General features: G+C 40.2%; 95 protein-coding genes and 1 tRNA gene (2 of these 96 only partly in view). 28 read left to right on the top strand and 68 right to left on the bottom strand.

What is annotated here, in order from left to right; genetic code table 11:
* Positions 1-2,543 carry the 3' portion of a carboxylesterase family protein gene (locus tag LV92_RS16810; RefSeq protein ID WP_245946418.1) on the top strand. It extends 37 nt beyond the left edge of the window, so 2,543 of the gene's 2,580 nt are visible here — the last part of the coding sequence; its start codon lies off the left edge, out of view; the stop codon is at positions 2,541-2,543.
* Positions 2,544-2,622: 79 nt separating this feature from the next.
* Here LV92_RS16810 and LV92_RS16805 read toward each other — a convergent pair whose 3' ends face one another.
* The 5 genes from LV92_RS16805 to LV92_RS16785 form a co-directional block, all read right to left on the bottom strand.
* Positions 2,623-4,128, bottom strand: a complete 1,506-nt coding sequence (locus LV92_RS16805; protein WP_111624759.1) for a S10 family peptidase — start codon at positions 4,126-4,128, stop codon at positions 2,623-2,625.
* Between the two features lie 112 nt (positions 4,129-4,240).
* Positions 4,241-5,860, bottom strand: a complete 1,620-nt coding sequence (locus tag LV92_RS16800) for a family 20 glycosylhydrolase (RefSeq protein WP_111624758.1) — start codon at positions 5,858-5,860, stop codon at positions 4,241-4,243.
* 46 nt (positions 5,861-5,906) lie between these two features.
* The gene (locus tag LV92_RS16795; protein ID WP_111624757.1) at positions 5,907-6,551 is read right to left on the bottom strand and encodes a GDSL-type esterase/lipase family protein; all 645 of its coding nucleotides are present in this window, start codon (positions 6,549-6,551) and stop codon (positions 5,907-5,909) included.
* A 113-nt stretch (positions 6,552-6,664) separates the two neighbouring features.
* Positions 6,665-7,552 carry an alpha/beta hydrolase gene (locus LV92_RS16790; RefSeq protein WP_111624756.1) on the bottom strand — a complete coding sequence of 296 codons (888 nt, stop codon included), beginning with the start codon at positions 7,550-7,552 and terminating at the stop codon, positions 6,665-6,667.
* Between the two features lie 11 nt (positions 7,553-7,563).
* Positions 7,564-8,814, bottom strand: coding sequence for a serine hydrolase domain-containing protein (locus tag LV92_RS16785; RefSeq protein ID WP_245946417.1), 1,251 nt, complete (start codon positions 8,812-8,814; stop codon positions 7,564-7,566).
* 114 nt (positions 8,815-8,928) lie between these two features.
* Between LV92_RS16785 and LV92_RS16780 the strand changes: the two genes are divergently transcribed.
* Entirely contained in the window at positions 8,929-11,139 is a 2,211-nt protein-coding gene (locus tag LV92_RS16780) for a DUF5916 domain-containing protein (protein ID WP_245946416.1), read from the top strand.
* Between the two features lie 22 nt (positions 11,140-11,161).
* On the opposite strand, the gene LV92_RS16775 is transcribed toward LV92_RS16780, so the two are convergent.
* From LV92_RS16775 to LV92_RS16760, 4 genes are all read right to left on the bottom strand, one after another.
* Positions 11,162-11,485 carry an EthD family reductase gene (locus tag LV92_RS16775; RefSeq protein ID WP_245946415.1) on the bottom strand — a complete coding sequence of 108 codons (324 nt, stop codon included), beginning with the start codon at positions 11,483-11,485 and terminating at the stop codon, positions 11,162-11,164.
* A gap of 127 nt (positions 11,486-11,612) precedes the next feature.
* Positions 11,613-12,509, bottom strand: a complete 897-nt coding sequence (locus LV92_RS16770) for an SMP-30/gluconolactonase/LRE family protein (RefSeq protein ID WP_111624754.1) — start codon at positions 12,507-12,509, stop codon at positions 11,613-11,615.
* A gap of 68 nt (positions 12,510-12,577) precedes the next feature.
* Positions 12,578-13,624, bottom strand: a complete 1,047-nt coding sequence (locus tag LV92_RS16765; protein WP_111624753.1) for a DUF3500 domain-containing protein — start codon at positions 13,622-13,624, stop codon at positions 12,578-12,580.
* Positions 13,625-13,665: 41 nt separating this feature from the next.
* Entirely contained in the window at positions 13,666-15,156 is a 1,491-nt protein-coding gene (locus LV92_RS16760) for a TolB family protein (protein WP_111624752.1), read from the bottom strand.
* Between the two features lie 105 nt (positions 15,157-15,261).
* On the opposite strand from LV92_RS16760, the gene mazG reads away from it, so the two are divergent.
* On the top strand, positions 15,262-16,035 hold the full coding sequence (gene mazG / locus LV92_RS16755) for a nucleoside triphosphate pyrophosphohydrolase (RefSeq protein ID WP_111624751.1): 774 nt from the start codon (positions 15,262-15,264) through the stop codon (positions 16,033-16,035).
* A gap of 91 nt (positions 16,036-16,126) precedes the next feature.
* On the opposite strand, the gene LV92_RS16750 is transcribed toward mazG, so the two are convergent.
* Positions 16,127-18,733, bottom strand: a complete 2,607-nt coding sequence (locus tag LV92_RS16750) for a PAS domain S-box protein (protein ID WP_111624750.1) — start codon at positions 18,731-18,733, stop codon at positions 16,127-16,129.
* A 206-nt stretch (positions 18,734-18,939) separates the two neighbouring features.
* The gene (locus LV92_RS16745) at positions 18,940-19,173 is read right to left on the bottom strand and encodes a hypothetical protein (RefSeq protein ID WP_111624749.1); all 234 of its coding nucleotides are present in this window, start codon (positions 19,171-19,173) and stop codon (positions 18,940-18,942) included.
* Positions 19,174-19,248: 75 nt separating this feature from the next.
* Between LV92_RS16745 and LV92_RS16740 the strand changes: the two genes are divergently transcribed.
* The 3 genes from LV92_RS16740 to LV92_RS16730 all read left to right on the top strand — a co-directional run bounded on the left by LV92_RS16740 (position 19,249) and on the right by LV92_RS16730 (position 21,511).
* The gene (locus LV92_RS16740; protein ID WP_111624848.1) at positions 19,249-20,637 is read left to right on the top strand and encodes an MATE family efflux transporter; all 1,389 of its coding nucleotides are present in this window, start codon (positions 19,249-19,251) and stop codon (positions 20,635-20,637) included.
* Between the two features lie 73 nt (positions 20,638-20,710).
* Positions 20,711-20,938, top strand: a complete 228-nt coding sequence (locus LV92_RS16735; RefSeq protein ID WP_111624748.1) for a hypothetical protein — start codon at positions 20,711-20,713, stop codon at positions 20,936-20,938.
* Between the two features lie 3 nt (positions 20,939-20,941).
* Entirely contained in the window at positions 20,942-21,511 is a 570-nt protein-coding gene (locus LV92_RS16730) for a phosphatase PAP2 family protein (protein ID WP_111624747.1), read from the top strand.
* A 45-nt stretch (positions 21,512-21,556) separates the two neighbouring features.
* Here LV92_RS16730 and LV92_RS16725 read toward each other — a convergent pair whose 3' ends face one another.
* The 7 genes from LV92_RS16725 to LV92_RS16695 form a co-directional block, all read right to left on the bottom strand.
* Positions 21,557-22,237, bottom strand: coding sequence for a hypothetical protein (locus LV92_RS16725; RefSeq protein WP_245946414.1), 681 nt, complete (start codon positions 22,235-22,237; stop codon positions 21,557-21,559).
* Complete coding sequence (locus tag LV92_RS16720; RefSeq protein WP_245946413.1) at positions 22,234-23,877, bottom strand: ArnT family glycosyltransferase; 1,644 nt, start codon at positions 23,875-23,877, stop codon at positions 22,234-22,236. Before LV92_RS16720 ends, LV92_RS16725 begins: the two co-directional genes overlap by 4 nt.
* Complete coding sequence (locus LV92_RS16715) at positions 23,858-24,496, bottom strand: lipid-A-disaccharide synthase N-terminal domain-containing protein (RefSeq protein ID WP_111624745.1); 639 nt, start codon at positions 24,494-24,496, stop codon at positions 23,858-23,860. Before LV92_RS16715 ends, LV92_RS16720 begins: the two co-directional genes overlap by 20 nt.
* Positions 24,497-25,210, bottom strand: a complete 714-nt coding sequence (locus tag LV92_RS16710; RefSeq protein WP_111624744.1) for a glycosyltransferase — start codon at positions 25,208-25,210, stop codon at positions 24,497-24,499.
* A 194-nt stretch (positions 25,211-25,404) separates the two neighbouring features.
* A complete protein-coding gene (gene meaB / locus LV92_RS16705; protein WP_111624743.1) occupies positions 25,405-26,445 on the bottom strand; it encodes a methylmalonyl Co-A mutase-associated GTPase MeaB in 1,041 nt (346 codons plus the stop codon).
* Positions 26,446-26,447: 2 nt separating this feature from the next.
* Entirely contained in the window at positions 26,448-27,008 is a 561-nt protein-coding gene (locus LV92_RS16700; protein ID WP_111624742.1) for a DUF2911 domain-containing protein, read from the bottom strand.
* Positions 27,009-27,037: 29 nt separating this feature from the next.
* Positions 27,038-27,946: an aldose epimerase family protein gene (locus LV92_RS16695; protein WP_111624741.1), complete on the bottom strand. Its 909-nt coding sequence runs from the start codon at positions 27,944-27,946 to the stop codon at positions 27,038-27,040.
* Positions 27,947-28,088: 142 nt separating this feature from the next.
* On the opposite strand from LV92_RS16695, the gene LV92_RS16690 reads away from it, so the two are divergent.
* From LV92_RS16690 to LV92_RS16680, 3 genes are read left to right on the top strand one after another with little or no spacing between them, the layout of a single operon-like run.
* Entirely contained in the window at positions 28,089-28,631 is a 543-nt protein-coding gene (locus tag LV92_RS16690; RefSeq protein ID WP_111624846.1) for an RNA polymerase sigma factor, read from the top strand.
* Positions 28,615-29,211: a hypothetical protein gene (locus LV92_RS16685; RefSeq protein ID WP_111624740.1), complete on the top strand. Its 597-nt coding sequence runs from the start codon at positions 28,615-28,617 to the stop codon at positions 29,209-29,211. The genes LV92_RS16690 and LV92_RS16685 overlap by 17 nt, the downstream gene beginning before the upstream one ends.
* 38 nt (positions 29,212-29,249) lie before the next feature.
* Positions 29,250-30,764 (top strand): BAR domain-containing protein, encoded by a 1,515-nt coding sequence (locus tag LV92_RS16680; RefSeq protein ID WP_111624739.1) that lies wholly within the window; start codon positions 29,250-29,252, stop codon positions 30,762-30,764.
* Positions 30,765-30,840: 76 nt separating this feature from the next.
* Here the strand turns inward: LV92_RS16680 and LV92_RS16675 are convergent, their stop codons facing one another.
* From LV92_RS16675 to msrA, 3 genes are all read right to left on the bottom strand, one after another.
* Positions 30,841-32,169, bottom strand: a complete 1,329-nt coding sequence (locus LV92_RS16675; RefSeq protein ID WP_111624738.1) for a Gfo/Idh/MocA family oxidoreductase — start codon at positions 32,167-32,169, stop codon at positions 30,841-30,843.
* Complete coding sequence (locus LV92_RS16670) at positions 32,170-33,561, bottom strand: 3-keto-disaccharide hydrolase (RefSeq protein ID WP_111624737.1); 1,392 nt, start codon at positions 33,559-33,561, stop codon at positions 32,170-32,172.
* Between the two features lie 225 nt (positions 33,562-33,786).
* Entirely contained in the window at positions 33,787-34,452 is a 666-nt protein-coding gene (gene msrA / locus LV92_RS16665) for a peptide-methionine (S)-S-oxide reductase MsrA (RefSeq protein WP_111624736.1), read from the bottom strand.
* 721 nt (positions 34,453-35,173) lie between these two features.
* Here msrA and LV92_RS16660 point away from each other — a divergent pair.
* Entirely contained in the window at positions 35,174-35,410 is a 237-nt protein-coding gene (locus LV92_RS16660) for a hypothetical protein (RefSeq protein WP_111624735.1), read from the top strand.
* 62 nt (positions 35,411-35,472) lie between these two features.
* Here LV92_RS16660 and LV92_RS16655 read toward each other — a convergent pair whose 3' ends face one another.
* The 13 genes from LV92_RS16655 to LV92_RS16595 all read right to left on the bottom strand — a co-directional run bounded on the left by LV92_RS16655 (position 35,473) and on the right by LV92_RS16595 (position 53,408).
* Complete coding sequence (locus LV92_RS16655; protein ID WP_111624734.1) at positions 35,473-36,774, bottom strand: APC family permease; 1,302 nt, start codon at positions 36,772-36,774, stop codon at positions 35,473-35,475.
* A gap of 237 nt (positions 36,775-37,011) precedes the next feature.
* The gene (locus LV92_RS16650; protein WP_111624733.1) at positions 37,012-37,395 is read right to left on the bottom strand and encodes a DUF3037 domain-containing protein; all 384 of its coding nucleotides are present in this window, start codon (positions 37,393-37,395) and stop codon (positions 37,012-37,014) included.
* Positions 37,385-38,164, bottom strand: a complete 780-nt coding sequence (locus LV92_RS16645) for a HipA family kinase (protein ID WP_111624732.1) — start codon at positions 38,162-38,164, stop codon at positions 37,385-37,387. The genes LV92_RS16650 and LV92_RS16645 overlap by 11 nt, the downstream gene beginning before the upstream one ends.
* Positions 38,165-38,589: 425 nt before the next feature.
* Positions 38,590-40,497 carry an acetate--CoA ligase gene (gene acs, locus LV92_RS16640; RefSeq protein ID WP_111624731.1) on the bottom strand — a complete coding sequence of 636 codons (1,908 nt, stop codon included), beginning with the start codon at positions 40,495-40,497 and terminating at the stop codon, positions 38,590-38,592.
* A gap of 215 nt (positions 40,498-40,712) precedes the next feature.
* Positions 40,713-42,410 (bottom strand): sodium:solute symporter family protein, encoded by a 1,698-nt coding sequence (locus tag LV92_RS16635; protein WP_111624730.1) that lies wholly within the window; start codon positions 42,408-42,410, stop codon positions 40,713-40,715.
* Positions 42,411-42,516: 106 nt separating this feature from the next.
* Positions 42,517-42,777 carry a DUF4212 domain-containing protein gene (locus tag LV92_RS16630; protein ID WP_111624729.1) on the bottom strand — a complete coding sequence of 87 codons (261 nt, stop codon included), beginning with the start codon at positions 42,775-42,777 and terminating at the stop codon, positions 42,517-42,519.
* Between the two features lie 78 nt (positions 42,778-42,855).
* Positions 42,856-43,932 (bottom strand): anhydro-N-acetylmuramic acid kinase, encoded by a 1,077-nt coding sequence (locus LV92_RS16625; RefSeq protein ID WP_111624728.1) that lies wholly within the window; start codon positions 43,930-43,932, stop codon positions 42,856-42,858.
* 44 nt (positions 43,933-43,976) lie between these two features.
* Positions 43,977-44,639 (bottom strand): class I SAM-dependent methyltransferase, encoded by a 663-nt coding sequence (locus LV92_RS16620; protein WP_111624727.1) that lies wholly within the window; start codon positions 44,637-44,639, stop codon positions 43,977-43,979.
* Positions 44,640-44,644: 5 nt separating this feature from the next.
* A complete protein-coding gene (locus LV92_RS16615) occupies positions 44,645-46,210 on the bottom strand; it encodes a glycoside hydrolase family 3 protein (RefSeq protein WP_245946412.1) in 1,566 nt (521 codons plus the stop codon).
* Positions 46,200-47,474, bottom strand: coding sequence for an MFS transporter (locus LV92_RS16610; RefSeq protein WP_111624725.1), 1,275 nt, complete (start codon positions 47,472-47,474; stop codon positions 46,200-46,202). The genes LV92_RS16615 and LV92_RS16610 overlap by 11 nt, the downstream gene beginning before the upstream one ends.
* A 72-nt stretch (positions 47,475-47,546) precedes the next feature.
* Positions 47,547-49,058 carry a glycoside hydrolase family 10 protein gene (locus tag LV92_RS16605; protein WP_111624724.1) on the bottom strand — a complete coding sequence of 504 codons (1,512 nt, stop codon included), beginning with the start codon at positions 49,056-49,058 and terminating at the stop codon, positions 47,547-47,549.
* A gap of 79 nt (positions 49,059-49,137) precedes the next feature.
* Positions 49,138-50,481, bottom strand: coding sequence for a RagB/SusD family nutrient uptake outer membrane protein (locus tag LV92_RS16600; RefSeq protein WP_111624723.1), 1,344 nt, complete (start codon positions 50,479-50,481; stop codon positions 49,138-49,140).
* Positions 50,482-50,498: 17 nt separating this feature from the next.
* Positions 50,499-53,408, bottom strand: a complete 2,910-nt coding sequence (locus LV92_RS16595; RefSeq protein ID WP_245946411.1) for a SusC/RagA family TonB-linked outer membrane protein — start codon at positions 53,406-53,408, stop codon at positions 50,499-50,501.
* Positions 53,409-53,666: 258 nt separating this feature from the next.
* Here LV92_RS16595 and LV92_RS16590 point away from each other — a divergent pair, with 258 nt between their 5' ends.
* Positions 53,667-54,416 (top strand): DeoR/GlpR family DNA-binding transcription regulator, encoded by a 750-nt coding sequence (locus LV92_RS16590; RefSeq protein ID WP_111624721.1) that lies wholly within the window; start codon positions 53,667-53,669, stop codon positions 54,414-54,416.
* A 292-nt stretch (positions 54,417-54,708) separates the two neighbouring features.
* The gene (locus LV92_RS16585; protein ID WP_111624720.1) at positions 54,709-55,524 is read left to right on the top strand and encodes an N-acetylmuramic acid 6-phosphate etherase; all 816 of its coding nucleotides are present in this window, start codon (positions 54,709-54,711) and stop codon (positions 55,522-55,524) included.
* A gap of 1 nt (position 55,525) precedes the next feature.
* On the opposite strand, the gene LV92_RS16580 is transcribed toward LV92_RS16585, so the two are convergent.
* Entirely contained in the window at positions 55,526-55,930 is a 405-nt protein-coding gene (locus LV92_RS16580; protein WP_111624719.1) for a c-type cytochrome, read from the bottom strand.
* 40 nt (positions 55,931-55,970) lie between these two features.
* A complete protein-coding gene (locus LV92_RS16575; protein ID WP_111624718.1) occupies positions 55,971-57,092 on the bottom strand; it encodes a PQQ-dependent sugar dehydrogenase in 1,122 nt (373 codons plus the stop codon).
* Positions 57,093-57,226: 134 nt separating this feature from the next.
* Between LV92_RS16575 and LV92_RS16570 the strand changes: the two genes are divergently transcribed.
* The 4 genes from LV92_RS16570 (at position 57,227) to LV92_RS16550 (ending at position 67,527) form a co-directional block, all read left to right on the top strand.
* Complete coding sequence (locus tag LV92_RS16570) at positions 57,227-65,668, top strand: T9SS type B sorting domain-containing protein (RefSeq protein ID WP_111624717.1); 8,442 nt, start codon at positions 57,227-57,229, stop codon at positions 65,666-65,668.
* 376 nt (positions 65,669-66,044) lie between these two features.
* A complete protein-coding gene (locus LV92_RS16565; RefSeq protein ID WP_111624716.1) occupies positions 66,045-66,284 on the top strand; it encodes a GIY-YIG nuclease family protein in 240 nt (79 codons plus the stop codon).
* A tRNA-Pro gene (locus tag LV92_RS16560) sits at positions 66,275-66,352 on the top strand. The genes LV92_RS16565 and LV92_RS16560 overlap by 10 nt, the downstream gene beginning before the upstream one ends.
* 818 nt (positions 66,353-67,170) lie before the next feature.
* Complete coding sequence (locus tag LV92_RS16550; RefSeq protein ID WP_111624714.1) at positions 67,171-67,527, top strand: hypothetical protein; 357 nt, start codon at positions 67,171-67,173, stop codon at positions 67,525-67,527.
* Positions 67,528-67,619: 92 nt separating this feature from the next.
* On the opposite strand, the gene LV92_RS16545 is transcribed toward LV92_RS16550, so the two are convergent.
* From LV92_RS16545 to LV92_RS16530, 4 genes are all read right to left on the bottom strand, one after another.
* Entirely contained in the window at positions 67,620-68,771 is a 1,152-nt protein-coding gene (locus LV92_RS16545; protein WP_111624713.1) for an AEC family transporter, read from the bottom strand.
* A 125-nt stretch (positions 68,772-68,896) separates the two neighbouring features.
* On the bottom strand, positions 68,897-70,090 hold the full coding sequence (locus LV92_RS16540; RefSeq protein WP_111624712.1) for a pyridoxal phosphate-dependent aminotransferase: 1,194 nt from the start codon (positions 70,088-70,090) through the stop codon (positions 68,897-68,899).
* 34 nt (positions 70,091-70,124) lie between these two features.
* A complete protein-coding gene (locus tag LV92_RS16535) occupies positions 70,125-70,625 on the bottom strand; it encodes a hypothetical protein (RefSeq protein ID WP_111624711.1) in 501 nt (166 codons plus the stop codon).
* Positions 70,626-70,653: 28 nt separating this feature from the next.
* A complete protein-coding gene (locus LV92_RS16530) occupies positions 70,654-73,590 on the bottom strand; it encodes a TonB-dependent receptor (RefSeq protein ID WP_170126348.1) in 2,937 nt (978 codons plus the stop codon).
* Between the two features lie 1,605 nt (positions 73,591-75,195).
* On the opposite strand from LV92_RS16530, the gene LV92_RS16525 reads away from it, so the two are divergent.
* Positions 75,196-75,654, top strand: a complete 459-nt coding sequence (locus tag LV92_RS16525; RefSeq protein ID WP_031443526.1) for an Lrp/AsnC family transcriptional regulator — start codon at positions 75,196-75,198, stop codon at positions 75,652-75,654.
* Between the two features lie 256 nt (positions 75,655-75,910).
* Here the strand turns inward: LV92_RS16525 and LV92_RS16520 are convergent, their stop codons facing one another.
* From LV92_RS16520 to LV92_RS16485, 8 genes are all read right to left on the bottom strand, one after another.
* Positions 75,911-77,293, bottom strand: coding sequence for an NAD(P)(+) transhydrogenase (Re/Si-specific) subunit beta (locus LV92_RS16520; RefSeq protein WP_111624709.1), 1,383 nt, complete (start codon positions 77,291-77,293; stop codon positions 75,911-75,913).
* Positions 77,293-77,601 carry an NAD(P) transhydrogenase subunit alpha gene (locus tag LV92_RS16515; RefSeq protein ID WP_111624708.1) on the bottom strand — a complete coding sequence of 103 codons (309 nt, stop codon included), beginning with the start codon at positions 77,599-77,601 and terminating at the stop codon, positions 77,293-77,295. Before LV92_RS16515 ends, LV92_RS16520 begins: the two co-directional genes overlap by 1 nt.
* 11 nt (positions 77,602-77,612) lie before the next feature.
* A complete protein-coding gene (locus LV92_RS16510; RefSeq protein WP_111624707.1) occupies positions 77,613-78,713 on the bottom strand; it encodes a Re/Si-specific NAD(P)(+) transhydrogenase subunit alpha in 1,101 nt (366 codons plus the stop codon).
* A 463-nt stretch (positions 78,714-79,176) separates the two neighbouring features.
* Positions 79,177-81,063, bottom strand: coding sequence for a monovalent cation:proton antiporter-2 (CPA2) family protein (locus LV92_RS16505; protein WP_111624706.1), 1,887 nt, complete (start codon positions 81,061-81,063; stop codon positions 79,177-79,179).
* Positions 81,060-81,665: a glutathione-regulated potassium-efflux system oxidoreductase KefF gene (kefF, locus tag LV92_RS16500; protein WP_111624705.1), complete on the bottom strand. Its 606-nt coding sequence runs from the start codon at positions 81,663-81,665 to the stop codon at positions 81,060-81,062. The genes LV92_RS16505 and kefF overlap by 4 nt, the downstream gene beginning before the upstream one ends.
* Positions 81,666-81,714: 49 nt before the next feature.
* A complete protein-coding gene (locus LV92_RS16495) occupies positions 81,715-83,013 on the bottom strand; it encodes a mechanosensitive ion channel family protein (RefSeq protein WP_111624704.1) in 1,299 nt (432 codons plus the stop codon).
* 343 nt (positions 83,014-83,356) lie between these two features.
* Positions 83,357-84,250 (bottom strand): sugar phosphate isomerase/epimerase family protein, encoded by an 894-nt coding sequence (locus tag LV92_RS16490; RefSeq protein ID WP_170126347.1) that lies wholly within the window; start codon positions 84,248-84,250, stop codon positions 83,357-83,359.
* 63 nt (positions 84,251-84,313) lie between these two features.
* Positions 84,314-85,726, bottom strand: coding sequence for an alkaline phosphatase D family protein (locus LV92_RS16485; protein ID WP_245946410.1), 1,413 nt, complete (start codon positions 85,724-85,726; stop codon positions 84,314-84,316).
* 261 nt (positions 85,727-85,987) lie between these two features.
* Between LV92_RS16485 and LV92_RS16480 the strand changes: the two genes are divergently transcribed.
* From LV92_RS16480 to cls, 3 genes are all read left to right on the top strand, one after another.
* Positions 85,988-86,542 (top strand): hypothetical protein, encoded by a 555-nt coding sequence (locus tag LV92_RS16480; protein WP_111624703.1) that lies wholly within the window; start codon positions 85,988-85,990, stop codon positions 86,540-86,542.
* 440 nt (positions 86,543-86,982) lie between these two features.
* Entirely contained in the window at positions 86,983-87,534 is a 552-nt protein-coding gene (locus tag LV92_RS16475) for a hypothetical protein (protein WP_111624702.1), read from the top strand.
* Between the two features lie 261 nt (positions 87,535-87,795).
* Positions 87,796-89,208, top strand: a complete 1,413-nt coding sequence (gene cls / locus LV92_RS16470; RefSeq protein ID WP_111624701.1) for a cardiolipin synthase — start codon at positions 87,796-87,798, stop codon at positions 89,206-89,208.
* Here the strand turns inward: cls and LV92_RS16465 are convergent.
* From LV92_RS16465 to LV92_RS16420, 10 genes are all read right to left on the bottom strand, one after another.
* On the bottom strand, positions 89,203-90,210 hold the full coding sequence (locus LV92_RS16465) for a 2-hydroxyacid dehydrogenase (RefSeq protein ID WP_111624700.1): 1,008 nt from the start codon (positions 90,208-90,210) through the stop codon (positions 89,203-89,205). The two genes, cls and LV92_RS16465, sit on opposite strands and share 6 nt — an antisense overlap.
* Positions 90,191-90,847 carry a hypothetical protein gene (locus LV92_RS16460; protein WP_111624699.1) on the bottom strand — a complete coding sequence of 219 codons (657 nt, stop codon included), beginning with the start codon at positions 90,845-90,847 and terminating at the stop codon, positions 90,191-90,193. Before LV92_RS16460 ends, LV92_RS16465 begins: the two co-directional genes overlap by 20 nt.
* 101 nt (positions 90,848-90,948) lie before the next feature.
* Positions 90,949-91,377, bottom strand: coding sequence for a hypothetical protein (locus LV92_RS16455; RefSeq protein ID WP_111624698.1), 429 nt, complete (start codon positions 91,375-91,377; stop codon positions 90,949-90,951).
* 68 nt (positions 91,378-91,445) lie between these two features.
* Positions 91,446-92,816 (bottom strand): MBL fold metallo-hydrolase RNA specificity domain-containing protein, encoded by a 1,371-nt coding sequence (locus tag LV92_RS16450; protein ID WP_111624697.1) that lies wholly within the window; start codon positions 92,814-92,816, stop codon positions 91,446-91,448.
* A gap of 3 nt (positions 92,817-92,819) precedes the next feature.
* A complete protein-coding gene (locus LV92_RS16445) occupies positions 92,820-93,665 on the bottom strand; it encodes an ATP cone domain-containing protein (protein ID WP_111624696.1) in 846 nt (281 codons plus the stop codon).
* A gap of 1 nt (position 93,666) precedes the next feature.
* Entirely contained in the window at positions 93,667-94,566 is a 900-nt protein-coding gene (locus LV92_RS16440; protein ID WP_111624695.1) for a mechanosensitive ion channel family protein, read from the bottom strand.
* A gap of 71 nt (positions 94,567-94,637) precedes the next feature.
* On the bottom strand, positions 94,638-95,051 hold the full coding sequence (locus LV92_RS16435) for a hypothetical protein (RefSeq protein ID WP_072861906.1): 414 nt from the start codon (positions 95,049-95,051) through the stop codon (positions 94,638-94,640).
* A 12-nt stretch (positions 95,052-95,063) separates the two neighbouring features.
* Positions 95,064-95,909: a universal stress protein gene (locus LV92_RS16430; RefSeq protein WP_111624694.1), complete on the bottom strand. Its 846-nt coding sequence runs from the start codon at positions 95,907-95,909 to the stop codon at positions 95,064-95,066.
* Positions 95,910-95,971: 62 nt separating this feature from the next.
* Entirely contained in the window at positions 95,972-96,817 is an 846-nt protein-coding gene (locus LV92_RS16425) for a universal stress protein (protein ID WP_111624693.1), read from the bottom strand.
* A gap of 10 nt (positions 96,818-96,827) precedes the next feature.
* Positions 96,828-97,664 carry a universal stress protein gene (locus LV92_RS16420; RefSeq protein WP_111624692.1) on the bottom strand — a complete coding sequence of 279 codons (837 nt, stop codon included), beginning with the start codon at positions 97,662-97,664 and terminating at the stop codon, positions 96,828-96,830.
* A gap of 114 nt (positions 97,665-97,778) precedes the next feature.
* Between LV92_RS16420 and trxA the strand changes: the two genes are divergently transcribed.
* Entirely contained in the window at positions 97,779-98,078 is a 300-nt protein-coding gene (gene trxA / locus LV92_RS16415; protein ID WP_111624691.1) for a thioredoxin, read from the top strand.
* 44 nt (positions 98,079-98,122) lie between these two features.
* On the opposite strand, the gene LV92_RS16410 is transcribed toward trxA, so the two are convergent.
* The 8 genes from LV92_RS16410 to LV92_RS16375 form a co-directional block, all read right to left on the bottom strand.
* The gene (locus LV92_RS16410) at positions 98,123-98,962 is read right to left on the bottom strand and encodes a universal stress protein (protein ID WP_111624690.1); all 840 of its coding nucleotides are present in this window, start codon (positions 98,960-98,962) and stop codon (positions 98,123-98,125) included.
* 134 nt (positions 98,963-99,096) lie between these two features.
* Positions 99,097-99,957, bottom strand: coding sequence for a universal stress protein (locus LV92_RS16405; RefSeq protein WP_111624689.1), 861 nt, complete (start codon positions 99,955-99,957; stop codon positions 99,097-99,099).
* 161 nt (positions 99,958-100,118) lie between these two features.
* Positions 100,119-100,970, bottom strand: coding sequence for a universal stress protein (locus tag LV92_RS16400; protein ID WP_245946409.1), 852 nt, complete (start codon positions 100,968-100,970; stop codon positions 100,119-100,121).
* The gene (locus tag LV92_RS16395; RefSeq protein ID WP_111624687.1) at positions 100,970-101,833 is read right to left on the bottom strand and encodes a universal stress protein; all 864 of its coding nucleotides are present in this window, start codon (positions 101,831-101,833) and stop codon (positions 100,970-100,972) included. Before LV92_RS16395 ends, LV92_RS16400 begins: the two co-directional genes overlap by 1 nt.
* Positions 101,834-101,851: 18 nt before the next feature.
* Positions 101,852-102,697 carry a universal stress protein gene (locus tag LV92_RS16390; RefSeq protein ID WP_111624686.1) on the bottom strand — a complete coding sequence of 282 codons (846 nt, stop codon included), beginning with the start codon at positions 102,695-102,697 and terminating at the stop codon, positions 101,852-101,854.
* 95 nt (positions 102,698-102,792) lie between these two features.
* On the bottom strand, positions 102,793-103,629 hold the full coding sequence (locus LV92_RS16385; RefSeq protein ID WP_111624685.1) for a universal stress protein: 837 nt from the start codon (positions 103,627-103,629) through the stop codon (positions 102,793-102,795).
* 99 nt (positions 103,630-103,728) lie between these two features.
* A complete protein-coding gene (locus tag LV92_RS16380; protein ID WP_111624684.1) occupies positions 103,729-104,781 on the bottom strand; it encodes a response regulator in 1,053 nt (350 codons plus the stop codon).
* 7 nt (positions 104,782-104,788) lie between these two features.
* On the bottom strand, positions 104,789-106,300 hold the full coding sequence (locus tag LV92_RS16375; RefSeq protein WP_111624683.1) for a sensor histidine kinase: 1,512 nt from the start codon (positions 106,298-106,300) through the stop codon (positions 104,789-104,791).
* Positions 106,301-106,392: 92 nt separating this feature from the next.
* Here LV92_RS16375 and LV92_RS16370 point away from each other — a divergent pair, with 92 nt between their 5' ends.
* Entirely contained in the window at positions 106,393-106,797 is a 405-nt protein-coding gene (locus LV92_RS16370) for a hypothetical protein (protein ID WP_111624682.1), read from the top strand.
* A gap of 32 nt (positions 106,798-106,829) precedes the next feature.
* Here the strand turns inward: LV92_RS16370 and LV92_RS16365 are convergent, their stop codons facing one another.
* A complete protein-coding gene (locus LV92_RS16365) occupies positions 106,830-107,654 on the bottom strand; it encodes a universal stress protein (RefSeq protein WP_111624681.1) in 825 nt (274 codons plus the stop codon).
* A gap of 394 nt (positions 107,655-108,048) precedes the next feature.
* Here LV92_RS16365 and LV92_RS16360 point away from each other — a divergent pair, with 394 nt between their 5' ends.
* The 6 genes from LV92_RS16360 to upp all read left to right on the top strand — a co-directional run bounded on the left by LV92_RS16360 (position 108,049) and on the right by upp (position 114,765).
* A complete protein-coding gene (locus LV92_RS16360; protein ID WP_111624680.1) occupies positions 108,049-108,687 on the top strand; it encodes a WG repeat-containing protein in 639 nt (212 codons plus the stop codon).
* 1 nt (position 108,688) lies between these two features.
* Positions 108,689-109,450 (top strand): SDR family NAD(P)-dependent oxidoreductase, encoded by a 762-nt coding sequence (locus tag LV92_RS16355; protein WP_111624679.1) that lies wholly within the window; start codon positions 108,689-108,691, stop codon positions 109,448-109,450.
* 3 nt (positions 109,451-109,453) lie between these two features.
* Positions 109,454-109,969 carry a hypothetical protein gene (locus tag LV92_RS16350; protein ID WP_111624678.1) on the top strand — a complete coding sequence of 172 codons (516 nt, stop codon included), beginning with the start codon at positions 109,454-109,456 and terminating at the stop codon, positions 109,967-109,969.
* Between the two features lie 199 nt (positions 109,970-110,168).
* Entirely contained in the window at positions 110,169-111,251 is a 1,083-nt protein-coding gene (locus LV92_RS16345; RefSeq protein ID WP_111624677.1) for a site-2 protease family protein, read from the top strand.
* A 206-nt stretch (positions 111,252-111,457) separates the two neighbouring features.
* The gene (gene glgP / locus LV92_RS16340) at positions 111,458-114,013 is read left to right on the top strand and encodes an alpha-glucan family phosphorylase (RefSeq protein ID WP_111624676.1); all 2,556 of its coding nucleotides are present in this window, start codon (positions 111,458-111,460) and stop codon (positions 114,011-114,013) included.
* Positions 114,014-114,111: 98 nt separating this feature from the next.
* Complete coding sequence (gene upp / locus LV92_RS16335) at positions 114,112-114,765, top strand: uracil phosphoribosyltransferase (protein ID WP_111624675.1); 654 nt, start codon at positions 114,112-114,114, stop codon at positions 114,763-114,765.
* Between the two features lie 28 nt (positions 114,766-114,793).
* On the opposite strand, the gene LV92_RS16330 is transcribed toward upp, so the two are convergent.
* On the bottom strand, positions 114,794-115,343 hold the final stretch of the coding sequence (locus LV92_RS16330) for a cation-translocating P-type ATPase (protein ID WP_111624843.1). 1,961 nt of this gene lie beyond the right edge of the window; only the last 550 of its 2,511 coding nucleotides appear in the window; its start codon lies beyond the right edge, outside the window — the gene reads right to left on this strand; it ends in the stop codon at positions 114,794-114,796.

Genomic DNA, 115,343 nt, shown 5'->3' with positions numbered 1-115,343 from the left:
TAATGCTCCTTGTCCTTCCCTTTGTCTTTATCGGGCAACAGCGTACAGGAAATATAGTGGAATATTTCGGGAAGGAAAAAGTGGAGGGTATTCACGAAGGAAAAGTGATCCATGTTTTTAATAAGGCCTTGGCTTTAGCAATTCCAAGTTTCGGGTTTGAATCCTCATCATTTCCCGCAGATCCTGTTTTTGAAAAGTTCCTAATGGAACCCGGTATCCTGGTCAGGGAAGGTGAAGTTTTTGATATAGATTCATTTGGAAAGGAATTAAAATGGAACGCCATAACGGTAGATAGTACCAATAGCTTTTCCGGCCGGGACCTTAGGTCGGGCTATGTATATCTCAATTACAATTCAGGATCGGAAAAAACGGTTTTGTTCGAAGCTTCCGGACATTCTTTGGCTTCCATTAATGGTTATCCTTATGAAGGTGACCATTATGATTTTGGTTGGAACCTTATCCCTATGAAGTTAAAAAAAGGGAATAATATTTTTGTTTTGAAGGTAGGCCGTTTTCCTAGGATTCGAGCACGGATATTGGAACCCAAGGCCGAGGTACAATTTACTACACGAGATGTAATGGTTCCCGATCTTTTATTGGAGGAAGACATGGAATATAAGGCTGCCATAAGAGTAATAAACGCTTCGGATAAATGGATCAGGAAGTATGCTATTGTGGCCAAGGTAAACGGACAGGAACTTACCACAAAAATAAATGATATACCACCTTATACGGTCTATAAAATTCCTTTTTCCATTCCCTCGTCTACCTTGGATACCTCTCTTGCAAAGGTGAATGTAGATTTAAGTTTGATACAAAGTAACGGACAGCAGGTTTCTTCCGAAATTTTGGCTTTAAATGTGAAATCGAAAAATAAACATCACAAGAGAACCTTTATTAGCGATATAGATAAAAGTGTACAATATTACAGCGTGGCACCGGATAAAAATGGCCATACCGATGGCGCGGCACTTTTCCTTTCGGTACACGGCGCTTCGGTAGAGGCCGTAAATCAGGCAAACGCCTATAAGCAAAAAGATTGGGGGAATCTTATTGCTCCAACGAATAGGAGACCGTACGGGTTTGCCTGGGAAGATTGGGGAAGATTGGATGCCTTGGAAGTGCTGGCGGATAGCAAGAGGATTTTTAAACCGGACAATAGCAAAATTTATCTGACAGGGCATTCCATGGGAGGGCATGGAACATGGTATTTGGGGGCAACATACCCAGACCATTTTGCGGCGATTGCACCATGTGCCGGATACCCGGATTTGTTGTTGTACCGTGGAAGTAGATCTGAAAGACTTTTGGAAATGACCGAGGAGCAGAGAACACGGTATGGCATTAGCCCTAAAATGTTCGAACGCCTTACCCAGGAATATGTCCCCACCGCAATTGAAGACATTGTGGAAAGAGCGGGAACTCCGAGCAGAACCCTAAAATTGATTCGAAATTATCTACATCACGGGGTATATGTGTTGCATGGCGAGAAGGATAATGTAGTTCCTACTAATTTAGCCCGTGATATGAGGGAGCGATTAGGGAAATTTCATCCAGATTTCACCTATTATGAGTATCCAGGCGGTACACATTGGTATGGGGACCATAGTGTGGATTGGGAACCGATTTTCAACTTGTTTAAACAACGAACAATTCCCGAGATAAAGGATATAAAAAAATTGGAGTTTAGTACGGGTTCTCCTGGGGTTTCTGCATCCTCGCATTTTATTACCATCCATCAACAACAAATACCTTTTGAGGTTAGTTCGTTTGATTTTTCATGGGATAGCATTATTAAAATAGAGACCAAAAATGTGTCCTTATTGGAGGTGGATTTTTCACAATTGCCCGGGGATATCAATAGTATTGAGCTTAACGGAAAGGAGATTGGGCTTCCATCAAAGGACAATACCTTTTTTAAGGAAAATGATGGGGAATGGAAAATTGTAGCCAAACCGTCCTCGGAAGAAAAAGGACCACATAGGAATGGAGGGTTCAAGGATGCATTTCGAAATGATGTAGTATTTGTATACGCTACAAGAGGGTCCAAAGCAGAGAATGATTGGTATTACAATAAAGCAAGGTTTGATGCCGATACCTTCTGGTACAAGGCCAATGGAAACATAGAATTGGTTGCGGACACCAACTTTTCCCCCAAAGATTATCCCAATCGCAATGTTGTTGTTTATGGTAATAAATCCAACAATGCCGCATGGGACAAATTATTAAAAAATAGTCCTGTCCAAGTATCCAACAATATATTAAATTTTGGAAATAGAAGTCTGTCCGGAAGCAATTGGGGGCTATATTTTATAGTTCCTAGGACGGATAGTGATTTGGCCAGTATAGGTGTTGTAACTGCCACAGGAGTAGTGGGAATGAAAGCGGCCTATGCCAACCATTATTTGGTAAACGGAACCACATTTCCAGATTTAATGCTCTTTGATGAAACTGTTTTGGAGCAAGGTACTTCAGCTGTAAAATGCGCTGGATTCTTTGGAAATGATTGGACTATTGAAAATGGTGATTTTGAATGGAAATAGGGTAGTATCGTCCAAATAATGAATACCATAATTCGTTTTTAAATGGAATTGGTTTAAAATTTGGACGATCGTCTACTTCTTATTTTGACGCGTTAAGGATAAAACTGGAAACATCTTTCTTGAATTTTTCCATGGAGGGTTGATGGATGTACATCATATGCCCAGCCTCATAATATTCCATAGTGATATTATCCCTGATCTCCTTTTTTAGGCCCAAATGATTGATGCTGTGTTCTACTCCATAAAAAACAGTGGCAAGGTCATAGATGCCATTCAGGATCAACACCTTCATGTTTGGATCTCTGGATAATGCCGTGGCCATGTCAATACCAGTGTTGTTGGCGGCAGTGGCGCCCCATCGCTTATTGCCCTTGTGGGTCCAATCCCATTTAAAACCGCCCCTTCTGCCTGCAGTGATGGTGTATAATAAGTTTTTGTTTACTTTGAGGTCGCCGTAAAAATAATCCAAAAACCCGCTAATGTAGGCAGGGGAAATGGCCAGGCTTTGCGGATCATGACTTCCTTCTTGGGCAAGGAGATCTTCATTGATTCCGGTAAAGCGAGAATCCAGTCGGCCAACTATTTCACCTTCGTCCCTCAAGAATTCCGCAAAAAATTCACTTGCTGTTACCCTTAGATCGGCCTTTAGCCAATACTCGGTATCTGTGCCAGTGTAATAGGCCAGTTTTGATGCAATATTACTTTTTTCATTTTCAGAAAGTCGATCTCCTTTAAAGAGGGCAGGAGTGTATTCGTTTTCGGTAAAGGATCTAACCGTCTCTAGGAATTCATACACATTTTCCGGTTTATCCGATATTTTATTGTGATACCAGGCTGTTGCAGCGTAGGTTGGAAAATGTACTATATAAGGCAGGTCATCATTAGGAGGGAACAATAAGGTACGAAAGTCAAAAACTGCGGATACCATAATAACACCGTTCATGGCCACGCCTTGGTTTAATAGGGTGTTCATTAAACCTGCGTTTCTAAAGGTCCCATAGCTTTCCCCCAATAGAAATTTGGGACTGTTCATACGATCGTTATGTATCAGAAACTGGGTGATGAACAAGGAAAGGCTGCGGATATCTTGGTCCACGCCCCAAAAGTCCTTAAACTTGGCCTTTCCAATAGGGATGCTTAGGCCAGTACCTACTGGATCTATCATTACCAGATCGGCTATATCCAGAATAGAGTAGTTGTTGTTGATAATTTTGTAGGGTGCGGCGGGGGTTGATTTCGGGTCGTCCACTACAATTCTTTTTGGTCCCAAAATTCCCATATGCAACCAAAAAGAGGATGATCCGGGTCCTCCGTTAAAGGCAAAAACAATTGGTCGTCTTTGTGTTGACAATCCTCTTTTGGAATCTCTGGTGTAATAGGTAAAGCCCATTAACGCAATTGGCTTGTTGAATTCATCCTTCACCTCAAAAGTTCCCGCCTTTGCCGTTAAATAAATGGTGTTGCCATTAATGGTAACACTTTGCATAGTGGTAGCCACCTCGGCTTTGGGTATAGAATCGTTTTCCTTATTGGGATAGCACAATTGTCCCAATAGCAGGGTAATAACTAGAATAAGGGCCTTCATTTGTTCAGTATTTAAATTGGGTTAAACAGCCAAACAGGTAAAGTCTGATAGTTAGGGGTTTACAATATATTAAATATATAGGTTATAGCCGATAGTATTGCTTAATGAATATTTAGTCCTTATCAATAGTTTTATAGGTATACTTGCTTTTTTTCCACTCTATGAGTTTGGATGGATAGTATTTTACATTCATCTTATCCAAATATGGAGCTTGGTTGCCCAACCTCACTTTGTAATTATCCCAAACTCTATTTTCTTCAGTGCTCCAGCTAAGCTCGGAATAACCGATCATCCTTGGAAAGGCCAAATATTCCACTTCATCCATATTGCTAACGGTCTCGGACCAAAGTGGTGCTTCAATGCCCAAAATGTTCTCCTTGTTTATTCCTTGAACATATCTCTCCGGGGTCCACACATATCCGGTATCTACAGGAATTAAACCAGCCCAATTAAGTCCGTATTTTGAAAGGGTATCATATTTCATGTCCAAATAGGCCTTTTTTCCTGGAGACAAAATAACTTTTAGCCCCTTTTCCACAGCCAGTTTGGCATTTTCTTCGTTGGCCCAGAATTGGGCAATGGCACTTGTATCTACATCGGCGTGCACAATTTCATCCCAACCAATCATTTTTTTTCCGTATTTCTTTACAATTTTGTCCACTTTGGAAACAAAAAGAATAAAATCCTTCTTCTTGGTAACGTGACTTTCATCGCCTCCGGCATGAAAATATGGACCGGGAGTAATGGCCGATATTTCCCTTACAACATCATCTATAAAGGCATATACGGTATCCTTATTGGCGTCAAAAGTGCTGAACCCTACTTCGGTTCCAGTATAGATTTTAGGCGTTTTGCCATTCCCATTTAGGATAGGATATGCCACGGATGCGGCATTGGTATGCCCGGGCATATCCACTTCAGGAACTATGGTAATAAAATGTTTGGCGGCATAGGCCACAATGTCCTTATATTCTTCTTGGGTGTAAAAACCACCAGGGCCACCTCCAACTTCAGAACTTCCACCTATTTCGGTAAGCTTTGGCCAAGATTTAATTTCTATGCGCCAGCCCTGATCATCGGTAAGATGCAAATGCAATGTGTTAAGCTTATAATAGGCCAATATGTCGATATACTTTTTTACGTCCTCTACGCTAAAGAAATGTCGGGCCACATCCAACATAGATCCTCTATATCCAAAATTGGGATTGTCTATGATCTTACCAGTGGGAATCAACCACATTTTATTTTCGGTCAGGGTGTCATTACTGGTCTCCGGAATAATTTGCCTTATGGTCTGTACTCCCCTAAAGGCACCCTCGGCCGTTTTTGCATTAAGGATGATAGAATCTTGGGTTATGTAAAGGTCGTAACCTTCCTTGGATGAAAATTCGGTGCTATCGGACTGATTGATAAAAATAATTCGTTGAGAAGTGGCATTGGTTGTTGAATTTACCGCCAAGTCCAAATCGGTCTGCCATTTTATCTTTTCCGATAAGAACTCACCAACTTCAGGAAAACCTGCAGCATTTTGAGAAGTATAAATAATGGTGTTTTTATCTAATCCAAAGGCACTATTGGTAGGGATTATCTTCAGCGGTTTGGGAATCAAGTTTTCCGTCGATAGATCTGTCATTGGAAAGTTGATTGCTTTCTTTTTTTCCTGTTGGCAGGCAACAAAGGCAGTAAAAACTATCAGTACTACTAGCGATTTAAAAAGGATTGAATTTTTCATTTATATGGAATGTATTAGTGTTATTGGAATATTCCTTCTCTTAGGATCAGTTCATATAGGGTTTGATGACTGAAAACCACAGGTCGTAACCTTTATTGTTCATATGCAGTCCGTCACCTATAAATATATCCTGCTTCACTTGTTTTCCATCCATCATCACATCCCAAACATTGGCGAACTTCAAGGCACTGTCTTCTTCACATAACTTTTCGAACGCCTTGTTCAATCTAATGTATTTTCTTTTTAGGTTCCATCTGGCTATACTTGGTTTTGCGGCTATGATCACCACCTGGGTTGCATTATTTCGTTCTCTGATCTTTTGTATTATTTCGCGGGTGGTAGCTATAATATCTTTGGTTTTTTTCTTGGAAGCAATATCATTATCCCCCTCGTAGATGAATACCTTTTTAGGATTGTATTGTAATATGAGTTCGTTGTAATACAGGAAGAGATCGGAAGATTGGGATCCACCAAAGCCCGAGTTGATAATTTGGTGATCAGGAAACATGGATTCCAGATTTTTCCACATTCTGATGCTGGAACTACCTGTAAAGACTATGGTTTCCTTGGAGGAGTCCCACTGGGATTCATATTTTTTCTGTATGGCCTTCACCTCATTTTGAAAGGCTGGGGCTTTTTGGCCATAACCAAGGAAAGCGAAAGAAAGGAATAAAAAAGTGAGCTTTTTCAATGCAAATAAATTAAAGGTTTAAATTATAATATTTATAGTTCCCGTCAAATAATTTTCGACCGGGAACATTGGTTGTTCGCTAATGGTAAAATCCAGCATTAGTTGGTCATCGATTAAGGTTGATGGCGTGGTACTACAAATTTCTCTGCCACTGACCACTCGTAGAACCTTGCTATCCAATTGTCCGAGGGCAAGTGCTGGGTTTTCATTCCAAATCCATGACCACCCTTGGAATACATGTGCATTGCGGCGTTCATTCCTGATTTTGACCACGCCGAGTATAAATCTACACTCTCATGAGCTAGGTCATATTGGTCGTCCGAAGCGCAGATAATCAACATGGGCGGGGCGTCCTGGGGAACACTGTAGGGGCCTAAAATTGTCATCCATGGATAAACAGGAACTATAAAATCTGGCTTATTGGTTTTAACATAATTAAAAGTAACGCCCATTGTTACGGCACCACCAGCAGAAAAGCCCATAAACCCTATTTTGTTGGGGTCGATTCCCAATGACTTTGCATTGCTCCTTACGTAGGCCATTGCATTTAAACCATCTGATGTTGCTAGATCAAGGACCATGGCCACTTTTTTTGTCATTGCCGAAGAAGTATTCTGATTATCCCCATTTTCATTGGGGAGGGCACTTTCATTTTCTGGCAATAGCCTGTATTTAAGTACAAAGGCCGTAATTCCTTTGGCGTTTAACCATTTTGCCACATCTACGCCTTCGCTATTGATACTCAATACCCTAAGTCCACCACCTGGTGCAATAACAACCGAGGTTCCATTATTTAGGGAAGGCATTGGTCTAAATATTTGAAGGGTCGGTGTAGAAACATTGGAAATCAATTCGGTTTGCCACTGTTCGGAATAAGTTGTTTTTTCACCCCCTTGCCAAACTAATTCAGTATTGTTTTCGTGAGGAAGTAAAACAATTTCCTGCGAAATCATCATTTGGGGCAATTGTATGGCAATAAGAAGAAGTATAACGCTTTTCATTGATGTGTTGATTAGTATTTTGTGATGAGCGATTGGTAAACTAGCTGTCTCATTTTCTCCCCATAATAATTGTTGTAAGGTTGCAGTTGACTCATTAGGATTACTATGAGTTCTTCTTTGGGGTCTATAAAGAAATAGGTGCAATAGGCGCCGCTCCAATAATATTGACCTACTGAGCCTAAAGCTTTGCTGTCGGCTACATTAGTGGTAACACCAAAACCCAGACCGAAACCTTGTCCTGCGGCCTCGTATAGATCGCCTACTTGGTTCATGGTCATGATATCTACAGTTTTGGGACTTAGTAGATGTTTATCTTTATATTGGCCTTTGTTTAGAAGCATTTGGCAAAATTTCATATAGTCGGAGGCACTTGAAAAAAGGCCATGGGTGCCACCATAAATGGTATTGCCCTCTGTGGGCAGTTGGGTTTTGGAATTCATCAAGTTCCCTTGTTTGTCCATGTTGTGAACCGGCATCCATCTACCCATATTATCTTTGGATATATTATAACCAGTATCTTTCATTTCCAAGGGATCAAATATTCTTACTTTTAAAAATTCGGTAGTGCTCATACCTGAAAAATGTTCTATGAGCAAGGCTAGAACATCGGGGGATGCACTGTAGTACCATTGTTCACCTGGTTGGCCTATTAAGGGCAATTTTATCATGGCATTTACCCTACTTTCTATATCCTTGTGTGGTTCTGAGTAAAGTGCTTTAGCAATCTCGTTGTCCAATTTTGTACCTCCCAGACCATGTGAAAATCCCGCAGTGTGGGTTAATAGGTGCGTAATGGTAATTTCATTATTGGTCGGTTCGGTTTCTCCATTTGTCCCTTGATCCAAATCCTTGGCCACTCTTAGATTCTTGAATTGCGGTAAATATTTGGAGACCGGATCGGTAAGGGAGAAATATCCTTCCTCATATAGCATCATAAACGCTGTGGTTACAATGGGCTTTGTCATGGACATGATATGGAACAACTGATCTTGTCGAATAGGGGTTTTATCTGCCAAACTACTATATCCGTAAGCCGCTTCGTGAACAATTTCTCCCCTTCTCATAATATAGGAAACGGCCCCTGGAATTCGTCTTTCGTTTATTTCTTTTTTAAGAAAATCGTCATATCGGTTTATCCTTTCCTTATCTATTCCCGATATGTTTACACTTGGAAGAGCATTGGAACCAGTTTGCCCATTGGCAGGCATCACCAGTATTAATAGTAGGAACGATAGTGTTATTAGCGACTTTTTATTTTTCATGATTTTCATGGATTAATCTTTTAAAGATAAGATTAAAAAATTGTTCCATTAACTCCTTAATTGTTATTATATTAGAGTATTAGGCCAAACCAATACCAACAAACCAAAAAAACCATGTCCATCCAGAAATTTATTTTTGTTCTTTTCGTCGTTTTGTGCTTTTCTACAATCGGATATTCCCAAACTCCTGTTTTCGATAATGATACCCAAACACGACCAACCGCTGTTGCAGTTCCCATTGAAACCGATCCTATGATCGATGGGAATATTTTAAAAGATGAGGTTTGGCAAAAGATAAAACCCTTTGGGGGCTTATTACAAAGTCAACCTAATTATGGGCAAATGGCCAGCGAACGCACGGAAATAAGGATTGCCTACACGGAACACACTTTTTATTTGGCTGTTGTATGTTATGATTCGGACCCCGATGGGCTCGTAGTTTCCGATGCCAGAAGGGATGCTTTGTTGGACAATACCGATGCCTTTCTTTTTATAGTGGATACATATAAGGATAATCAGAACGGTTTTATTTTTGGAACCAATTCCCTTGGAGTGGAATATGATGCCCAGGTAGATAATGAAGGCCAGGGTAACCAGAATACTAATAGGCAACAAGGCGGTACCATAGGTGGCTTTAATTTAAACTGGGATGGTTCGTGGAAGGTCAGGACTTCAGTGCACGACGAAGGTTGGAGTGCAGAATTTGCCATTCCTTTGCGTACCATAAGATTTCAGCCTGGCAAGGATTGGGGCATTAATTTTCGCAGAAATATAAGGAAGACCAATGAAATTGTTTATTGGTCGCCAATGCCTATAGGTTTTAACTTAAATAGACTTTCCTTGGCCGGCACCCTTACGGGCCTAAATCTTAAAACCCCAAGAAACTTAAAGGTTATTCCCTATGTGCTGGGGCAGTTGGCCAAAGATTTTGAAGCCGAGGACCCTAAGGCCAAATTTACGCCCGAGGTGGGTGGGGATATAAAATTTAGTATAACCCCTAGTCTTACCTTGGACCTTACCTATAACACCGATTTTGCCCAAGTGGAGGTAGATGAGCAACAGGTAAACTTAGATCGTTTTAATTTATTTTTTCCTGAGAAACGACCGTTTTTTTTAGAGAATGCAGGCTTGTTCAGCGTGGGGAGTCCAGGGGAGGTAGACCTGTTTTTTAGTAGACGTATAGGGATAGGGGATGATGGAAACATAGTTCCCATAATTGGAGGGGCCAGATTATCTGGAAAATTGGACCGAACCAATGTCGGACTTTTAACCATGTTTACCGATGAGGTTGAGGATGCGGGAATTCAGAAGAATAATTTTACGGTAGCGCGCGTTAATCATGAATTCAAAGGGCGTTCCGCCTTGGGCGCGGCGTTTATTAATCGTTCAGGGATAGGTGTCGATGATGACTTTAACAGTACCATAGCCCTCGATGGAAAATTGGGTTTGGGACGTAAGGCAAGAATGACCGGATTTTATGCCCGTACCAATGGGCCAATGGATACCATAAATGAACATTCTTTCCGGCTTAAAACCGACTATATATGGAACAGTTGGGAAATAGGAGGGGGGTATACGGAAGTTGGGGAAGGCTTTAATCCTGAAGTCGGATTTTTACAGCGATCTGCCTTCAGAAAGCCGGAAGCACGGGTTTTATATCACTACAGGCCAAAAAATGAAAACTCGGTCATCTTGGAATTAAGGCCTCACATATCCTACAACAGTTTTTGGAATTTTGACGGTTTTCAGGAAACTAGCTATACGCATATTGACAACCACTGGGAGTTTAAAAGCGGGATGGAAATCCATACCGGTCTAAATCTTACCACAGAGGGGGTTTTAGATCCTTTTGAAATTTCAGATGGGGTAACCGTACTGCCCGGTACCTATAGGCATTCGGAATCCCAATTGGTTTTCTTTACCAATAAGAGTAATCCAGTCTCTGTAAATATTCGTTCAGTGATCGGTGGTTCTTTTGGGGGTAAAAGATACCAACAAAGTGCCACCTTGAGTGTGCGATTGGGAGATAAGTTCAATTCTGATTTTATTTATCTCTACAACAACTATCAATTGCCGGTCGGCGATTTTACGGCTAATATTTTCCGCAGTCAAATGACTTATTCCTTTAGGCCCAATTTATATGTACAGAGTTTGGTGCAGAACAACTCGGCCAATGAACTATGGGCCGTGAATTTGCGGTTGGGCTGGTTGCAACGTGCCAATACAGGGCTATTTGTGGTCTATAATTATAATGTAAGGGAAGGCGATCCCTTAAACAATAGCATTATTATTAAATATAGCCGTATGTTCGATTTGGTAAACTAGAGCGGTTTACGATCCTAATTTTTCATATCATTACTTCACTAATCTGAACAACTGGTTCAATGTTTGTAAAATTGGGAAGATCACCAATAATTTTTTCCGCATTCGGGCCGAAGGAATTCTGAAAAGAATCCATAGATGCAAAATATAAATTGCCCATAGCTGCATAAGTTGCAGGTGATCCAGGAATGGCTCCTCCAAGTCCTTTCTCTACAGTTGCAGCCTTTACAGAATCTCCTAATAATTCCCCAACCAGTTGTAAATGTTGGTTGCAATAATAATCCATATCAAAATTTTTGCCTTCTCCGTTAGGATACAAAACGCTTACTTTAATCATTCCTTTTTTCATAATAGTTTATCTTAATTATTTTATTATTGCGAATCTCATGAGATTTTTTACTTTATAGTTGATGACTAAAAGTGCCTAATGAGTAGAGCTTATAACCTTGCTCTAAACACTTAAATTAAATATTGTTCTATCTAATTCCTTTCACATTCATCTCCAAGGTATACAAAGAATTAGAGGCCGTAATAAATAAGGTTTGTTGGTTTTTCCCTCCAAACGTGACATTGGCCGTCCATTTCTGATCTATAGGTATATGAAGAATTTGTTCCCCTTTGGGGTTAAAAACGGTAACCCCGTTCCCGGTGAGGTAAACGTTCCCTTGGTTGTCCATGGTCATTCCGTCCGATCCCATATTGGCAAACAAGGTCTTATTGCCAAGACTGGCATCAGGATTTATGGTATAGGAATAGGTTTTTTTATCGCCAATGTCCGCAATGTATAAGAGTTTACCATCTTTACTACCAACAATGCCATTGGGCCTAACGAAGTCGTCAGCTACGATAATTAGGTTTTTTTGAACTGGTGCCAAATAGTAAACCCTTTCTTTCTCTATCTCTTTGCTAGAGCGAGTCCAATAGGGACGTTTATAAAAAGGGTCCGTAAAAAAAATACCTCCTTTGGGGTCGACCCATAGATCATTGGGTCCGTTTAATTTCTTCCCTTCAAAATCATCGATTAAGACAGTAACATTCTTTTTGGAATCAATGCGCCAAAGTTGATTTTTATCATCTGCACAGGCTAAAAGATTTCCTTGGTGGTCAAAATAGAGTCCGTTGGACCTTCCTGATGGTTCCATATATACAGATACGGCTTTATCCTTTGCAGACCACTTAATGATTCGGTCATTGGGTTGGTCCGTAAAAAACACATCCCCGTTGGGAGCCACAGCGGGTCCTTCGGTAAAGGAATAATCAGATGATACCAATTGTACTTTGGCATCCTTGGCAATGAGAGAGGTTTGCAAGGATTTGCAGGACAGAGAGAACAAAATCGGTATAGTTAAAAATACATTTAATACTTTTTTCATTTACTTATTTAAAGTCTTAAACTGTTTGTTATAATTGCTTGTATGGGATAAGGCCTACATTTTATGTGTTAATGTTGGTGTTCTTTTTCATAATGGACCTTTAGTACATCTTCCCCGTAATCATTGGTCAGATCCCTTACAACGGTATGTACATGGTTGGCATCGTTTTGGGTGTTATCGTATTCTATGAGTAGGCTAGGGCCCTGAATCCTGAAGTAATGCCCTTTACCAGGTTGTAGACTTCCGGCCCAGGCAAATTTTAAGTTGTCTATTCCCGCCTTGTTTATTTTGTCCCTAAATCCGGCGGCAAATTCCTGTTCGTAATTATTCATGTACAGGTCCAGAATCTCCATAAATATCTTCTTTTGCTTTTGGGACAGGTCCGGATATGAGATTCCAAAGGACTCTAGTTGCTCCACCTTTCTTTTGGTTGTGGTGATGATATCGTGTGGGGCAACATCTGTAAATACTACTGTTTTTAATTGTTCCTGGGTCATGGAGTGAAGAAGGGAAAAACCTAATTGGGCTTCTTTTTTCAATACTTCCTTGCCCTTGTATTCCGTACTTCGTACAATACCAGGGTTGGTTCCGAAAAAAGTAGGGGTGGATGAGCTTATGATCCCTTCGGTGGAAGTGAAATTTAAGGAAAGGTGGTGGCCTTCAAATCGCCATCCCCATGGTTGGTCTTTGGATGGATTGCCAAAAATACAAAAGTGATAATTTAGAGGGTCGCGCCTGGGCCTACCGTCAGGCATTTTATCGTTATCATCATTTTCAATAATTCTTAGTACTTTTTCCAGTTCCATAATTTCCTGGGACTTGCGAAAACCTTCTTCACTCAAGGAAGCCCTTAATAGGTCGAGAGCTGCCTTTTTTTGTAGCTCGTTAAAATCATGGAATGTGGCCCCTTCCCTTGGAATGGGTACATAATTCATATTAAAGCGTTCGGAATCCTCTAAAGTAAATAGGGTTTTTGCTTTTATCTCGTCGGACAAACTATTTAAAAACGTATTGGCCTTTTCCAATACGTGCTGAGCAGGTAGCAGACCAACAAACATGAGGAGCAGGGACGATGAGATTACTTTTTTCAGGGACATTTTAATTTTTACACACATTTTTCGGTTTTTTGATTATTTCTGTTTCAACTGTATTAATATTATTTTAGACGATAGCTAACGAATGCCAAACGACTACTATCGGGTGACCAAGAAGGCACATTAATTGACCCCTGTCCACCAAATAACTTGGCAATTATTCTTGTTTCGTTGGTTTCCAGATTAAGTAATCGGAGCATGACGTTTTTGTTGGTGGGGTGCAAATTTGCGGGAACCTCGGGACCAAAGGAGATATAGGCTAACCATTTGCCGTCCGGTGAGGGGTGGGCAAACCAGTCGTTGTAATTATCCGTGGTGATTTGTTCCTGTTCGCTTCCATCGGGCTTCATACGCCAGATCTGCATTGTCCCGCTACGGTCAGAATTAAAGTAAATGTATTTCCCGTCAGGTGAGTAATCGGGTCCGTCATCCAGGCCAGTTGCAGAAGTCAATCTGGTTTCCTCCCCTCCGGTAACGGGAATGGAGTAAACGTCATAATTACCATTTCGTAATGCGCAATAGGCCAAAGTTTTGCCATCTGGAGACCATCCATGCCAATAGGAGGGGCCATTGGGAGTTATTTGTTTTGGTACCCCACCTTCTATGGGTAAGGTATAGATCAATGACTTTCCTGTTTCGGTCTGGTCACTTATAACCAGCATCTTACCATTAGGTGAAATGCCATGGTCATTGTTTATTTTTTTTGCAAAGTCTGTCGGAATTAAACTGGGTTCACCTCCTTCAACTGGTATTTGGTAAAGTAGTCCCATACTGTTATAGATCAGGTTTTTTCCATCGGTAGACCAATTGGGCGCATCTAAACGTTTTTGGGATTGCAGGATTACTTTTCTGTCCAGAGTGGCTATAGGAATAATTTCTAGAGTACTTTCCAATGCTTTAATGGAATCAGGGATGGTTTGCAGTTTTTCTATATGTACATTAGAGAATTTTGCGGTTTCCACGACTTCGTTGTTATGCGAGCAAACGCCAAGGCCAATATAAAAAGGAGCCTTAAACGGCACTTTTATGGCTCCCCCCGATGATTCTAATTCTCCATCCCCTTTGCTGAGGGACATATAGAGATAGTCGCCCACCTTGTCTATACGGGCTCTTTTGGGAAATTTGATATTGGATTGAAGCTCCCGGGTTATATCCCCGTCCACTTCCCTGTACTGTATGGCAGCCATACCATCGCCATGAACCGCCACATCGGCATAGGCTGAACCGGGTTCCAGACTTTGACGGATAATTAGACAGGCTTTTCGATGTGGATCCACACCTTTGCCCAACAACTCAATATCCGCTTCAATGGCAACATCTCCATACATCTTTCTCCAAACGTAATGCAGTTGGTCATTGTTAAACCACATATTGGTTCCACTTGCCGAAATAGTATAAGTGCTGTCCAAGGGGTCGAATTTTATAGAACCTTTATATTTTACCGCACCTATATCACCATGGCCTTGAAATACTCCCAAATCCATTTGGATGCTCCATGCAAGGAGAACTAAGCCAATCACGGCTATAGGAAAAACAATTGTTTTATTGGTCATAAAAATTTGGTAAGATATGCAAGGAACTAAAGTTAGCTAAAAAACTCTAAACATACGACAGTTGAAACCACATGGTCTTTGTATTTTTGTTGAAAAGTAAACTTTATGAATTCTAGGGAATCCCAATTACAAGCCTTTGATCGTCTTCTCACTATAATGGATGAATTAAGGGCACAATGTCCATGGGACAAAAAGCAAACCATGCAAACACTACGACATTTGACCATTGAGGAAACCTATGAATTGGGAGACGCCATTTTGGACAATGATTTGGAGGAAATAAAAAAGGAATTGGGCGATGTTCTGTTGCATATAGTTTTTTACGCTAAAATTGGAAGTGAAACCAAGCATTTTGATATAGCGGACGTTGCCAATGATATATGTGAAAAGCTCATTAATAGGCACCCACATATTTATGGGGATGTAGTGGTAGAAAATGAAGAGGAGGTGAAGCAGAATTGGGAAAAAATAAAGTTGAAGGAGGGTAAAAAAAGTGTTTTGGAAGGCGTACCCAATGGGTTACCTTCCCTTGTTAAGGCCAACCGTATACAGGATAAGGTAGCAGGAGTAGGGTTCGACTGGGAAAAACCCGAACAGGTATGGGAAAAAGTTCAGGAAGAACTGGAAGAATTCCAAGATGAGGTTAAACAAGGAAATACGGACGCTATGGAGTCTGAGTTTGGGGATGTTCTATTTTCCATGGTAAATTATGCGCGTTTTTTGAATATTAATCCAGAAAACGCCCTAGAGCGTACCAATAAGAAGTTCATTAAGCGCTTTCAATATTTGGAAAACAAGGCCAAGGAACAGGGAAAGGCCTTGAAGGACATGACCTTGACCGAAATGGATGTTTTTTGGGAAGAGGCCAAGAGTATTTAATTTTTAAGCAGGCAGGGTGCTATACCGAAAAGCATCAATATACCATATAAATATATTGGATTACAAGATTTTAAATTGGCCCCCCAATAAATTAAAAAACCACGGTAAAGGTAGATCCCACGTCAATTTTACTAGTGGCGGAAATGGAACCTCCCATAGCCTCGATCTGTACTTTGGTCATATAAAGTCCAACCCCCTTTGCTTCTGGATGGCTGTGAAATACCTTGTTCAGGCCAAATAATTTATGACCGTGTTTGTCCATATTTATACCTAGACCGTTATCGGTCACCATTAATATTGTTTTACCACCTTCCATTTTGGATTCGACAATTATTTCCGGGATTCGATCTTCGGATTTGTATTTAATGGCATTGGAAATCAAATTTAGAAAAATGCTATCAAGATATATGTCGTTGTAAACAACCATAGGTGCTTTTGAGAAATCACTTTTAATTATAGCACCAGATTGTTCTATCTGACTAGAGATGATTTCTTGGGTCTTGATTAGTGTTTTTTCAAAGGATAATTCCTTGGTAGCCTTGGTACTGTCGTCTGTGGTCTGGATTACTTCAACCATGGTATTTAAGGTAGAGGAAAGGTGGTCTATTACAATTTCAAATTTCTCAAATAAATCGCTACGCTCCTCCTCGCTTTCAGAATCTTTATAGAAACTGGATAGAGTTTGTAGGTTGGCTACAGGTGATCGTAAATTATGCGAGGTTATATGAGCGAAATCTGCCAATTGGCGGTTTTGGTTTGTAAGTTTTTTAGTGAGGACTTCAAGGTTTTCTTTAGCTTCAATTAACTTTTTTCGGTTATTGACCGTTTCGGAAATGTCTGTGGCCACCCCTAAAAATCCATTTATATCTCCATTCGGCCCCTTAATAGCAGTTGTAATTAATTGTACAGGGAAATGTGTACCATCTTTACGCACGTAGGTCCACTCCATGGATTCAAAACTATCTCGTCTTGCATGTTCCACAAAAACATCGAAGCCGCTAATAGTTTGGCCAAATAATTTTGACAACTCTTTGCCATGTTGTTCTACCTCTTCGGGCAGATGTATAACCTCTGGGGTCATTTTTCCAATCATCTCTGCAGCTGAATATTGCAATAAATTTTCGGCACCTTTATTAAAATGGGTAATTAATCCATTCATGTCCGTTCCGATAATGGAGATTGGGCCAACATTAAAAATGGCGCTTAGTTCCTCATTGGCCTTATTTAAGGCATTTTCCGTAACCTTAATATCGTTGATGTTATGGAATACCCCATATAATCTTACACACTGCCCGTCTACCATTTCCGCCTGGCCTATGGCCCTTGCCCAACGGCTATTCCCTTTTGCGGTAATCAGCTCAACTTCTACATCATAGGAGATTCCTTTTTCGATAGCATTGTTTACCACCGTTTGAATTTTGTCCCTGCTTTCCCCTTCTTTAAAAAAATTAATGGCTGTTTCAAGTTCTGGCACATAATCATATGGCACTTCATGTATTTCACAAGTTACCTTGCTCCATTGGATTTTGTTTTTAATGAGATCAACTTCCCACGTTCCAATACGGGCTACTTGGTTGGTTTTGTCCAGGATTTCCTCAATGCGGAGTTTTTCATGTTCATTTTCCTTAATGTTGGTGATGTCCAAGGTATAAATTAATAGTCCTCCTATTTTATCAGGGGAAATATACCAGGGTCTAATGTCATAACTTAACCATTGGATCCTGCCGTCCGGCCAATTATAAGCAATTTCATCATCGTGGTGATGGGACCCTGAAAGGCACTCTTGGTGAATTTTTTTCCAATCTTCATCTATTCCTGGAAATACCTCATAAAGGGATTTTCCGATAATAGCTTGGTCGCCAAGATCGTAATCGCTCAGCCATCGTTCCGATGCTGCAAGGAACTTCATGTCACTGTCGAACATGGCCATGGCGTTGGGTGCTTGGTCTATAAATATTTTATTGTACTCTTCCCTTAGCTGTAAATCGGCTTGTAAGGCCTTTACTTCTTCCATTTTTTCTTGTAGAGCCTTATTGGAATTGGCTAATTCCTCATTGGCAAGGTGTAGCGATTGTGATTTTTTTCTAAGATTTTTAATCAGAGGCAACAAAAGAAAGCTAAATTGACCAATGATCACCAGCGCAACAATGATTGCGATAACGTAAGTGACCCTGTAAAGGTTGTTCAGGTTCTTCCCTGCTATGTTTTGGTATTCCGATACAATGTTATCAGTAATGGTCAGAACAGAAGATTCTACCTCTTTTATGATTTCGATATTGGTATTTATTACTTCTGGATTACTGGGGTCCTTCAGGATTTGAAAGGCAGCGTTTAATAATTCTGTGGTCTTTGGCTGCGCTGCAGCGAATAGGGAATCTAGTCTTTCAGAATTCCCAACCTGTTTATTGGCCAAAATAAGGAAGTTCTGATTTTTCTGCCATTCATTCGTTAAAGCGCTTAAACTATCCAGATAAATTTTATTGGCTTTGTCGCTCTTGTCCAGATTTAAAGAAAATACATGTTTGGAGATACGCTGGCTTAGCATGCGTTGTTTTCCTGCAATGTTGATTAAGCTCACGTCCGATGTCAGCACGTTGATCTTATTCTGGTAGAATATGACCGCGGCAATTATTATTAGAACAATGGTGGCAATAAAAAGGAGGTATCTTTTTTTTATAGATTTTTCAAGTTTTTCCATTTGGGGGATTTTCGCACACCTTCTTATTGGTTCAACCGTGAAATGGCCCGAAGGAGTAGTAAAACTCTTTCATAAGTCGTATTAATAACCTGGCAATATGCCTTTTCAGTACCTATTTTGATATATTTTTTAAATATAGAGTATTTATTTTGCATTTTAAAATACTTTTCATGCACTCATTGTAATGAAATTTAGGGTTTGGAAAGCTAATAATATAAAATGGAAGAAATGGTGATAAATGTCATTTCAAGTATATTTTGGGTGTACCACCAATTTACCAAGGTGTTGGGATTTGAATGCTCCGAAACTTGCTTGACTGAACGGAACATGCGTTCTGTTGGGACGGGTGTTGAATCATAGCCCATAGATTCCTTAAGAAGTCTTATGGCGCTGCCCTGCAATAATTTACTGTGGGCCCAATCCAAGTCGGTTTTGAACACTATGGTTTAAATTGAAAAATCATTAATCTAAAACCAAAGCTAACCCTTATATTTGCCCCTTCAAATTAAGGTGTGTTGTTACATAAATATACAAAGGAGTTTCGTTATAACCTATCCCTTTCATTTCCCGTAATTCTTGGAATGCTGGGCCATTCGTTCGTACAGTTTGCGGACAATATTATGGTGGGGCAATTGGGTACGGCAGAGTTGGCTGCGGTTTCTTTGGGGAACAGTTTTGTGTTTATAGCCATGTCCTTGGGTATAGGATTTTCTACAGCCATTACGCCTCTGGTAGCCGAGGCCGATGGTGCCGGTAATGTTGGTGCGGGAAAAAGTGCTCTTAAACATGGTCTATTGTTGTGCACACTAATGGGAATTTCACTCTTTGGGATAATACTATTGGCCAAGCCACTCATGTACCTTATGAAGCAACCTCCGGAAGTGGTGGAATTGGCTATGCCATATCTGGATTTAGTGGCATTTTCCTTGGTTCCGTTAATCATATTCCAAGCTTTTAAGCAGTTCTCCGAGGGATTGTCCCAGACAAAATACCCTATGTATGCTACTGTAATTGCCAATTTTGTAAATATTCTATTGAATTATCTGCTAATTTTCGGTTCCTGGGGCTTTCCTAAAATGGGAATTGTTGGGGCGGCTTGGGGTACGTTGATTTCCCGTATCATTATGGTCGTTTTTCTTTGGGTACTACTCAAGAATAAAAAGAAATTTCACGATTATGTTACAGGATTCAATTTTGCAATTATAGAGAAAAAGGTCATGAAGAAAATCATTGACCTCGGATTTCCCTCTGCCTTACAGATGTTTTTTGAGGTAGCCATTTTTACAGCGGCAGTATGGTTAAGTGGTGTTTTGGGCAAGAATTCCCAAGCGGCCAACCAGATTGCGTTAAACCTGAGCAGTATGACCTTTATGGTAGGTATGGGGCTGGGAGTCGCTGCAATGATCCGTGTGGGAAATCAAAAAGGATTGATGGATTTTAAAGAATTAAGACGTATATCCCAATCTATTTTTCTGCTCACTTTGCTATTGGAAGTTGTTTTTGCCGCGTCCTTTGTTGCTTTAAATGATTTTCTGCCAACAATTTATCTGGATCTGGGTGATACTACCAATTTGGCAGATAACATGGAAGTGATCAAGATAGCGGCCGAACTAATTTTGGTTGCGGCCGTATTCCAGATTTCGGATGGTATACAGGTTGTGGTATTGGGGGCGCTAAGGGGACTTCAGGATGTTAGGATACCCACTATGATTACCTTTGTCGCCTATTGGATAATAGGCTTTCCCATTAGTTTTTATCTAGGACTTTATACCTCCTTGGAGAGTACCGGGATATGGATCGGCTTGTTGTCCGGACTAACGGCATCTGCCATAATGTTGTATATTCGATTTAATTATTTGACCAAGAAACTAATTGCCCAAAGGGCCTTGCAAGAGATTGATTGATATTAAAGCAAGTCGTTATCTACTAAGATGTAACAGTTTTGGGGATATCGATAATTAAATAAAAAGTTATTTTATGGAATTCCCAAAATTTTTATTAGGCGACAATACGGATTATCCTACGGCGATTTTTGTGGTACATACCGAATACCCTAGATTTATTATAAATCTGGAGAACGATGAGGTAGAGTGGTTGGAGGATTTTACCCAGGAGGATGAAAAGGAACTAGAGGCTGAAGCTGAGAATTTAATTGAACAAGCTACGGCGTTCTATGACCGTGAAATTTCTCGTTACGAAGAATAGCCTATGTTGGACCAGTTGGTACATTTCGACAAGGAATTATTTCTGTTCCTTAATAACTTGGGCAGTGACAGGTGGGACGGTTTTTGGCTTTTCATGACCAATAAATGGAGTTCTATTCCACTTTATGCCCTTTTGGCATTTTTAACCTATAAGGCATTTGGTCTAAAGCGTCTTTTAATGACACTGGTGGCCATTGCATTGCTTATTTTGGTTACGGACCAGTTGGCCAATTTTTTTAAGTATGGCGTGCAGCGGTTGAGGCCCTGCCATGACAACGAGATAAACGGGTTAATGCGTTTGGTGAAAAGTTCCTGTGGTGGAAAATTTGGCTATTTCTCCGCCCATGCTGCCAATTCTTTTGCCGTGGCCGTTTTCTTTACCTCCTTATTACGGACAAAGTATAAATATATCGGACTGTTTCTAATAGCGTGGGCCTCGGTGGTAGCCTATAGCCGGATATATATAGGGGTACATTTTCCGTTGGATGTGCTGACGGGAACAATTATCGGAACTTTTTTGGGAGGATTATTTCTGCAGCTTTTTCTAAAGGCAATTGACAAGTACGACCACTAACCTAAGATCCCATCTCAGGATTGTTTTGACACTGAAGCCTTAAATTTATTTGGGTTGTTCCTTTTCAAAGATTTCCTTGTTCAGGGGTCCTAAAAAAATCAAGAAAAAGATTGCACCAAAAGCCAATTCGTATACTTCCCATTTTCGGCTGGCCGGATTCAGGGCAACTAAAACGGTAGCCACTAAAAAGGCGATGGTATGATGCCATTTTACAATGGGCACGGCAAAATTGTTGGCCAAATCCTTAAACCAATTAAATTTTCTGAAGAGGATAGGGGTAATTAATAGGTATAGAAACATTATTAGGAATAATAACTGGCTAAAGATAATTTTGTTTATTTTCTTTTCACCTACCACCAGATTATGCAAGTTGGTTTCGCCCTGGGCGTTGTTTTCTATAAAAAAGTCGCTGGATTCCACTCCGAAGATTCGCTGTCCCCATGAGATTTCTTCACCTGCGGCAAAAAGGAATAAGACCACAAAAAGGAAGGTCCCCAGTTTCCACAGTATTTTTTTGGTGCTCCATAAAGTTAATAGGTGGTATAGGGAAAGTACAAAAATACCGAATAGCATTATGGCCGTACCCCATTCTACCGGTCCATCTTCCTGGGCATAATTCACATCAAAATAAATGTCGTCCCTGAGGCCTAAAAAAAGACCAAACAAAACAATTGCCAATAAAATACTGTATCCTATTTTTTCAATTTTGGAAAAGATATTCATCATCGTTTTTGAACTATATATAAATTACTTATCAAACGGTTCTTATGTCCTTTGGTTCCTGGGTCGGCATTATAGTTTAAATCGTACACGGTATTTAGCGTATAGCTATATTCGGGGTCAAAGATACGTTTAAATTCATTTTCATCTGTTGGAATTACCAGCACTGCAAATTTTTCCCCGTCGGGAATTGTAATTTCCTCTTCCCCTTTTAGCACTGGAATTGCGGAGCCATAATCCCAAATCATTTCCGGGGCAATTTCACCAAAGCAATAGGTTTTTAATCCTTCTGCCTGCATGGCTTGCCTTAAATGTGATATACTTTTGTACTCAGCATTTTTTTCCATAGATCCAGAGAGCGGCATTGCCAATAATTTTATAGCACCTACCAAGGCTATAGTTAGTAAAAAGCAGTCAAAAAGCTGTTGCTTTTTAAGTTGTATAAAAAGTAATACTCCAATAGCAAAGAGTGCAAGGGATGATAATACATAGTAAATCCATAGGCCGCTCAAACCATCCTTAAGTATAAAATAGGCAATAAAGGGATAAGCTATACCAATAATTCCTATTAAGGAAAAATGAAAATATACCGGTATTTTTTCTTTTGGGTTTAGGGAACCTTTAAAATTGTTAATGACATATTCCAAATAAAAGCCCGTGTTGAGAGCGAGGGGAATTAAAACGGGCACAAGATATCTCGCTTTTTTTTCAGGGATGATAGAAAGCAGAATTACCGAAAAAATAGTCCATAGAAAGGTAAGTCGGTACGCCTTTTTATCACTTACCTTATTTTTAAGATAGGGATATATTAGACTAATTAAGGCTGGTATGGTCCATATTCCACTTTGTATAAAAAAGCTCCAATAATAATAGAAGGGGCGCACATTGTAGCTGGACCAATTGGCTGTTTCTTTTTTGGTTATTGCCAAAAAGGCATTGGGATCGGCAAGGCGAACATAAAGGAACCACCATACGCCAATAACCATGGCCAAGAGGATCAAAACAGCCAAGGGGATATATTTCCTGTAAACTCCAAAGCCCTTATATTTATATACGAAGCCATAGGCCAAGAGAAAAGGCAAGAGGAGTGCATATAGGGAAACAGGTCCCTTGCTCATAAAGGATAGACCTATAAAGAGACCGGCAAGTAGACTGTTCTTCCATTTATTGTCTGGATGGTCAAAAAAACTATATAAAAAGTAAATGGCTGCCAACATAAATCCGTGGGTGTATATATCCCAAGGTGCTTCTACAGTAATTACAATTATATAGAATGAACTTAATAAAATGAGGGCATTTATGAGTGCTTGTAATTTATTGTCAAGTAGTTTTAAGGAGAACAGATACCCTATAAATCCCAAGAATATGCCCATCAACATAGTCGGTAGTCTAAGAGTGGCTACATTTTCCGAACCAAAAATAAATCCAAAGATTGCTGTAATCCAACTTGGTAAGGGGGGTTTTTCATATCTTGGAAGGTCGTTCATTGTGGTCAACAACCAATTGCCATCCGTTATCATTTCCCTTGCAGTTATGAAATTCCTGGCTTCCATGATAGTAACGGGAATAACATTCAGATGAAATAGAAAAATGGAGATTCCCGCTAACAAGATCAGTGCAATAGGATTATTTTTCAACCACATCATGCTCTTCATTTTTAAGGATAAACAGATTTCTTAAATAAACAATCATACCCAGGGAATGGCCGGCAAATAGGACCGGGTCTTTCCTAAAAATGGCGTAGGTAAGAATTAAGGAGGCCCCGATTAAACTTAGTAACCAAAATCCGAAGGGAAGACTGGAGGTTTTCTTTTTCTCGGAATATATCCATTGGTATAAGAATCGAAAGGTAAAAATAACCTGTGCTATACTGCCCAATAAAAGCAACCAGATAGGAATGTTTTCGTTGTTGAAGAATTGCCTTAGGTCATAGGCGTTGTTATTGTATCCATAAATTATAATGATCACAGGGAAAACCCATAGAAAAATTCTAAAGGCCCGGGGTAATTTAGTCCATTCACCTTGTAACTGGATGTTGCGGATATAAATAAAATAGGTAATGGCCTGTCCCAACATAATGGCAAAATCGTCACGTAACCACCCATATACAAATAATAGAAATGAAGCCAATAAACTTAGTTGCCAGAAAAGTCTGGGGGTAAGGACTTTTTTGTTCTTTTCTGATATCACCCATTGCACCACCATTCTACTGGAAAATAGAATTTGGGCAATAAAGCCAATTGCATAAACCATCCAATCTGCCATTTACCCTATTTTATCTACTTGGTAGTTAATATATTTTTTCTTCATCCATAAATAAGCAAAACAATCCATAAGTGGTCCCAATAACCTGTTCCAAAGACCAAACTTTGCAGTTCCGGCCATTCGTGGAAAATGACGAATTGGAATTTGCACAATACTTCCATTTTGCAGAAGGATCATGGCGGGTAAAAATCTATGCAGGCCTTTGAACATTGGTATTCTTTTGGCAAAATCCGCTTTAATAACCTTCAACGGACAGCCTGTATCGTCCATCCCGTCGTGCGTAAAAGCACGGCGTATACCGTTGGCGATAGTGGAAGAAGCATTCTTAACAAAGGAATCTTTTCTGTCTGCCCTTACTCCGGTTACCAGATCATATTGGTCTATATGCTCCAAGAGAAGGTTGAAATCTTCAGGGGAGGTCTGTAGGTCAGAATCTATATAACCTACCAAAGGGGTGTCCGTATAGTCGAAACCTGCTTTGATGGCTGCACTCAAGCCTTTGTTTTGGGCAAATTTTACAAAACTAAAGTTCTCGTTTCTCTGACAAATAGCCTCTATCAGCTGCTGGCTCTTATCTTTTGAACCGTCATTTACGAATAATACTTTGGCCTTTTTTGTGCAAATGGTCAAGTAGTCCCTAAGCTCCTTTTCAACACGTTCCAAATTATCTTCTTCATTGTAGACAGGTATAATTATGGTGAATTCGTAATTCATTTTATGCTAGGATAAGTGCTTTTGTATCTAAAATTTAGGGCCAAAGATAATCAACTTTGTCAACCTATGTGGCATTGGGCCGCACATCTTATTGTGGAGGTATAATAGGAATGGGTTCATTATATCTATAAGGCTGGAATAGTCTATTCCTTTTGTTCCTGCTCTACAAGAAACCTATCGTAAAAATCTTGGGTTTAAGTTTCCTTGGCCAGGTTCAATAGCTTTTCAGCGGCGTTAAACGGGGAAATTTTACCATCTACAACCAATGTTATCATTTGTTCCAGATGGCTTTTTATGTTTTTATTTTCATAAAACTGTTGCTTTAGCTGGTCTTCAATGGTCTGTAGTAGCCAGAATTTGTTTTGTGTTCTCCTCTTTGCGATTATTCCATCCAAGCCTGGATTATCATCTATGTAGGTTTTAATAACTTCCCATATTTCCGATATTCCCGTTTTTTGAATAGCAGAACAGCTAAGGATTTTAGGGGTCCAGCCATTTTCTTTTGGGGAAAAGAGGTGTACTGCTTTAGTAAATTCAACCTTGGCCAAGTTTGCCCGTCCAATGTTGTTGCCATCCGCTTTATTGATGACAATAGCATCCGCCATTTCCATAATGCCTCTTTTAATGCCCTGAAGTTCATCGCCGGCCCCGGCCAATTTCAATAGTAAAAAGAAATCTACCATTCCATGTACTGCAGTTTCGCTTTGACCCACCCCGACTGTTTCTACTAAAATGGTGTCGAAGCCAGCCGCTTCGCAGAGGATTATGGTTTCACGGGTTTTTCTGGCAACCCCTCCCAGGGAATGACCGGTAGGGGAGGGACGGATATAGGCATTCTTATCCTTCACCAATTCCTGCATACGCGTCTTGTCTCCCAGAATACTTCCCTTGCTAATGGTGCTGGATGGATCTACCGCCAGAACGGCCACTTTTTTTCCCAAGGCAGTAAGGAAGGAACCAAAAGTTTCAATAAAGGTACTTTTGCCTACTCCGGGAACTCCGGTTATTCCAATTCGTATGCTCTTGCCGCTATGCGGTAGGCATTGGTTTATAATATCATTGGATTTTTGAAAATGTTCACTTTTGGTACTTTCAATCAATGTAATTGCCCTAGCCAAGGTGGCTATGTCACCATTTAAAATACCTTGTATTAGTTCTGTTGTGGATGGACTCTTTTTCCTAAAAGCTTTGGTTTTAGAATTAGCATTTCCGTCCGTGTTTTTATTGGTGGCCAAATTTATTTATTAATGGAAAGGCTTACTTTAGTTTTGTCCCAGGCGAGACTAAGGTAAAGCTGTTCGTTTTCCTCGAAGTCTATGGATAGACTTTCAATGGTTTGAGATAATTGCTGTACCGGGACACTTATTTGAAAGACATCTGCTTCGACATTCCTGGTTGTTTTTTTACCACCACTAAAGATAGTAACTCCCCAATCTGGGATTTCGCTATTGAAAATAAAGGTCCAAGTATCCTTGCTGGGTATGGTCCATAAGGAATAAGTGCCGGCGGGTAGGCTTTTGCCACCAATGTTAATGTTGTTGCCTGTAGTAAAGGTGGTAGGCTCATTGGCGCCGGTTCTCCAAACCACATCATAGGGCACCAATTCTCCAAAAATAACACGACCTTTTTTAAAGGGGCTACTGTAATTTACAGTTAGGTCCATTCCATTTTTACCATAAGTGGCTGTTTTTTCTGGACTAATCTTTTTTGTCTGTTCCTTTAGATAGGATTTTCCAAACAAAAAGAAGGCCAGTACCAATACTACGATAACAACCAGTAACCATTTAAGAAATTTCATATCCTTGGATTTTACTTAGGTTAATTGTTCTAATTTACGAAACTAAACCTAAACTCGCTTTCATTGTGATAGGTTTCTCCAGGTTGCAAAATGCTGTTTGGAAAATGGGGCTGATTGGGAGCATCAGGGAAATTTTGCGTTTCAAAACAGATGGCGGCAAAAGCAGCAGGAGTATAGACCACTACTCCAGGTTGATTGGTTAATACTTCCATGGATAAACCTGATTTATCGGAAGCCAATGCGGTACCCTTTTTAAGACTGGAATCAATTACAAACGGTGTATCCAAACGCACTTGGCCAATCTTTTTCATCTCCAAGAAATCGTATTTGGAATTTTTTACTGAAACTATTTTTCCTGTAGGCAGTAGTTTGGCATCCGTTTCCAAATATTCCGGGCAAGATAACCTTAGGTCCCATTGATCTATGGTTTCCGCACCATCCAGGTTGAAATAGGAATGGTTGGTCAGGTTTACCGGTGTGGCCTTATCTGTGTTAGCCTTATGAATAATAAATAAGGATGGCCCTAGCAGTTTATAGGTCACCGTAGTTTTTAGGTTTCCTGGGTAGCCCTCTTCCATATCCTTACTTAGGTAGCTTAGTTTTACAAAGGGATTCTCCCCATCGTGTACCTGCTCTATGGTCCAAAACCGTTTTCCAAAGCCCTTTTGCCCACCGTGAAGATGTACCCCGTCCTTCGAAAAAATGGGATAGTGTACGTTGTTGATATGAAAACCGCTATTGGAAATTCTACCGGCATAACGTCCTATACAAGCTCCTAACGCCTTGTTATCCGTTAAATATTTTTCAGGTTCTTCATAACCTACCACCACGTTGGTGTCCACTCCGTCCTTATTCTTTAAGAACATCTTTTGGATGATGGCCCCATAGTCCAATACGGTCAGGGTAATGAAATTATTTTTTATAGTAACTTGATTCAAGATAGTTGTATTTAAGATTTAAGATAAAAATACTATTTTTTGCAACATTTCAATCATTCTATCGTCCTTTAGGTAATTGGGATTTATCGGGAATGCTTTAAATGTTACCAAACCCTCCCGTCAACAACAGAAACTGGCCAAAATGTTTCAGATTGATATTGTAGAACAATGTAAACGTAACGATCGCAAAGCGCAATTACAACTGTACAATCAGTATTGTCAGGGCATGTTCTGTGTTGCTATGAGATTCTTAAAAAATGAAGATGATGCTGAAGATGTAGTACAGGAATCGTTCATCAAGGCATTTTTAAGAATAGGCCAATATAAGGGAGAGGTGACTTTTGGAGCTTGGTTAAAAAAGATAGTGGTAAACAAGAGTATCGATTTTTTAAAATCCAAGCAACTTAAGACTGTGGAATTAGATGAAGTGTATATGCATGTTGCCGAAGATGAAGATTGGTCCGTAGAGGACACGGTCACGATAAATGAGGTTATGCATGCCATAATAGGATTGCCCGAGAAATATAGATATGTGGTGCAATTGTTTTTAGTGGAGGGCTACGATCACAACGAAATATCCGAAATACTGGATATTAGTTATACCGCTTGCAGGACAAGGTTATTAAGGGGTAAAGGACAATTAAAGGAAATATTAAAATCGAGTAAGTATGTCGCAAGATCTTAGAGAAATGTTCAAGAATTCCGAGACGGAAATAGTTCAGATGATGAAAGATGGACATGAACAGCGTTTTATGAAAAGAATAGAAATGGAGCTACCGGTTACCAAGGGACCATCTTTCCCATGGTTCAAAATTGCTGCTTCCCTAATAATTCTGATTGGCTTAGGAACCTATATTTTCATGAATTGGAATAATCCAGAGCCTGTGAATACAACCATAGTTGAAAAGAATAATCATGTCCCAGAGGAAAAGGGGATTTCCTTAGGTGATCTTTCCCCGGATTTAAAAAAGGTGGAAGATTATTATATGGTGAGTATAAATCTGGAGTTGTCCCAATTGGAAATTTCCGATAGGAACAAAACGCTTATCGATAGTTTTATGGAGCGTTTGGAGGAATTGAATGTGGAGTATAAAAAGTTAAATACCGAGTTAAACGAAATTGGTCCCAATGACCAGACTATCTCCGCCCTGATCAAGAACTTACAACTACGGTTACAGCTGCTTCACAAACTAAGGGACAAGTTAAAGGAATTGCAAACGAGGGGCAGGGAGGCGGATAACAATAACTTGATTACGAGTGTCTGAGAAGACAAAATTTTAAATTAAGAAAATAAATAGTAAAGATGAAAACAATATTGAATAAGATAGGCTTCATTACGGGTGTAATATTATTGACGAGCACAAGTGTTATATGGGGGCAGAAAAGGACCAAGACCTTTCATGAGAACTTTAATGTATCCGGGGATGTGGTTTTGGAAGTAAACACCAGTTACGCCGATATAGAATTTGAAACTTGGAACAAGAATCAAGTCGATATTGTAGCAGTGGTGGAATTGGAGGACGTTTCAGAGGAGGAGGCTAACAACTACTTTAAAAAGGAACCTGTAAAAATTGTAGGAAACAGTAAGAGTATAAGTATCAGCACGGTATTGGGACACCGGGGGTTTACCACTTACAATACCCAAGATGTTGATATCGATTTTTTGGCGCAATTTAATGGGGTAGGGGAAGCCTATAATATAGCACCATTGGTTGAGCTGCCTGAACTTCCGGAAATGATGGAAATGCCCCCAATTCCTCCAATGAATATACAGCCATTTGATTATGAAGCTTATAAAAAAGATGGGGAAGCATATTTAAAGGAATGGAAGAAAGAATTTGATAAGGGTTTTGGAAAGGATTATGAAAGTAAAATGGAAGAATGGAGCAAACGAATGGACTTAAAACGGGCCGAGATCGATAAAAGAAGAGTTGAAATGGATAAAAATAGGGAGCAGGCCCATCAAGACCGATTGGAGAAGTTGCAGGAAATACAAAGTCAAAGAATAGAAGTCCATGAAAAAGCACAAGAGCAATTGGCCAAATCCATAACTTCCAGTAAACAAGGGCGGGAAATGGCAAAAGACAATAAGACCATTACCCTAGAGGTAGATACGGTAGGTGGGATGGACAAAGAATTTATCTTTTTGGCGGAACGGCATCCTACCGCACCCAATGTTTTCTATTCAATAAAGAAAGGAAGGGATAAAAATTTAAAGGTCAAGAAGACCATTAAGGTTAAATTGCCAAAATCAACCAAGATTAAGATGAACGTAAGACATGGGGAAGTTATTTTGGCTGAAAACACTAAAAACTTGAGTGCCACTTTATCCTATTCCAGTTTGTTGGCAACCACCATAGATGGAGACAAGACCTATATAGATGCTTCCTATACGCCAGTCAGTGTGCAAAAATGGAACTACGGTCAGCTTAAGGCCGATTATTCGGAGAAGGTAAATATCAAAGAAGTTGAAAACCTGACCTTAAATGCCACTTTTTCGGATGTTACCATTGATAATTTATTGCAGAAGGCGTTTATAAAAAACAATTTCGGACCATTGTCCATTAATTCTATATCCAAAGATTTTACCGATTTGGATATCAATCTTCAAAATGCAGAATTTAGGTGTGTATTGCCAAAAACAGCATTTAATATAGCCGTTAATGGAAGTAATTCAGAATTGATACACCCAAAGGAACTACAAATGGTAAAAACAAAGAACGGTTATAATACTTTGAACAAGGGATATTATATAAACAAGACAAGTGGGAAGTCGATCATAATTAATTCCAAGTTTACAGAAGTTGTTCTTCAGTAATGGGAATTGTTATTAAAAATAAAGCGGGGGATTTTCGATAGAAAATCCCCCGCTTTATATATTTGAATTCCAGGAACTATAATTTTGGTTCCCAGCCATCTTGGTATTCCCTTTTCCAGTAAGACATGGCTTCATCATCATCTTTAACCTTACCTGTGGTAGGGTTGATATTGATGGTCCTTCCTACATTTTGTGCAATATTTCCTAAATGACAGAGCATAGTGGAAATGCTGGCATCATTGATATCGGAATTCAGGGAAGTGTCCTGACGAATGGCACTGAAGAAATTATGGATGTGGTTTACATCCAGTCCGCCCATACCCACGGTATTGGTGGTTTCACTTTCAACCCCTTCTTCCACTTTTTTGATAAGGCTGCCATCCAAATTATAAAGATTATAATCGTTTCGGCTAAGGGTTATCATTCCATTGCTACCATAAATGGTAATTCCCCTGCCAGGTTGATCCGGTTTAATAAGTCCACGGCTATGACCTGTCCAGGTAATAAATTTATCATCTGCATATTTATAGGTCACTTGCTGGTTGTCCACAAACTCCCAATCATCCTTAAAGGTATATTTACCGCCAAATGAGGTTACACTTTCAGGAAGGTCAACCCCTAATGCCCAACGGCATATATCAATTTCATGGGTACCATTGTTGTGTATTTCTCCTGTTCCCCAGGTACGGAACCAGTGCCAGTTATAGGGATGAATATTGTCTCGGTAATCTTCCCTAGGGGCCGGTCCCTGCCATAGATCCCAGTCCAATGTGTTTGGAACCTCTATTTTATTCCCAATTCCAATTGAACCTCTATTGCTGGAATAATAGGCCTCACCTTTGTAGACTTCCCCAATAATTCCTTCACGGATCTCTTTAACGGCCAATGCGGAACTTTGGGCGGAACGCTGTTGGTTTCCCATTTGTACCTTTAGGCCATATTTCTTTTGGGCGGCAACCAAGAGCTCATTTTCGTGCGGATTGTGGCTACAAGGTTTTTCTACATAAACATGTTTCCCTGCTTGTAAGGCCATGATGGCCATAGGGGCATGCCAATGTTCTGGTGTAGCTATGAAAACGGCATCCACATTTTTATCTTCCAAAATTTTTCTAAAGTCTTTTTCTACTTTTGGGATATAACCAATATTTTTCTTACACCAAACATTGTGTTCCTCCAGGATTTTGTCATCCACATCGCAACTGTAAAGTACTTTGGCATTGGGGTCTTGGTTTATGGCAACGAAATGGGCCTTGGCCCTGCTTCTAACCCCGATTACTGCAACATTAATTTTGTCGTTGGCTCCTAAAATATTACTGTACCCCATACTTGGCATTATTAGGCCCCCCAAGCTAAGAGCAGCACTGCCCGCCGCCGTTTTTTTAATAAAATCTCTTCTAGTTTTCATTTATTCGCTTTTGTTTATTCTTTTAATTTTGATGTTTTTGAAACTTACCAGATCCCCGTGATCTTGAAGAAGGATGTGTCCTTCATCTCCCTCACCGAAATTGGGCCACTTTACGTATTTACTCTCGGATACCAATTTGCGATAGTCATCGCTTTTTCTTTCATATTCCAAAACTTTGGTTCCATTTAACCAATGTTCAACGTGGTTGTTGATCGATTTGATATGGGCAGTATTCCATTCCCCGATAGGATTGATGGGTTTGTTCGGGTCTGCCTGTATAAGATCGTATAACGAAGCTACCGTTCTACTGCCATCATGATTGCCCAATTTGGCATCCGGGTGGCGGGCATCGTCCAGGATTTGATATTCCAGACCTATGGAAGACCCTGGTCCTTTGTTAAGATCTGTATTTACATAATACTTTATTCCGCTGTTGCCACCCTCGGTTAGTTTAAAGTCGACCTTTAATTCAAAATCGCCGTATAGATCGGTTGTTACTATATCTCCTCCAGCGGCAGATTCTTCCCCACCTGAAGGCAGAACGGTAAGTATGCCGTCCTTAATTTCCCATCCGGATTCGGGAAAATCGTCCAAACGGGCACCTCTCCAGCCTTTTGTGGTTTCTCCGTCCCAGAGAAGTTTCCAGTTATCCTTTTCTTCACCCACGGTAAGCTTGTTTTTGGTAATTATAGGTGTCAAAGGGGATTTTTTGGAATAGGCTTCAAGGCTATCCGTAAGTATTTTAACGTTTTTCCAAACAATTTGTGTTCCTTCAGTTTTGTCTTTTCCTATCCCATGCACCTGTAGGGCAATAAAGCCACTAGCTGTTTTATCATCTATCAGAAAGGCCGCAGGTACGTCATTGATCCAGGTCTTTATAGTGTCTCCAATGGCTTCGATCCTATAGTGGTTCCAATCATTTTGTTTAAATGCCTGTTGTGCATTAGGGTTATTGTCCAATGGATTTAACCAGCCTCTTCTGGCTTCATCATAAATACCCGCACTCCAAGCTCTTTCCGATGGGTCTATTTCAACCTGATATCCGTGTACTCGGCCGTCCATGTATGTTGGAATACTGTTACTTCTGATCTGTATACCGGAATTCATGGATGGATCTACTTTGTAGTCCAATTCCAAAATGAAATCACTGTACATTTCGTTGGTAGTCATAAAGGAGTTGGGAGTGTTGTGAACCGTGGTGCCAACAATAGTGCCATCAACGACTTCATATTTGGCTTCTCCACCTTTTTGGTTCCATCCTTTCAAGGTTTTGCCATCAAAAAGATTTATCCAGGGGGTGTTGTCCTTTTCTGTCCCTGCGCAAGCCATTAATAAGGAAGCCAGCAGTACAGTGGAGAATAAGATAGAAGGGAGTTTTGATCGTAATTTCATTTTTTTAATCTTATTTTTTTAAATGTGAGCTTGAAAGGTATAAAAAAGTGATTAAATATTGCCTTATTACACTAAAATTGGCCCGATTGTTATATTGAAAATACACATAAAAAAATGGCCGACAGCATTAATTGTGTCGGCCAAATTATAAATTTTATATATTCTTCCTGTTATGGTAGGTAGTAACTTCCAAGGATTGATTCCATAATATATAGTGTGTATAAATTAATGGGACTGATCTTTTAACAATTCCGGAAATTTGGCTTGAAATCGTTTTAACCGTGGTACCGATACGTTTAAGATATAGGAATTATTGGGATTGTTTTTTTCATAATCTTGGTGATAATCCTCGGCATCGTAAAAGACAGTAAAAGGTTTTACTTCTGTTACTATAGGTGAGGAATAAACCTTTTCCTTCTCTAATTTGGAAATATAATCGGTTATAATTTTCTTTTCGGAGTCGCTTTTATAGAAGGCGATAGATCTATATGGAGGACCTTTGTCCGGACCTTGGCGGTTTAAAGTAGTAGGATCATGGGAGCCGAAAAAGACCTTTACCAAGGTTTCAAAAGAAATAACTTTTGGGTCATAATAGACTTCTACCGCCTCGGCATGTGTAGTGCGCCCATAACCTACGTCCTCGTAAGTCGGGTTTTTTTCCTTGCCGCCAGAATAACCGGAAACAACTTCCTTAACTCCTTTTACACTTTCAAAAATAGCTTCAACGCACCAAAAACAACCACTGGCAAAATAGGCAGTTTCATATTGTTGAAGTTCATTCGGAGTGAGTCCTGCAGTTATTTCATGCTTTTGTTCCGATTTGGTTTTGGATTGACAGCTGATTGTGGTGAATCCTAAAATTGCAAATAGGGTAATCTGTAAAAGTCTCATAGATAAATTTCTTAACGTTATTATGTTCTATTTTTTTTGGTCGCACCAACTTAGGTGATGCCACAATTATACGACTACAAAAATCCTGCCTTTATAAAGGTAAGACAGTTTTACCAAAAGTATGTTTAACAAATACTTTATCCTTTAGTGTTTGTATATCGAAAATACTTACGGATTTCCTGCTTAAAAGTTTTAAAATAGTTTTTTATTCGTGAGGCACATATTTCAAAGGCTCAGGCTCATTGAAATGCAATAGTAGAACGAACCCCGCCTTTTTGGTTAATACCCTGACTTGCACTTGAGGGGATTCCTTAAATAGGAACAAGCCTTACCCCGGGGTTTAGTGCTATTTATTATTCATTTGAAAAAGGGTACAGCTCTATTGGTGTAATATTAGTTAATTAATCTACCAAAGGTATGTACGGATAATCCAAGAAAGACTTTGATCAGAATTGCTAGTCCAGACGTGCTTATAATTTATTAAGGATTATTACTACAAATATTGAATGAATCCTGTTTTTATTTTCAAATTTCCGTAAGAATTACCGATTAAATACCATTAACATCGATTAAGGTTTTCCAGTCCCGTTTTCACTCACCGAGCATTTCCTGCACTTTATCGGAAGATTTGTCAGATACCGAAAAATAAGGAGGTTTAAACGATTTGTGACCTATACAGGGGTACATGTGGCGTTAAATTTACATAACAAAACAACGCATCATGAAAACGCTTTTAACTTTAATCTTTGTTCTTTTTATCGGAGTAGCTGCACAAGCAAACACTGTTGACCAAGAAGTGAAAGTTGCAACTGTTGCCATGAGTATTGTTACTTCTACTAAATATGAAGTTTCTGTAAAAAACGAAAACAAAGTAGCTCGTTTGTACATGTTCAAAAATTCTAGGGTTAAAAAAGAATTGTCTTTCTCAACTAAATTGAACAAAGCTAAATTAGCTTAATCCAATCACTTACTATCAAACACCTTCTTTATTTAAAATGGAATCCAATGACATTGGGAAGATTATTTTTTTTTCCAAAATATGCCCTTTAGGAAATAGATGAAGGTTAGGATCGTTAAAGAGATTCCAAACCCGATAAACTCCTGGCGTTCCATGTTGGATAGTAGCCAAACAATAATTATGACCGATAGCATCGGAACCAGATAGCCTCCGGGTATCCTAAATTCATTTTTGGTCCGTATCAACTTTTTTCTTCTCTGCTTGATTACCGCAAGTGTTACTCCCAAATAGACCAATAAAATGGATGCACTGGAGATAATGGCCATTTGTTGAAATCCGCCAAAGGTGGCAAGTAAAAATCCCGAGCTGGCATAGCCGATTATTGCAATGTAGGGAGTGGAAAATCTGTCGTGAACTTTAGAGAGTGTACTAAGGGGCAGTACCTTATCTTTTGAAGCCCTAAACAAGACTCTGGGAATGCTCAAAATTTCACTGCTTAAATTTCCGAGCATGGAAACTGCTGCACCAACGGTTATAATAGTAAAGCCTATGGGGCCAAAAACCTGATCGGCGACATAGCTAAGGGGATTTTCCTTAAAGGTGGCCAATGATGCCCCAAGTACCCCTAAGGAAACCGTTTGGATAAGGATATAGAGGATTAAAACGCCAACAACACTTATAAATATGGCCTTAGGTATATTTTTGTTTGGATCTTTAACCTCCCCACTAATGGATAGACCCGACTCTGCACCTTGAAATGCAAAAAATAGAATAAGCGATATTTTACCAATATCTTCAATGCTAGCAACCGAATTTATGGCGAGATGATCCAAGGATACCTCTCCCCATGAAAAAATAACCAACAGTAATAGTGGGATTAGTTTGATAATGGTTATGGTCTTTACCACAGACATTCCTTCTTTTATTCCCCTAACGTTGACATACCCCAATGTGCCAAAAAGAATAAAAAAAATCAATATTCTGAGGGTGTTCGATTTAAATACGGGAAACATAGTTCCAATGATATCCACAAGGGCATTGGATACTGCTGCATCTGCCGATGTTGCGGAAAGAACGAATAAGATAACGGTAAGAAAGCCAAAATAAGGCCCGAACGAGGTTTCTATATAGGTATAGGCCCCACCAGAAGTAGTTACTTTGCTGCCAACTTCTGCAAAGCAGAGCATTACCAGCGCAATTAGCAGGCCACAGAATAGATAAGCGAAAATACTGGAGGAACCTAATCCGGCCGCAACAATGGCAGGGAGGGCAAAGATACCGGCCCCTATCATAATATTTACCAGATTGGCGCTAAGGCCCATAACACCGACCTCCCTCTTTAAGTGTTCGTTGGTTTCTTTCATTGGTGGATTGGTTAGGTGGTTTTTTTAACTTGAGCCTGGTAAGCTCCAATGATCTAATGTAAAACTTTTAGGCTTATAATCAATTGATTGTGAGTGTTGTGTTTGCTTAAGGTTCCTTTCTAAAGGAAGAAGGTGGGGTTTAATAAAATGAACCTGTTGGTTTGTCCAATACTCGATTAGGGCAGGAGTTTTACTGGCATGGCCCAAGTTTTTAAATTATATCAATACAGCTTTACCCTATAAAACGCATTGGCTGAATATGTCTTCCAGTTCTTTTTGTGGGTCCAGACATAGGCCAGAGTGGGTTTCGGAACTTTGTATAATAGTACTTCTGGACGCTGTTAACCACCTGAACCTATCCGATAATTCCAATTCACCTATGGCGCCTCCTTTTGGAGATCCAATACAGATGTCTTCCCAGGCGTTTAAATAGTTCTTCAAGGTATCGAAGTCGACTTCACATGAAAAGGTGGCCAACTTATTTTTACAGATATGAAATTTTACACCAAGAAATTTTTTCCTTTTTGAGAAAAGTATAACGCCCACATTAAAGAATTCTTCGCGCTCCACTTTGGGAACAATTCTAATTATGGCATATTCATATTTAACCCTATCTTGCATCTTCAGACTCTTTTACCAACAATTGAATCATAGAAAGTTTGGTGTTTATATATTCTATATAGGCCGATCTCATTTCTTCAGGAGTCAAGGAATCTGATTCGTTCTGTAGCCAGTCCTCTGGAATTGTTGCAATAATTTCGGCAATCTTGTTACTATCTATGGTTTGTGTTATTACCTGAGCGGCTTCAGCTAATTTAGAGGCCCTGGATAGAAGTACGTGGTCTTTTATAAGGGGAAAAGTTCTGGTAAGATGATTTTTCCATGTATCCCAGTTATGGTGAAAATAAAAACTTGCGCCATGGTCTATGACCCATAATTCCTTGTTCCAATGCAATAGGTTGGTGTTTTTGGCAGTACGGTCTATATTGCTGATAAGGCTATCCAATAATACCACTTTTGAAGCAGTCATTTCATCAATTTGGGATACTAGGGGATCATAGGTAATGGCACTGGATAAAAAATGCAGCCCTAGATTTAGGCCAACGCTGAATTTTAGAAGATCCTGAATTTCCTCATCCGGCTCTGTCTTGCTAAAAGAATCATCCAGGTTCATGAACACCATTTCAGGAACCTTTAGTCCTATGGCCCTGGCAAATTCTCCGCCGATAAGCTCTGCGATCAATGCTTTTTTACCCTGACCGGCACCCCTGAACTTTAAAACGTAAAGGAATCCGTCATCGGCCTTTACAATTGCAGGGAGGGAGCCTCCTTCGCGCAAGGGCTTTATATATTGAACGACATCCACTGTCCTGATATCTATTTTACTCATATAGGAAAAGTTGCTCACTAAGTGAGATTTAAATGCTCTGCCGCCTGCCCGTTCTATTCAGGCGGGCCTACCGTGATTTAATTGACTTAAAATTAATTGCTGGAGCCTGTAAAGAATTCATTTTTACCCAATGAATTTCAATTATTTGGAATCTCCAGGGTATTGGAATTAAATAAAAAGCATCTTGCTTGTAACACATGCCAATTTACTATTATTACATAAACCAGCGTTTAAACATTTTACGGAAATCCGTTCGCCCTTGAGGCAATGGTTGTTCTCCGCATTAGTGATTGCAGCGGCATCCTTTTTTATGTCATTTGGATTTTAAATATATAATGGCAAAATATCCGGGGCATAAAAAAGACATAGCGGAAAGCACGGCCACTTTATGTTTTTCAATAAAGTGGCAATGCCCCACCATTTAATTATAGGACGTTGTCCTTAATTTCTTCTACTACTTCTGGATTTAGCAGTGTACTAGTATCTCCCAAATTGTTCATGTCCCTACTGGCAATCTTGCGCAGGATACGTCTCATGATCTTGCCGGAACGTGTCTTTGGCAGGCCGGAGGTAAACTGTATCTTATCCAATTTGGCTATAGGGCCAATGTGCTCCGTGATAATCTGGTTAATTTCGATCCTTAAATTATCGTGGTTACGGGATTCCCCTGTTTCCTTAAGGATTACATAACCGTAAAGTGCATTTCCCTTAATATCGTGTGGGAAGCCTACTATGGCCGATTCCGATACTGCTGGGTGTTCGTTTATGGCATCCTCTATTGGGGCCGTACCCAAGTTGTGGCCAGATACGATGATTACATCGTCTACACGGCCGGTAATTCTATAATATCCTACCTCGTCCCTTAAGGCGCCATCCCCTGAAAAATATTTGTTGGGGTAGGCAGAGAAATAGGTGTCCTTATAACGTTCATGATTGCCCCAGATAGTCCTTGCCATTCCTGGCCAAGGGAATTTTATACATAGGCGACCTTCTACCTGGTTGCCTTTGAGTTCCTTGCCCTGCTCGTCCATCAATGCTGGTTGTATGCCTATAAAAGGCAATGTGGCATAAGTGGGTTTGGTTGGGGTTACATAAGGAATGGGCGTTATCATTATGCCTCCTGTTTCTGTTTGCCACCAAGTATCCACAATGGGACTATTCTTTTTTCCAATGACATCATTGTACCAGTGCCAAGCTTCTTCGTTAATGGGTTCCCCAACGGAGCCCAATACTTTTAAGGACGACAGGTCGTGTTTTTCGGCAAAGGAAATATTTTGTTTGGCCAAGGCCCTAATGGCTGTAGGGGCCGTGTAAAACTGGTTTACCTTATGTTTTTCTATGATCTCCCAAAACCTGCCAAAATCAGGATAGCTGGGAACCCCTTCGAACATTAGTGTAGTGGCACCATTTGCCAAGGGTCCATAAACAATATAACTATGTCCGGTAACCCAGCCTATATCCGCGGTACACCAATAAACATCGTTTTCGGTGTATTGAAAAACATTCTTGAAGGTATAAGCGGTATACACCAAATAACCTGCGGTGGTATGTACCATGCCCTTAGGCTTACCAGTAGATCCAGAGGTGTACAATATGAATAAAGGATCCTCGGCGTCCATGATTTCGGGGACACAATCCAAATATGCATTTTCCAGCAAGTTTTGTAACCATTCATCGCGACCTTCTTTCATTTTTATTTCGGCATTGGTGCGCTTCACTACCAAAACAGATTTAACACCGGGACAATCTTCTAAGGCTTCGTCTACAATTCCCTTCAGGTCTATAGATTTAGAACCTCTATAAGATCCATCTGAGGTAATTACCAATTTACAGTCACTGTCATTGATTCTTGTAGATAAGGCGGTGGATGAAAAACCGGCAAAAACCACCGAGTGGATTGCTCCTATCCGGGCACAGGCCAAGAGGGCAATGGACAATTCCGGGATCATGGGTAGGTAAATACAAACCCGATCTCCCTTTTTAACACCCTTGTCCTTTAATACATTGGCCAGCTGGCATACGCGTTCGTGTAACTGGTGATAGGTAATGTGCTGGGCTTCCTCTTCCGGATTATTGGGCTCAAAAATAATGGCCGTTTTTTCTCCCCTAGTAAGTAAATGCCTATCTATACAATTTTCGGTAATATTTAATTGTGCCCCTTCAAACCATTTTATTTCAGGTTTTTCAAAATCCCAACTTAAAACGTTGTCCCATTTTTTTCTCCATAAAAAATGTTCTTCGGCCACTTCTCCCCAGAAATTTTCTGGTTCGCGAACCGATTTTCGATAAACCTGATAATACTCTTCTAAATGCTTAATGTGATAATTGCTCATCGTGTTTCTAAAATTTCTATAAATTTATATAAATCATCCATAAAAGGAAGGTTTCCTGATATGAATTTAATAATGAAATGCCAATTTTATTAGAATGTATTAAAACCTTAACAAGAAGATAAGAGGTTTGTTCCCTTCCATGCACAAAATGGGCAATTGCTGTTATTTGATTTGCATTTTATTTAAATCGCCAACATTTTGGTTCAATTCTTTAATTAGTGGTCTACCGCCTCTCCTGCACCACTGGGAATCCTAATGTTCTCAACTATTTCCTGGACGTACTCTGGGGGTTCAGGAGTAAATCTATTGATTACCAATGCAACAATAAAGTTGACGATCATGGCCACGGTTCCAAAGCCTTCTGGGGATATTCCAAACCACCACTCCGACTTATCGGGAATTTCTCCCAACCAACCCAACTTGAATTTGGCCATGTAGAACATCATTAGACTGATCCCAACGACCATACCGCCAATGGCTCCTTCCTTGTTCATTTTTTTGTAAAAAATACCCAAGACAATGGCCGGGAAGAAAGATGCTGCCGCTAGTCCAAAGGCCAGTGCAACCACTGCCGCCACAAATCCAGGTGGGTGAATTCCAAAATACCCTGCAATAACTACAGCAACGGTTGCTGCACCCCTTGCAGCCCATAGCTCCCCTTTTTCTGAGATATTGGGCTTGAAAACTTTTTTTATCAGGTCATGGGAAACAGAGGCAGAGATGACCAGTAACAATCCTGCTGCTGTACTGAGCGCAGCTGCCAAACCTCCAGCGGCCACTAGGGCAATTACCCAGGCAGGAAGGTTGGCAATTTCCGGATTGGCCAGCACCATAATGTCATTATCAACAGTTAATTCGTTTTTATCCTTGTCGGCCACATATTGTATAATTCCATCCTTATTTTTATCGTCGAAGGTCAATAAGCCGGTTTCCTCCCAGTTTTTAAACCAAACGGGCATAAGGCTATACTCATTGTTGCTTACCGTATTGATCAAATTTATTTTCGCGAAAACGGAAACCGCGGGAGCGGTAGTATAAAGGATAGCGATAAGCAACAAGGCCAATCCAGCTGATTTCCTCGCATCCTTGACCCTCTTTACTGTAAAGAATCTTACAATAACGTGAGGTAATCCTGCCGTACCCACCATGAGGGCCAAGGTAATGGCAAAGACATCTATGACCGATTTGGTGCCATCCGTATATTCGGCAAAGCCCAACTCTGTGGAGAGTCCGTTCAACCGATCCATTAAAAAGGTTCCAGAACCATCATTGAGGGTAGATCCCATTCCCAGTTGTGGTATGGGGTTACCTGTCATTTGAAAGGAAATAAAAATGGCAGGGACCATAAAGGCGAATATGAGCACACAGTATTGTGCCACTTGGGTATAGGTAATTCCTTTCATACCACCTAAGACGGCATAAAATAGCACTATTACCATTCCAATGATCACCCCTGTATTTATATCTACTTGTAAAAACCTGGAGAAGACCACTCCAACACCTCGCATTTGTCCGGCGACATAGGTAAAGGAAACAATCAATGCGCAGAACACCGCCACCATACGGGCGGTATTGGAGTAATAGCGGTCCCCTATAAAATCGGGTACCGTAAATTTTCCAAATTTTCTTAAATAGGGGGCAAGGAGTAGGGCCAAAAGCACATAGCCACCCGTCCAGCCCATTAGGTAAACCGAACCGTCATAACCTGCAAAGGCAATAATTCCCGCCATGGAGATAAAGGAAGCTGCAGACATCCAGTCGGCTGCAGTGGCCATTCCGTTCGCTAAGGGGGAAACCCCGCCACCGGCAACATAAAATTCCTTGGTAGATCCTGCCCTGGACCAAATGGCTATTCCTATATACAGGGCAAAGGTGATTCCTACAAGAAGGTACGTCCAGACTTGAACACTCATATTTTAAGTTTTTTGGTTGATATTTTGGATTGTGTTTTTGACCAATTGGGTGGTAAGCCCATAGGTATTTCGATATTTATAAGCCGTGTTGGAAAATTCACAGCGGCTATTCGTTGTAACCATACTTTTTGTCCAACTTGTTCATAAGGCGCACATAAACAAATATTAATACCACAAAAACGTAGATAGATCCTTGTTGTGCAAACCAAAAGCCCAATTTAAACCCACCAATTTTTATAGTGTTCAGGGCATCCTTAAATAATATCCCGGCCCCGAAGGAAACGACAAACCATATGGCTAAAAGAATAAATAAATAACGCACATTTTCCTTCCAATAGGCGGTTGCCTTTTTTTGTTTTTCGCTCATTATATCTTTGGTTTTGTAAAGAGGTAATATTCAAGTAACCAAGATAAGGTTTTGATTTAATATACCAAACGATATGTTTTAAGCCGGTAAATAAATAACACCTCCAAAGGAGTCTCTTTTGGCCCCCGTTACGGAACTAAGGCAATTAATTTTCTGTTCCTCACGTAAAACCCCCATAAGCGCAAATACCAGAGCCTCTTTAAATTCGATCAAGGTTTTTGAGGGAGAAACAACTTTAGTTTCCGATCCAAGTTTTTCCTGTAAACAATCCATAAGGAAGGTGTTTAGGGCGCCACCCCCGGTAACAAACAGGCTCTTTTTTGTTTTAGTCTTTTGGGCCTTCACCTGAAGGGCTATCTGGTCGCATATATGATGAACGGCTGTATGCAGTAAATTTTCAATACTGTCCTTGGTCCCTTCAACAATGGGGACTACTTTCTCTACAAACCATTCGAACCCTATAGACTTTGGGAAGGGTAATTTATAGAATTCCAGATCGTTGAGTTGATCCAACATTTCTTTGTTTATCTTTCCGGTCTTTGCCAAAGCACCTCCTTTGTCATAATCCAGGTGGATTTTTTTGGTAATATGGTTGAGGATCATATTGGCCAGGCCTATGTCATAGGCCAATCTCTTGCCATTTTGTTCAAAGGATATATTGCTAATTCCGCCCAGATTTAGACAATAATCGTACTGACAAAAAAAGAGTTGATCCCCAATAGGTACCAAGGGAGCACCTTGTCCGCCCAAGGCCACGTCGTTGGTCCGGAAATCGCAAATTACTTTTGTGGCGCTCTCATTCGCTAAATGTTGGCCAGAACCAATTTGGAAGGTGAGTCCGTTTTGGGGCTGGTGATGGGTGGTATGGCCATGACTGGCAATAAAATCGACCTCCAGGGTATGTTCTTTAATAAAATCCTTGGCCTGTTGCCCAAGCCAGCTGCCATAGATATTGTGGAATTGTAGCAATTGGTCAGCGCGAAGGTAAATGGAGTTTTTAAGTTTTGCCTGCATTTCCTCGCCATAGGAAATACTGTGCGTTTCTTTAATCTCAAAATTCCAACCCGTGGTGGTTTCCCATATATGGCAGTAAGCCAGGTCCAATCCGTCCAAGGAGGTTCCTGACATTAGCCCAATGACTTTATATCTTTTCATTTTTAATTATTGATGTTGTTATGGTTCATATGGTTGGCCTGAATCTATTCTGACAATATAAAAATCACCGACAGGGGTTTATTGTTATCATTGGTCACTTCCTGTAATTGGTGTAATTGAAGTCCGGCTTTTTTAATTACGGACATCCATGATTCGAAGGTACGGGCATACCAAGAATGGCCGTCGGTGAAATTACCCGGAAGCCCTTTCCAGGAATCGTTGATCCATTGGCTCTTATACTCCAAATCATTTTGCAATAAGAAATAGGGGTGAAGAGTCTGTATAGCGATATACCCATTTTCGGATAGCGCTTTTTTTACTTGTTTTAGAAGTTGGCTCAGCCCTTCCCTCTGATAAAGGCAAAAGTTGAAAACTGCCGCATCATAGGGCGCTTCCGGGATGGGCTTGCCCAATATAATATCTTCGTAGGACATTTGATAATAGGTGCCATCGCCTTTTTTTTCAGCGTTTTCCAATAATTTGGGAATGGCATCCAGGCCCACCACAGATTTACCCATGGTGCCAAGGCTCCTAGTGAGCCATCCCTCCCCGCAGCCAACGTCCAAAATTTTGATAGCAGGAGAATTGCCAATGAGATCCCATATGGCCCTATTGGTGAACTTTCTGGATTCAATATCCGCATTGTCGATTACCTTGATCCATTCAAGGGCATTCTTATTCCAGGATTCGATAATGTTATTCTCCATTGTCTTTAAAACACTTTTAGATTAATGGTAACAGGCAATGTCCCTTTAGCAGTAATTTCTCCTCTGAAATGGGCCAGGGCATTATATTGAAACTCTATGAAATTTTGATATACCAATACCACTGCTTTGGCGGTCTTATAGTCAATGAGGTTAAGTGCATAAGGGTTTCCAAAGACATATAGTATAACTTTCTTTGTTTTTAACAAGTGCTGCAGCTGCTCCAGTTCCTCAGTTTTGAGATCAAAATTATTCTGCGGCTTAACTTTTGGCGGATAAAGGGCTATTAAAACATTATCCTTATTTATTGGTCCCTCACCAGCAACCATGAAGGCAGCTTCCGCAAAGGTGTTATTGGTCGGTTCCCCTAAGGAGAGGCACTTAAAGCCTTCATTTTTAAAGTCGCTAATAATCTTATCGCTGCCAGTCAACAAAGTAAGGCTTTCCTGGGCCAACTGTTTGTTTAAAATGGAGGTTGCCTCTTGGTCTGTACGTGCTAGGGTATAGGGTGCAAAGGCTTGTTCCTTTAAATGCCATACCCGCTTAAAACGTTCTTCTATTTCTCCTGGGTCTGCATAACCCATTATTTTTTGAATGCCTTCCTCTGTGTTCTCTGCAAAACAAAGAATATCATTACCGGCATCAAAGGCACGCCATTCCAGTTCCCCTTTTTCCGGAAACATTTTGCTAACGCTATGCATGTTCAAGGCATCTGATATAACCACGCCATTAAAATTTAGTTCCTTTCGAAGGAGACCTGTAATAATGGTTTTGGAAATTGTGGCCGGAGTACCTTCGCCATTATCCAAAGAGGGGATGGATAAATGGCCTACCATAACGCTATCCACTCCATTTTTTATGGTTTCCCTAAAGGGATAAAGTTCGTTTTCGATTAAGGCTTCCTTGGGTTTTTTAATAATGGGCAGCCCTAGATGGGAATCAGTGGCCGTATCGCCGTGGCCAGGAAAATGTTTGATGCAGCTTAAAACCCCAACACTCTGGGTACCTTTGATAAAGGCCATGGCCTTTTGGGTGACATTCAATTTATCTTCTCCAAATGAGCGGTAGCCAATTACGGGATTATTGGGGTTGTTGTTGATGTCCACTACGGGTGCTAAATTCCAATGAATTCCCGCCTGTCTGCAATCCAAGGCTATTTGTTGTCCTACCTTAAAAATTAAATCCTCCTTGTTTTGTATGGCTCCCAAGGTGATGGCATAGGGATATTGCGGCGTATTTTCTACGCGCATGGCCAATCCCCATTCGGCATCAATACTTATGAGCAGTGGATATTTTGCCACATTTTGATATCGACGGATAAGGTTCTTTAGTGTGGTCAGGCTTTGTTCATTGTAAACAATTTTCTTTTTTCCTTCAAAATTGGTCGCGGCGCTGGCCCTACTGTGAAAGAAGCATAGGCCGCCTACATGGTATTTACCGATGAGTTTTTCCAATCCTTGAATTTCTTCTTCGGTATCATTGATAAAGGCCGCGGGCATAAACAATTGACCAACTTTTTCGTTTAGGCCAAGCTGGGTAGCGGCAGCGTTATAGGATGCAATTTTAAACATCATCGGTATTGGTTTTTTTACCGTAATCGGCGGGATATTTTATAAATTTTAAAAGGAAGAGCGCGGGTAGGGCAGCAATGACCACCCAAACAAAAAAGCCTCCATATCCCAGCCATTCCTGAATATAGCCACTTGCCATTCCCGGCAGCATCATTCCCAATGCCATAAATCCGGTGGCGATGGCATAGTGGGAGGTTTTGGAAATTCCTTCGGCAATATAGATCAGGAAGATTAGAAAGGCGGCAAAGCCAAAGCCATAACCAAACTGTTCCAAAATCACTGTTGCTACAACAGCCACCAAGCTAGTAGTTTTTGTCAAGGCCAAAAAGGCGTACATGGCATTGGGCAGATTAAGTGACAATACCATGGGCAGCATCCATTTTTTTAATCCATCCTTGGAAATTAGGATGCCACCAAGTATACCACCCAAGGATAGCATAATTACTCCCACTGTTCCGTAAATGGTCCCTACCGCCTCGGTGGAATACTCCAATCCGCCTGCTGAGGTTTTGTCCAATAAAAAGGGTGCGGCCATTTTTACCAATTGGGATTCCCCGAGGCGGTAACTTAAAATAAAGGCCAAGGCAATACCAATATTGGGCTTCTTAAAAAAGGAAATAAATACGTCCAAAAATCCTTCAGGTTTTACTTGGATAATGGCTTCCGAAGTTTCATATTTTGGAGTGACAAAAAAGTTGGCAATGGTCAATGCCAACATTAAAATGGCAGCGGCGATCATGGTAACGGACCATGCCTTTGTGTTGTCTCCATAATAGTTTTCCAGAAATCCTGCGAGGATAACAATGAGTCCCTGACCGGTGATCATGGCCAGGCGATAGAAGGTACTTCGCATGCCTACAAAGAAGGCCTGTTTTTTTTCGGTCAGGCCCAACATGTAATATCCGTCAGATGCAATATCGTTGGTTGCAGAAGCAAAAGCTGCCATCCAAAAACAGGCCAAAGTGGTGGTGAAAAATATGGATGTCGGCACGGTCAAGCCCACTCCCAAGATGGCGAGGGAAATAATTAGCTGCATGCTCAAAAACCATTTTCGTTTGGTGCCATTAAGGTCCACAAACGGACTCCAAAGTGGCTTTAAGACCCACGGAAGGTATAACCAGCTTGTGTATAAACCGATATCAGAGTTACTGATACCCAGTTTTTTATACATTATTACCGAAACTGTAACTACAAGTACGTATGGAATGCCTTGTGTAAAGTATAAAACAGGAACCCATGCCCATGCCCACTTGTCTTTTTGAATCATTTTACCAGCTTTTTATGTTTTAAAATTGGTTTTTATTTTTGTGTTCATGAAGATATTAAATCTTCCTTGACTTTAATTTATTCTGATGATTTTGGGTCTACTTTCCTGTCCAAAATTATTTATAAAAGTTAAGGCCAAAAGTTTTTTTCCTTTGAATCCTGAACTGTTAAAACTAAAATTACCGGAGTCCGAAAGTGGTATTTTTGCCACTAATCTATCCGTGTTTTCCAGACTTAATATTGATTCTTTTTTGGCTACATATATCAAAGCGTATCTTAAATTTTGTCTTTCCTTGGATGGTATATTGAAATGTAAAAGGCCATCTTTTTCTTGAAACTGTGTTTCAATAATTTCATTCTGAAATGCGTTTTTTTGAAATGGTGAACTGGGTGGCAAAGCAATGTTTTGGTAGTATTTTTTCTTCAATATTTTGAGCACATCCTCCTTGTCGGACATTAGGGATTTGGCGCTGAAAAATACATTTCCGATTACATTTTTATTTTCTCTGGCGAAGCTTAATTGGTTCGGAAGTTCTTTTTTCTTGTCCCAGGCTTTGTCACTATTGTTTCTTATTTTGTAGGGTCCGTTGCCAATATATAGATTGGTGTTATAACTGTTCTTGGACCACCAGTCCACTATCTTTTTATGGGATGCTACGGGTAGATCCATGCTCCAATATACTTGGGGCACCAAATAGTCTATCCATCCCATTTTCATCCATAACAACGGATCGGCGTACAGGTCCTCATAGGTGGTCTGCCCGGCTTTGGTGTCCGATCCAAGAGGATCGGTGCTGTTGTTTTTCCATACTCCGAACGGACTTATACCGAATTGTACCCATGGTTTTTCGCTTTTTATGGTGTTGTGTACCTTCTTGACCAAACTATCAATATTGCTTCTTCTCCAATCTTCCAAGGATTGTTGTGGTTGGGCGTATTTGGTATAGGTTTCCGTATCCTCAAAAGTTTCATCGGTTATTTTATAGGGGTAAAAATAGTCGTCAAAGTGAACGGCATCTACATCGTAATTGGCAACTACTTCTCCCATGATATTTGTTAAATGCTGTTGTACTTCCGGCAATCCGGGATTGTAATAGTATTTTTTTCCGTATTTCAGCATCCAATCTGGATGTAGGTTGTAATCATGGTCTTTACTTAAGATTTCCAGTTTTTCGTCAAACGTGGCCCGGTAGGGGTTAAGCCATGCGTGGAACTCCATTCCCCTGGCATGCGCTTCCTGTATCATCCATTGTAAGGGGTCGTAATAGGGTTCTGGGGCTACACCTTCATTGCCGGTCAAAAATCTTGACCAGGGCGCGTATTGGGAAGGATAAAAAGCATCCCCGGCGGCCCTAATTTGAACTATTACGGCATTAAAATTTAAGTCATTATAAAAATCAAGGATTTTCAGATAGTCCTGTTTCTGTTTTTCAATATCATCGAGGCCGCTTTTTGGCCAGTCTATATTGACTACGGTGGCTATCCATACACCTCTAAATTCGTGTTTGGGTGTTGGTATGGAAGGTTTTAATACCGAGCAGGAGGTAATGGATAATGTAAGTAAAAGGGCAATTTTTTTGAACATATGAAATTGAGTGTTGAAATAAAAGGCCTAGCATTTAAACATAAATGTAGGCCTTTTGTAATCTAAAACAATTTTTCCTTTAAATTGATGGGTCGGCCGGAGTATTGCTATTGTTGTCCCTTTCAGTGTTTGGATAAGGATAAAAGTTTCTATTCCTTTCATCAGTAAATACCTTGGCACTTGTGCTGGGCTCAGGTCGTTCAAACCTTCTGCTGTCCTCCAGACTGGTTCCGGTTAAGAACAGTTCCAGCCTACGGTTAAGGTACACTTCGTTCAATAAGGCTTCAACGGACGTATCCCCTGCATAAGCAGGGATATTGGCGTTTACCCCAAAGACATCATCATTATCAGTCCTAACATTGTTTATGGCGGTTACGGCAGCTGTGATATCGGCTGAAGTTTTTCTAAGATTGGCTTCGGCAATAATTAGGCTCATTTCGTCCGGTAGATAAACGGGAATGGATTCAGTACCGCTCTCCTCATCAAAGAATCCTGCAAGGTCTTCTATAGGTAGTTGATTTATGTTCAGTTCATCCAAAGGAACCAAATAGAAATCAACGCGACCATCAGCAGGGTCAATTGAAAAGGAGGCTGGCAAGCCAAAGTTATCTCTAGGTTTAAAATTGGGAACCCCGTTTTGAAATACCCTGCTCCATACCGGATTTAAATTTTGTGAATCATAGGTAAATACTGAGGTAGAAGATTCGTCTACTGAGCCCGCTGCCGAAATTGCAGCATCATAATTACCTGCAAATAGATTGTACCGAGCCGACATTGCCTGCAGGGTATTTTCCAAGTCTATATTTCCTCTCAGGATCTCTGAGCTGAACTCGTCGGATATTGGGTTGGCCGCAATTAGGTTTTGAGCCTCATTGAGTAGAGCCACTGCGGTATTGTAAGCTTCTGTTCTGGATACGAATGCTGCATCCCCATCTTGGCTGATAGCTACAATTACCTGTTCGTAGTTCTGCGCCATACTTCCTATGGCCATTGCCTTAAATAAATTGGCGTAAGCAATCAAACCACTTTTGGTGCCGTCATTGATGTTCAGATCAGGTGCATTTTTTGCAATATCTTCTGAAATCGACATCACCCGAAGCATCGTGGACCATAGTCCGACAATATTGGAAGTGGAATTTGGAATGTCCCCACCGTCCTCAAGATCTATCATATTCTGAAAGGTAGTGGTAATACCTGCCTCCCTTGTAGTTACCGCTGGTGTTTCTACTATCCATCTCAAACCTGTGGTGGAATACAATTGTTGCATTCCTATGGTTGCTGCCAATATACCTTCCCTAGAAGAAAAAACTTGGGCGTCCGTAGCGGCATTGGGATTATCAAAATCGGTTTCGCAAGATGATACCGCCAAAACGGTCATCAATAGTGCAATAGCCTTTATATTAAAATTTAAATATTTTTTCATCGTTGTTTTTTTTAAGTTTAGAAACTAACATTTACTCCAAATTGATAGGTCTTTGGGATTGGAACAGTAGCAAAATCAAATCCTCTTACCCCATTGCTTTGACCTGCGGCACTTACTTCTGGATCCCATCCGGAATAATTGTCCCATGAAACCAAGTTTCTACCTACCAAACTCAATGCTACGTTGTCTATGAAATCCCATTTAGGTTTGAAGTTATAGCTAAGGCTTACTTCCCTTAACTTAACGAAAGATCCATCCTCCACAAACTCTTCAAAGATATTGGCCTGTGCTCCTCCGTAACCTTTGGGAAGGTTCCCCAACAATTCTTGACCAACATTGTATCCACCGCCAAACAATACATTGTCCAGCAATCTACGGTTCCAGTTGAATACTTCGTAACCCTGAACAGCATCAAACTGTACTCTTAATGAAAAGTTCTTATAAGAAACTTCATTGATCAAGGATCCAAACCAATCTGGATTTGGGTCTCCCAATACTTTGGATGATTCACCATCCTCGGTAGTTCCTCTGTATGGGTAACCATTCGCATCCAGAGCTATTGTGCCATCTTCGTTACGTGCGTAAAATTCCCTATAAAAAACACCTAATGACTCACCTTCTATTACATAGTTGGTAGAGAAACTACCATCTAGGGTTAGTCGGCCACCTCCGGCAACATTGGTAACCTCATTCTTGTTTTTGGAGAAAGAAGCGGTTACGTCCCATGAAAAGTTTTCATTTTTTATAGGTGCGGCCCTGAGCAGTAATTCAATCCCTTTATTCTCCAAGTTGCCTACGTTTTCGAATCTAGAGCTGAAACCGGTTGATGGAGCCAATACCCTTGGTAGCAATAGATCTGTTACCTTTTGATGGTAGTATGAGAATTCCAAGCCTAACCTATTGTTAAGAAATCCGGCATCAAAACCTAATTCAATTTCATCCTGTCTTTCTGGTTTTAGGTTTTCATTCCCTTGGGCGGTAGATGGAATAAGACTTACCGCTCCACCAATAGCTGAAGGAGAATATACTGAAAATCTATCGAAGGCACCCAATGCGGTTAGGTTACCGGCCTGACCCCATGAGGTCCTTAATTTAAAGGAGTTAAAAGTGTCTGAAAAGGTGTCTTTCCAGAAATCCTCATCGGATAGAACATAAGAGGCGCTGGCTTTGAAATAAAGTTGATTGCGTTCATCCTTACCAAAGGTCGAAGCGCCGTCCATTCTTACTGCACCGTTTATATAAATTTTGTTCATAAAGGAAAAAGACTGTTGTAGAAAAGCTCCCCAATATGAAATTTGGGACCTGGTCTCGCCTTGCTCCAATAAACTACCTCCCGTTGCCGTTTGCACTACAGGCGGAAGTCCAGTTGCACTAATGCCGACCCTATCCCTTTCTTCGTATTGCCAAGAACCGCCAGCGGTGGTTATGGAGTTCACACTATCCGATATATCGGTCCTGTAAGTTACATTTAGGTCGCTATTGTATTGAAAACTGTTTAAATCAGATCTTCTAGCAAATCCATCGGGTAACGTTGAGGTATTGTTGATGGGAATAAAGGCAAATGCGGATTGGTTGTAATAATCCATTCCCAGGGTATATTTTGCGGAAAGGTGTTCATTAAATTTACCATCCAGGGCAATGCTTGTGATAAAACGATTGGTTTTTTGTCCAAAATCAAATCGGTCTACAGCCTCCAATGGATTGGTTCTGGCCACTAGGGGAGAGGTTACTGGATAAACTCCTGAAGCATCGGGGGTAGGATCTATGGAATTGTCGCTGAACAAGAATCCTGTAAGAGATCCATAGGCAGAATTGATTCCACCATTAGGAACGTCGTTACTTATACTTCTTACATAGTTGAAACCTCCTGTAATATCCAACCAATCAAATGCCTTCTGGGTAATATTGGCTTTAAATCCGTAGCGTTTAAAGTCGGTATTCTTTACGATGCCTTCATTATCCAAATGTGAGGCCGAAAGAAAATAGGAGGTCTTTTCATTTCCTCCATTTACAGAAAAGTAATTCTCCAAGCCAAAACCGGTGTCGAATATAACATCTTGTAAATCATATCGCTCTACTGCAACCGTAGCCAAATTGTTTCTGTCAGTGGCTACTTCCCAAGCTAGGGGAACCGTATTGTAGTCAATCTTTTTTCTAAGCTCGTTTAGCTTGATATTTGTCATAAAGGTAAACTTGGGTTCACCACTCTTTCCCTTTTTGGTAAAAATTTGAACTACCCCGTTGCTGGCCCTTGATCCGTAGATCGCCGCTGCCGCTGCACCCTTGATTATTTCTATTTTTTCAATATCATTGGGGTTTAGGTCGGCCAGCCTGTTCTGGGAGTTACCTCCCAAATCTATAAGCTCGTTACTGGAGTTGCTTATAATGATACCATCCACAATATATAGTGGGTCGGAACTACCGGCAATGGTGCTAGGCCCTCTAAGTCTTATACTGATACCACCCGCAGGATCTCCGGAATTTTGTTGTACTAATGCACCAGAAACTTTTCCAGCAATGGCCTGGTCTACCTGAGTAGCGCCATTATTGGTCAAATCTTCCGATTTTACAGTAGATATGGCGTTTCCTAGGGATCTTTTATTGGCGCCTGTCCCTGTCCCGGTAACCACTACTTCGTCCAGGCTTAAAAGGTCTTCCGCTAGAACAATATCCTGTGTGATATCTCCACCAGAGGCTGTGAAGGATATTTTTTGAGTGCTAAATCCAAGATAGCTAGCGGTGAGAACATAATCCCCGTTTTCCAGAGCAGCTTTAAAGCTGTAGTTTCCATCGAAATCCGAAACGGCACCGAAAGATGTATTTGCAATAAATACAGAAGCACCGGCTATGGGTATCCCAGAACCACTTTCAGTAATGTTTCCACTAATTGTAATTGGGGATTGTTGCCCAAATACGTTTGTACTCATTACCAGAAGTAGCCATAGGAATAAATGGCTTGGTAATTTTCCCCTAATTGTTTGAAATTTTTTCATCGGCTTTTAGAGTTAATTTTTAGTAAATTAAATTAGAAATAGAATAATTGATATTCTCAAAAATATGCAAAATACTGCAACTATTGCAATAATTTGCAATATATTGCAATAATTATTAAAATAAATAGCTGTATGCGGTTTGTTTGCAGTTTTTTGCTAATATTGACTATATTCTGTTAATATGACAATTTTATGTTAAAAGCCGAGAGACAACAAGTAATCTTAAACGAGGTTAGAATCCATAATAGGGTTTTGTTTACGGATATTGCCGAACTTTTGAGTGTTTCGGTAGATACTATTCGCCGTGATATCAAGGAGCTTAGTGCTGCCAAAAAACTAAAGAAGGTACATGGCGGGGCCATATCATTGGGGTTTAACAATTACAATGTTGAAAATCAAGAGATATATGCTCTTGAGAGTAAGTCCCGGATTGCAAGAAAGGCAATAACCTTGATCAAGAGTGGACAGGTTATACTATTAAGTGGTGGAACCACCAATATGGAAATTGCACGGATGATTCCACCCAATTTGAAAATTACCTGTTTTACACCTAGTTTGCCGGTTGCTGTTCAATTAATGGCCAAATCGGACGTGGAAGTAATATTGGTTGGTGGAAAATTATCCAAGGATTCCCAAATTGCTATCGGTGGTTGTGCTATAAACATGCTGAATGATATTAAGGTGGATATCTGCTTTTTAGGTATCAACTCCATCGACGTAAAAAATGGGGTAACCGATTTTGATTGGGATATTGTTCAAATAAAAAAAGCTATGATAAATGCCTCAAAAAAAATTGTGGCCCCATCAATTTCCGAGAAATTAAATTCCACACAGCGGTTTAAAATATGTGATTTGGACACTATAGATGTTTTAATTACCGAGCTGGAACCAGAAGATGATAAATTAAAGGATTTCTGGGACGTTAAAATAAAATTGCTTTAAAGATATTTATATGTTATAGTAGTTTAAATTTTTTAAATGTCTTTACTTTTTTAGTTGCCACTGCCAGTTTTGGACAATCTAAAAAACTAAAATTACCTAAGTTTGCCATGATTCTAAAAGTATACTTTGATATGTGGGGCAGATGCTAGTTCAATTGATAAAACATTTTTATAAGAGTAAAAGAAGTAAAGATTGGATTTTTCAAATCGCTGAATTAGCCAATCTGCTTTAACGGACCCTCTTAAGCTAAACCAAAAAATAATTCTATTTAATTAAATACCGACCAAAAAATATGCAAGATTATAAAAAGATAACCGAATTGCCATCAAAATACAATGACCTGGAATTGATGGATACCGCAACAATCCTTACTAATATGAATAAGGAGGATCAGTTGATTGCTGATGCCGTTGCCTTGGTTATACCGGAAGTGACCAAATTGGTAGATGCCTTGAAAGTACGATTCGATAAAGGGGGCAGACTATTTTATATAGGTGCGGGAACCAGCGGCCGATTGGGTATTTTGGATGCCTCGGAAATTCCTCCCACTTTTGGCTTGTCCCATGATTACGTAATTGGATTGATCGCCGGTGGGGATGTAGCAATTAGAAAGGCTGTTGAAAATGCCGAGGATGATACTGTTCAGGCTTGGAAGGATTTGGAACCTTTTAATATAACAAAGAACGATACAGTAGTAGGGATAGCGGCATCGGGCACTACACCATATGTCATTGGTGGGGTAAAAGAGGCGGCTGCGCATGGCTTGTTGACTGCATGTATTACCAATAATCCGGGTTCTCCCTTGACTCAAGCCGTAGAGATTCCCATCGCTGTAAACGTTGGGCCTGAATTTCTAACAGGAAGTACGCGGATGAAAAGCGGAACATCGCAAAAACTGGTGCTCAATATGATTTCCACTGCCTTAATGATCAGGATCGGGCGGGTGAAAGGTAATAAAATGGTAAATATGCAGCTCACCAATGAAAAGTTGGTAGATCGCGGAACCCGATATTTGGTAGAGGAATTAAATATTGATTATGCCGAGGCAGAAAAATTATTAAAAAAATACGGTTCTGTAAAGAATGCCATAGACGCCAGTAAGGGCTAGACTATTTATTGACATTCATAGAAACCTCTTCGGGGGTTACTATGCTGTCGCTTTTATTGCCCCAGGAGTTTAGGATATAGTTCATCACATCTGCAATTTCCTCATCTTCCAATCCCATTGGAGGCATAATGTTGTTGTAGGCCACCCCGTTGACCAATATATATCCTTGTTGGCCGTATTTTACGCCCCTTATGCTTTCCTCTCTTTTGTTCAATAAAAAATCTGATTTGGCCAATGGAGGGAATGTTTTTTCAACACCCTCTCCATTCGCCATATGGCAGTTTATACAGAAGTCCGAATAAATATCTGCACCTCTATTGATGCTTTCTTCCAGTTCCTTGTCCTGGAACAATAAAAAGGACAATAATGAAATAGAGAAAATATAGGTTAAAAGCAAGAGCTTCATAAATTACTTTATAAGATGATGATACTAAATTTAATGAGTATTATTTCTTTGGTACTAGTTTATAGATTCCTTTGCCTTCCACGGCCACATATATAAAACCGTCCGGGGCTTGTCTAACGTCCCGCACACGTCCTAAGTCGGGCATTAATTTCTCTCTGTAAACAACCTTGTTACCCTTTAGCTCCAGTCTTTCCAAATATTGAAATTTTAAAGAGCCTATTAATAAGTTTCCTTTCCATTCCGGGTATTTGTCTGAAGTTACAAAGGCCATTCCACTTGGCGCAATAGAAGGTACCCAGTAATGTATTGGTTGCTCCATGCCTTCCATTTCGGTTTTATCCGTAATGGGGGTGCCGCTATAATTGATGCCATAAGTAATTACCGGCCATCCATAATTCTTGCCCTTTTCAATAATATTTATTTCATCCCCGCCCTGAGGACCGTGTTCGTTATCCCAGATTTCCCCGGTCATAGGGTTTTTTACCAGACCTTGGGGATTTCTATGTCCATAGCTATATATGGCTGTTTTTGCTCCTGCAGTGTTTACAAAAGGATTGTCTGAAGGAATACTCCCGTCCGCGTTTAAACGATATATTTTTCCGCCATCCCTGGTAATATCCTGGGGATTAACGTCCCGGTCCCCTCGTTCTCCAATGGAAAAGAATAAATAACCCTTATCGTCAAAGGCAAATCTGGAGCCAAAATGCTGACCTTTAGTGGTGTTGGGAGTGGCCTTGTATAATAATTGGGTGTCGGTAAGACTGTTGTTGTTCAACTTTGCCCTGATAATAGCAGTATTTCCACCCTTATCATCACCTTCTTCGGAAGCATAGGATATATAGATCCATCCATTATTGGCGTAATCTGGATGCAGGACAACATCCAATAGACCGCCTTGGCCTCTGTTATACACTGCTGGTGTATTACTTACTTCATTCTTTTTGCCATCCTTGAAATGAATCAATTGGCCTGCCTTTTCCGTAATGAGCATACTACCATCAGGAAGAAAGGTAAATCCCCATGGTAATTGTAGTTCATCGATTATTAGCTCTGCGGTGAATGATGGATTATCTACGCTATTAACCTCATTTTCAGTTGTTTGAGCACAAGATAAATTCAAAGACATTAAGGCGATGAATATAATTAAGATACTATTTTTCATAATTCGACGTTAAATAATTAATAATGTAGCTTAGAACGCTAAAGATAAATATAAAATATAAGCAAAACTATTACACCAAGAATATACTTTGACCTCCCCAAGTCTAATTATATTTTGTAAAACCTACTTAACCTATGCTCCCGAAAAAACCACGGTATATTTATTATGCCCTACTGCTGCTAGCACTAAGCATTGTGTTTAGTGCCTCGAAGGCAAACTCTATAGTTTATGAGTTTATAGCGGATGTTTCATCTGCGGTCGAAAATATAAATGCATCAGAGATTGCTGTTGAACAACCCCAGGAGAATAGCCTTCTGGAGAGTTCCATAAATAATACTAACGAAGAGGATGCAATTGATGTGACTTCTAGTCCAATGATGTTTGCTACAATCATCAATGGTGCCAATGAACAGGTAACCTGTACCAACGATGGTAGCACCTTGGCCAAATTTTTTCTATGTGGAACTGGTGATGATAGAACTGTTTCAGTAAGCGGATCCGGCACCATTACTTGGCAGAAACTTTCGTCGAGCTGTGTTTTTGTAGGAACCGACACCTGTCCCGTAAAGGATAATAGTTGTTATGGGCCGGCAGTAACAAGTGCAACTTATTTCCTTGATGCCAGTGATCCCTCCGTTGCGGGGGAATATCGCGTTAGGGTAGGGTCAGGAGCCTTTTATTATTTTAGGGTTTCTTCCAATCCCTTGAATCCTCAACTTAGTACCCAGAATATTATTTGTGGTAATCCAGGAAGGGTAGAGGTTACCAATGTACCTGCTGGCTACGAATACAGTCTTAATTCTGCTGCAGGACCTTATCAGGACAATCCGTATTTCGATATATTTACGCCTGGCAATTATCAGGTGTATACGCGTTTAAAGAACGCCTCCCCAAGTGCATGTGTTTTCCCGTCCCAAACCGTAACCATAAGCGAAGTAGATATGACTGTGGCGGTTTCCATGGTAGATATCATCTGTAGTGGTGATAAGGGTAGTATAAGTATTAACATTTCTGGAGTACCCGGATTTTATAGCTATAGGTTAATAAGAAACGGTGTTACCATGAATACCTTCGGTCCAAATGGTTCAAATACCCATACCTTTAATAATCTTGGGGCAGGTACCTATTCGGTATCGGTTCAGGCAGGTAGCAGTTGTACCCAGACCATAAGTACTATTAATGGAAATCCAATTACAATAGGTGCTGGACTTGTTCCTGTAGATGCCACTGCATTTGCGACCGACAGTTTTGGTTGCGGCGCTACTTCTGTGGATATCACCATAGATGCAAGTGGTGGTACAGGACCATATCAATATAATGTAAATGGAGGTGCCTTCGGGGGGAGTTTCGGAACTTCAACCACACATACTGTTAGTAGTCCCGGTACCTATAATATAGTGGTAAGAGATGCCAATGGATGTACCAAAAATGCAGCGGTTGATGTAGAGAATATACCACCTCCAGTATACAATATCAGTTCTGTGGACGCCAATTGCGGGGGGTCCAACAACGGAAGCATTAGTGTAAATGTTACCAATAGTAATGGTTATAACCTGGAATACAGTATTAATAATGGTGGTACGTTTCAGAACAGTAATGTTTTTTCCAATTTGGCACCAGGCAATTACAATATAGTAATAAGGTATCAGCAAGATACTTTTTCATGTACCACTCCGGCCGTTAGTAGAACCATAGGTACCCCTTCTACGATTTTAGGAAGTGCCAATGTCACCCAAACCCCGACTTGTTTAAATGAAAATGGGGGTCAGATTACCTTTTCGGGAGTTAGTGGAGGTGTAGGCCCATATGAGTATAGTATTGGGTCTGGCTTCATTCTGAACAATACGGTCTTTAATGGAATTTCCGCAGGAACATATTCCCCGCAGATACGCGATGCTAATGGTTGTGTTTCTACCTTACCTGCCATTGTTTTTAGTCCGTTGAACAAACCTACGGATATCGATTTTACGGTATCCAGTATAGATTGTGCCACAGGTACGGCATCTGTTTCCTTAGCGGTAACAGGAGGTGCGGCCATAAGCACTTATGAAATTATAGCCCCGACCAGTGTAAATAATGGTGGATCCAATACTTTCACCGGCTTGGGTCTTGGTAGTTATACCTTTAGAGTAACCGATTCTGCGGGTTGTAATTATACTGAAAGTTTTGCCATAACCGATATTAGTTCTATTGGGGTTGCCAGTCAGTTGTTGACCAATGTAACCTGTTTTGGGGATAGTGATGGGGCAGGCCGATTTATAGTGGACGGATTTAATGGAACTTATAGGTATCAAATAGATGCAAATCCTGTAGTAACGGGGCAGACCTCCAATATAGTTTCTGTAGGTGGACTAAGTGCTGGTTCCTATACCATAACGGTTACGGATGAAGATACCAATTGCGTTGATACGGCGACCCTAACAATTGCAGAACCATCAACTCCCTTGGCCATATCTCCTATATGGACCGATATGAGTTGTCAGAATAACAATAGGGGTGCGGTTAATGGAAATGCTTCCGGTGGATGGGGCGGATTTCAGTATACCCTTACAAGACCAAACGGTACTAGTGTTGGTCCAAGGAGCAATCCTAATTTTACAGGTTTAACCGATGATTCCGGACCATACACTATAACTGTTGAAGATGGAGGTGGTTGTACTGCTTCCTCAAGTTATACTTTTACTCAGTTAACGGCACCTACTTTGGTGGAGGATACTGGAGCTTCGGATTTTTGTTTTGATAGTTCCAATGCCACAACCATGGTGGTCAACGCTAGTGGTGGAGATGGAAACTACGAGTACCGAATAGATAATGGGCCTTGGGTAGCAGGTGGTGCCAGTGCAAGTTTTGGCGGTCTTACCCCAGGCAACCATACCGTTCAGGTAAGGGACGGAAATAACTGTATGGATGATGTTGTTAGGAATATAAGGCCACAGACTACTTCTACTGTAAGCATACAAAAAGAACTTACCTGTAGCTTGGTACCAGGAGCAGGTGATGCCGATATTCGGGTCAATATTGGCAATGGAAATCCACCTTATGCCAATTATGCAGTGAATATTAATGGAGGGGGATATGGACTTACTACACCTATTGCAGGAAGTAGTTTTGTATATACAACCCCAAGTCCAGGGACTTATCAGTTCCAAATTACAGACGGCAATGGTTGTGTGGTGGAAACCAATGTGGTAACCATAAGCCCAACGGATATAATAGCAGCATCTGCCGATGTTACCGACCCCCGTTGTGACGATCCCAATACCGGGGTAGTGCGCCTTATACCGGATACCACGGTAGGGGTGGCTCCATACGCCTATAGTATTGATGGTATTACATACACCAATCAGGCCGTATACGGGAACCTTTCCCCAGGAAATTACACCTATTATGTTAGGGATAGCAGAGGGTGTTTTATAGATGTCGATTTTACTGTAGGACCTCCAGATCCGGGAGTGGATGCCACGGTGGTGCCAAATGATGCTACCTGTGCTGCGGGAGTGGTTACTGGAAGCATTGATGTTACTGGTAATGTCAATGGTGTAGCTCCTTATACCTATACTTTGTTGGATGTTAACGGAAACGTGGTCGGTCCAGTTGTAAATACTGCTAGTGCCACCCATAGTTTCACCAATTTACCTGAAGGGGAATACACTGTAATTACTAGGGATGCATCCGGTTGTGAGGATAGGGATGCGGTTACCTTGGGCCATACAGGGCTAACAATAACCCCTGTTCCACCACCATTGCCAGTTAGCTGTGATCCCAGTGCGGATGGCTTTACTTATACTGTTAATATTGCCGGTGGTTCGGGAGAATATGATATAAGAGTGTTGGGCGATCCTTCAGGCTTTTTTAGTATGGCATCTGGCGCTACTTCCCACACCTTTAGTTATGCGGCAAATGGAATTATCTACGGAGTAGCCTATACAGTTGAAGTTTATGATAGGGTAACGCTTTGTACCTATCAGCAGGAAATTCCTCCTGTAAGTGGTCCATTGCTTACTTTTATCGCAACAGCTACTGCTACTTCAGCTTCTTGTGACGTTTCTGGAAACGGAATATTTAATTATGAAGTTGAGGAATATACCGGTACGCAATTGGAAATTACCGTTATCAATGTCACCACCGGCGCCATAGTTGCACCTACTGCACTCATTGCAGTGCCAGCTTATGTTCCGGGTACTCCATATACAGGACAGATTACCAACTTGCCTCCCGGTAATTACCGTGTGTTGGTAGAAGATGTAGCTTCGGGCTGTACTACTAGTGCACAGGCAATTATTGCCCAAGATATACCCACAATTAACGTTGATAGTAATACCAATGCCAATTGTAATGATCCAAACGGATATTTAGTTATACGGGGCGTTGGGGGAACTGGGCCTTACCAATATTCTGTAGTTCCTACCACAACACCAGTGGGAGCTTATTCTGGAACTACTGACTATGAGTTGCTTCCAGGGGATTATGATGTTTATGTACAGGATGCCAGTGGTTGTAGTTCTTTCGCTACTGTGACCATTTTGGAGGATCCAGGAGTTGCGGCACCTACCATTGATGTTACCAATCAATGTTTTGTGGTGGCCTCTTATAATGTAGCCGTTACTTCGCCATTAAATAGTGGTCCTGCACCGGAAACTACTTTTCAGTATGACATTGGTGGCGGATTTCAAAATAGCCCTAATTTTATTGTTCCTAATCCAGGTACTTATACCATGACCGTAAGGGATGGTAATGGATGTACCGCAACCAATACTTTTGAAGTATACGATTTCTTTTCAATAACCGCTAGTGCAACCGCGGAGCCTTCCTGTAACAATGCCGATGGTACCATTACCGTTGTGACTTCTGGAGGTAGTGGGGATTTTGATTATGTTTTGGATGATGGGGCCGGTTTCGTGGTAAGTCAATCTGACGATCCATTGTTTACCACCTTACCTCCTGGGAATTATACCATAACCGTAACAGATAGAAGTTCCAATACTATTCCATTATGTGAGGATACCGCGGTAGTAGAAATTATTACGGTGGATCAACCAATAATAGATTCTGTGCTAACCGAAGATATTTCGTGTTTCGGAAGTGCTGATGGTAGTATTTCGGTGGATTTGGTAGCGGCATCCGCTACTGACGGACCTTTTGTTTATAATTTGTACGATAGTTCCAATACCTTAGTGGTGAGTCAGGCCGATGCTATTTTCGACAATTTAACTGCTGACAACTATCAAGTTGAGGTGGTGTCCAGCAGAGGGTGTACATCAGCACGAGTGCCTGCGAATATTATTGAACCTACAGCATTGATGGGGGCGGCAACAGCTCCTCCCTTTACCTGTAATCCGTCTAGCAATACCTTTAATACCACAACAATAACCGCATATGCGGATACCAATGGGGATGGTACCGGTGCACTTACAGGTACAGGACCATATACTTACAGTATAAATGATGGTAGCCCTGTATTCGATGGGACCAATTTCCAGAGTAGTAATACTTTTGAGATTATTGATGATGGTGGACCTCAAACCATAATTGTTACTATAAGGGATAATAATGGTTGTGAAATTACCGATACGGTCAATTTAGCTCCTCCTTCCGGACTAACCTTTAGTTTTAACGAGCTAACCCCTATTACCTGTGATGCTTCGGGATCTGGTGTAATGGCCAGTACAGTTGAGATTATTATAGACCAGGGCCCAGGAAACTACGGAATTGAAATATTGCCTTTGGGCTCACAACCAGAGCGACTTACCAGCGGTGCTGATAGGCTAATTTGGGATTTGGATACACCTGGAGATTATATTTTTGCTGTGAGAGATATAGCCAATGGCGGCTGTTTGTTTGTTACTCCAACATACAATGTGCCGGATTATAACCTTATAGAGGCTGTTATTAATGAAGTGAAACCAGTAACCTGTTTTAATGGATCTGATGGGGAAATTAGTATTGAAGTCAATAATTATATAGGTGTTTATAGCTATGAAGTATTTTCCCGTGATGCCGCAGGTGTGGAGACCAGCACAGGAGTTACCGGAAGTTTTGATACGGCCAATCCAATTAATAGCCCTGAAATAATTGTAGGAGTGCCTGCTGGCAACTTATTGGTACGTGTAGAAGCAGTAGATAGTCCATTTTGTGATACCGTTAGTAACACAACTACGGTACACGGACCGGATAGACCTTTGGATCCTTCACCAGCTCAAACTGCGGATGTAACCTGTTTTATCCCTGGTAGGGGTGAAATAACCGTTTCAGGTGATGGTGGCTGGGGAGGCTACGAGTATCAATTGGAAATGGAAACTGCTCCGGGGGTATACCTTATGATTGCTTCCTTTTCCAGCAATAATGTATTCAGTGATTTAATAAGCGGGACTTATCGTGTAGGTATCCAGGATTCTGGTGGGTGTGTGGTTATGGAAGATTTCATTATTAACCCACCTGTGCCGATTGCTGCCGATATTAGAATTGTACAGCCATTGCTCTGCCCTGGATCAAATGATGGAATAATTGAGGCTTATAATATAAGTGGTGGAGAGGATATTAACGGGGATGGTGAGGAGTACCTGTTCCAGTTGAACAGGTTGGATACCTCTGGCAATATTTTAAACACCAGTGGTCTACAGGAGTCAGCTATATTTCCTAACCTGCCAACAGGAAATTATACCATAGTAGTCTATGACGGCTGGGGATGTAGTTTTACGACACTACCAGTTTTTATCCAAGATCCGCTGCCGGTAGATGCCGACCTAGTAGAGACTTTGGCACCTGGTTGTGGGGATGAGGGCCGTATGGAACTGACTATAGCCAATCCAATTGCTGGAATGGAGTATTTCTACCGCAGGTCTGGCACTACGGATCCTTTTGTTTCTTTCGGAGGAATAGGTGTAATTACCGTTGAGATTATTGTACCCGATGTAAATCTTAATCCAGGGCCATACCAATTTGATGTACAAAATGGCAATGGTTGTCCTGAACAGAAATCGAATGAAATTAATCTTGACCCGGCTTTACCCTTGGTTATAGCCCTTGATCTGGTGGATGCCAATATTAAATGTGCCGGACAACCAACTGGTATAGTGCGGTCTGAGGCCTTTGGAGGGGTAGGAAATTATGTTTATACATTAGTAAATAATATTTTGGATAGTGGAACTCCTAGTGTCCCCAGACTCCCTATTGTTACAGATATTGTAAGGGGGGCTCAAAGTTCCGGTATCTTTAGGGATTTGCCACCGGGATCTTACTATGTTTATGCCACTAGTCTGGGATGTACTGCTATTTCCGGGGAAATTTTGATAACTCCCAAAGATCCATTGATATTGGATCGTTTGGAAATGGTCCCTGTTAGTTGTTATGGGGATGTAAATGGTCAGGTCATTATAGAGGCTAGCGGTGGTACTGGAAAAATTCGTTTTTCCATATCCGATACTTTAAGTGAATTCTTTGAAGGTGAAGATCCATTGAATCCAAATTCTTTCACTTTTACGGATTTACCACCTGGTACCTACGAGATAATAGTACAGGACGAGCTGGGATGTAATATTTTACAGGAAGTCACCATTACGGAGCCCGAAGAATTGGTAGTGGCCAACGTGGATACCACCCCGGAAACCTGTATTATGGCTTCCGACGGTTCTGCACAGCTGACCATGATGGGAGGAACACCCTTTGTGGATACCCTAAGCGGTGTGGAATATTATGAAACCAAGATTATTGGACCTAATTCCGTAGGGGACGAAGTTTTTGTTAGAAACGATGCCTTGTTTTTCGATAACCTAATGGGCGGAGAAACTTATGTAGTGTTTATTCGCGATTCCATGGGTTGTGAGACAAATGCGGTTGTCCCTATCATGATCGGTGTTGACCTAAGTGCTGAGCCTATCGTTGAATATGGATGTGAGGGAATTTTTCCAAACAGTACCGTTAGGATTCGAATGACGGATTCGAGTTTAATGTCAAAACTTTTATTTTCACTGGATGTGGATGACATGAGCTTGGCCAATACCCAGACTACATTTGGGGATTTGGCAGCAGGCGATCATACTGTTTATATTTATCATGAAAATGGATGTGCCACCTCGGTGGACTTCACCGTGGATGCCTATGAACCTTTGACCTTGACTGCTATAAAAACTGGTCCAAATGAGGTTACTGCAACGGCTACGGGAGGCTTCGGCGATTACGAATATTTCTTTCAAGGAGATTCTTATGGTGCAGAGAATGTGTTTTTATCCAACCAAGATACCAATGTTGAGGTCAGGGTAGTGGATCGTATGGGTTGCGAGGCTACAATTTCTATTCCATTCAAATTTACGGGTATGTTGGTAGTTCCCAATTTCTTTACCCCAAATGGGGATAATATGAATGATGAGTGGTATCCAGGAAATAGGGATTACTTCCCTAATATTGAAGTTAAGATCTATGATCGATATGGTAGGGTAGTGGCGATTTTGGACCAAGTATCCGGGTGGGACGGTAATTACGACGGTAAGGCCGTACCCTCAGGAGATTATTGGTATGAAGTAAACGCCAATGATGAGGATAAACAACAGTTTATGGGTCATTTCACCCTGTATAGATAACGGAATTATTACCTGTATTTTCCATGAAAAGGGCACTAAAAATATTAGTGTCCTTTTTTATGTCCCATTACTTTTTATTTCGAAGGATTATACTATATTTGCAGTCCGAAAAAACAATAGTATTTTTCATTGCGATTGATTATTCGGAGCGTCCAACGCCTATAGCCTGGCAGGTCTCGCCCGGTTTGTAACGCAAGGCGTTATTATCGCACCGAGTTTGAGATGCGGAGGGCGTCACGCTTGAGGCGTGACCACCTCAAGAAAGAAAGAAAATAGATAACTAGTTCGGGGTGTAGCGTAGCCCGGTTATCGCGCCGCGTTTGGGACGCGGAGGTCGTCACGCTTTGGGCGTGACCACCCCAAAGAGAGTTATTATATGTTCGTTTATATTTTATATAGCGAGAAACGTTCAAGATATTACGTAGGTCAGACTACGGATATTGACAAGAGATTGAAAAGACATAACCTCGGGATTGTTCCTTCTACCAAGAGTGGGACCCCTTGGGAATTAGTTTTGCAACTGGAAGTATTATCTCGTTCGGAAGCCTTAATTTTGGAGCGACGTATAAAGAAAAGAGGAGCAAAACGTTTTATAGATGACCATTTCGGGGTGTAGCGTAGCCCGGTTATCGCGCCGCGTTTGGGACGCGGAGGTCGCAGGTTCGAATCCTGCCACCCCGACCAAGAGAATCCGATCACGAAAGTGATCGGATTTTTTGTTTTTAACGGTGTAGTGCCGCTAGGCACTTAAACCGTTAAAAACAAAAAAACTGTACAGGCGCTAGCCTGTATCGGATTATCTTGAGCAATGAACCCCAAACAGGATCACCGAGCGGAGCGAGGTAATCCTGTAAAATGATAGTTCTTTCCACAGTCAGGCACTTAAACCGATAAAAACAAAAAAACTGTACAGGCGCTAGCCTGTATCGGATTATCTTGAGCAATGAACCCCAAACAGGATCACCGAGCGGAGCGAGGTAATCCTGTAAAATGATAGTTCTTTCCACTGTCAGGCACTTAAACCGGGAAAAACAAAAAATCTGTACAGGCGCTAGCCTGCATCGGATTATCTTGAGCACCGAACCCCAAACAGGATCACCGAACGCAGTGAGGTAATCCTGTATAGGATGGTTCATTTTCGGCGCTAGGCACTTAAACCGAGAAAAATAAAAAATCTGTACAGGCGCTAGCCCGCGTCGGGTTTTTATAGGCAACGATCCTGCCAGAGCTGCCTTGTAATCATTAAATAAATTTCTAGTAAAAGCTTCATTATATTATGAAACTCTTCTTTTCCATACATTTCCCTTCAAGGTTTGCAACTACGGCCTATGCCAACCCCAAGAAAACCTGACGATTCGTTAGCTTTTTGCCTATATTTTGCATATTCGTATTTTGTAATGTTAAAATTTACTAAATCTACAATATAGACGGTCTATATTGCGATATATTTAATAAGTTTGAGTAGAATTAGTTAAAAAACAAATCTAAAACATCCTTAAAATATGAAAAAGTCAGTATTTATCTTGATGGCTGCAATGTTGTTGAATGTAGTTCAAGTCTTTGCAACCGATCCCCAAAAAGGCGAAGCAAAACCCGCGAAGGCGGTTACAACCCAAGTTTTCCAAATGTTGAGCGACAATATTATTCCCGATGAGATTCGTGGCGCAACAGCCGAGGTACGAGTTGCCTTGGACAATGGTGATTATTTACGGGTTCTAAGTGTTAAAACGGAAAACGAAGCATTGGAGACCTATATTCGCAATAGTATCGATTTCCAAAAGGTTACAAAAGGAACTTTTGAACAAGGAGTGATATATCGTATTCCTTTGGAAGTTAGTAAAAAAGGAAGTATCCTTTAAGCTAGTCCAATAAAATAATAATAAAAGGCCCCTGAATGTATTTCAGGGGCCTTTTTATTTTTTGAAAAACTATCAGTACTTATTTAGAAGTATTAATTATTTTCCGATGAATGTGCATTGGTATTTATTCCAAAAAAGGTATTGTAGTTAACAACTTCCTCGGATTTATCGCTCCTTTTCAATTTAGAGACCAAATAAGGAATATAGGTAACTGCCAACATTATAATTCCTGTAACCGTCAGCACCACTGGACTCACGAAAAATTCGCTGAAGGAAAAAATACTAATGATTAAAATGGTAGAGAACGGCATGGAACAAGCCAAAATATTAACGGCAAAGTTAATATCGAAAGTAGGCTTCTTCTGTTCGTCCTTTTCCTCCAATGTACTTACAGCACTCATATGGGCAAACGGCCAAAAACTGCAAGCACTTTGTGGGAATACCACAATAAATAAAATCATAGGAGCGGCCAATGCTGGAAATAGGAAAACAAAAATAGCCGATAGTAAAAAGGTGATTCCTGCGCGTCTCATCAAAAGTGAAAAGATAAAGCCGAATTCCCTAAATTTTATACGCACTGCCATACCGATAAAAAGGAGCACCAAAGGTGTCATAATCAAGCTCATTTGAACTATGGTATTCCCCAAGAACTCAGGAAAAGAACTAAGGGTTAGTCCGAACCCCAAAAGTACCATAGCTACTATTATAACCAGGTTAATAGGTTCGTTCAGCATTGAAAGAAACAGGCCTTTTAACTTACTGGAAGTAGTTGCAACCAAATCTTTGACGGCCCTTGCATGATACCAGTGCATCCCTAACATATACAAAAGGATAAGGACAAAGATTTTGTTGCCAACGTCTGCCAATGCGGCCAAGGCCAGATATTCATCCCCCAAGTAGACTATGATAAAGGGGAAACAGGAAAGTCCTGGTGCCAAAGAGGGGAGGAGCATTGTCAATGTTCTTTTTTTAGCTCCTTCATTGTTTGGTAGTGAAGGTGCCAATAGGTACTTAGTGGCTATGGCCATTATAAAATTAAATACCAAAGCCATAAGGGGAAAAATCAATAATGATCCTTTGAGTTCTATTTTTAATAGGGCCACAAAAATTGTAGCTGGCAATGCCACGCTCAATATCAAGGTCTTAATCCCTTTTAGGTCATCCTTAGCTACCTTTTTTTGTAGTAACAGACCCAGACCTATGATCAGTAGGAGTTCTAATGTTTTTTGTAATGCATAATTCATATTATAAGTTCTTAATAATTCACTATTCCGTTCGGGGGTTTCCGTAATAAAGAACCCAACAGTAGTTGGATCATAGAAAGATCTGTAAGACCCTCCTATTGATCCAACCCGTGGGTAAACTCAACTTAAACCAATACTTTTTCCAACGCTTTTGTAAATAGCTTCATTTCCTCCATGGTACCCATACTTACACGGCACCAGTTCTTGCCCATGATCTCGAAGGCACGAACACCTACTTTTTGGGCAGTCATTTTTTCAAGGAAGGCCTTTCCTTCCATTTCTATGGGGAAGATTATGAAACTTGTGGAAGACGGAATGTACTCAAAGCCCATTTTATCCAAGCTTTGGTAGACATATTCGCGACATGCAGTGTTCAGCGTTCTGGATTTGTTCTGAAAGGCTACATCATCCATACTGGCCGTAGCTGCAAATATGGAAGTGTATGCAATGCCCATACCCCCACGGGTAACTTTTTCAAGTTTTGCCAGAGTCGATTCCAGTGCCACGATATATCCTACCCTTAGGCCGGCCATACCGTGTATTTTTGAGAATGTTCGGGCTATGATAACGTCCTTGCCTTCATTTACTAGAGATACCATACTTTGTTTGGCACCATCCTCTAAAAAGCCCATATAGGCCTCATCCACGAAAATGGGAACTTTTTCGGATACCCTTGAACAGAAATCCACCAATTCAGCACTATCTGTCATAGCTCCTGTAGGATTGTTGGGATTACAGATGTATACCAATTTTGTATCTGCGTCAATGGCAGCTTCCATGGCTTTTAGATCATGTGACCAATCTGCCTTACATGGAATGGCCTTCCAAGAAGCACCTGTGGCCTCTGCTACACGAATCAATGACATATAAGTAGGGTCAGCGGATACCACATTACCACCATTTGCAAAAAGGACCATGGCCGTTTTTTCCAAAAGATCAGAAGATCCAGGTCCCATCATAATGTTTTTGATGTCCACACCTTCTTCCGTAGCAATTTTACCCATCAGGTCAAATAGTTCGTACCATGCATATCGATTGCCCTTGAATGCTACTTTCTGTAAAGCAGCAATTGCCTTTGGGGAAGGACCGTAAGGGTTTTCGTTGGCATTCAATTTAGCTTCCAATACCGGCATTTCACGACTAAAGTCCGGTAAAAATTCCTTAAAAAATGGAGTGTAAATTGCATTTCCCTGGGCATCAAGTGCTAAAGGTGCTTTGGGCATCTCGGAGATTCCGAAACTCAAGTGAGGCATAACCATTGCGCCTGCGGCTGTCAATGCACCCCTTTTTAACCATGCTCTTCTGTCTAAAGTTTTCATAATGTTATTGTATTTAAGTTTAAGAGTTTAATTTTTAATTACTTTCTACCGGATCGGCATTTGAGCCAATATTTCCTGAAGCCACAACCGTATTATCTGTTTCACTTAGATAAATGTTGATGTGTGCATCCAAGTCTAGGAGCCCGTCATAGAAGGAGGAGTCGCCAATGACGTAAAACTTGTTGTCATTTAGCTCGCCAGTATCTCCGGAAACGTTATCCAGCGTTAGCAGGGTAGTTGTTCCTACTCCTGAGGCACCTTCTAAAATGAGTGCAGGATGCTGTTGGCCTTCAATGGTGTTATAGAGTGAAACCTGAACAAGTGTTCTGTTTAGGGTTCCTTTCCAAAAAACAATGCGACCATATACGTTGGATCCACCAGGATCCGCAGCATCTATGGTATAGGCAGTATAATTTCGTAAAGTACCTCCACCTTCGGCGACCTCTAATGCAGCTTCTGGCATTTCTTGCTCACAGGAAGCAGTGAAGAAAACGAGAAATAGCAAACTAATTATTTTTATAGATGTATGTTTCATATCTTTTATTATTTATAGCGTTAACAGATTAGAATCCAAAAGTTAGTCTAGCGAAATAATATGCTCCGTTAGAACCTTGCTGATAGTTGGAGTATAGGTAGAATCCTCTTTCTTCAGCTCTTAGAATATCTGGGTATTTATTAAAGATGTTATTGCCCCCTACAGTTAAAGCAAGCTTGTCAGTAAAGTTGTGGGTAACTCCTATATCGGTAACAAATTGAGCAGAGAAGGTTTGATCAGAATATCCTTCAGAACCATCATTAAGAGTTCGGAAAGTGTTGTCCAATGAAGTTACTTCCCCAAAATAAGATCCCCTTAGCATCCCTGACCATTTACCCCAAGAATAGGTTCCAGAACCAATAAAGGTGGTATTTGGTGTACCTGATTCGAATTGACCTATGGAAGACCTGTTTACGTATTTAGTTTCCAATTCCTCATCGGACAATACGGTATTAAGATCAGGAACACTTGCCCCTTCAAAAGTGTTTTCACGGAGTACACCTGAAAGTGTTAGGCCTAACATGCCTTCACCTACTTTTTCTCTATAGTTGGCCACTATTTCAACACCTTTGGTGCTTATGTCACCACCATTTATTCTAAAACTTGCCAATCCGGAACCAATAATAGGTGCCAAAACAGGAGCTTCGCTGGCATCAAAGTTATCGGTTTCAAAGATGCGATCTTTTATATCAATCTTATAGGCATCTACTGTTAGGTCTATTTTGTTGAAGAGACGGGTAGTGAAACCTATACTTAAGTTGGTGGATTGTTCCTGTCTTAGAGTTTCTATACCAATAGCTCTTGCGGCACTACTTGTATTGGGATAAAGTGTACCATCAAAAGGATCAAGACCTACAAAGAAGGTAAAGGTGTGTGAATAATTCAATTCTTGTAGAGAAGGAGCTCTAAAGCCCGTGCTCAAAGACCCTCTCAAGGCAAAGTTATCCAAGATGGAGTATCTAGTAGCTATTTTCCCAGTAAAGACATCTCCAAAATCTGAGTAGTTCTCAGTACGAACGGCACCTGTCAATAGCCATTTTTCGGTAACATCAAGTTCAGCATCCAAATAGGCAGCGGTAACCGAGCGAAATTCGTTGGCCTCATTCTCAGGGGCAAAGCCTCTAAAGCACTGACAGTTGGGGCTGTAGAATTTATTTATGTTGGTACTGGCCTCACCATAAGGCAGAACTACTGGGCTGCCATCTGCATTTACAATGGGTTCGGAGTTAAGATCTTCCAAGGGAAAACCATCAGGACCCAATAATGCTTCGTTGTCCGTAGTAGCGGTGTAAATACCAGCATCGCCTATGGAGTAACTTTCTGGCTGACCTGCTTCAATTTGATAATTTTCTACCCTAAGTTCTACTCCTATTGCAACGTTTAGTCCAGATAATACATCATCAAAATATTTGGATACATCAAAATTGGTAGTGTTCTGGTAGAAACTATGTGTTCCCAGATCCATGGTAGTGGGAGATTCGGATTGTAAACTTGCGTTGAAGGTATTGAACATGTCATAATTCATTTTGTTTCTGCCAAAAGTGTTGCTGAAATCAAAATTGAAATCGCCCAGGGTACCTTCAATTCCACCTGTAAAGGCTATGTTGGTCTGGGTACTGGCAATCTGGGGTCTAAATCCATTCGGAAAAAGGTCAAAATTGGCTCGGTCCGCTTGTGCAGCTCTGCGGTAAAAGCAGCTGTACCCAGCTGTGTATTTATAGCCAAAATCACCAAAAGAATAGAAATTTAGATCCTCATTGATGGGAAATGCCATGTTATAGGCCACGACTCCTAGATTGGATGCCGCGGTACCTGCATAGGAGGAAAAATCCTTGGCAGTAAGGCCTCTCGCATCTGAAAGTCCGGCATCTGTCCTAAGTTCATCGGCCAGTGCCGTATTGCCTGAAGCCTGTGCCGCTACCAGTTCTGGGTTGGTTATAATAATATTCCCTTGGGCATCCGTACGCTCGTTGTTCAGGTATGCATCTCCATAAGGAGTAGCATTACTTATATTGGGGCGAACTGTTGCTTCTGCTTGGCGGTAAAGTCCTGTAAGGTTTAAGTAGCCACCTTCTTCAAAAGAGACCCCATAATTTCCTGCCAATTGATAATTGATACCATCTGGTTCTGTATCTTTCAACAAAGCCTGATTTTCTACGCTTACATCGGTTCCGCTAAGATCTGGGGCGGAATTTGGGAATCCGCCCACAGTAAAATTTCCGGTAAACTCTCCAGTACCCTTTTTTAGTACAACGTTCATTACACCGGCAATGGCATCGGAACCGTATTGCGCCGAGGCACCGTCCCTTAAAATTTCGACCCTGTCAATTGCGTCCGGGACAATGAAGCTCATATCCGTTGCATTTGCGGCTGATCCAGTTTGCGAACCTGCCAAAAGTGCTGAAGTATGCCTTCTCTTACCATTTATAAGTACCAACATTTGGTTTGGGGCAAGACCACGAAGGGTAGGGGGATCGACCGCAGACGAAAGGTCACCACCCTGAGAGCGAAAGGCGCTAAAAGAGGGTGCTGAAGCTACCAGCATTTGCGCCAGGTCCATTTGCGGCATATTAATAGCCTGTTCCTTTATACTAATAACATCGACGGGGGCAGTAGTTTCCAATTTGGTCCTACCTTTACTTCTAGAGCCAATAACTATAGTTTCCGTTAACATTTCAGCAGCTTCGGGAAGGGTTACTGTAATATTGGTTCTTCCTCCTATTAGAATTTCCTTATTGGCATAACCTAAGGATGATAATAATAGTACTGCGTCGGATTCCGCGTCAATGGAAAAATTTCCATCAAAATCCGAGATACTTCCTTTAGTGGTACCCTTGATTACTACATTCACGCCTGGTAGGGGGGTACCGACTTCATCTGTAACTATTCCAGATACAGTTATTTGTTGGGCGTTCATCGCTAGCATACTGAATAGTGCGAGTGATAGTATTAGAGCTTTCTTCATATACAATAGTTTAAGGTAGTTAGTAAACAATGTTTTAGGCATACCATTTTCAATCGTTTCCATGGCCATGGAAATTCAACTGTACACCTGGTAAAAGGAAAGTTCCGGATACTTTACTATCAGAAAACAACTATCTTTTGTTGTTAAATGACTTTACAAATTTAACGATACATTAGCATAAATAAAATTTTGACAGTTTTGTAAAAGCCTGTATTATAGGTATATATAGAGATAAAACTAATCATATCGATATTTTAAATTTATTTTTCTACCGAAATGACAGCTTTTTAAATTTTAAAGAACAAATGCTGTCATAATGATCAATTTTGCAAATAATTCATTTTTATGATTATGATAAAAAGCGTCTTGTCTATAATACATTAAAATCAGTATTTGTTTATTTTTCTTATCATATTATTGGTGTTTTTTGTAAAATGGTAAATTAAATTTATTGAAATTGGCCATTAAAACGATTTTATTGAATATTTTTCATCGTTATTTTTATAAAAAACTGACACATATGTTTATTATGATCCAAAAAGTGTTAAAACAATATTATTTGGTCTTGGATGGGTGTTTTTGCAAGTTTTGTACAGGGGTAGGTCTTAATTTTCATCCGCAATGTTTATTATCATCCCCAATTCATTATAGATATTACTAAGATTTGGTCCCATAATGGGGATTCAAGGTCTCCTACTATATAAATAGCAGAATAGGGGTAACTTTTAGTGCCCGGATTAAGGGGAAACCAGGTTTACGAATAGAGCTACATTATCTATAATGTTTTACAGGGTATTAACATTGGGCCGTATCCGGGAATGGACTTACCGGAATTCCAAAATGGTTAAAAGGGAATTTAAACTAATAATGGAATTGGGGTAAAGAGGTACCTTAATTATATACATGGATAATTTTAAATTACAACTACCTCAATATTGAGAAATGTATACCTATTATATATAGGAGTCGATTTTTTCTATATAACAATTGCTATGGCATTGGTAAAAGTTCCAAAAGCCAAATGAATAAGGATGTTTCTGTAATTGTTAAATATTCGGATAAAGGAAAGATAAAAAAGTGAGGACTCACAAAACTTCTTAGCCTACATTGGAAGGTTGCTATATTGTTTAGAAAAAGTGCCTGGTACAAGATGCCGTTTAGCCATGGTTCCAAATACTCAATATTCAAAGGAAACTATAGTTAGTTGTTAATGATCTTGGGAGTTGGCCAAAAGATTCGATAAGGGAGATTGTTTTTATCTAAAACTAAATAATTGACAGTTATATCAAAGTTTATAATCCATATAAATAAATTTTATAGATTTTTCTAATGATTTGTCAGATTTTAGAATTCAATGTTTAAAGGGCATCGATATGAACAAAAAAATGAAAAAATGATTTTTAATAATATGAAAAATCCTACTTCTGAAAAATGACATAAAATTATTTTTACATCTTTTTATTATCATATTATTAGTGTTTTTCGTGAAATGATGAATTAAATTTACTGAAACTTATAATTATCAGAATAAAACACAGCATTTCGCAACTGATGTTATATAGATAACAAATATTTAATGGTCTAGATAATCTCAAATTGAACAATATGAAAGATAGAATAGATGAAATGGATTTCAAAATTTTAAGTTTGTTGGCAGACAATGCACAGATGCCCTATACCGAGGTAGCCAAAAAGGCAGGTATTTCCCCTGGTACCGTTCATGCCCGAACCAAGAAAATGATAAATTTGGGGCTGATAAAGGGTGCAACCTTAAATCTGGACTACAGTAAGATTGGATGGAAAATGACCATTTTTCTAGGGGTTTATCTGCGTGAAAGTTTTATGTACAAACAAGTTATAGAGGCCTTGCAAAAGGTGCCCGAGGTGGTCAAAATTCACCACAGCACTGGCAAGTATGATATTTTTCTTAAAATGCACGCCAGGGATAGTATGCATTACCGTGATGTATACCAGGATACCATTTTAACCATAGACGGTATTAAAGGGGTAGAGTCTTTTATGTCCGTGGAAGAAAACATGAGCCGACATATTTCTTTTGAGTGATTTATATTTTTCCAACTCCGGGTATCCAAATACCTTACAAATAGGTTAACCATTAAAACAAATAGTTTCAATTTACCTTATTGATTGGGGCATCAGCTCTAAGATTAAGGAGGTTTGTAGATATTTTATACAGGATAAACAAGGGGGCCGACCGCTAAACCTCGCCCCTTGTTTGTGTTACTTTAGAAACTAAATTGGACCCCTAAAACTATCAGAGATACCTTCATATAATCATAATCTGAAGCGCATTACAGGATTATTGGATTTTTTTCATTTCGGCCACCAAATCCGTCAACGCCGCTTTTGCGTCACCGAAAAGCATGGAGGTTTTGGTGTTGTAGAACAATTCGTTCTCTATCCCGGCATAACCTGCGTTCATACTGCGTTTGTTTACAATGATATGTTTGGCATTTTCCACATCCAAAATTGGCATACCGTAAATGGGACTGGCCGGATTGTTGTGTGCTGCCGGGTTAACAACGTCATTAGCCCCAACAACCAGTACTATATCGGTATTGCTGAACTGGGGGTTAATATCTTCCATTTCCACCAACATATTGTATTCTACATTTGATTCGGCCAATAATACGTTCATATGTCCCGGCATACGGCCTGCTACAGGATGTATCGCATATTTTACATTTACCCCCCTTTTTGTCAATAATTCTTCCAACTCATGAATTACATGTTGTGCCTGTGCAACTGCCAGGCCATAGCCCGGGACTATGACCACATTGTTTGCATAATTCATCATAATGGCGGCATCGCTGGCGGTTGTGCTCTTTATGGATCCTAAGGCCTTATTCTCACCCGCAGTTGCAGCTGCTCCCCCGAAAGCACCAAAAATTACGGATCCCAAGGTCCTATTCATGGCCTTGCACATTGCCACCGTTAGAATAATACCGGCAGAACCTACTAGTATACCCCCTACGAGCATTACCATATTATTATACAAAATCCCAGTTATGGCCGCGGCAATACCTGTCAAGGAATTCAACAAAGAGATTACCACAGGCATATCAGCGCCTCCAATGGGAAGCACGAATAGAATTCCATAGATGAGACCTGTAGCCAATAGTGCATACAACACTAGTTGACTGTCCACCCCAGTGGCGACCATAAACGCTGCAAAAATGATAATTCCAATAATTGTAATGTTGTTTATGATGTTGTAGTAGGGTATCCTTACCACGCTCTTTAGGGAGCCGTTCAACTTGCCCCAAGCAATTAAACTACCGGAAAAAGTAATGGCCCCGATTATAATGCCTGATACTATGGTAGTGGATTGGGTAGCGTTGTTTACATTTTTACCGTATTCCACCAACCCGATAAGTGCTGCACTGGCACCTCCAAAGCCATTGAATAAAGAGACCAGTTCCGGCATTTTGGTCATTTCCACCTTTATCGCTATAAGCCAGCCAATTATGGATCCTATTAAAATAGCCGCACCAATAAGGATATAAATAATGGGGGAAACCTGCTGTTCATGAACAAAAATGGTACCTACAATGGCCAATCCCATTCCGGCGGCCGCAATTAAGTTACCTTTTTTCGCCGTTTCCGGGTGGCCCAACATTTTTAGGCCTACTACGAATGTAACTGTGGCGATGAGATATATAATATTCAGTAAAATTCCCATTATTTTTTTCTTTTAAACATTTGTAACATTCTATCGGTGACAGCAAAGCCACCAACTACATTTAAGACACCCAAGACTACCGCAACGAAGCCTAAAGACAAGGCTATATAATCGGTTGGATCCGCGTGCAACATCACTAATATAGCTCCCACAATTACAACACCGCTCAAGGCATTTGCCCCCGACATCAATGGTGTGTGCAAAACAGCAGGAATGCTTTTTATAACCTCTACCCCAACAAAGATGGCAAGGATAAGGATATAGGTAATCTGTAGGTTGTTCTCTATAAATTCCAAAAACTCATTCATGGTTCAAATTTTTAACTTTTTCTAATAGTTCCATTTTGGACGATCAAGGTCTCATCCGTAATTTCTTCCTCCAGATCCCATTTAAAATTGGTCCCTTCGGTTAAATGTATAATATAGTTGTAGATATTTTTCGCATACAGGTCACTAGCATTTGTTGATACGCTTCTTGGATCAATACTGGTGCCAATGACCTTTACTCCATTTTTTACGATAGTCTTGTTGATCTCGCTTACTTCGCAGTTTCCTCCTTGGGCAGCGGCCAAATCTATGATTACAGCGCCATTTTTCATTTGCATTACCTGTTCTTCCGTAATTAAAACCGGTGCTTTTCTACCAGGGATATTGGCAGTTGTAATAACCAAGTCTGCCTTGAACAATGATTTGTTTACCGCCTCTTTTTGTCTTTTTAGGTAATCTGCCGAAGCTTCCTTGGCGTAGCCCCCTTCTGATTCCTCCCCCTCATTGTCTACCGAGATAAATTTGGCCCCAAGGGATTCTGCTTGCTCCTTGGTTTCAGATCTTATATCTGTGGCTTCTACTATAGCACCCAATCTTTTGGCAGTCGCAATGGCTTGTAGGCCTGCAACGCCAATGCCATATATCAATACCCTGGCAGGAGCAATGGTTCCGGCCGATGTCATCATCAAAGGAAAGATTTTGGTCATTTCAAAGGCTCCCAAAATCACGGCTTTATAGCCAGCCAGATTGTTTTGAGAACTTAATACATCCATATCCTGGGCCCTGGATATTCTTGGGATGGCATCCATGGAAAATGCGCTAACGCCCTTATTGGCAATGGCCTGGATAAGTTCTGGGTTGGATTTGTGGTACAATTTACTGATCAAAATCTGCCCTTTATCGACCAATTTTAAATCTTCTTCATCAAAGGGATTGATTTTTAGGAGTACCTCGGCTTCATGGAAAATGACAGCTCTTTTTTCAACAGCTACCCCAACATTTTTATAATCCGAATCCATAAAAGAAGAGTACTCTCCTGCACCTTCCTCCACAATAAGTTCAAAGCCTGAGGCAATTAGTTGTTTGGCAATATTCGGCGTAATGGCAACACGTCTTTCACCATCCAAGGTTTCTTTTAATATGCCTATTTTCATTTTGGTTAATGGTTTGGTTATTTATAAAGTAGAATTAACTTATTGGTTATGATAATTGAAAAGTTGCAAAATTAGAGAATTGAGGTCGCATAAAGGTTTGTATATAGTAAAGTTTACAATTTTTATGTTAATTGTTTAATAATTTGTAAAACTGACAAGAACGGTCTTTTTTAAACTGTCTCATGGATTTCCCTTTTTTCCCTTTTTTTAAGTACTACAATAATAAGCCTAAAGTGGGTATTGGGTATCCTGTACTGTCTGGTTATTGGAAGTACAATAAAATGTAATTTTGGTGATTTTTTGTAAGAGTAGCTCTCAAGGAAATGTAGCGTCCAACAGCTCCAAAAGACATGTGTAACTTAACTCAATATTGTTATTTATAGGGTAAAACAACGATTCCGGTTAATGGCAGAAAGAATTCATGAGTTGCTTTGGAGCATTTAGAGTGGGTATAATCTCATAATTACTTTTCGGGAGCATTATGGGCCGCTCTCATTTGTTCGCTGTCCCAATGATTGTCAAATTCAATAATACCCCTATTTAAATCTTCCTCTAACTGTTTTTCTTGTTGCTTGATTTCTTCTTTGGCCTTAAAAATATACTCCTCCCTAGTTTTGGGTTTATTGGCCAATCGTCTCAGGCTTTCCTCATCGTATTGAATAAATTTTTGGGCCTGTCTGTATATGGTGTATTTTCTAAATCCTAAATGGTTTAAAGCATCACTTGCCATTTTAACGGAGGTTTCCAAAGACTCCCTGTAAACATCTTCAACACCCATATTTAGCAAATCGTACGCATCATATCTGTTTTTTGCTCGTAACATCAACTTCACATTGGGATATTTCTCCTTCACCATTTTCGTCAAATGGATTACGTTATCGCTATTGTCAATTGCCGATATTAGAATCTTGGCCTCTGCTATACCTGCAGATTCCAATAGATCCATACGGGTGGCATCCCCATAATATACTTCAAACCCCATTTTCCTTAGAAGGTCTACACGGTTGGAATCGTTGTCCAATATAGTGGCTTCAATGCCATAGGATCTGAGGAACCTGCCCACCGTACTACCGAAATGGCCAAAACCTACCAAAATAACTTTGTGGGTCTTGGCTATGTGATCCACTGGTCTGGTTTCCGCTTTTTTGGTTCCTACCCGAGGTAGGATCAATCTCTCATTTATTATTCCAAGTATAGGTGTAAGGGTCATGGTCAGTGCCGTTACTACCAACATCATATCCAATTCAACCCTATCCAGAATATTCAATTGAAAGGCAAAGGAAAGTAGAACAAAAGCAAATTCCCCAATTTGGGCCAGCCCAATAGTTAGCAGCAGTCTTTGATCGGCCTTGAGCTTAAAAATGGCCCCTACCAAGAATAGGATTAGGGCTTTTAAAACGATTACAGCTACTACCAGCCCACTAATCATTAAGGGGTTGTCCCCAATAACAATAAAATTAATGGAGGCGCCTACGGCCATAAAGAACAAGCCCAACAATAGGCCTTTGAAGGGTTCCAAATTGCTTTCCAGTTCATGTTTAAATTCACTGGTAGCCAATACCACCCCACCTAGAAAGGCTCCCAAGGCCGGACTTAGTCCAACCAGTTCCATAAGATAGGCTAGGGCAATAACGATGAGCAGTGCGGAGGCGGACAATAGCTCCCTTAGTCTGGTTTTGGCTACCAGACGTAACATGGGGACAAAAAAATAACGTCCGGCAAGAACCACGGTAACCACCGAAAGGAAAATGGCCAAAGCTTGAAAACCTAAGGGCAAATTTTCAAGTAGATAGATATGATCGGAATGGTCGTCGGCAATCGCAGTTTTTTCAGAATCCGTAAGTAAAGGGATAACTGCCAACATCAAAATAACAATAATATCCTGAAAAAGAAGAATGGAAAAAGATGAGGCACCATAGGTAGTATTCATCAATCCATTTTCCTTAATGGTCTGTAAGGTTATGGCCGTGGAGGAGAGGGACACTGCCATGGATATGATCAGCGAAACTTTCCAATCAAATCCAATCGTGGTGAATAGCAGGAAGGAAACAATCATGGTTCCCAAAACTTGGGCTCCACCCATACCAATTATGGTTTTTCTCATTTGCCAAAAACTCTTTGGTTCTATTTCAAGGCCTATTAGAAAAAGCATCATGACCACCCCAAACTCGGCAAAGTGAAGTATGTCCTGACCTTCGTCCCCTACAAAGCCCATAATATAAGGCCCTATCAATATTCCGGCCAAGAGATAGCCTAGAACGGAACTTAATCCAAACTTCTTGGCTATAGGAACACAAATAATGGCACCGGTCAGAAAAACAATTGCTGCAAATAGAATGCTACCGCTCATTTGGAGGTTACTTTTTTAAGTTGGGGGGTATCATTTAAGAATTCACAGTTTTTGATCTTGTCAAAAGGAAGGCTTTGCCGTAATTCGCAAATCAATTGTTCATATTTTAAGGTATAGTTTTCCAGCTCTTCATCGGACATGTTATGGGTTCCCATAACCGTAAATGGGGGAAGATATTCCATATTACAGAGTCTAGCGGTCTGTTCAAAGGGTCGTAAAAATTCATTTACAGAATAGTTGTTGCTACCTTCAGAACAGTAAACGGCCCTGGTTCCACCTGTGGTAATAACATTTAAACATTTTTTGGACTTTAGGGCCTTACCATTTGCGCCATAGGCCCATCCGAATTCCAGAACCACATCCATCCATTGTTTCATCAAAGGCGGGCAACTGTACCAATAAAAGGGATGGTGCCAAATAATAACATCGTGGTCGGTCAAAAGTTTTTTTTCACTTATGATATCTATGTTAAAATCAGGATAGCGCTCATACAGGTCATGAAAAGTAACCCCCTCTTTATTTTCTAACATTTGGACCAGAGCTTTGTTCGCTCTGGATTGTTCAAATTTTGGATGTGCAAACAAAATTAATATTCGATTCATATTTTTAATTTAATGGAAAACATTGGAACCAATGTTTCATTTCCAATAATTATTGCTTTCCATCCTTGTAAAGAGGCCCTTCTTTTCCGATTTCCACCTTATCCAGACCATCCTTAAAAGAGGTTGGCAGTTCAAATACTTCCAACTCAAAATAAGGCAACGCCGCCAACAAATGGTCAAAAATATCGGCCATGATATATTCGTAGTTTTCCCAGCGCTTATCACTGCTAAAGGCATAGATTTCCAAGGGTATTCCTTGTGGTGTAGGAGATAATTGCCTGGTCATAAGGGTCATTTTCTGGTTTATGGCGGAATGGTTCTTTAAGTAAGTTTCCACATATTTTCGAAAAACGCCAATATTGGTCAAGTTCCTTCCGTTTATGGACATTTGTTTATCAATATCATGCTCCTTGTTAAAGTTTTCGATATTGCTATTTCTAGTCTCTATATATTGGGCAATTATCTGAATACCTTTAAGGGTTTCAATGTTTTCTGCTGTCAGGAATTTAATGCTGCCTTGTTTTATAAGCAGTGCGCGTTTAATCCTGCGACCTCCGGATTCCTGCATTCCCCTCCAGTTTTTAAACGAATCTGAAATTAACGAATAGGTAGGAATAGTTGTTATGGTCTTGTCAAAATTCTGGACTTTCACCGTAGCAAGGGAAATTTCCGTAACATTTCCATCTGCCCCAAATTTTTCAAAGGTTATCCAATCCCCAATGCGGACCATGTCGTTGATACTTACCTGAATGCTGGCCACAAGGCCTAAAATGGTATCTTTAAATATCAAAAGGATTACGGCAGAGGCGGCTCCCAAGGTGGTAAAAAATTTCCAAATAGTGATATCGGTCAATACCGCAAAAAGGGTTAGGATGCCCCCGATCCATGCAATTATCATAAATACCTGACTATAGCTGTCCAGTGGCTTGTCCTTTAGATGGGGCAAGGTTTTTAGATAATCGTTAATACTTCGGAGCAGGCTTCTTAACAGTATTAGCACCAAGATCACAGCAAGGATTTCAATAGCCTTCAATATAATACCCTCCGTATTTTCAAAATCTAGGAAGGCCAGGGGAAGATACCTGTACAACAACAATAAGGGTATAATGTGGGCCACGTATCTGGGCACCCTATTGAATACTAAAAAATTATCAAAATTGGTCTTGGACTGCCTAGCGAACCTGACCGATAAGAAACGGAGTAATTTCCAAAGGATATAATCCATCAATAAGGCCACTAAAATTATTCCAAGGAAAAGTATTAGAGCATTAACGTAGGAGGCAGCATTGGCTTCCAAACCAGATTGGATCAGGTAATCGTAAAGTAATCGTCTTAAACCGTTGTTCATGACCAGAATGCAATGTTGAATATTTGGCAAAAATAAGGATTGAGGTTCAGTTGTGGCAGTAGATATGAAAAAAGTATGGTTTGTTGACCATTGATTTATTTTTTATTATAAAAAATTACAGAGTCAAAAGCAGGCTGCCATTTTATGTGTTTGATAATGGTATTTTGATTAATACCTATTCCTTTGAATATATGTTATTATGCTTTTGTGCTGAGGCAAAGTGGGCTTCATGGACAGAATTAAAAAAATGTCCATCGTCGCCTGAATGGTAAACTACTTTTTACTTATATAAAAAACGTTTTTCTTTAAAAAGGTTTGGGCTTTATGATGTATTGAGGAAGGATTACAAATATTGACGCAGGTGTTTTTTAAAATATTCGGCGCTATCCGCCGCACTTTGCATAGGACTGGTTTTGAAATTTCCACCTTGTTCCAAATAATAGTACTCCAGTCCCGATTTTTTAGGGTCTGGTAGAATTGATCGGTAATCAATGGATCCATTGCCCAATTCTGAATAGTCCCTACTTATTTTATCCATGTCCTTAATATGCCACATTACGTAGCGCCCAGGTTGTTTATCTATTAACTCCTTTGGAGTTAGTTTGGAGGAATGCATTACCCAGTACATATCCATTTGGAGTTTCACCAAAGAAGCATCCGTTTCATTAAGGATAATATTGAAACCCGTTTGTCCACCGTAATCCTCAAATTCGTAGCCGTGATTGTGATAGGCAAATCCTAGTCCAGCCTCTTTTACTTGCTCTCCAATGTGGTTAAGTTTACGCGACAACAATTTAAAATTATCCAAGGTTCGCTGTTCCGGAGCAATATAGGGCCAGGTGATATATTTGCTATCCATAGCCTTGGCTGCCAGAATACACTGATCCACATAATGTTTTAAAGCCTCATCGGCTTTTCCCAAGTAAGGGGAAAAGCTGTAATGTCCGCTTGTAATTGATAATTGCAGATCATCCAAAATAGTCTTCAATTCGGAAGGGGTATAGCCATAAATAAGGCCCTTGTCGGCATCAAACCCGTAAAATTCAAAATCTTCATACCCCATTTCTTTAAGTGCCTTAAAAGTGGCAAGGGGATCTTTTGCCATATCGGTACGTACTGAAAATAACTGATAACCCATTTTGTATTTTGGTTGCCTCATTAAGGAAAAAGAACTCAGAGGCAATAAAGCCGTGGCGCTTAGGACTGCTGTTCTCCCTATAAAATTTCTCCTGTTCATTTAGCAATTTGTTAAGTTGGGGTTAGTAGTTTGGCCTTTAATATAATTTGAAGTTAGTATATTTTATCTAGTTATGGTCTCCTTGTTTACAATATTACCATCAACATCATAATGAATAAACTCGATCACGGGGGTATTCCCTTCCCTATGAATTTTTACGGCCAAAAATCCCCCTTTCACCCTAAGAAACTTATGTTCGGGTCGTTTGTCGTTTGCATCCCATCCCTGAGCGTGGGAGTCGCTTGATGGGCCTTGGCTAAATTCCATTAGGCCGGTTTCCGGATCCTTGGAAACATATTGCCAATGCCTATCCCCATTGATTACGAACATCTGCTGATCTACAAGATATCTACGTAACCAATCGCCCTCTGTTTTAAACGAAACATTGGAATGGTTGTCAATTTTCCCTTTGGCCCTATCGGGCCCAACCACAGGAGTGGGCGAACTAAGTATTTTAAAAGTGGCATCTGAGGCCTCCACTGTTTGTTTAAACCACGCTATCTGCTCCTTCCCCCATATACTCTTGTCTGCACCGTCTGGAGCCTTATTGTCGCTTCTGTAATCCCTACCTTCTACCATCCATATTTGTAGATCTTTTCCCCATCTAAAGGTTCTATAGGATTTATCAATAATCGGGGCTTGTTCGCTCCAAATTAACAGGCCGTCCTCAAAACTCAGTTCACCAAAAGGGGAGGAGGTGGGCATGGCATCGTCCTTTAATAAATCGTGGTCGTCCTTTTGTAAATAAAGAGGCGTATTGTTGTAGAAATTGTTCAAAGAGGGCCAAGAATTAATGGCATGCCATTTATGCCGTGCCAATTCCAAATTGTAGGCCATAGGCCCAGGTTTGTCATAATAAACATAATCTCCCGTTTGACAGTGAAACAACGGATTTAATTTTAGCATATTATCATAAATCTTAAACCCTCTTTCAAGATCATCATAGGACCAAAAATACTGACAAGTGGAAGAGGTGAAAAGTACCGGTGTCACCTCATTGGGCAAAGGTGCTGTAGTAAATCTTCCCTGTATTTCGGTTATGGGCGCTTCTGTTGCCTTTCTGCCCCTAATAGTTACAGCGTAGGCCGTATTGGATTTTAGACCGGAAATCTTGTGTTTATAAGTAAAGTCCTTATACTCCGAAACATATTCCCATGAGGTGTTTATCACAGTGTCTTTAGACAGAATTTCAATGCTGATCTGCCCGAAGGAACCCTCCACGGCCCCGTCCATTTCATTTACTGGCATATCATTGTCAAAATCGATGGGACTTCTAAAGGGAGCCCCCTTCTGTTGATGTTTTATAGGTACCGGTTTTTCGGATTTACACAATCTGGTCCATAGTATTGCTGAAGAATCGGTTAATTCTCCAATCTTAAAGCCGTTGGTAAAGTATACTCGGTCGCTATTTTGTGCATGAATTTGGGAAATAAGAAAAATAAAAGTCCCTAGAAATAAAATAAAACGGTTTTTCACGATATATTTTTAATGGTTATCTGTAACTGTACAAACCAAATATATGTTATTTATTCAAACCCCAGAAGTATACAAGAACTTCAGTTTTTGCAGACAAAAAATTCTACAATCCTTGGTCCAATATATTGGACAGAACTCGAAAGCCATATAAGCATGCTTACCATGATTATTCCCTGAGGCAAAATAAATATTGAATAATGTTAAAAAAAGCCATATCTTGAATCAGACAAATAAGGCTTTATAATATAACCGACCATTAATATGACCAAGATAAAATTAAACAGATTCTTTTTAACCTTGAGCATGGCTATAGGAGTGTTCGTTTTCAGTGAAAGAGCATTTTCCCAGACTACGGACATAGCAGTAGTAGATAGCACCTCCAAAACAGAAAACAGATTAAAATTTGGCTTAGGGTTTGGCTTGAGCTTTGTTGGGGGGACCAATATTAGTTTAGCTCCCAATTTAATATATGAAGTAAGCCATAAGGTGAGTCTAGGAGGCGGAATCCAAGGCAGTTATACCTCCATAAAGGATTTGCAGAGTACCACTACTTTTGGAGCGAACATCATAACCCAGTATAGGCCTATCAGACAACTGACCACACTGTTGGAATTTGCCCAGCTCAAGGTGAATACCAAAACCGAGACCCCCACGGGAAAAGTTACCGATGATTATTGGGACTCTGCACTCTTTGTAGGTTTAGGGTGGAATATAAACGAAAAAATATCGGTAGGGGCAAAGTACAACTTGCTGTATAAGGAAGATGAAAGTGTATATACAAGTCCCGTACTGCCGTTCGTAAATATTACCTTTTAGAAGTTAGGTGGCTTAGGGTTGCACCCAAGATGTAATAATGTTAGCCCAAACACTATTGTAATTATGTTTATACCACGTATTACGATCATTTATAGAACCTAGTATTGAAATAAAACCGAACTCTTTTTTTTTGAAGATAGCTTCATTCATACTACACAATAAAGGCTTCAGAAAATCACTTTTATCCCAATAGCGAATTCCAGATTAATTGTATTTACAATTATTATTTCCTACAGTTTAACCTCTTGGTTATCGTAACAACCTTAGGAACTTGTAAAGTACTCTGTATTGGTATTGGTCCAAGTATGCTAAATATTAACATTGCTTTAAGAATCATATTCAACATGTGGTTAAAATAGCATATAAATTGGAAAATCCTGCTGTTTCATGAGGAAGTGTATGTCTATAAATTTGTAGGCGTATTCTTTAAATATTTCGTTATGAAAAAAATGAATTTTTATCCCAAGACTTGGCAAGTGGTACCACTGCTTTCCGATAGGTATCTATTGGATTCAAATGGAAAATGTATAAAGGATTTGGTGCTAAGGAACAGCTACGCCACGGATATGAAAGTGTCCGAAATGGATTTGAACATTACTAAGTTTTCTGCTATAGATACTAAGGGAAAGGAGCATTTTATTGCGGACTTCCCGGGTCAGGCTGCCATACCTATAAAAGGTATGCATACAGGACTTTTTCTAAAATCCAAAAGCGTACTTAGCTTGGAAACAGGTTCTTACAGTGCATTCAGATTTTATCTTGGCAAATCTGGGAGTAAAATAATCTATAGTGATAGATATCAAGAACGTGCGGACGGAATTAAGTTTCTGGACTTTGAGATAGTGAACGGACTGACCATTGAAGGTGAGGAATCTCCAGAAACTATTCTGCGATTTGATTTTGTACCCTATAAATCAATGGGACTTTTGAAGTCAATTGCACAGTTTTTTAAAGGCCCTGGCATACTCGCAGGCAAGCTGGCACATTCCTAGGTTAAGTCATCCAAAAATCCCGTTGATTCGGGAATAAAACTGGTTTTTCCAATTACTGGAAACAACATAATAAGGACTGCATATACCCCTCAAAACATAAATATTTTGTTTTGAGGGGTATATATTTCTCGTTCTACGGTTTAAGGGTTAGCTGTAAATAGCTCTATGCCATCATAAGCTGATAATTATCATAGATAAAACACCACAATTTCCGAACTTTGTTAATTGCACTTATCCCAGTCAATTAATTATAAAGAACACATGTGGAATGCTATTTTTCTTAGTCTTTATTTACTTATTGCCCTAGCCATTATCATAAGTATTCTTTTGCACGGTGCCAAACCTTCAAAAAGTTTGGCTTGGCTTCTGGCCATTTTTACCATACCCGTGGGCGGAATGTTTCTTTATCTACTTCTGGGAAGAAATAGGAGAAAAAATAAGTTGCTAAAATTAAAAAAGAAGGCTTTTTTAAATTTGCCGGAACCCTTATTGGAGCACATGGCTTCCATGAGCGGAAAGTACCAAAAACTAATGACCTTGGTTTACCGGAATTCACATTTTCCTCCCACGGACAATAATGAACTCCGACTTCTGAAAGATGGAAAAACGACCTTCGAATCTATCTTCGAAGCTTTGGAAAACGCCCAATACCGCATACATCTACAATACTACATTTTTGAAGAAGGGGAACTTACGCAAAGGCTATTGCAGCTTTTTGAGCGTAAAATTGCGCAAGGGGTGGAGGTAAGGATGATCTATGACGGTATCGGCAGTTTTTCATTAAGTAAGGTCTATTTGAAAAAATTAACAACTATAGGTGTAGAGGTATATCCTTTTCTACCATTCAAGTTTGGGCGTTTTTTTTCTTCCTTAAACTATAGAAATCATAGAAAGATCATTGTCGTAGATGGCAAGGTGGCATTTACCGGGGGAATCAACGTATCGGATAAATACTTAAAAGGCGATGTGGAACTGGGCAATTGGCACGATATGCACCTACGATTGAAGGGTACTTCAGCGAGTCATTTGGATTTTGTTTTTGCAATGGATTGGTATTTGGTTTGTCAGAAGACAATTTCTGTGCTGCCCTTGGATACTGATAAAGGCCCTATTGAAAAAAATGAAGGTAAACTTGTCCAGATCGTCTCTGGGGGACCGGATGATGATTTTCCTTCCTTGGAACAGACTTACTTTACAATTATAAATAAGGCGAAGAATTATCTGTTTATTACCAATCCATATGTAATTCCGGGACAGGCTATAATGGAGGCCTTACAGACCGCTGCTTTGGGAGGAGTGGATGTACGTTTAATGGTTTCGGAAAATGCGGACAACAAAATAGTAAGTTGGAGTGTAAGGTCTTATTTTGAGCCCCTTCTTAAATCCGGGGTGAAGATCTATTTATTTCCAGACGGATTTTTACATAGTAAAATCATTGTTAGTGATGACGGCATAGCTACCATAGGCACGGCCAATTTGGATGATAGGAGTTTTGAACAGAATTATGAAGTAAATGCCATTGTTTATGATGCCCCTTTTGCACAGCTGTTGAAGGAGGACTTTCTTAAGGATGCCTACTCAAGTAGAATGCTGGTCTACGAAGATCATATAAAAAGACCTTGGGGTGAAAAACTAAAAGAAGGTTTTGGAAAAGTATTTAGTCCGTTGTTATGAATTGATCATTTCAAGACCCAGTTCGTTCTGGCATGGTTTACCTTCTTCCCAACTATTTAGATTTTCATAAGTAACTTCGGCAATATTGGTCAAAGCCTCTTTGGTTATAAAACCTTGGTGGGGTGTAAGAAGTACATTGGGAAAGGATAATAATTTTATTAATAGCCCGTCTTTGATTCCATCAAGAGAATTATCCTTAAAGAACGATCCTATTTCCTTTTCATAAACATCTGTGCAGTAGCCGCCAATTGCGTTTTTTTCCAAAGCATTAATCAATTCTTTAGTTTCCACTAAGGCTCCTCTTGCAGTATTTATCAAAACAACCTCCGGTTTCATTAAGGCCAATTTTTGTTTGTCTATTAAATAGTAGTTCTCTTGGGTGAGCGGAATGTGAAGGCTAATTATATCCGATTGTTCACAAAGCTCGTCCAAGGAAGTGTAGGTAAGATCGTATAATTGAACAAGTCTATAATCAGGTTTAAGGTCGTTCGCCAATATCTTGCAACCAAAACCGTTCATAATCTTGGCCATTACACTGCCAATTTTCCCAGTTCCGACAATACCTACGGTCTTTCCGTTCAAATCGAAACCCATCAGGTTGTTTTGCAAAAAATTATAGGAGTGTACCTTCCTATCTGCCAAAATAATCTTCCGGTTTAGTGACTGCAATAGGGCTACCGCATGTTCGGCAATGGAGTAGGGGGAATATTCGGGAACATTGGCTACCTTAAGCCCAAACTTTTGTGCTGTTTTTAGGTGTACGTTGTTATACCCGGCCGATCGCAAGCTAATATAACGTACTCCAAGATCCGATAATTTTTCCAACACTAAAGAAGAGGCATCATCACCGGAAAATATGGAAACAGCCATATGCCCAACAGCTTGGATGGCCGTCTCGGAATTCAAGGCATCTTTTGTATAACTTACCTTATGAATCTTGTTATTGGCATCATTTAAAAAGGGTATTTCAAAATCTTTAGCACTATAGACCAGTAATTTCATTTTTTTCTTCTTTGATAAAAATTAGATCTTGGTCTTCCATGGCAGTTACAACAAGTTTTATGTAATCTTTTATGGTTTTTTGTATGTTTTTGGGGTCGGAAATGTCAATACTGCCCCTCCAAATCATAGACCTTTCCTTGCCTTCACAAATACAGTAAAGTGTAGTCTCGGCATGGTATACTGTAAATCTATCATAATATCCCTGGTCGTAATAGATATCTTGGTGACTTAGATAATCGTCATTAAATCTTCCTTGATAATTGTTCCATCTGGAAATGGATTTCAAAAAACTTTCCTTATCCTCAGAACCAACAACTTTGGTAAAGAGTATAGCATCAAAATCTTTGTCCAGTAGACTTTGTTCCACATCATCCAATTCTTTTTCGGTCTTACGGGAATCGGTAAAGGAAACGTCAAAAACATCAAGACTGCGCATGGCTTCAACATTTCGTTTGCTAAATTCTTTCAGCATATCCGTTTCAAAATCCGTTCTTGCATCATCGTTTGATGCCATACCTACTATCAACACCTTATTGGCATTGAACAGAACAATGTCCGGGTTTTTCCAGTTTTCTACCAAACTAGTGGAAGAACATCCCGTTAGTAATATTGCGAATAGAATTAATACTTTTCTCATGGTTTAAGCCTTTGTAATAATAGTTCTTTTTGATTTTCAGGAATAATTGCCAATTTAGCGGAAGTGCTTATGAAATAATATGACGTTGGTCAGTTATGCCATTAATTTACTTCTGGTTTGTTCATTAAAAGAATGCTCCCGGTATAATTGAAAATTTCGCTTTTTAGGTTTTGGTAATCACCCTGACATTCATCGACCTCCAATTGAAGACTATCATTTTTTCTAATGTCCTCAGCGCTAATGGAGCTGTCCGCCATATCCAACTCATTTCCCAAATTGTTTTCGTGCAATGAAACTTGAGTTCTTACGGCCGCATTTCTTTTTTCGATATCCAGCAAACGGGTTTTGTAATCTTGTAGACGTTCAAATAGGTTGGGGATGTTGGGCTTAAAGGCATTGGAGTCCAATAAGCGTTTTATAAAAACTATTTCTTCATCCATTAATTGAAACCTCAGTTTCCATTGCTGGATTTTCCAATGCAATAGGGCAATTTTCCTCCCGTTATCTGTGATCGTATTTTTCTTTTCCATTTTTTTTGGATCTTGAATAAAGTTAAGAACTTTTAAAAACCTCCGCAATGAGATTTGTCATCTGCGTTTTAGATGAAAATTTCTTTTATTTCGTTGAGTTTTGGAATATGTACGTTCCAACCATGAACATCCCTGATCTTCACTCTAAAGGCATCGAGGGAAGTAGGTTCTCCATGGATAAGGAAAACTGTTTCCGGAATATTTTCGATTTCCTCCATCCAATGTAACAGCTCGCTTTGATCGGCATGGGCAGAAAGACTTTCCAAATGATAAATTTTTGCCTTAACAGGATAATACTTTCCGAACAACTTTATTTCATAGGCCCCTTCCAATAGTTGGCGCCCTCGGGTTCCTTCCGCTTGAAAGCCTACTAATAAAACCGATGTTGATGGGATGTCTATCAACTGTTTTAAATAGGTAAGTACCCTGCCTCCTGTAACCATGCCGCTTCCGGCAATTACAATTTTAGATCTGGGATCGTCGATAGTCTTCCAGGTGTCGGCATAGGAGGTTATAATATTGAAGTGATTGCACATGGCATAGTACTCGTTCATCGGCAGTTTATGCCAATGTGGAAATTGTTCAAAAACAGACAACACATTGTTGCCCATGGGGCTATCTATAAAAACAGGGATATTGGGGATCTTGTTTTTTTTGTACAACTGCCAAAGTAGATACATTAACGATTGTAGTCGCTCCACCGCAAAGGATGGGATGATAAGATTTCCCCTTTCTTGAATGGTTGTTTTTATGAGATCGCTGAGTATTGTTTCTACGTCTTCCTCAGGATGTAATTTATTCCCATAGGTGCTTTCCACAAAAAGATAATCGCCCCATTTTGGACGTTCAGGGGCTTCCAATAAATCATCATGTAATCTTCCAACGTCCCCAGAAAAAACGAACAGTTTTCCGAAAATTTCCAATTCAATAAAGGTAGCACCGATGATGTGACCGTTATAGCGGTATTTGAAGCGAATGTGCTCCGAAAGGGCAATCCATTCGTCCTTTTCCCTGGATTGAAACAAATCTATAGTACGCTCTGCCTCCTTTACGGTGTAAAAAGGAAGCGCGGGGTCGTGCTTGCTGTACCCTTCCTTATTGGCCTGCTCAGCTTCTTCCTCGTGTATTTTGGCGCTGTCCAAAAGTATTATTCGGGTAACCGCCAATGTGGGTGCTGTTCCTACAATTTTTCCTTTAAAACCTTCCTTTAATAATCTGGGCAGGTATCCTGTATGGTCCAAATGTCCATGGGTCAATAGCACCACATCTATTTTAGAGACATCTATTGGCAAGGGATTCCAGTTTTCTTGTCGGAGTTCCTTTAGTCCTTGGAACATACCACAATCGATCATCAGGTTCAATTCAGGGGTTTCCAAATAGAATTTGGAGCCTGTCACGGTTCCGGAAGCACCTAGGAAATGTATTTTGATAGTATTCATGATCTAATGATTGCAAAGTTGTTTAATTTCATTCAGGATTTTTTCTTTCCTAGTATTGGAGATTCCCAAATGGTCCAAAAAAAACTTATCCTTCCAAAGTTGCCTGCATAAGACCACATCCCTACTCAACAAAAACTGTTTTTCCCTATTGCTGAGTAGGGTGGATACGGTAATTGGATAAAGCCCTAAACGATCTATACGATCCTTAAGTCCATCATTTAAGGGTAGGTCCCAACTTAAGAGGTTCAACCCTACACATTTTCCGTAGGTTGAGGCATCGCTGGTAAAACGTGTGTTGGTTACTACCCAGCCTTTATCCAGTTCCCTACTTTCGTTTTTCTTGGTGGCCCAATGTGCTTTTACATCGTTATATCTGGAATGGATGTATAGGGGAATCTTAACGTTGCAGTTACGACCTTCTTCTGAGTGGAACTTACATTCTATAATAGTGACGGTTCCATTTTTTTCTGCAACTACATCAATTTCATGGGTAACACAGATACCGTTCATTATTTGATCTACACTAGTGTGGTAGCCGGAATATTCCAGGATGGCGGCCACAAAACGTTCAAAGGGAAAGCCAGTTGGTCCCAATTCGTATATGGCCTTTTTTAGTTTGTATTTTGAAGCAAAGACCGATTTGTTCTTTTTCAGGAGGGCATAGGCCCTATTGTAGATTTCATTGGTAGAGATGCCCTCATAGAGTTCATCCTTCACCTGTCCTACGATCTGTTCCACTAGATTATGGTCGGCCCCACTGTGTTTTAGGGATTTACGCAGTTTGTCCAAGGAAAATTTGGCCCGTTCCCCAGAGGATTTTAGAATTTCAATGTCTAATTCCTTTTCCATATCATTGCTTTAGATGAATATCCAATTCTGGTATTTTTAGTAGTTGCAAGGTGGTGGAAGCAAGTTTTACTTTGTCATCCGTAGCCATGAGGGCCTGTACTATCTGCTCGAACAATTCGTGCTTAGTAATACGCCTTAATTTATAATCCGTGATATATCTTAAGTTTATCGCAATCCAGTTGTCTGTTGGATTAATGGCCAGGGTAGGGGCAATTGTGGCGTTTTCTATATAATAGTGCTCCACCATTTCCTCCCATTTGGCCAATGAATTTTTGGTGTATTCGGAAAGGAAATCCGTGGCCTTTTCCAGGACCAGTTTTTTTGCCAAGGCAACATCCGAATCATAGGTAATAAGTATATTGAGTTCGTCCCAAACAAAAGGGAAATCCATGGAATAGTTCTTTATGGGGCCTTTAAAAACAAAGGCATTGCTTATCTTGACGATCCTACCCGAATAATTGTCACTACTGACCCATTCCCCAATTTCCATTAAGGTAGTATAGATGCTATCTATATCAATGACATCCCCTTTAATACCGTTAATTTCAATACGGTCCCCAGGTTTATAGACCTTTACAAAAAAGATATAGAAAGATCCTGCAATACTTAGGATCAATTCTTGGAGGGTAAATGTTATACCAGCAGTAAACAGCCCTATAATAATGGTATAGTCCTTAATGTTTTCTACTGTAAATGCCATTAGGATCAAGAGCGTAATTAGCACGTAGCCAATAATCTCTACTCCTTTTTGAGCCTTATATCTAACAGAAACATTATCTATTCTTTTTTTTAGGACCCTCCGAAGAAACCCAATGAAAATTACAATGGCCAGTATCCATAATAAAAGTTTGGCAATCTTCAATACTACTGGGTCGTTAATAAAGTCCAAGGGACTGTTCATGGGCAATGGATTTAAATAAGACCGCCAGAACAATTTTTGTTTAGGCGGTCTCCCAATTAAAAATTAACCAACTATTTTTTTTGGCCAAAAAAGTCCCTGACCAAGGCTTTGGTCTGGTTCTCGGTCATGCTATCGGCTTTGGTGACGGCTTTTACTTTTTCTGCCAAGCCTTTGTGGTGTTCCAGTAGTTCTTTTCTAAATTTTTCATTGGTATCTGCCGGGCCAAAAAGCGCTATAGAATCGGCATCGCCTATGGCATCTGCAAGTTTTTTAAAATATGATTTTAATTGTGCTTTCTCCCTTTCCAGATAGGTGCGCTCATGTGTAACGTCTTGGGTTGCACCAGATTTTACCCTAGGTCCAGAGGTCCCCTTGCGGTTAAAAAATTCCATCTCCGAAAAAATGGTTTCCAATTTCTCTTCTTTGTTGTCCAAACGGATGATATGGGCTTTTTCCCTGTCCATCCATATTCCAATATTTTTCATAATACAGTGTTTTTAAGATTCGTTCAAAGCCAAAATAGGCACTGTGGCATCATAACCAATTTCCTTCACCAACGGTCTGGAAAATATACTATTGAACAAGAAATGCTTTTTGTTAATGAACGCGATCATGTCGCTATTCCTACTTTGAACAAAAGAGGTTATTCCTTGGGCAACATCTTTATCCGTCAGGGTGTGGAAGCTATGGTCTACACCTTGGAGGATGTCGTCCAAGAGTTGTTTGTGTTTTTCTTGGTCTTCGGTAAGCGTGGTTTTTTTCGTAAAGTATACAACCTTTATGGACGTATTGTGCATCTTGGCAATCTCTATCAAATAATTCAATTCCTTTCGGCTAAAGCTGGATTTATAATTCGTAGGAAATACAATTTCCTTGGGAATGGAAAACCGCAGATTATCAGGAATTGCCATTACTGGGCACTCCCTTATTTTTTCCATGGCATTTACCGTATTGCTTCCAAAAATAACCCCTTTGGCTCCCGTAGCTCCCTGTGTACCCATGATTACAAGGTCTATATCCTTGCTGTCAATGGTCTGTTTTATGGCCTCTGAGAGAAAATTGAAGGAAGAAATAGTGTGATAACTATGTTTTGGGTTGTCATGGTGTAGCTCCAACATGTCCAATAGCTTGGCAAAAGCTTCCTCCGATGCCCCTTTGGCCCCTTCGTATTCTGCACTGCCCGGCTCTGGCATTATAAGGGTGTTTGTTGTGTAATTGTCCAAACGGAAAACGTTCAAAAAATAGAACTCGCAGTTAAGTTTTGCATAAAGATCCAAGGCATAGCGTGTGGCGTTCAGCGCATTTTTGGAAAAATCGGTAGGAATTAATATTCTTTTGTCCATGACAATGCTTCTTTAGTTTTATTAAATATAAAAGGCTTTCGTGAATGTTACTATGACAATGGTCATTCTTGGGAAGGGAGAATTAAGAATGGGATATCGGAATACATACTTAGGTCTTTTACCACAGGTTCACGGGTAAGTTTTTCAAAAAGATTGCGCTTTTCATGTACCATGGCGAACATATCCACTTTCAGTTTTTCCAAAAAAACATCTATAACCTTAGCTTTGTCATCAAAATTCTTGATCCATTGGAAGGAATGGCCAACATTGCTTAGGCCTTCTTCCAATTGCTTTCTATTCTCCTCCTGGGTCTTGTTCAGAATATGTTGTTCCTGAACGTGAACCACCCTAATGGAGGCTTTGGACAAAGAGGCAATGTATAGAAGTTGATCTATAGTTTTTTGGCCACAATCCTTTCTCAAGTCGGTCACAAATGCAATTTCCTTTATAGGGTGGAAATCCATTTCCCCGGGAATAGCCAATAAGGGGCATTTAAGATTATCTGCCACTTTTATGGTATTGCTTCCAAAAAATACATCGGTAGCTTCGGTGAGTCCTTTATTCCCCATGGTTACCAAATCAATTTTAAGTTCCTCTATTTGTTGCGCTATGATATTTACCAAGTCCCCTTTTTGGGATATGGTATGGAAGGTATGTAGAGGGTTTTCATTGTCCAAGACTATTTTGTGCTTGGTATGCGTTAATTTTTCCTTGGACTCCGATTCCTGTTCCTTCAAATGTTTTTTGATATTTAGGATAGGAAGTGTTTTTCCTGGGGATATGGTAAGTTCCGAATAGGTGTTAAGAATATAAAATGTGCATGTTTCCGATGCTAAAAGTTTTGATGCATAGAACAGGGCACAATAGGCATTATTGGAAAAATCGGTGGCAACAAGTATATTCTTCATTACGTTTTAATTAAAATTGTGGAATTACCATAAAAGGGATAGTGACGTGGAAACCTATTTTTTTGATAACAGGTTCAATAAAAAGTCGCTCCATAAAAGTATGTTTGTTCTGAACCATGACCAGAAGGTTGATTTTTTCTTTGGCCTGGAAGGCATTGATGGCGTCTATAATTTCATTATTTGGAACATCGTGGAATAATGCCTTGTTGCCCAAAATCTTTTCAAGGCCTTTCTTTTGCTTTTCTTGATCTGGAGTTAGTTCATAACCTGTGGAGACGTGCAACACATTTATTTGGGATCCATATTCATTGGCTATTTCCAAAAGTTGGCTTAATTTCTCCTGTTTGTATGCAATTTCATAGTCGGTTGGAAATAGTATTTCCAAAGGATTCTCGTATTCAAAATTGGGGGGTACCACTAGTACAGGGCAATTGGCTTTTCTAATAACATGTACCGTATTGGTCCCAAAGAGGATTTCCTCAGCCCCTGTGGCCCCTTTGGTGCCCATTACGACCAAATGTATACCTTCGGATTCAACGGTTTCCATAACTTCGTTCACCAGGGTGTTGAAAGCAGTGTGAACAACAAAGCTATGATTGGGGTTATGGTATTCCTTTTCCAAACGACTTTTTAATTTTTCCAGTTGGGTCATGGACGTTTCCTGCATTACATCGCCCAAACCTATCAGACCAGGACTTCCTACCAAATATTCCGCTTCGTACACTGGGGGCATATAGGTATGCATAAGGTAAAAGTTACATTTTGTATTTTCGAAAATCTTTATGGCATAGTTAATGGCCTTAATGGAGTTGTCCGAAAAATCAGTAGGAAGCAATATTCTTTTCATAGTGTTTATTACATTAGTACGGTAAAACTAAAGAAGAAGAATTTTGAAAACCATGATATTCGTCAGTTTCATTTTCTCTTTGTTTAGGTAATTTTACTTTTCAAAAATTTGATTATGAAGGATAGTTTTAATAACATTATCAATTCAGAAACCCCTGTTCTGGTTGATTTTCACGCAGATTGGTGCGGACCCTGTAAAATGTTGGCACCTATATTAAAACAGGTTAAGGACGAAATGGGGAATGCCCTAAAAATCGTAAAGATCGATGTGGACAAGAATCAATCCTTGGCCAGTACTTATCAGGTTAGAGGGGTACCTACCATGTTGCTGTTTAAAAACGGAAAGCAGGTTTGGCGTCAATCCGGCGTGCTTCAAAAGAACGACATCGTTAGGGTTGTTCAACAGCATATCTAAAGGGCGGTCCCAAGGATTCGCCCGGCAATTAAAATCCAACATTCTTATTCGTGAACAATTAGAAATGGAATCTTGGTATGGTAACTAATTTTTTCGACCGCTGGTTTAAATAGGATGCGTTCCAGGAAGTTTAGGTTTTTGGCTACCATGACCAACATATCCAAATCCCTACTTTCTACAAATGCCTGTACTGCCTCATCCAAGTTCTTTACGGTAAGGGTATTGAATGAATGTTCGTTTTCCCTAAAATAATTCTTTAAAAATTCCTTGTTCTTCATCTGAAGATCGCTGAGCTCCTTTCCTTTTTGGGACACATATAGGAAGCGCAGTGCAGCGTTGTGCATAATTGCAAGTTCCTTGATATGGTTCAGGACCTTTATATCATAGCTTAACTGAAAATCTGTAGGAAACCCAATTTCCCTAGGGTTGTTGTATTCGGCGTCTTCTGGCACTGCTAAAACCGCACATCTCACCTTGGTAAGAACATTGCCGGTATTGCTTCCCAAGGAAACAGCTTTAAGCCCGGTAGCTCCTTTGGTTCCCATAATGATCAGGTCAATATTTTTATCCTTTACTTCCTGCTTAATATGATCCGTAAAAAATCCGTACAGCGCCTTTGTATTAAAGGTATGTTTGGTATTGAGGGGTAATCGTCCGATTTTTTTAAGCAAATCTTCCAATTTTTCTTTACTCTCCTGCAGAATGTTTTCCTCCAGAAGTTCCGGCGAAGCATACATGGCTGCCTCACCACCGGAATTGTAGGAAATAGGATTAATATGGACTATATGAAAAGTACATCTGGATTTAGAGTACAATGCTGTTCCATATTTAATGGCATTCCAGGCATTGTCAGAGAAGTCGGTAGGTATCAATATATTTTTCATAAATGTTATTTTATAGGTTCAATAGGGTTTGGTTTTGTTGGTTCCTTTCGATGAATTAAAATTAATTGCTCTTGAATTGTTCCCCAATGACATATATCATGTGGGCCCTAATAGTTGCAAAAAGGTAGCAGTGTTTAGGGTTCTATTAGGGGGAATATTAAAAAAGGTACTTCCGTATTGAAGGCTACCCGCTTTATAACATTTTCTTTGGTTAGCTTCTCAAAGAAACTATGCCAATAATTTACCATGGCGATCATTCCTATATTTTCATTTTCATGGGTATAGCCATTTATGGCCCCAGAAATAGTATTATGTCCCTTAATCTCTTCAAAACCGTGTTTTTGGCCAAAGAACCTTTTGGGCAATGCATCCTTGGCCGTTTTTTGATGGGGTTGCAACTCCTTGCCCATGTCAATATGTACAATGGTAATTTTGGAGTCCCATAATTTTGCCAATCCTATGAGCGGTATTAATTCTACCTCACTGTAAATATGTTCAAAATTTGTGGCAAACGCTATTTCGTCAGGAAGGTCAAAATCATAGTTTTCTGGAACGGCAATGATAGGGCAGAAGTCTATTTTCTGTATAATCCTTACCGTGTTACTGCCCATAAATACCTCTTTGATTGCAGAGGAACCTTTGGTGCCCATAAAAATGTATTGTATGCCTTTATCTATTGTGATTCTTCCTATGGCATTTACCAAAGAATCGGCAATACTTAATCCCTTAAAGGAGTGCTTACTATTTTTGTTCGTGGATTGCAATTCGTCTATTAGCGAATTTATATCTCTCTGAGATTCATCCTTTACAGCCCTAAAAAGGCGAGTGTCCTTTGCCTTTCCCATAGTACTGCTTAAATTGGATGCCCCAACTTCGAAGGCATGTAAAATATGAAAAACACAATCCACTTTTTCAAAAAGGTAAATGGCGTAATCAATGGCATTCCGGGCATTTGCCGAGAAGTCCGTAGGTAGTAATATATGTTTCGCTTTCATATGTTTGTTTTTAATGCTTTTAGAGCTTACATCAGTTTGAAAGAATCATTCTGACGAGGGCAAGCATTGATGGTTAGGCAATGTTATTACCCTAGTGTATTTTAGTTTTCTGAATCATGTGTGTAACATTTTTATGGTTACTCAGGACTTATAGCCCCTTCTTAGGACTGCTCGGGGAGGAACAAGACGGGTACCATGGAATGGAAGGCTATTTTTTTTATAACAGGCTCATCTATAATTCTTTCCCAAAAGTTATGCCGGTATCTCACCATGGTAAGTAGATCTGCCCTGGTTTCAGCTACATACTGTTCAACACTTTGGGCAATATCGCTCTCGAAGCCAAGTTCATGAAGGGAATAGTTATAGCCGGCTAAACGGTCTTCCAAAATTTTAAGGTTCGCTTTTTGGACATCGTTGAGTATAAACTCAACTGCCACATGTATCACATGTATAGTAGCGTTCCAAAGTTTTGTAAGTTCTATCATGGGCAATAGCTCAAACTTTTCATATTTTCTGGTATAATCCGTAGGAAAGACCAGCGTCTTTAGCTTTTGGAAGTTATAGTCCGTGGGGACCACTAAAATTGAAATGTTATTAAGTTGTTTTAGGACCTTTACCGTATTGCTGCCCATAAAGATTTCTTTTGCTCCAGTAGCACCTTGAGTACCCATAACAACGAGGTCTATATCCTTGGTGCTGACTAATTTCTTGATGGATACTTCCAAAGTGTCGGACTTGGAAATGGTTTCAAAACTGTGGTTCGGGTTGTTGTGATTTTGGTCAAGGTAAGACAATATCTTTTCCAATTCCTGAGCAGAATTCAGTGCCAATGAGTCATAAATGATTCCTAATCGCTGTTGACTTTTTTGCCCTAACATGTTCATGGCCTTTGGCTCATAGGCATGTAAAATGTGAAACTTGCATTTTACATCGGCATAGAGTTTTAATGCTGTAAATATGGCATTCCAGGCATTATCGGAAAAATCGGTCGGCAACAATATATTTTTCATCATTAGGTTTTTTTAAGGGGTTCTTCCCAACTTTCCGGTATGGCGACAAAAGGTATCCTGGAATGATATCCAATGGAGTCTATGGTAGATTTATTGATCAGGCGATGTAAGAAGGTATGTTTGCGGTTCATAATGGCCAGTAACCCAATTCTGTGTTTTTCCACATATTCATGTATGGCATTGGGCATTAATTCGCCCTTCACCTGCTCAAAACTATGGTCCATGGGTTGAAGGAAAGCGCCAAGGGCTTTTTTATGGGCATTTTGTTGCTTATTAAGCACAAAATCCTCCTTAACATTCAATACAATCAATTTAGCCTTATGCCATTTGCAAATTTCAGCTAGAAAACCTAAAGCTTCCGAGTCATAAGGCCTGGTGTAATCTGTAGGGAAGACGATGGTATCAATTTCCTTAAAGGCATAACCATTGGGAATGGCCAATACCGGAATCTTGGCTTTTTTGATAACATGGACCGTGTTGGTTCCCAAAAAGATTTCCTTGGCCCCTGTAGCCCCCTGGGTTCCCATGGCAATAATGTCCAATCCTTCCCGTGCTGTAACCTCTTCAATTTCATCGGTCAGAATGTTAAAAGAAGAAATGGTCTTGAATTGATGGTTTTTATTTGGGTAATGCTTTCTAATGTCCCTAAGCGTTTTTTCCAAACCTTTCTGGGCGGTCTCGACACCCTTGTCCGGAATAGCACTGTTCACCGGACCGCCCATCATATAATCTACCCTATAAAAAGTGGGCGTATAGGTGTGAAGTATATAGAAAAGACACTTTTCATTTTGGAGATAATTCACGGCATACGCGATGGCGTTCCAAGCGTTGGTGGAAAAATCGGTGGGCAATAAAACTTTTTTCATCCTTGTATCTTTTTTGATTTATCGGGGTAGATTCTGCATCACTAAAAAGGGAATCTTTAAACGTAGCCCAATTTCGTCTACTGTTGATCTGTAAAGCATATCTTCCAAGAATGAGTGGCGCGAGTTTACCATGACCAATAAATTTATGTTGTTCTTTTTAATGTAATCCATTATGGCTTCCGCCTTATTCTTTGTGGGGAGTCTTTCAAAAAACAGGAATGCCTCTGCCAAAGATTCCCTAAGGAAGCGTTGGTTGTCTATCTGTCTGTTGCTTAAATCTTCAAAGTCTGAAATATAAAGGCAATGGATTTCCGATTTAAATTCGGATGCCAAGGTGTTCAACAATTTCAATTCCCTGCGCTTATATGGCAGCATATAATCTGTGGGAAACAATATTTTTTTAGGCTGCTGGTATTTATAATCCAAAGGAATTGCTAATACTGGGCACTGTACGTATTTGAAAACCTGTACCGTATGGCTGCCGAAAGTAATTTTTTTGTCGGCAGTTTGTCCTTTTGTGCCCATTATGACCAGGTCAACATTTATTTGGTTGGCAAAGTCGTTAACAGCATCGACCAAAGTGTCGAACGCCGAAAGCGTTTCATAGGTGTGTTTTGGATTGTGCTCCCTAACAGTTAGTTTTTGGATGAGATCTTTTAAAGATTTATCCGTATTATTCTTGACAGTTTCCTTGTGCTCTTCAATAGAGGTTTCCCCATTAGTTTTGAACGGGCCATAGACCTCGTCGGCATAGGCATGTAAAAAATAGAAATTGGTGCGTTCACATTTGTATAGATTCAGTGCATAATCTATGGCATGCATGGCACTATTGGAGAAATCGGTAGGAATCAAAACTGCTTTCATAGGTTTTCTTTTGTATACCTACCAAAGTTATCGGTAGCGACCTATAAAACCTATGACATTTATCAGTAGCCCAATATCAATCTATGGGTGGGTGTTTATTCGTGCAGGACTAGTAAAGGTACACTGGTTTGAAAACTAATTTTTTTAATGGTGGTATCGAAAAGCAGTTGCTGTAAAAAATTAAGGTTCTTGGCCACCATGATTACCATATCTATTTTCTCACGGACCACAAATTGCTCTATGGCACTTTTTGCCTTTTCATGTTTTAGGTTGTGCATGCTATGCGATTTTTCGAAGAGTTCCAGCAAATAGTCCTGTAGATAGGCCATATTCTGATTTTGGGCATCATTTAGTGGTACATTGGACTTGGTGACATTAACAACTCTTAGCTTGGCTTTGGTGAGCCGTAGCATTTTTGAAATAGCCTCCAAAATAGAATGGGAATAGAAAATATTGTAATCGGTAGGAAAGGCAACTTCCTTGGGGACACACTGCACGGCTTTTTCTGGAATCACCAATAGATTGCAGGGTACTTTGGTCATTACATTCCCGGTATTGCTGCCTAAAATGGTTTCTTTTATACCAGAAGCCCCTTTGGTCCCCATGACAATTAGATTTATCTTTTTATCCAATACGGTCTTTCGAATAATATCTATGAGATTTCCATATTCATGCAGGGCAATGAAGTGATGGTCCTTGTTGGTGGTGATGGTTTTTATGCGGGCAAAGGTATCCGTAAGATTGTCCCTGAGTGCCGTATTGATGCCTTTGGATGGCAAAACGAAGGAATTGCTCTCTATACCGGATCGACTCAAGGAATCAACATGGAGTACGTAAAAATTACAGGGGGCATCCTTGAACAGCTTTATGGCATATTCAATAGCGTTCCAAGAATTTTTGGAAAAATCGGTGGGGAACAGTATATTCTTCATTCAATTAAATAGCTACATCAATACAAAACTAGACTTATGATCATAACTGAAATATGACATTGGTCAGTTTTGAATAAAAATTATGTTTTAAGAATATACTTAATTGATGTACTGCAAGGCCTTTAATTCCTTGATACGGATATTTCTACCTTCAATGTCTATAAGCCCTTCTTTTTTGAAACCGGAGAGTGTTCGTATAAGGCTTTCGGTGGCAATACCGGCTACACTGGCCAGATCGTTTCGGGAAATTTTAATGGGATCCTCGGTTTTTTTGTTCATTATTTCTGCGAACTGCAGCAAGGTTTGGGCGGTTTTCTTACGAACGGAACTGTAGGCCATTTGCAACAATTGCTGTTTTATGTCCTTAATATTTCCAGTAAGCAGTTCCATTAGTTCCAAGGAGATATTGTGGTTATTTTCCAATACCTGTTTTAGATTTTCCTTGGATATCCCGGCCAGTTCCACATCCTCAATGGCGGTTGCCGATTCTTGATAAGGAATATTGTCTATAAAAGAGGTAAATCCTAAAAAGTCGTCTGCCCTATAGAGGGAAGTGATCAGTTCTTTTCCGTCCTCGTCCATAGTATGGCATTTTACCACTCCTTTTAGGATAAGATATATTTTATGCGAATATGTACCTTCTTGGTAGATGGTACTTCCTTGAAGAAAACTAGTGGGCTCACCATTGTCGTCAAAAAAATTCTTCAACTCGTTCAAGGTGCGTATTTGATCTTCCGAACCTGCAGTACCTTGTGACCCTTCCTGTGCCATGCGCCCCAAAAGTTCCACTTTTGCCAAACGACTTTCAATGGCACTTACAAGATCTTCCTCTTCAAAAGGCTTGGTAAGGTAATCGTCTGCTCCCAGATCCATTCCCCGTCGTATTTCCTTGTGTTCGGTTTTGGCAGATAGGAATATAAAAGGAATGTGTTTGGTTTTTTCATTGGAAGACAACTCCTTTAGAACACCATAACCATCTACTTCCGGCATCATAATGTCGCAGACGATAATATCCGGCAATTTTTCTTTCGCCATTTGGATACCAATTTTTCCGTTCGGGGCGGTAATCATGGAATAACCTGAAAGCTCCAAAAGCTCTTCGGTGTTTTCACGTAAGGCCCTATCGTCCTCGATCAATAGAATAGTCTTCATTGTTCTTTTAATTTATGTTTTCTAATGGGATAATTACAGTAAAAATAGATCCCTTGTTTTCTTCACTAGTAAATTCAATAGTGGCGCCAAGATTTTCCAAATGCTGTTTGGCAATATTAAGTCCAATGCCCGTACCTTGGTTCAATAATGCATTTTCTGCCCTAAAATAACGATTGAAAATATGTTTTTGTTCCTCGGCAGGTATGCCAATACCACGATCAATAACTTCTATTAATATAGTATCTTTTCCCTTATCCACCGCTAGACTTATGGTTGTATCTTCAGGGGAGTATTTAATGGCATTGTGAATTAGGTTGGACAAGGCAAGTTCTAAGGTTTTTTCGTCAAATCTGATGAAAATGTCATCGATATTCTCTGGATATTGGATGGTTTGGCCCGCCTTAAGTAGCATGTTTGCACCATAAACAACCTCGTTTATAATTTTGCTTAGAGGGAAAGTTTCGATCTTGTAATTTACCTTTCCTGAATCCAAACGCTCCACCGAAAGGAAATCGGTTAAAATGGTATCCAAATATCGTACTTTGTTCTTTATTGTTTCTACGTGTTTGTCGCGCTTTTCCTGTTGGTGACTTTCGGTATACTTGGCCAATAGCGTTATAGAGGTAAGTATACTGCTCAAAGGGGTTTTGAATTCATGGGAAACCAAGGAAAGGAAGCGTGTTTTTAGTTCGTTCAGTTCTTTCTCCTTGGCCAGGGCTTCGGTAAGTTGTTTGGTACGCTCTTGGACCTTTTTTTCTAGTTTTTCCGTGTAACTTCTTCGTTCTGTGATATCGAGTATTATGGCAACAAAAACCTGCTCTTCACCAAGAATTGATAATTGAATATGCACTTCTACAGGATAAATAGATCCGTCCTTTCTTTGGTGGTCTGTTTCAAACTTTACCTTATCCCTTTCTCCCTTCAACAACGGGTCTATAAGTAGTTTAAATTGTGGCACGTCCATATGGGGCTTAATATCCAATGGGGTCATGGCCTTAAAATCTTCCAGGTCATAGCCCATATTTCGCTGAGCTTCTTTGTTGACATTTACAAAATGTAGTGTTTTGGCGTTGAAAACGTAAATTTCGTTAAGGGATTCATCAAAGATCCTGGCCCAATGGCTAAGTTCCTTTTCCTTGATCTTACGTTCTGTAATATCGATAACTAGGGCCATTACATAGGTTTCGTCATAAAGCTTAAACGGATTTAGACCCGCCTCGACCGGAAATTCCTCGCCGTTTTTACGTACCCCGTGCAAATCCCTACCCCGGCCCATTTGCCTACGTTCACTTTTATCAATAAAGTCCTCCACATGGTGGCCGTGATGCCCGTGGTACCTTCTGGGTATTAGGGTGTCCAAGGGTTTTCCAAGAAGCTCGCCCTTATGGTAGCCAAACATTCTCCCGGCCGAGGAATTGGTGGCTACAATAAGCTGTTGGGTATTGACAACTATAATTCCTTCGGATACCCCTTCGGAAAGAAGGTTGAATATTTCACTGTTTTTTTGAAAGGCCTGCATAAGCCAAAGATAAAATTTTTAAACTGATTATTGTCATATAAAAAACTTGGTCTATTCGCTATTTTTAACGCATACTCTTGAACAATATAAAAATGAAAAATACAAAGAAAGTAGGTAAGGAATTGTACGAAAACCTGGGAAAATTATTTTATGCCATTGCCATGGCAGATTCCCGCGTACATGGTAAGGAAGTAAGCAAGCTTAGGTCTTTTATTAGAAAATATTGGTTGGAAGTAGATGAGCTGGAGGATGAATTTGGTACCGACGCGGCCTTTCAAATCGAATCGGTGTTCGATTGGTCAATGGACAATGATTTGGAAAGTGAAGCATGCTACGATGAATTTAAGGATTTCTATAAAGACAATAGAGGTATGTTCAGCGCGTTCATAAAGGTGCTTATATTGGATACAGCGAATGCCATTTCCAATAGTTTTTCAGGAAAAAATAAGGCAGAATTGGTAATGTTGGGCAAATTGGAACTTTTGCTCAAGGAATAATAAAGTAGAAGTGGTTAGACTCCGTTTATTTGTCAGATCTTGAATGTCATAACCGGTAATCTCGCGTGGTTGGCGATATCTTCACCTATACTTCCCAACAAGAAATGAGCAACGCCTTTTCTTCCATGTGTTGGAAGTGCAAGTAGGTCAAATTTTTCGGTCTTACTGAAATTCAGTATGCCATTTTCCACACTGCGGTCATTGTATATTTCAACTTTAGATCGGGTATCCCCGGCCTTGGACATGAATTTGGCTATGCGATCAGCGGCTTCAGGAGTACTCAAAAAATCCTGATATGGGGTATTGATGTAAACCAATTTTAATTTGGCCGAAAATTTCTGTGCCATCAACTTAACATTTTTAAAGGCCTCTATCATATCCTCCGAATAACTGCAGGCAAATAGGATATTGTTTATAGAGAAGTTTGAATTTTGATCTTTTATAACCAAAACAGGGATATCGGAAGTGCGGACAACCTTCTCGGTATTGGAGCCGATAAAAATTTCATTGAAGCCTGTACTACCGTGCGAACCCATAACGATCAAATCTATATTTTGTTCCTTGGCAACATTGTTAAGCTCACTGAATACCTTATAGTTCTGCACTATTTTATGAATAGTGATATCCTTTAAATAGGGTTTGTCCAGGAAGGTCTTAAATTTTTTCTTTGCAAGCCCCATAAAGTATTTGGCTTCTTCGTATTCTAAAAGTTCGTCTTCGGCAACTACTGCCTCGGAAATTCCCAGCATGTGTAATATGGTAATATCCGCGTTCTGCTGTTTTGCTATGCCAGCAGCGGCCTCCAGCGCATAGGCCGAGTGTTCGGAAAAATCAACAGGTACCAATATGTGTTTCATTGTATGTTTTTTATGGTTATGATCATCTTAGTTCTACTTATGACAGCCGTTTCAATTCCCTTATGTGAGGTGATGGCCCCCATGCAAAATTGCCAATTCTTGGTAGACTAGGCCAAGGTCTCGGTAGAATGTCAAAATGTTCTGAAACAAAAATATACAGTGGCGGGACTATTTAAAATGATATTGGTCACTATATAAGCTTTAAATAGAGACATTTCAAGGATCCCTGAACTTTGGGAAGGCTTCATTCCAATTTAATATCTCCTATACTCCTGTAAACTACGAACAGGGATGAAAGACCGGGCTTGGCAATTTATATTTGTGCACTACTGACATTGGTCATTTTGTACTGGATTACGATACACTATTTTAGAGGAAATTAAAATTCAAAATCATGAAAAAATATATTATTACGGCATTCGTAATGCTAATGCTTCCGAACGTATTCCATTCCCAAACTATTAAAAACATTGATGAGATAGCTCCGTTTAGCGAAGGGTTGGCGGCCGTTAGACAAGGGAATCAATGGGGATTTATTAATGAAGAGGGACAAATGGTCATTAATTTTCGCAACGATATTTATTGGAAAAAGGATGCGGATACCTCTAAAAAGGATATTTCCGGTGTTCAATACCCTATGTTTAATGAAGGTAGGTGCCTGATTACCAAAATTGTGGAGGATGGTGTTCCCGTTTATGGGTTTATAGATACCAAGGGTAAGGTAGTACTTGAACCCCAGCTACTAAATGTTTATCCCTTTAAGAATGGTTTTACTACGGCTGTCCTTTTTGAGAAATCCATGAAGGGGAAAAACGAATTCAATCTAGATATTTACGAATTTAAATTTCACGATGTTATGCTGGATACCTCTGGGGAAATTGTTGAGTTTTTTAATAGAAGGTATAATATCCAAATGACCAAAAAAAGGTACCAGAGACCTTCAGTAGGGGTGAAACAACTATCAAAAGGCTTGGTTGGGGTACATACCCAAGATCAAGGTTGGGAAGTAAGAAAGATAACTTTAAATAATTAAGATGTTACGACTAAAGGGTAAAGTAGCCGTTATAACGGGCGGTGCTGGGGGCATAGGATTGGCCACGGCAAAATTGTTTTTACAGGAAGGTGCCAAGGTGGTTATCGTGGATATTGATAGGGAAGTTTTGGAAAAGGCGATTTTGGCCATAGATCACGAGAATCTGTCCATTTGTGTTGCCGATGTTTCAAAGGCTATGGATACCGAAAAGTTTGTCGAGACGGCTCTCGAGGTTCATGGAAAGATCGATATATTTTTCGCCAATGCCGGAATTGAAGGTACTTCCAAACCAATTTCGGAATATCCGGACGACATTTTCGATAAGGTAATTGGGGTAAACCTAAAAGGGGTATGGCTTGGGTGCAAGCATGTAATTCCGAAAATGCAACAAGGTGGCAGTGTGATAATCACTTCTTCTGTGGCAGGTTTAAAGGGCTTTTCTGGGTTGGGAGCTTATGTGGCCAGCAAACATGCAGTAGTTGGTATAATGAGGGTTGCGGCCCAAGAAAATGCCAAACGTAAAATTCGCGTGAATACCATTCATCCAGGTCCCGTCAACAATAATATGATGCGGCGTATTGAAGAGGATATGTCGCCCAGTAGTCCTGATCAGGTTATGAAAGGCTTTGAGGCCGCTGTACCTTTAGGTCGTTATGCAGAATCTAGCGAGATTGCAGCCATGGCACTTTTCCTGGCCTCGGACGAGAGTAAATATATTACCGGAACTACCCATGTGGTAGATGGAGGCATGTTAAGTTCATGAGATATGGATAAAAGAGAAATGAGAAAATATTTGGAGGGTGGAGATCTAAGGACAATAGGTGGGGTAAAGTTTCTTGTACCTTTAATACGGGACCAGAAGGACTTCGACATTTTATTCCGTTATATGTACTCCAAGGATAGGCCAATAGTTATGAGGGCTGCAGATACCGTGGAAAAAAGCACCCTTAGGCATCCCGAATATCTTGCAAGTCACAAAAGTGACTTATTGGGGTTGCTCCAAAGCGCCGAAGACAAGGAATTGAAGTGGCACTTGTCCTTGTTGGTGTCCAGGTTGCCGCTGAATGACCATGAATTGGAAATTGTCTTGGCGAAACTTAAGGAATGGGCAAGTGACCCTGCAGAAAGTAGAATTGTAAGGGTGAATGCCTTACAGGCCCTTTGTGATATTAAAGACCAAGATCCAGGATTGGAAAAGGATTTTAGGACTCTTATCCGAAAATTGCAAAAGGAGGAAATAGCTTCGATAAATGCCAGGATACGAAAATTAAAAATAAGCTGATATTACCCCTTTTTTCTTCTAATACTACCGGTTTTTACCGCTAGGCCTTTCCAAATTTATTATTACCGTACTATAGTTTTTCTGGTTTGAAGATTATGGGTTTGCTCCCCTAGGTATTTGCACGGGGCAATTTTAGCACATATGACATTTGTCATTGTCAATGTCGTGCTGTGGAAATATCTTCAGCAAAATATTATTTATGAAAGGTTTTTTAAGGTTGGGAAAGATTGCCGGTATTCAATTGGAGGTCCATTGGACTTTTGCACTATTATTGATTTGGGCCGGTTTTGTTGAGTTTCAGAATAGTGGAAACTTTGAAAGGGTGGCCGTTAACCAAGGATTTATTTTGGTATTGATGGCCTGTGTAGTACTACATGAACTGGGTCATGCCCTGACCGCTAGAAAGTTTGGAATCAAGACTCAAAGAATTATTCTTCTACCCATTGGCGGTGTGGCCACCTTGGACAAAATGCCGGAAAAACCGGGGCAGGAACTTTTGGTAGCCTTGGCCGGTCCGGCTGTTAATGTTGTGATAGCCATTATTTTGTCTCTTATAATACCTATCAAAAGCTATTTCAATTTCGATAATATAATGGTAGAAGAGATGCTATATGCACCCAACCTACAGAATTTTCTATTTTATCTTTTTGTAGCCAATGTAATGTTGGTGGTATTTAATCTTATACCTGCATTTCCTATGGATGGCGGACGGGTACTTAGGGCCTTGTTAGCATTTAGATTGAGTCGTGTAGATGCAACGAATATCGCAGCCAGTATTGGCCAGGCCTTGGCTGTGGTATTTTTTATACTAGGATTTTTCGTAAATCCCTTTTTAATACTTATTGCCTTTTTTATTTTCTTCGGGGCTTATGGCGAGAATCAAATGGTTAAGCAAAATTCCCTGCTGCAGGGACATCTGGTAAAGGAGGCCACTTTGACCAATATAACGATATTACGTCCGGATAATAATGTTCAAGAAGTTATAGATATCCTTATGGCAAGTACGGAAAAAGATTTTGTGGTAGCCAAGGACATGGAAATTATTGGAATTGTAACCCAGAAGGATGTTATTAAGTATGCCAAGACCCCTTCAACACTTGTAAAGGAAATTATGGATAAGAACTTCACCGCAATTGATGAATCTACAGAAATCCTTAAAGTATTGGAATTGGTAGGAAAGGAAAAGAAAAGCTTTTTTCCCGTTACAAGGAATTCAAAATTAATTGGAGCTATAGATATGGTCAATATAGGGGAGTTTATTTTGTTTAAAACAGTATCCTGAAACAAGTTCTTGGAGCAATATCTTCTTATTTAAGGTTGAACAATGATCCAAACCTCTAATCCAGAATAGCGGTTTAGACCCTTTTTATATTTCCAATTCGGTATTGGAACAAAAAAAGTGAGTCTGTTGAGGTAGGCAATAACTTCTAATTAAATCATTAACAACCCTAAGGAACTCCGAATTTGAAAACAACTAATAGTCAAGAAATGAAAAATAGTAATTTGGGAGGGACTTTGAAAAACAACCAGGTTTATGGTTTTATTCCAACGGATATTGATGGTGTTGACGAGCTCGCTGAGTTGGCCCTGGATTTACGCTGGTCTTGGAACCATGCCGTGGATGAAATATGGTACAAATTAGATTCCGAACTATGGATGGAGACCCATAATCCGTGGGTAGTTTTACAGAACGTGTCCCGGGACCAGCTCATATTTCAAATGGGCAATGAGGCTTTCCGGAACAAGTTAAATGAAATGATAAAACTTAAGGAGAAGTTCCAAAACGACCCCGCGTGGTTCCAAAGGAAATATCCCTCATCCCCCCTAAAATGCCTTGCTTACTTTAGCATGGAATTCATGCTTAGCGAAGCACTGCCCATTTATGTTGGTGGCCTTGGTAATGTTGCTGGGGATCAATTAAAATCGGCCAGTGATCTAGGTATTCCCGTTATCGCTGTGGGACTACTTTACCAACAGGGATATTTTAGGCAGTTGATAGATCAATTTGGTACCCAACAGGCACTTTTTCCGTACAATGACCCTGGGCAATTGCCCATTTCGCCACTGCGGTTGCCCAATGGGGAATGGTTGCGGATCAATATATCCTTATCCGGTCATACGGTTTGGTTGCGCACATGGCAGGTACAGGTGGGCCGGGTGAAACTTTACTTGTTGGATAGTAATGATCCGGTTAATATGCCGCTCCACAGGGGCATTACCAGTGCAGCGTATGGTGGCGGGACCGATCTTCGCATTCAGCAGGAAATTATTTTGGGTATAGGGGGATGGAGATTGCTCCGAGCAATGAATATTGCACCTGAAGTATGCCATATGAACGAAGGTCACTCCGCCTTTCTTGTACTGGAAAGGGCGGCCGATTTTATGCGGGAGAATGGCGTGTCGTTCCAGGAGGCCTTGGCAGTAACCCGTGCAGGAAATTTGTTTACCACCCATACGGCGGTGGCGGCCGGATTTGATAATTTTAGTCCAACTTTAATGTGGCAGTTTTTTGCCAATTATGCCAAAGAGGAATTACATATAGATTTTAACGATCTGTTGGCATTGGGTAGGGAGGACCCGCTTAATTTATCCCAGTATTTCAATATGGCCTATCTGGCTATTCATGGCAGTAGTGCTGTAAATGGGGTGAGTAGGCTTCATGGGGAGGTAAGTCGTAATCTTTTTGGAAATTTATTTCAAAGGTGGCCTAACAGCGAAGTGCCGGTTGGATATGTAACCAATGGAGTTCACATGCCCAGCTGGGATTCTATATACGCCGATAAAATCTGGACGCATTCCTGCGGTAAAGAACGCTGGAGAGGTCATTTGGAATCTGTTGAGCAAGATATTTACTGCGTTTCCGATGTTGATTTATGGCAACTCCGGAACGATTCTAGACATTACATGATAAACTTTATCCGGGAAAGGTTCCAAGGACAGACCGAGGATGCCGGTCAGTCTCCGGAAATCGTGGAAATGGCCAAACATATTTTTGACAAGGAAACTTTAACACTGGGTTTTGCACGGAGATTTGTTCCCTACAAAAGACCAAACCTACTTTTGCATGATGGGGAACGATTTATTCGCATTCTAACAAATCCACAGCAGCCGGTGCAATTGGTAATTGCGGGAAAGTCTCCGCCCTATGATGAGTCCGGAAAGGCATTGATAAGACAATGGGTGCAATTTATTGAAAGGCATAACCTATATAAGCACGTAGTTTTTTTAAGCGATTATGATATGTTGTTAACAGAACATCTTGTTCAAGGGGTAGATGTGTGGATAAATACACCTAGGCGTCCTTGGGAGGCCTGCGGTACCAGTGGTATGAAGGTTCTGGTAAATGGTGGGATCAATTTATCGGAGCTGGACGGTTGGTGGGCAGAGGCCTACACCCCGGAAGTAGGTTGGGCATTGGGCGATGGTCATGAACATGGGGAGGATTCCTCTTGGGATGCTGTCGAGGCCAACGAATTGTACGAACTGTTGGAACAAAAAGTGGTACCGGAATTTTATAATCGCAATGAAGATGGGATACCCGAACATTGGGTAGCAAAAATGCGAAATAGTATGTCCACCTTAACCCCAAAGTTTTCGGCAAACCGTGCCGTTCGTGAATACACGGAGAAATATTACCTTCCGGCAGCAATCAATTACAAAAAAAGATCGTCCAAAAAGGGAGTGGCAGGAAAAATAATAGTTGACACCTATCTTGAATTACAAAATAAGTGGTGGCAAATGCGCTTTGTCCAAACCCAAATTGAAAATATTGTGGAAGGGTATCAATTTAAAACGGTGGTCTGGTTAAACCACCTTAGTCCTGACAATATTTCTGTTGAGCTTTTTGCCGAAGGCCTTAATGGCAATCCAAATGAAATTATAAAAATGGAGATCGTGGGGCTCGCAAAGAATGGATTGGATCATGAGTGCCATGCCTGTATAAGGACCAAGAGGCCGGACAGTCATTATACAGCCCGGATAGTTCCCTGCTATGAAAATATTTCCGTGCCGCTGGAAAACAAGTTGATTCTATGGCAGCGATAATTATTTTGAAGAAAAAGGGCAATACCCTGTTGCGGATACTGAATATTTTATAGTGTTTGTAAGGGGAATTCAGTATCTTGAAACTAAATGCATAAGCAATGATCATACATAGTCTAGGGGAAGAAAATTCACTGCTAAATAAATTTGTCGCCGAAATCAGGGATGCCAATATTCAACGCGATAGCATGCGCTTTAGGCGTAATATTGAACGTATTGGGGAAATTTTGGGCTACGAACTTAGCAAGACCCTAAACTATAGGAACCAAATGGTTGAAACACCTTTGGGAACCAAAGAAATGTCCATGCCCGTTGATGATTTGGTGCTGTGTTCCGTTTTACGTGCCGGACTCCCCTTACATCAGGGCCTGTTAAATTATTTTGACAATGCGGAGAATGCCTTTATTTCTGCCTATAGGCATCACCGTGGAGATGAAGATGCTTTTGAAGTTATAGTAAAATACTTTGCCGCCCCATCTCTGGAAAATAAAACCTTAATTCTTACAGATCCAATGCTGGCCACTGGAAAAACGTTGGAGAATGTTTTGAATGCACTTAAAAACCATGGCAAACCCAAGCAGATCCATATTATATCGGTAATTGGTTCCCAATCCGGGATAGACCATATTAAGACAGTTTTTCCAAAGAATACCCAATTGTGGATAGCGGCCATTGATACCCAATTAAATAGCAAAGGCTATATTGTTCCCGGTATAGGGGATGCTGGGGATTTGGCATTTGGAGTGAAACTTTAGCCTGCTCACCATCCGGACATTTATTGCACTATTTTAATTTTAACCTGGCTCGTTTAATCCCTTTCACAATTTCGTACCATAGTACGGACATCATGCCTGCCATGACGGCAATTCCCAGCTGTTTGAAGGTTAAGGTTTCAAATTGAAAAAAGCTTGTCAATGGGGGCACAAAGAGCAACAATGCCGATAAGATCAAAGTAATTCCAATGATCAAAGGCACCAAGTTGTTCTTATATTTTAAAGTGGTCCAAATGGAATAATAGAAAGAGCGGTTTACCAAGGTCAGAAAAATATTGGAAGATATCAAGACCATAAACACCATAGTTCTTGTTACGGATTCATTGTGACTTTCTAAAACGGCGTATTGGTATACGGATAAAGATCCCAAGGTAATCACTAGTCCTTGAATGATACTGGTTATCAGTTCCTTGAACTTAAAAAAAGTTGTGGTAAATGGCCTTGGTTTTTGAATCATAGTATTTTTCTCCATCGGCTCGTTTTCATAAATAATGGAGCAGGTGGGGCCCATGATCAATTCCAATAATATAACATGGGAGGGTGAAAATATAGCGGGATAG

This window comes from Arenibacter echinorum (assembly GCF_003259375.1).
Classification (GTDB): domain Bacteria; phylum Bacteroidota; class Bacteroidia; order Flavobacteriales; family Flavobacteriaceae; genus Arenibacter; species Arenibacter echinorum.
This window is presented reverse-complemented; position numbering and strand designations above follow the sequence as displayed.

Bases quoted from the DNA above. Each gene is read 5' to 3' on its own strand.
- LV92_RS16625 (WP_111624728.1), bottom strand. From the start codon at position 43,932: ATGAAAAGATATAAAGTCATTGGGCTAATGTCAGGAACCTCCTTGGAC.
- LV92_RS16670 (WP_111624737.1), bottom strand. From the start codon at position 33,561: ATGAAATTACGATCAAAACTCCCTTCTATCTTATTCTCCACTGTACTG.
- LV92_RS16565 (WP_111624716.1), top strand. From the start codon at position 66,045: ATGTTCGTTTATATTTTATATAGCGAGAAACGTTCAAGATATTACGTA.
- LV92_RS16395 (WP_111624687.1), bottom strand. From the start codon at position 101,833: ATGAAAAAAGTTTTATTGCCCACCGATTTTTCCACCAACGCTTGGAAC.
- LV92_RS16790 (WP_111624756.1), bottom strand. From the start codon at position 7,552: ATGAAAAGCGTTATACTTCTTCTTATTGCCATACAATTGCCCCAAATG.
- LV92_RS16615 (WP_245946412.1), bottom strand. From the start codon at position 46,210: ATGATGTTTAAAATTGCATCCTATAACGCTGCCGCTACCCAGCTTGGC.
- LV92_RS16385 (WP_111624685.1), bottom strand. From the start codon at position 103,629: ATGAAGAATATACTGTTCCCCACCGATTTTTCCAAAAATTCTTGGAAC.
- LV92_RS16610 (WP_111624725.1), bottom strand. From the start codon at position 47,474: ATGATTCAAAAAGACAAGTGGGCATGGGCATGGGTTCCTGTTTTATAC.
- LV92_RS16375 (WP_111624683.1), bottom strand. From the start codon at position 106,300: ATGCAGGCCTTTCAAAAAAACAGTGAAATATTCAACCTTCTTTCCGAA.
- LV92_RS16680 (WP_111624739.1), top strand. From the start codon at position 29,250: ATGAAAACAATATTGAATAAGATAGGCTTCATTACGGGTGTAATATTA.
- LV92_RS16710 (WP_111624744.1), bottom strand. From the start codon at position 25,210: ATGAATTACGAATTCACCATAATTATACCTGTCTACAATGAAGAAGAT.
- LV92_RS16495 (WP_111624704.1), bottom strand. From the start codon at position 83,013: ATGAACAACGGTTTAAGACGATTACTTTACGATTACCTGATCCAATCT.
- LV92_RS16700 (WP_111624742.1), bottom strand. From the start codon at position 27,008: ATGAAATTTCTTAAATGGTTACTGGTTGTTATCGTAGTATTGGTACTG.
- LV92_RS16360 (WP_111624680.1), top strand. From the start codon at position 108,049: ATGAAAAAATATATTATTACGGCATTCGTAATGCTAATGCTTCCGAAC.
- LV92_RS16585 (WP_111624720.1), top strand. From the start codon at position 54,709: ATGCAAGATTATAAAAAGATAACCGAATTGCCATCAAAATACAATGAC.
- LV92_RS16460 (WP_111624699.1), bottom strand. From the start codon at position 90,847: ATGAGAAAAGTATTAATTCTATTCGCAATATTACTAACGGGATGTTCT.
- cls (WP_111624701.1), top strand. From the start codon at position 87,796: ATGTGGAATGCTATTTTTCTTAGTCTTTATTTACTTATTGCCCTAGCC.
- LV92_RS16715 (WP_111624745.1), bottom strand. From the start codon at position 24,496: ATGGCAGATTGGATGGTTTATGCAATTGGCTTTATTGCCCAAATTCTA.
- LV92_RS16780 (WP_245946416.1), top strand. From the start codon at position 8,929: ATGTCCATCCAGAAATTTATTTTTGTTCTTTTCGTCGTTTTGTGCTTT.
- LV92_RS16400 (WP_245946409.1), bottom strand. From the start codon at position 100,970: ATGATGAAAAATATATTGTTGCCGACCGATTTTTCCGATAATGCCTGG.
- LV92_RS16405 (WP_111624689.1), bottom strand. From the start codon at position 99,957: ATGAAAGCGAAACATATATTACTACCTACGGACTTCTCGGCAAATGCC.
- LV92_RS16355 (WP_111624679.1), top strand. From the start codon at position 108,689: ATGTTACGACTAAAGGGTAAAGTAGCCGTTATAACGGGCGGTGCTGGG.
- LV92_RS16620 (WP_111624727.1), bottom strand. From the start codon at position 44,639: ATGGAGAATAACATTATCGAATCCTGGAATAAGAATGCCCTTGAATGG.
- LV92_RS16730 (WP_111624747.1), top strand. From the start codon at position 20,942: ATGTTGGACCAGTTGGTACATTTCGACAAGGAATTATTTCTGTTCCTT.
- LV92_RS16600 (WP_111624723.1), bottom strand. From the start codon at position 50,481: ATGAAAAAATATTTAAATTTTAATATAAAGGCTATTGCACTATTGATG.
- LV92_RS16510 (WP_111624707.1), bottom strand. From the start codon at position 78,713: ATGAAAATAGGCATATTAAAAGAAACCTTGGATGGTGAAAGACGTGTT.
- LV92_RS16785 (WP_245946417.1), bottom strand. From the start codon at position 8,814: ATGAAAAATAAAAAGTCGCTAATAACACTATCGTTCCTACTATTAATA.
- LV92_RS16440 (WP_111624695.1), bottom strand. From the start codon at position 94,566: ATGAACAGTCCCTTGGACTTTATTAACGACCCAGTAGTATTGAAGATT.
- LV92_RS16660 (WP_111624735.1), top strand. From the start codon at position 35,174: ATGAAAACGCTTTTAACTTTAATCTTTGTTCTTTTTATCGGAGTAGCT.
- LV92_RS16735 (WP_111624748.1), top strand. From the start codon at position 20,711: ATGGAATTCCCAAAATTTTTATTAGGCGACAATACGGATTATCCTACG.
- LV92_RS16515 (WP_111624708.1), bottom strand. From the start codon at position 77,601: ATGAATGAGTTTTTGGAATTTATAGAGAACAACCTACAGATTACCTAT.
- LV92_RS16380 (WP_111624684.1), bottom strand. From the start codon at position 104,781: ATGAAGACTATTCTATTGATCGAGGACGATAGGGCCTTACGTGAAAAC.
- LV92_RS16490 (WP_170126347.1), bottom strand. From the start codon at position 84,250: ATGAACAGGAGAAATTTTATAGGGAGAACAGCAGTCCTAAGCGCCACG.
- kefF (WP_111624705.1), bottom strand. From the start codon at position 81,665: ATGAATCGAATATTAATTTTGTTTGCACATCCAAAATTTGAACAATCC.
- LV92_RS16580 (WP_111624719.1), bottom strand. From the start codon at position 55,930: ATGAAGCTCTTGCTTTTAACCTATATTTTCTCTATTTCATTATTGTCC.
- LV92_RS16475 (WP_111624702.1), top strand. From the start codon at position 86,983: ATGAAAAAAATGAATTTTTATCCCAAGACTTGGCAAGTGGTACCACTG.
- LV92_RS16805 (WP_111624759.1), bottom strand. From the start codon at position 4,128: ATGAAGGCCCTTATTCTAGTTATTACCCTGCTATTGGGACAATTGTGC.
- LV92_RS16605 (WP_111624724.1), bottom strand. From the start codon at position 49,058: ATGTTCAAAAAAATTGCCCTTTTACTTACATTATCCATTACCTCCTGC.
- LV92_RS16465 (WP_111624700.1), bottom strand. From the start codon at position 90,210: ATGAAATTACTGGTCTATAGTGCTAAAGATTTTGAAATACCCTTTTTA.
- LV92_RS16650 (WP_111624733.1), bottom strand. From the start codon at position 37,395: ATGCAAGATAGGGTTAAATATGAATATGCCATAATTAGAATTGTTCCC.
- LV92_RS16570 (WP_111624717.1), top strand. From the start codon at position 57,227: ATGCTCCCGAAAAAACCACGGTATATTTATTATGCCCTACTGCTGCTA.
- LV92_RS16590 (WP_111624721.1), top strand. From the start codon at position 53,667: ATGTTAAAAGCCGAGAGACAACAAGTAATCTTAAACGAGGTTAGAATC.
- LV92_RS16420 (WP_111624692.1), bottom strand. From the start codon at position 97,664: ATGAAAAGAATATTGCTTCCTACTGATTTTTCGGACAACTCCATTAAG.
- LV92_RS16655 (WP_111624734.1), bottom strand. From the start codon at position 36,774: ATGAAAGAAACCAACGAACACTTAAAGAGGGAGGTCGGTGTTATGGGC.
- LV92_RS16720 (WP_245946413.1), bottom strand. From the start codon at position 23,877: ATGATGTGGTTGAAAAATAATCCTATTGCACTGATCTTGTTAGCGGGA.
- LV92_RS16520 (WP_111624709.1), bottom strand. From the start codon at position 77,293: ATGGGAATTTTACTGAATATTATATATCTCATCGCCACAGTTACATTC.
- LV92_RS16430 (WP_111624694.1), bottom strand. From the start codon at position 95,909: ATGGACAAAAGAATATTAATTCCTACCGATTTTTCCAAAAATGCGCTG.
- LV92_RS16575 (WP_111624718.1), bottom strand. From the start codon at position 57,092: ATGAAAAATAGTATCTTAATTATATTCATCGCCTTAATGTCTTTGAAT.
- LV92_RS16750 (WP_111624750.1), bottom strand. From the start codon at position 18,733: ATGGAAAAACTTGAAAAATCTATAAAAAAAAGATACCTCCTTTTTATT.
- msrA (WP_111624736.1), bottom strand. From the start codon at position 34,452: ATGAGACTTTTACAGATTACCCTATTTGCAATTTTAGGATTCACCACA.
- LV92_RS16765 (WP_111624753.1), bottom strand. From the start codon at position 13,624: ATGTGTGTAAAAATTAAAATGTCCCTGAAAAAAGTAATCTCATCGTCC.
- LV92_RS16685 (WP_111624740.1), top strand. From the start codon at position 28,615: ATGTCGCAAGATCTTAGAGAAATGTTCAAGAATTCCGAGACGGAAATA.
- LV92_RS16540 (WP_111624712.1), bottom strand. From the start codon at position 70,090: ATGAAAACTTTAGACAGAAGAGCATGGTTAAAAAGGGGTGCATTGACA.
- LV92_RS16350 (WP_111624678.1), top strand. From the start codon at position 109,454: ATGGATAAAAGAGAAATGAGAAAATATTTGGAGGGTGGAGATCTAAGG.
- LV92_RS16410 (WP_111624690.1), bottom strand. From the start codon at position 98,962: ATGAAAAATATATTGATACCTACCGACTTCTCTGACAATGCCTGGAAT.
- LV92_RS16595 (WP_245946411.1), bottom strand. From the start codon at position 53,408: ATGAGTACAAACGTATTTGGGCAACAATCCCCAATTACAATTAGTGGA.
- upp (WP_111624675.1), top strand. From the start codon at position 114,112: ATGATCATACATAGTCTAGGGGAAGAAAATTCACTGCTAAATAAATTT.
- LV92_RS16545 (WP_111624713.1), bottom strand. From the start codon at position 68,771: ATGAATTATGCATTACAAAAAACATTAGAACTCCTACTGATCATAGGT.
- LV92_RS16770 (WP_111624754.1), bottom strand. From the start codon at position 12,509: ATGAAAAAAGTATTAAATGTATTTTTAACTATACCGATTTTGTTCTCT.
- LV92_RS16450 (WP_111624697.1), bottom strand. From the start codon at position 92,816: ATGAATACTATCAAAATACATTTCCTAGGTGCTTCCGGAACCGTGACA.
- glgP (WP_111624676.1), top strand. From the start codon at position 111,458: ATGAAAAATAGTAATTTGGGAGGGACTTTGAAAAACAACCAGGTTTAT.
- LV92_RS16630 (WP_111624729.1), bottom strand. From the start codon at position 42,777: ATGAGCGAAAAACAAAAAAAGGCAACCGCCTATTGGAAGGAAAATGTG.
- LV92_RS16480 (WP_111624703.1), top strand. From the start codon at position 85,988: ATGACCAAGATAAAATTAAACAGATTCTTTTTAACCTTGAGCATGGCT.
- LV92_RS16800 (WP_111624758.1), bottom strand. From the start codon at position 5,860: ATGAAAAATTCAATCCTTTTTAAATCGCTAGTAGTACTGATAGTTTTT.
- LV92_RS16550 (WP_111624714.1), top strand. From the start codon at position 67,171: ATGAAAAAGTCAGTATTTATCTTGATGGCTGCAATGTTGTTGAATGTA.
- LV92_RS16365 (WP_111624681.1), bottom strand. From the start codon at position 107,654: ATGAAACACATATTGGTACCTGTTGATTTTTCCGAACACTCGGCCTAT.
- LV92_RS16525 (WP_031443526.1), top strand. From the start codon at position 75,196: ATGAAAGATAGAATAGATGAAATGGATTTCAAAATTTTAAGTTTGTTG.
- LV92_RS16370 (WP_111624682.1), top strand. From the start codon at position 106,393: ATGAAAAATACAAAGAAAGTAGGTAAGGAATTGTACGAAAACCTGGGA.
- LV92_RS16530 (WP_170126348.1), bottom strand. From the start codon at position 73,590: ATGAAGAAAGCTCTAATACTATCACTCGCACTATTCAGTATGCTAGCG.
- LV92_RS16345 (WP_111624677.1), top strand. From the start codon at position 110,169: ATGAAAGGTTTTTTAAGGTTGGGAAAGATTGCCGGTATTCAATTGGAG.
- LV92_RS16775 (WP_245946415.1), bottom strand. From the start codon at position 11,485: ATGAAAAAAGGAATGATTAAAGTAAGCGTTTTGTATCCTAACGGAGAA.
- LV92_RS16445 (WP_111624696.1), bottom strand. From the start codon at position 93,665: ATGGAAAAGGAATTAGACATTGAAATTCTAAAATCCTCTGGGGAACGG.
- trxA (WP_111624691.1), top strand. From the start codon at position 97,779: ATGAAGGATAGTTTTAATAACATTATCAATTCAGAAACCCCTGTTCTG.
- mazG (WP_111624751.1), top strand. From the start codon at position 15,262: ATGAATTCTAGGGAATCCCAATTACAAGCCTTTGATCGTCTTCTCACT.
- LV92_RS16635 (WP_111624730.1), bottom strand. From the start codon at position 42,410: ATGAGTGTTCAAGTCTGGACGTACCTTCTTGTAGGAATCACCTTTGCC.
- LV92_RS16725 (WP_245946414.1), bottom strand. From the start codon at position 22,237: ATGATGAATATCTTTTCCAAAATTGAAAAAATAGGATACAGTATTTTA.
- LV92_RS16675 (WP_111624738.1), bottom strand. From the start codon at position 32,169: ATGAAAACTAGAAGAGATTTTATTAAAAAAACGGCGGCGGGCAGTGCT.
- LV92_RS16390 (WP_111624686.1), bottom strand. From the start codon at position 102,697: ATGAAAGCAGTTTTGATTCCTACCGATTTCTCCAATAGTGCCATGCAT.
- LV92_RS16435 (WP_072861906.1), bottom strand. From the start codon at position 95,051: ATGAAAAATATTGGAATATGGATGGACAGGGAAAAAGCCCATATCATC.
- LV92_RS16645 (WP_111624732.1), bottom strand. From the start codon at position 38,164: ATGAGTAAAATAGATATCAGGACAGTGGATGTCGTTCAATATATAAAG.
- acs (WP_111624731.1), bottom strand. From the start codon at position 40,497: ATGAGCAATTATCACATTAAGCATTTAGAAGAGTATTATCAGGTTTAT.
- LV92_RS16505 (WP_111624706.1), bottom strand. From the start codon at position 81,063: ATGAGCGGTAGCATTCTATTTGCAGCAATTGTTTTTCTGACCGGTGCC.
- LV92_RS16760 (WP_111624752.1), bottom strand. From the start codon at position 15,156: ATGACCAATAAAACAATTGTTTTTCCTATAGCCGTGATTGGCTTAGTT.
- LV92_RS16455 (WP_111624698.1), bottom strand. From the start codon at position 91,377: ATGGAAAAGAAAAATACGATCACAGATAACGGGAGGAAAATTGCCCTA.
- LV92_RS16425 (WP_111624693.1), bottom strand. From the start codon at position 96,817: ATGAAGAATATACTTGTTGCCACCGATTTTTCCAATAATGCCTATTGT.
- LV92_RS16690 (WP_111624846.1), top strand. From the start codon at position 28,089: ATGTTTCAGATTGATATTGTAGAACAATGTAAACGTAACGATCGCAAA.
- LV92_RS16535 (WP_111624711.1), bottom strand. From the start codon at position 70,625: ATGAAACATACATCTATAAAAATAATTAGTTTGCTATTTCTCGTTTTC.